The following is a 114,660-nucleotide window of genomic DNA, read 5'->3' as shown; positions in this document are numbered from 1 at the left end:
CGCCGGTGTGCCGCTCAAGGCCCCGGTCGCCGGTATCGCCATGGGCCTGGTCTCCGACGAGGTCGAGCTCGAGGACGGCACCCGTGAGACCCGCTACGTCGCCCTCACCGACATCCTCGGTGCGGAGGACGCGTTCGGCGACATGGACTTCAAGGTCGCCGGCACGAAGGACTTCGTGACCGCCCTGCAGCTCGACACCAAGCTCGACGGCATCCCGTCGCAGGTCCTCGCCGGTGCGCTCTCGCAGGCCCACGATGCCCGCGCCACGATCCTCGAGGTCATGGCCGAGGCCATCGACACGCCCGACGAGATGAGCGAGTTCGCTCCGCGTATCACCACCATCAAGGTCCCGGTGGACAAGATCGGTGAGGTCATCGGCCCCAAGGGCAAGATGATCAACTCGATCACCGAGGAGACCGGCGCCAACATCTCCATCGAAGATGACGGCACCGTCTACGTCGGTGCAGCGGACGGCCCGTCCGCGCAGGCCGCGATCGACAAGATCAACGCCATCGCCAACCCGCAGCTGCCGAAGGTCGGCGAGCGCTTCCTCGGCACCGTGGTCAAGACCACGGCGTTCGGAGCGTTCGTCTCCCTGCTCCCCGGCCGCGACGGCCTGGTGCACATCAGCAAGCTCGGCAACGGCAAGCGCATCGCCAAGGTCGAGGACGTCGTGAACGTCGGTTCGAAGATCCGCGTCGAGATCGCCGACATCGACAACCGCGGCAAGATCAGCCTCGTCCCCGTCGAGGACGAGTCGGCCGAGGCCGCTGCGACCGGCGAGAACGCCGAGTCCTGATCACCCCACCCGCCTGCCGGTTCCCGGTGGGCGCGTGAACCCCGCACCCGTGGCGCCCGACATCCGGTCGGGCACCACGGGTGCGTCGTTTCCGGCAGACCATGGTTACCGGGGTGCAACGGCCGGACGTCATCCGGGTGAGGTTCCGCCGAACCGGGTCCGGACCGCGCCCGGGAATGGTTCCCTGAATATGTGAGAACGGCCACGCCAACGGATCTCGGGAGGTTGCGCGGAGCGAATCTGGCTCTGGCGACCTGGGTGTCCGCCATCAACTTCTGGGCCTGGAACATGATCGGGCCGCTGTCGACGACCTACGCCACCGACATGTCGCTCAGCAGCACGGAAGCGTCGATGCTGGTGGCCACGCCGATCCTCGTAGGCTCCCTCGGCCGCATCGCGGTCGGGGCGATGACGGACCGGTACGGCGGACGGGCGATGTTCATCGCCGTCTCGCTGCTGTCGATCGTTCCCGTCGTCGCGGTCGGATTCGCCGCCGAGGCCGGCTCCTACCCGCTGCTCCTGGTCTGCGGCTTCTTCCTCGGCATCGCCGGCACGATCTTCGCGGTCGGGATCCCGTTCGCCAACAACTGGTACGAACCCGCCCGCCGCGGCTTCGCGACCGGCGTGTTCGGGGCGGGCATGGTGGGCACGGCCCTGTCGGCCTTCTTCACCCCGCGCTTCGTGAACTGGTTCGGGCTGGTGCCCACCCACATCGTCGTGGCGGCCGCCCTCGCCGTGACCGCCGTGGTGTGCATCCTGGTGATGCGCAACGCTCCCGATTTCCGTCCCAACACCGACCCGGTGCTGCCCAAACTGACAGCCGCGGCGAAACTCGGTGTGACCTGGGAGATGTCGTTCCTGTACGCGGTCGTGTTCGGCGGATTCGTGGCGTTCAGCAACTACCTGCCCACCTACATCAAGACGATCTACGGCTTCTCCGCCGTCGACGCCGGTACGCGCACGGCGGGTTTCGCGCTCGCCGCGGTCCTCGCCCGGCCCGTGGGCGGAGCGCTGTCGGACCGGGTGCCGCCGAAGTACGTGGTCCTGGCCTCGTTCACCGGCACCGCCGTGATGGCGGTGATCGCGACCTTCCAGCCCCCGCCCGACCTGTGGTCGGCGCTGACGTTCATCACAATGGCGATCTTCCTGGGCATCGGCACCGGCGGTGTCTTCGCGTGGGTGGCGCGCCGCGCCCCGGCGCACGCAGTGGGCAGTGTCACCGGCATCGTCGCCGCTGCCGGTGGGCTCGGCGGCTACTTCCCGCCACTGGTGATGGGCGCGACCTACGACGCCGAGGGCAACGACTACACCGTCGGTCTGCTCCTGCTCGCGGCGACGGCACTGGTGTGCCTGCTCTACACCGCATTTCGGCTGCACGCCCACGAACCGCCCCCATCGGTCGCACGATCCGGAACCCGCGACGTACGTGAGGAGAAGCCGTGACGGACACCGCCGGAGTCGGGAACCGGATCGAGGAACTGCTCGTGCGCAGCGGACGGTTCTTCACCTCCGGCGAGCAGTCCGACGACACACGCACGGTCACGCGGCGCGGTGGCCGCGAGGGCGACATCTTCTACCGGGACCGCTGGAGCCACGACAAGGTCGTCCGCTCCACACACGGGGTGAACTGCACCGGCTCGTGCTCGTGGAAGATCTACGTCAAGGACGGCATCATCACCTGGGAGACCCAGGAAACCGACTATCCGACAGTCGGTCCCGACCGTCCCGAGTACGAACCGCGCGGGTGCCCGCGCGGCGCGGCCTTCTCCTGGTACACCTACTCGCCGACGCGCGTGCGCTATCCGTACGCGCGCGGGCTGCTCGTCGAGATGTACCGGGAGGCGCGGCAGCGACTCGGCGATCCGGTGCTCGCCTGGGCCGACATCCAGAACGATCCCGAACGGCGCCGCCGCTACCAGCGTGCCCGCGGCAAGGGCGGACTGGTGCGCGTCACGTGGGCCGAGGCCACCGAGATGATCGCCGCCGCGCACGTCCACACCATCAAGGAGTACGGACCCGACCGGGTGGCCGGCTTCTCGCCGATCCCCGCCATGTCGATGGTCTCCTTCGCCGCCGGATCCCGGTTCGTCGAACTGCTCGGCGGCGTGATGACGTCGTTCTACGACTGGTACGCCGACCTACCGGTGGCGTCGCCGCAGGTCTTCGGCGATCAGACCGACGTACCCGAGTCCGGGGACTGGTGGGACGCCTCCTACCTGATGATGTGGGGTTCGAACGTGCCCGTCACCCGCACCCCGGACGCGCACTGGATGACGGAGGTCCGCTACCGCGGCACCAAGGTCGTCTCGGTGAGTCCGGACTACGCCGACAACACCAAGTTCGCCGACGAGTGGATGGCGTGCGCGGCCGGTACCGACGGTGCCCTGGCGATGGCGATGGGCCACGTGCTCCTCACCGAGTTCTATGTGCGGCAGCGCGTTCCGTTCTTCGTCGACTACGTGCGCCGATACACCGACCTGCCCTTCCTCGTGCGGCTCGAGGAACGCGACGGAAGGCTCGTGCCGGGCAAGAACCTCACCGCCGCCGATCTCGGGCACAGCGTCGAGAACGCGGCCTTCAAACCGGTCTTCGTCGACGGTGCGACCGACACCGTCGTCGTACCCCCGGGCTCCCTCGGCTTCCGCTACGGCGACGACGGCATCGGAAAGTGGAATCTCGAACTCGGCGACCTCGTCCCGACATTGACGGTCACGCCCGGCGGCGGGGGAGCGGGCGAGACCTCGGCGGTGTACCTGCCGAGTTTCGACACCGTCGACGGGCACGGTGAGAGCATCGAACGGGGCGTGCCGGTCCGTCGGATCGGGGACCACCTCGTGTGCACCGTCTTCGACCTGATGCTCGCGCAGTACGGGGTGAACCGTCCGGAGCTCGACCTGCCCGGGCAGTGGCCGAGCGGGTACGACGACCCGGGCTCGCCGTACACCCCGGCCTGGCAGGAGGCCCTCACCGGGGTGCCCGCGGCCCAGGCGATCCGGATCGCGACGGAGTTCGCCCGCAACGCCGAGGAGTCGGGCGGGCGTTCGATGATCATCATGGGGGCCGGCATCTGCCAGTGGTTCCACGGCGACGCGACCTATCGCGCCGTACTTGCGCTGCTCATGCTCACCGGCTGCATGGGACGCAACGGAGGCGGGTGGGCGCACTACGTCGGCCAGGAGAAGTGCCGTCCCGTCACGGGATGGGCGGCCATGGCGATGGGGACGGACTGGTCTCGCCCACCTCGCCAGATGGCCGGCACCTCCTACTGGTACGTGCACACCGATCAGTGGTGCTACGACGGTTACCGTGCCGATGCGCTGGCCAGTCCCCTGGGGCGAGGGCGTTTCCGCGACAAGCACACGATGGACGTCATGGCGTCCGCGGTCGCCATGGGCTGGACGCCCTTCTATCCCCAGTTCGACCGCAACACCCACGAGGTCGCCGAACAGGCACGGGCGGCGGGACGGGAGATCCCGCAGCACGTCGCCCAGCAACTCGCCTCGGGCGAACTGAAACTGTCGGTGACCGACCCCGACGACCCGCGGAACTGGCCGCGCGTGCTCAGCGTGTGGCGGTCGAATCTGCTCGGCTCGTCCAGCAAGGGCAACGAGTACTTCCTGCGGCACCTGCTCGGCACCGACTCCAACGTGCAGGCCGAGCCGACGGCCCCCGGCCTGCGACCCGGTGAGGTGGCGTGGCCCGACGGCCTGCCCGAAGGAAAACTCGACCTGCTCATGTCGATCGACTTCCGCATGACCTCGACGACGTTGTTCTCCGACATCGTCCTGCCCGCCGCGACCTGGTACGAGAAGGGTGACCTGTCGAGCACCGACATGCACCCCTACATCCACGCCTTCACCGCGGCGGTCGACCCGCCCTGGGAGACCCGTTCGGACTACGACGCTTTCGGCGCCATCGCGCAGACCTTCAGCACCCTCGCCCGGACCCATCTGGGAACCCGCACCGACATCGTGATGGGGACACTGCAGCACGACACGCCCGCGGCGATGGCGTATCCGTCCGGTACCGAACGGGACTGGCGCTCGACCGGCGAGGTGCCGGTTCCGGGGAGGACGATGGGTCCGCTCACCGTCGTCGAACGGGACTACGGTGCGATCGCGGAGAAGTGGGCGACGCTCGGTCCGCTCGTCGAGACCCTCGGGGTGAACACCAAGGGCGTCGTGACCCGGCCGGACCGTGAGGTCGCCGAACTGGCACAGAGATTCGGCGTGATGAATTCCGGTGCCGGACAGGGACGCCCGGCGATCACCACCGCCGAGCGCATGGCCGACACGATCCTCGCGCTGTCGGGCACGTCCAACGGCAGGCTCGCCGTCGAGGGTTTCCGCGAACTGGAGAAACGCACCGGACGGCGACTCGTGCACCTCGCGGAGGGCAGCGAGGAACGGCGGATCACCTACGCCGACACTCAGGCCCGTCCCGTACCGGTCATCACGAGCCCCGAATGGTCGGGGAGTGAAACGGGAGGTCGCCGGTACGCGCCGTTCACCGTGAACATCGAGGAGCTGAAACCCTTTCACACGTTGACGGGCCGGATGCACTTCTACGTCGACCACGACTGGCTCGAAGAGCTCGGGGAGCAGCTCCCGGTCTACCGGCCCCCGCTCGACATGTCGCGGCTGTTCGGCGAGCAGGCGGTCGGCTCCGGCGACGGTATCGGTCTGACGGTGAGATACCTGACCCCGCACTCGAAGTGGTCGATCCACTCGGAATACCAGGACAACCTGTTCATGCTGTCGCTGTCCCGGGGCGGGCCGACGATGTGGATGTCGCCGGCCGACGCCGCGAAGATCTCGGTGAGCGACAACGACTGGGTCGAGGCCGTCAACCGCAACGGTGTCGTGGTGTGCCGGGCGATCGTCTCGCACCGGATGCCCGAAGGGGTGGTGTTCGTCTACCACGCCCAGGACCGCGTCATCGACGTCCCGCGCAGCGAGACCACCGGACGCCGCGGCGGCATCCACAATTCGCTGACCCGCATCCTCATCAAGCCGAGCCACCTGGCCGGTGGATACGCGCAGACGGCTTACGCGTTCAACTATCTCGGCCCGACGGGCAACCAGCGCGACGAGGTGACGATCGTGCGGCGCCGATCCCAGGAGGTCGTCTACTGATGAGTGAGCAGGAAGCGAGGCGATCGTGAAGGTCATGGCACAGCTCGCGATGGTGATGAACCTCGACAAGTGCATCGGATGCCACACCTGCTCGGTGACCTGCAAACAGGCGTGGACCAACCGGTCGGGCACCGAGTACGTGTGGTTCAACAACGTCGAAACCCGCCCGGGCCAGGGCTATCCGCGCACCTACGAGGATCAGGAACGCTGGCGCGGTGGCTGGGTCCGGGATACCAAGGGACGGCTGCGTCTCCGCGACGGTGGACGCCTCGCGAAACTCGCGCGCATCTTCTCGAACCCGAAGATGCCGTCGATCGACGACTACTACGAACCGTGGACCTACGACTACGACAACCTGACGAACGCCCCCCTCGGCGACCACGTCCCGGTGGCCTCGCCGCGCAGCCTCATCTCCGGTGAACCGATGAAGGTGGAATGGTCGGCGAACTGGGACGACAACCTCGGTGGCTCACCGGCGATCGTGCCCGACGACCCGATCCTGAAGAAGGTCGGCGACCGGATCAAGCTCGAGTTCGAGCAGACCTTCATGTTCTACCTGCCGCGGATCTGCGAGCACTGCCTCAACCCGTCGTGTGTGGCGTCGTGTCCGTCCGGCGCGATGTACAAGCGGTCGGAGGACGGCATCGTCCTCGTCGACCAGGACCGGTGCCGCGGCTGGCGGATGTGCGTGTCCGGATGCCCGTACAAGAAGGTGTACTTCAACCACAAGACCGGCAAGGCCGAGAAGTGCACCTTCTGCTACCCGCGCGTCGAGGTCGGGTTGCCGACGGTGTGTTCGGAGACGTGCGTGGGCAGGCTTCGGTACATCGGTCTGGTCCTCTACGACGTCGACCGGGTCCTGGAGGCGGCATCGGTGGAGAACGACACCGACCTGTACGAGGCGCAACGCGGGCTGCTGCTCGACCCCCGCGACCCCGAGGTGATCGCCGGCGCCCGCGCCGAGGGCATCTCCGACGAGTGGATCGAGGCCGCGCAACGGTCCCCGGTCTACGACCTGATCAGCACCTACCGGGTCGCGTTGCCGCTGCATCCGGAATACCGGACGATGCCGATGGTCTGGTACGTGCCACCGCTGTCGCCGGTCGTCGACGCCGTCAGCCGGGAGGGACACGACGGCGAGGACATCGGCAACCTGTTCGGCGCCCTCGACGCCCTGCGCATCCCCATCGCGTACCTCGCGGAACTGTTCACCGCCGGGGACACCGCGACGGTCGAGGCGGTGCTGCGACGACTCGCTGCGATGCGCTCCTACATGCGCGACATCAATCTCGGCCGCGAGACCCGCCCCGAGATCCCCGAGGCCGTCGGCATGACCGAGGAACGGATCTACGAGATGTACCGGCTCCTCGCGCTCGCCAAGTACGACGAGCGGTACGTCATCCCCACCGCCTACGCGGCCGAAGGGCATCGCCTCGAGGAGTCGGCGACGGACTGCGCACTGTCCTACGAGGGTGGTCCCGGCATGTACGAGTCGGGTCCGTTCGGTGAGGCCAGCGGCGCCCCGGTCCCGGTGGCGGTCGAGACCTTCCACGCCCTCGCCCAGCGGCAGACCAGTGAGGGGATGGCGGCGAACGCGTCGAACCCGTCGCGGGTGAACCTCCTGAACTGGGACGGCAAGGGCGTGCCGACGGGCATGTTCCCGGGCGGTCACGACAGGGGCGGTCACGGCACGGAAGGGGAGAAGCGATGAGACTGCTGCGTCCACGGCGCGCCGGCGTCGATCGCGCACTGCACCGTCGCCTCGTCCGTCAGGCCGCGTCGCTGCTGCTGGCCTATCCCGACGACGGACACGCCGGACGGCTGGACGTCGCCGGGCAGCTCGTCGACCACATCACCGGTCCCGAGGAGGACATGCTGGGGACGGCGGTCCGCGCACTGGACGAACCGGATCTGCTCGTCCTGGCCCAGCGGTACGTCGAGACCTTCGACCTGCGGCGACGCTCGACGATGTACCTGACCTACTGGACCGCGGGCGACACCCGGAATCGCGGCGCCGAGATGCACGCCTTCGCGAGTGCCTACCGCGCCGCGGGCGTCGAGCCGCCCGCCCACGAATCACCCGACCATCTGCCGGTCGTCCTCGAATTCGCGGCCACCGTGGATCCCGCCGCGGGTGAGGAACTCCTCACCCGGTATCGGGTGGCCCTCGACGTGCTGCACACCTCCCTGCACGAGGCCGGCTCGCCGTACGCGCAGGTCGTCGCGGCCGTGTGCGCGACGCTCCCGCCGGTCACCGCCCGGGACGAGGAGCGGGCCCGGCGCCTCGCGCAGGCGGGACCGCCCCGCGAGTCGATCGGATTGCAGCCCTTCACCCTGACGGTGCCGCCCCGGCCCGCGCCCTCGTCGCCGTCCGACGGATCTTCCCGGCGAGGAGTCCCGGAATCATGAGTGCAGGAGAGATCTTCTGGGACGTGGTGCCGTACGTGACACTCGCGATCGTCGCGGTGGGGACCTGGTGGCGGTACCGATACGACAAGTTCGGATGGACCACCCGTTCGTCCCAGCTGTACGAGGCGCGGTTGCTGCGCATCGCGAGCCCGATGTTCCACTTCGGAATCCTGGTCGTGATCGTCGGCCACGTCATCGGCCTGGTGATCCCGCAGTCGTGGACCGACGCCGTCGGGTTGAGTCAGCACGCCTATCACGTGCAGGCCATCACTCTCGGCACGATCGCCGGTGTCTCGACGCTCGTCGGCATCTCCCTGCTCGTGTACCGCCGTCGCACCCGCGGTCCCGTCTTCAGCGCCACCACTCTCAACGACAAGGTCATGTATGTCGTGCTCGTCGCCGCGATCGTGGCGGGTCTCGCCACCACGCTGATGGGGTCGGGTGTCGTGGGCGAGGAACACAACTACCGGGAGACCGTCTCGCCGTGGTTCCGGTCGATCTGGGTCCTGCAACCCCGCGGCGACCTGATGGTGGAGGCGCCGTTCAGCTTCCAGCTGCACGCGCTGATCGGTCTCCTGCTCTTCGCCATCTGGCCGTTCACCCGCCTGGTCCACGCCTTCAGTGCCCCCGTCGGATACCTGTTCCGGCCGTACATCGTCTACCGCAGCCGCGAGGAGGCACGTCCCGGCCGGCTCGTGGGTTCGCAACCGCAACGACGGGGGTGGTGAGCGCGACCGATGGTGGGGGACAGTCCCGGTGTACTGTGAAATGTTCCGCGCCCCCCGACCTTGTCAGGACCACCGAAGATCCCCATGGCTTCCAGTTCCCACGTGAAGAACGACGCTTCGACCCCCGCACCCGTCGCGGCCACCGGCGTCCGCCGCTCGGTCCTTCCCGGGGGAGTGCGGGTCGTCACCGAGCACGTCCCGGGAGTGCGCTCGGCGGCCGTCGGCGTGTGGGTCGGTGTCGGATCCCGCGACGAACAACCGTCGGTCGCAGGTGCCGCCCACTTCCTCGAGCACCTGCTGTTCAAGGCGACCCCGACGCGTACCGCTCTCGACATCGCCGAGACGATGGACGGGATCGGGGGAGAGCTCAACGCGTTCACCAGCAAGGAACACACCTGCTTCTACGCGCACGTCCTCGACGACGACCTGCCGATCGCCGTCGACGTCGTCGCAGACGTCGTCCTGCGCGGCCGGTGCCTGAGCGCGGACGTCGACGTCGAGCGTCAGGTGGTGCTCGAGGAGATCGCGATGCGCGACGACGATCCGGAGGATCTGCTCGGCGACTCGCTGCTCACCGCGCTGTACGGCGATCACCCCATCGGCCGGCCGATCATCGGATCCGTCGAGTCGATCGAGTCCATGACCCGGACCCAGTTGCACTCGTTCCATGTGCGCCGCTACACCCCGCCGCGGATGGTCGTCGCGGTCGCCGGCAACGTCGACCACGCGCACACAGTCGAACTGGTCCGCCGCGCCTTCGCCGGTCACCTGGACGACGCGGCCACCCCCGCGCCCTGCCGCGACGGACGGCTCGAACTGCGCACTGCACCGACGATGAGCATCGTCGAGCGCGACAACGAGCAGGCGCACCTGACGCTCGGCGTGCGGTCCTTCGGTCGGCACGACGGGCGTCGCTGGGCGCTGTCGGTGCTCAACGCAGCCGTCGGCGGTGGGCTGAGTTCGCGCCTGTTCCAGGAGGTGCGCGAGAAGCGGGGCCTGGCCTACTCGGTGTACTCCGGCACCGACACCTTCGCCGACACCGGCGCCTTCTCCGTGTACGCGGGCTGCCAGCCCGACAATCTCGGTGAGGTCGGCGCGGTGGTCCGTGAGGTGCTCACCGACGTGGCCGAACACGGCATCACCGACGCGGAATGCGCTCGCGCAAAGGGGTCGCTGCGCGGCGGTCTCGTGCTCGGACTCGAGGACACCGGGGCGCGCATGCACCGGATCGGCCGCAGCGAACTGAGCTACGGGCAGCACTGGGGCATCACCGAGACCCTCGAACGCATCTCGTCGGTGTCCACCGAGGAGGTGCGCAGCGTGGCAGCCGACCTGCTGCACCGGCCGTTCGCGGTCGCCGTCGCCGGCCCCTACCGGCGCACGCGTGATCTTCCGGCGTCGGTGCGCGCGCTCGTGTCCTGAATCGTCCTCAGCTGAGCCAGTCGGCTCCGGAGGCGTCCGATGTCGACGCGCTCTGCGCGCAGCAGTAGGTGGCGTTCGACCCGCTCGGGACGTCTACGGGTGGTTGCGTAGGATTTCCGGGGGAGACGGCAACGAAAGGGCGTGACGACGCAAGTGGATGCAACAAAGGTTCGGGTGGGTGTACTCGGTGCTGCCGGCAAGGTCGGCCAGGCGATCTGCGCCGCCGTCGACGCCGCGTCCGATCTCGAGCTCGTCGCCACCGTCGACAAGGGCGACAGCCTCGACGCCTTCGTGAACTCGCAGACCCAGGTGGTCGTCGACTTCACCCACCCCGACGTCGTCATGGACAACCTGCACTTCCTCGTCGAGAACGGCATCCACGCCGTGGTCGGAACCACCGGCTTCGACGACGAGCGCCTCGACCGGGTGCGGAGCTGGCTCGCGGATCGTCCCGAGGTGGGCGTGCTCATCGCGCCGAACTTCGCGATCGGTGCCGTGCTGTCGATGCGCTTCGCTCAGGCCGCCGCCCGGTTCTTCGATTCCGTCGAGGTGATCGAGCTGCACCATCCGAACAAGGCCGACGCCCCGTCCGGCACCGCCTACCGCACCGCCCGTCTGATCGCGCAGGCCCGCGCCGAGGCCGGTGTGGCTCCGAGCCCGGACGCCACCACCACCGAACTCGACGGTGCGCGCGGCGGTGACGTCGACGGTGTCCGCGTGCACTCCGTGCGTCTCGCCGGCCTCGTCGCTCACCAGGAGGTGCTGCTCGGCACCCAGGGCGAGACCCTCACCATTCGGCACGACTCGATCGACCGTTCCTCCTTCGCTCCCGGCGTGCTGCTCGGTGTGCGGGAGATCGGTAAGCGACCGGGTCTGACCGTCGGAATCGATCCCCTCCTCGACCTGTGAGAACCGGCTCGCTCAAGGTCCTCGTCCCCATTGCGTTCATCGTGGTGGCGCTGGGGTTCTACTTCGTTCTGCTCGGCTCCACCGGCCTGGAACTGGTCCGGTCCGGTGAGGTCGCGGCGATCGGTCTCGGGATCGGCATCCTCATTCTCCCGATCGTGGGAGCCTGGATCGTCTACGCGACCCTCCGCGCAGGGCTGCAGCATCAGCACCTCGCGCGGCGGATCCACGACGAAGGCCTCGAACTCGACGTCGACGACCTGCCCCGCATGCCGTCGGGGCGGGTCGAGCGGGACGCCGCCGACGAACTGTTCGCGACCGTGAAGCAGGAATGGGAAGCCGACCCCGACAACTGGCGCAACTCCTACCGGCTCGCACGCGCCTACGACTATGCGGGCGACCGCAGTCGTGCGCGGGAGACGATGCGCCGAGCCGTTGCGCTCGAGAAGCTCGAACGGGACGGCCACGCCGGTTCCTGAACCGGCGAGCGGCTTTGACAACCTCGAGATGGTGCAGCAGCCTGCTGATGTGACGGACGAGGCTGTGGAAGACCGGGCAGGGGCGGGCGAGGCAGGGCGCGAGGACGGATCCCGCACAGTGCTGGTGGTGCATCACACCCCCTCGCCGCCGACTCGCGAGATCCTCGAAGCCGTCCTGGAGGGAGCGCGGGACCCGGAGATCACGGGTGTCACCGTCCGGGTGGTCCCCGCGCTGGGCGCCACGGTGCCCGATGTGCTGGCCGCCGACGGCTTCCTGTTCGGCACGACAGCCAATTTCGGTTACATGTCGGGTGCGCTCAAGCACTTCTTCGACACGGTCTACTACCCGTGTCTCGATGCCGTGGCCGGCCGTCCCTACGGTCTGTGGGTGCACGGGAACAACGACACCGCCGGCGCTGTGGCGTCGGTTCGGCGCTTGACCACCGGGTTGGGTCTCGTGCAGGCTGCTGCCGATCTCGAGATCACCGGACCGGTCGACGCGAAGGTACGCGAGCAGTGCTACGAGCTCGGCGCCATCGTCGCGGCGACCGCGGCCGGTGACATCTGACGTCAGCGGAAGTTCTTCTCCGTGAACGACTTGAGGCCCTTTCCGGCGGTTTCGAGGGCCATCTTCTCGGCGCGCCGCACGAGGAATCCGGGGACGGGGATCTTCGGGTCGATCGTCAGGGAGAATTCGGCCGTCGTGCCGGATCCCTTGGTGATGAGGGTGTAGGCGCCGTCCTGCTGGCGCTGCTGGCTGCTCTCCACCAGGGTCCACGACATGGACTCGTCGCCGTTCCAGGAGTACTCGACGACCTGTTCGTCGGTGATGCCGACGATGGAGACGGTCATCCGCACGCGGTGCGGTCGTCCGTCGGGGTGGGTGGACTCGACGGTGACGGACTTGTGGGTCGACGACCACTCGGGCAGGCGTTCGACCGCGGCGAGCGCGGCCATCACCTGCTCCGGGGTTGCGTCGATGTCGAAACTCCTGGTGCTGCTGACCGCCATGCGCCCTCCGTGTCGCCCGATTGTGTGCGTCGGCACTCTATCGTGCGGTGAGGTGCCTCACGCGTCGCTGCGCGGGTTCGTGTCGTCGGGGCCCGCAGTGTCGTTGCGGCCGGCAGTGTCGTCCGGGCCCGCGGTGTCGGTCGGGTCGGATGGCGGTTGCTCGGTGGGTTCGGGCGAGGTGGGCTTCGCCCAGCCACCCTGACGGCGCCATTCGTCGGCACGGCGCTGATAGCGCATCTGCTCCCGCAGGGCGCCCTGCACGGCCTGCGCCATCCAGGAATTGAGCGACAGTCCGCTCTGCTGCGCCGCTTCCTCGGCCTTGGTCTTGATCTGTTCGACGAGGCGCAGGGTCACCCGGCTGATGTCGCCGGTCATCTCTTCGAAGGACGGCGTCGGATCCTCGTGCGGGGGAGCGGGTTCGCTGTGGACGGCGAGGACGGCATCGGTGCCGTCGAGGCGCACCGTGACGGTGCGGTCGCCGAGTTCGTCGCTGATCTCGTTGGCCATGTCGGACAGTGCTGCCAGGACCGCGAGTCGGACGGGTGCGGCGATGGCGGTCGCGAGGGCGGCGGCGGTGCGTCGGGTCTGCTCGTCGCCGAGTTCGGCCGCGGAGATCACGGAGTCCGTGATGGCGAACGTGTACTTGTCGATGTCCATGACGCCAGTGTGACGTCACAAGTGATGTCACGCAAGTGTCATCATGATGTCATCGATCGTCGCAGGTCGAGGCGCGTTAGTGTTCGGACGGAAGAGACGGCGCGTCCGGAGGATGCGCGACGACCCAGGCGAGGAGGAGACGATGGCGCCCGAACCCGCCGTTCCGAAGGTCCGGCTCATCGCCACGACGGAGTTCCACGTCCCCGACGACGTCGACTGGGACACCGACGCCGAGGGCGGGGAAGCGCTCGTCGAGTTCGCCGGTCGCGCCTGCTACCAGAGCTGGTCCAAACCGAACCCGCGCACCGCGACGAACGCCGGATATCTCCGTCACCTGCTCACCGTGGGGCACCTGTCCGTTCTCGAACACGCGACGGCGACCTTCTACATCACCGGCATCTCCCGTTCGTGCACGCACGAGCTGATCCGGCACCGGCACTTCTCGTTCTCCCAGCTGTCGCAGCGTTTCGTCGCCGACGGTGAGGTGCCCGTGGTGGTTCCGCCCGCGATCGCGGGCGATGCCGAACTCGAGGAGTTGTTCTTCGCGGCCGCGGAGCGCAGCCGCGAGGCCTATGTGGCGCTGTTGGCGGCGCTCGACGAGAAGCTCTCGCATCTTCCCGCCGGTCCGTTGCGCGCCAAGCAGGTCCGGGAGGCCGCCCGGGCGGTGCTCCCCAACGCCACGGAGACCCGCATCGTCGTCACCGGCAACTACCGATCGTGGCGTCACTTCGTCGCCATGCGCGCGACCGAACATGCCGACGTCGAGATCCGGCGTCTCGCCGTCGAATGTGTGCGTCAGCTCGCGGATGCCGCACCGAACGCGTTCTCGGACTTCGCGATCACGAAGCTGGCCGACGGCAGCGAGATCGCAGCTCCCACGCTCGCGACCGATCTCTGATCGACCTGTACCCCGATCTCCGATCGACTGCTACACCGATCTGTGATCCGTCTCCGAGGGGCGGGCGTGTGTCGAGGCGGCCCTGCCACGCGGTAGCCTTCTGACCATGACCAACGGTGATTCCGCAACTGCTGTCGAGCTTCCGTTCGGCACCGTCGCCACAGCGATGGTGACCCCGTTCACTGCCGATGGCAAGCTCGACGTGGATGCGGGCGTGCGTCTGGCGAACTACCTCGTCGACGGTGGCTGTGACGCACTGGTTCTCGCCGGTACGACCGGCGAATCGCCCACGACGACCGAGAACGAGAAGATGGAGCTGATGCGGGCCGTGCTCGCATCCGTCGGCGACCGCGCCAAGATCATCGCCGGTGCCGGCAGCAACGACACCGCCCATAGTGTCGAGCTCGCGCGCGACGCCGCGCGGGCGGGTGCGCACGGCCTGCTCGTGGTGACCCCGTACTACTCGCGTCCCCCGCAGGCCGGCCTGTACGCCCACTTCGTCGCGGTGGCCGACGCGACCGATCTGCCGGTCATGCTCTACGACATCCCACCTCGATCCGTCGTGCCGATCGAGACCGACACGCTGCGTCTGCTCGCCGAGCACCCGCGGATCGTCGCGGTGAAGGACGCCAAGGGTGATCTGAACGCGGGCGCCGAGCTGATCGGCACCACCGACCTGAAGTTCTACTCGGGCGACGACCCGCTGAACCTGCCGTGGCTGTCCGTCGGTGCCGTCGGATTCGTCAGCGTGATCGGCCATCTCGTGCCCGGTCGCCTCCGCGAGCTGCACACCGCTTTCGAGGCCGGCGATCTCGAACTCGCCCGCCGCATCAACCTGTCGATGGTGCCCATCTACCGCGCCGTCGCCCGGCTCGGCGGCGTGAGCGCCTCCAAGGCCGGTCTGCGGCTGCTCGGCATCGACGTCGGAGAGCCTCGTCTGCCGCAGGTCGCCCCGGTGACCGCGCAGATCGACGCTCTCGCGGCGGATCTCCAGGCTGCGGGGGTGCTGTGATGAGCCGCCCCGCACGCGGCCGGGGCCGCGCCACCCGCAACGCCGGTCCTCCCGCCCGCGTTCCGCGGCGTGTCGCGCAGAACTCGGCGAACCCCCAGCGTCCGGACGCCCGCATCGTCGACCCCACCGAGCGATTGGGGCTGCCGCCGAAGGCTCCCCGCGACGGTCTGCGGGTCGTCGCGCTCGGCGGTATCGGTGAGATCGGCCGCAACATGACGGTCTTCGAGCACCAGGGACGACTGCTCGTCGTCGACTGCGGTGTGCTCTTCCCCGAGGACCAGCAGCCGGGCGTCGACCTGATCCTGCCCGACTTCCGGTACATCGAGGACCGGATGGACGACGTCGAGGCGATCGTCCTCACCCACGGTCACGAGGACCACATCGGTGCCGTGCCGTTCCTGCTGCGCCTGCGCCCCGACATCCCGGTCGTCGGGTCCAAGTTCACCCTGGCGCTGGTCGCGGCGAAGTGCCGCGAGCACCGTCAGCGCCCCAACCTCGTCGAGGTCGTCGAGGGGCAGACCACCTCACACGGCCCGTTCGAGTGCGAGTACTTCGCGGTCAACCACTCCATCCCCGACGCGATCGCCGTCGCGATCCGTACCGCGGCGGGCGTCGTGCTGCACACCGGCGACATCAAGCTCGACCAGCTGCCGCTCGACAACCGTCTCACCGACCTCGCGGGCTTCTCCCGCCTCGGTGACGAAGGTGTCGACCTGTTCCTCGTCGACTCGACGAATGCCGAGGTCCCCGGTTTCGTCACGCCCGAGCGCGAGATCGGCGGAGTGCTCGACACCGTCATCGGCAAGGCGACCAACCGGGTGATCGTCGCGTCCTTCGCGAGCCACGTGCACCGCATCCAGCAGATCGTCGACGTCGCCGAGCGCTACAACCGGCGCGTGGCGTTCGTCGGCCGGTCGATGGTCCGCAACATGCAGATCGCGCAGGATCTCGGCTACCTGAACGTGCCCGACGGCCTCGAGGTCGACATCGACACCGCCGCGAGCCTGCCCGACGACCGGGTCGTGCTGGTCTCCACCGGTTCGCAGGGCGAACCGCTCTCGGCGCTGTCCCGGATGGCGCGCGGCGAGCACCGGCAGATCAACATCCGGGCCGACGACCTCGTCGTCCTCGCGTCGTCGTTGATCCCCGGCAACGAGAACTCGGTGTTCGCGGTCGTCAACGGTCTGGCCAAGCGCGGCGCGAAGGTCGTCACCCAGCAGAACGCGAAGGTGCACGTCTCCGGTCACGCGTCGGCCGGCGAACTGTTGTACCTCTACAACGCGGTGCGTCCCACCAACGCGATGCCCGTCCACGGCGAGTGGCGCCACCTGCGGGCGAACGCCGCCCTGGCCGAGGCCACGGGTGTTCCCCGCGAGCGGATCGTGCTCGCGGAGGACGGTGTGGTCGTCGACATGGTCGACGGACTCGCGGAGATCGTCGGGCGCGTCCCGGTCGGTCACGTCTACGTCGACGGCCTGTCGGTGGGCGACGTGGGCGAGTCCACGCTGTCCGATCGTCTCGTCCTCGGCGAGGGTGGTTTCATCTCGATCTCCGTCGCGGTCGACGCCACGACCGGCCGTGCGGTGAGCACCCCGGAGGTTTCCGGTCGCGGTTTCTCCGACGATCCGGGCGCGCTCAACGAAGCAGCGCAGCTCGTCGACAAGGCGCTCAACGAACTCGCTGCCGAAGGGGTCACGGAGACCCATCGCATCGCCCAGGGCATCCGCCGGGTCGTCGGACGCTGGGTCGCCGAGACCTATCGTCGTCGCCCGATGATCGTGCCCACGGTGATCCCGGTCTCCTGAGCGCGGTCCGCGCGGGTCCGCCGAACACGCGGGCTCGCGCGATGGGCGCGGGCGATGGTGATCGCTAGAGTGGCGGAATGAGCCTCGCCCGAAGCGAACGACATGCCCTCGTCCGCACCATGTCCGAGGTCGGACCCGACGCGCCGACGCTCTGCGGCGATTGGACGGTCCGGGATCTCGCCGCACACCTGCTCGTCCGCGAGCGCCGCGTGGACGCGATGCCCGGCATCGTCGTCCCGGCCCTGGCCGATCACACGGAGAAGGTGCGACGCTCCGCCACCGACCGGCAGTGGGCACACCTGCTCGCCGACGTCGATTCCGGCCCGCCGAAGTGGTCGCCGATGTTCCTGTTCGATGCCGTCGCCAACGCGGCGGAGATGTTCGTGCACCACGAGGACGTGCGCCGCGCGCAGCCCGGATGGGAGCCGCGGACGCTGTCGGCGGACGACCAGGACCAGCTCTGGCGGATCGCGCGGATGATCGGACGCAACAGCTACGGCGGATGCGACGTCACGGTGGTCTTCGAAAGGTCCGGTTCCGGCGAGCGGGTCACCCTGCGCAAGCGCGGTCCGCGCACCGTCGTGCTGCGCGGCGAACCGTCCGAACTCGTGCTGCACGCCTTCGGACGCGATCAGGTGCGGCTCGGGATCGAGGGCGACGAGTCGGCGGTCACCGAACTGGCGGGGTCGAAACGCGGACTGTGAGCGCTCGCCCGGGCGGCGTGTGACCAGTGCCGCCGCCCGGTACCCGTGTTGCTGATGGTTCATGAGAGGTCCGTGCGGCTACCCTGGCGGATATGGCAGGAAAGTCGTCGGGCAGCCGCGGAACGTCGTCTACGACCTCTCGGTCGCGGACGGGGGCGCGGGGCTCGGGCGGCAGCACCTCCCGTGCTCGCAGCGCGGGTGCCTCCACTTCGAAGACCCGATCGACCGCGAAGTCGAAGGCGGCCGGTTCCACCCGGTCCACCGCTGCACGCAAGCCGCGCGCCGCGGCCTCGACCGCGAACCGTCGCAGCGGTGGCACCGCGCGTCGCGCTCCGGCCGCGAGCCGCCGCCCCGCGCCCGCCCGTCCCCGGCGCAGTTCCGGGGGGATTCTCACCGCCGTGGGCCGCACCGTCGGTGCCGGCTGGATGATGACGGCCCGCGCCGTCGGAGCCACGACCCGCACGATGGGTCGCGCCACCGAGATCGAGTCCGGACACCGCCGCGACGGCATCGCGCTCGGACTGATCGCCCTCGGCGTGATCATCGCCGGCACGGTGTGGTTCGGCGTCGGTGGCCCGGTGGGGGAGTGGGTCGAGACGGCCGTCCGCGCCGTCACCGGCGGTGCGAGCGCGGTCCTTCCGCTCGTCGCGGTCGGCATCGCAGTGACGCTGATGCGCACCGAACCGCATCCCGAGATCCGTCCCCGGCTCGTCGTCGGCGGACTGCTCGTCGGTCTGCCCGCACTGGGCCTGTGGCACATCGCCTCCGGTTCGCCCACCGACGCGGAGGGCCGATCCGAAGGAGCCGGTTTCGTGGGTGCCGCCGTGGGCGGACCACTCACCTCCGGCCTCACCGTCTGGCTGTCCGTGCCGCTGATGCTCCTCGCGGCAGGCTTCGGGATCCTGCTCCTCACCGGAACCACGGTGCGTGAGCTGCCGGAACTGTTCCGCGACTACTTCGGCCTCGGCTACCGCGCCGACGACGAATACGGCGACTACGACGACCACTACGACGACGGTTACGGCTACGACGAGCCGCCGATGTTCGACGCCGACGGCTACCCGATCGACGAGCCGCCCGCGCCCAAGCGGTCCCGCCGCCGCCGTACCCCGGTGGAGAACTACCCGCCCGACGAGTTCGACGGAGACGCGAAGACCGAGGTGCTCCCGCTGTGGGACGATCGCGCACCCGAACCGGAGAAGCCCACCTCACCGCCGGCCACGCTGGAGATGCCCTCGGTCGCCGAGACCCCGGCCGCAGCACCGGCCCCCGCTCCCGCCCGCAAGAAGCCGAAGGCCGCACCCGTCCCCGAGGTCGTCGACCAGACCTCCGAACCGGAACCGGCCGAGACGTTCGTCCGCGACCGCGAGGTCGAGGGCGACTACACGCTGCCCTCCCTGGAACTGCTCACCAAGGGCGACCCGCCCAAGACGCGGTCGGCCGCGAACGACCAAATGATCGAGGCGATCACCGAGGTTCTCGAACAGTTCAAGATCGACGCCGCGGTCACCGGCTTCACCCGCGGCCCGACCGTCACCCGCTACGAGGTCGAACTCGGCCCCGGCGTCAAGGTCGAGAAGATCACCGCGCTCGCCCGCAACATCGCGTACGCGGTGGCGACCGACAACGTCCGTCTGCTCGCGCCGATCCCGGGTAAGTCCGCAGTCGGCATCGAGGTCCCCAACACCGACCGCGAACTCGTGCGTCTGTCGGACGTGCTCGCGGCACCGTCGACCCGCCGCGACCACCACCCCCTCGTCATCGGTCTCGGCAAGGACATCGAGGGCGACTTCGTCTCGGCCAACCTCGCGAAGATGCCGCACCTGCTGGTCGCCGGTTCTACCGGTTCCGGTAAGTCGAGCTTCGTCAACTCGATGCTCGTGTCGCTGCTCATCCGCGCGACGCCCGACGAGGTGCGGATGATCCTCATCGATCCCAAGATGGTCGAGCTGACGCCCTACGAGGGCATCCCGCACCTGATCACGCCGATCATCACGCAGCCGAAGAAGGCCGCGGCGGCGCTCGCGTGGCTCGTCGAGGAGATGGAGCAGCGCTACCAGGACATGCAGGCCAACCGTGTGCGGCACATCGACGACTTCAACGCCAAGGTGAAGTCGGGGGAGATCACCGCACCGCTCGGCAGCGAGCGCGTGTACCGGCCGTATCCCTACATTCTCGCCATCGTCGACGAGCTCGCCGACCTGATGATGACGGCCCCGCGCGACGTCGAGGACGCGATCGTCCGCATCACCCAGAAGGCCCGCGCCGCCGGCATCCACCTCGTGCTCGCCACCCAGCGACCCTCGGTGGACGTCGTCACGGGTCTCATCAAGACGAACGTGCCCTCGCGACTCGCGTTCGCGACGAGTTCGCTCACCGACTCGCGTGTCATCCTCGACCAGCCCGGTGCCGAGAAGCTCATCGGTATGGGCGACGGACTGTTCCTGCCCATGGGCGCGGGCAAACCGATCCGCCTGCAGGGTGCGTTCATCACCGACGAGGAGATCGCAGGGGTCGTCGACTTCGCCAAGAACCAGGCCGAACCCGAGTACAACGAGGGCGTCACCACCCCGAAGGCCGGCGACAAGAAGGACGTCGACCCCGACATCGGCGACGACCTCGACGTGTTCCTGCAGGCGGTCGAACTCGTCGTCACCAGCCAGTTCGGTTCCACGTCGATGCTGCAGCGCAAGCTCCGCGTCGGCTTCGCCAAGGCCGGTCGCCTGATGGACCTGATGGAGACCCGCGGCGTGGTCGGCCCGAGCGAGGGCAGCAAGGCCCGCGAGGTGCTGGTCAAGCCCGAGGAACTCGACGGCCTGCTGTACTCGATCCGTGGCGGCGGAGACCCGGCGGAGGCCCCGGCCGCAGAGCAGTGAGACAGTCCTCCCGGCGGGAAGTGACGATGTGTGGCACAATCGTGGGAGCTGTGGAGGGGAGTATCCCCTGATCCGCGGCGGTCTCGTCAACACGTGCGGCGCCGATGCCGTCCCGGGGCCGTCGGTCCGGCGATAGTCCGGGCGGGAGAGACCTCCGGCAGGTACGCATACCTACCGGAAGGCCCGTGTATCCATGCACGTAACCCTGACCACCTGGTTGATCACGATCGCCGTCATCATCGGGTTGTTCGTCTTCGACTTCTTCGCCCACGTCCGCAAGCCGCACGCGCCCACCCTGCGCGAATCCGGCTTCTGGTCGGCCGTCTTCATCGCCATCGCGATCCTCTTCGGCGTGATCGTCTTCGTGATCTGGGGCCCGACCTACGGCGGCGAGTACTTCGCCGGCTACATCACCGAGAAGGCGTTGTCGGTCGACAACCTCTTCGTCTTCGTCATCATCATGGCCACCTTCGCGGTGCCCCGTGAGTACCAGCAGAAGGTTCTCACCATCGGCATCGTGCTGGCCCTGGTCATGCGTGGTGCCTTCATCGCGGTCGGTGCCGCGGCGATCAACGCCTACAGCTGGGTGTTCTACCTGTTCGGCTTCTTCCTCGTCTACACCGCCGTCAAGCTCATCCGCGACCACGGCGAGGACCCGCAGGGCATCTCGGAGAACCGGATGGTCAAGTTGGCCCGGAAGTTCCTGCCGGTGCACGACGAGTACGACGGCGACCGGCTCGTCACCCGCATCGACGGCAAGAAGCTCGTCACGCCGATGCTGCTCGCGCTCGTCGCGATCGGGTTCACCGACATCCTCTTCGCGCTCGACTCGATCCCCGCGATCTACGGTCTGACGAACGAGCCGTACCTGGTGTTCACCGCGAACGCCTTCGCGCTGATGGGTCTGCGACAGCTGTTCTTCCTCATCGGCGGTCTGCTCGAGCGGCTGGTCTACCTGTCCTACGGACTGTCGATCATCCTGGCGTTCATCGGCGTGAAGCTGGTGCTCCACGCCCTGCACGAGAACACGCTCGGCTGGATCAACGGCGGCGAGCACGTCGCCGTCCCGGAGATCTCCACCGGCGTGTCCCTGGTCGTGATCGTCGGCGTGCTGGCCGTGACGACGGTGGCCAGCCTGCTGAAAACGCGCGGCGAGAAGGAATCCGTCAGGAGTTGAATACGCCCATCACCGGGTTCCACCCGGTGATGCGCACGGCATCGACGAGGTCGCGCTGCGCGAACGGGTCCTGGGCCATCAGTTCGCGCGCCGCGGCCTCGTCGGCCACGTCGACGAGGATGAGCGCACCCGAACCGTCCGTCCACGGGCCGGTTGCCCGCACGATGCCCTGTTCGACGAGATCGCCGAGCCATGCGCGGTGCTTCGGGCGGTGCTCGTCGCGCGCCGAGGCGGTCGCGTCCGAATAGGTGTACTCGACGGCGAACAGGGCCATGCGGGCCTCGCTTTCGTGGTCTCGATCAGAGGGTGAGGAGCATCCGGGTGTTCCCGAGCGTGTTCGGTTTCACATAGCTCAGGTCCAGGAACTCCGCGACGCCCGTATCGTACGACCGGCACATCTCCGCGTAGACCTCGGCCGTCACAGGAGTCCCCTGGATCTCCGCGAAACCGTGCCGCGCAAAGAATTCCACCTCGAAGGTGAGCACGAACAATCGTTCCAGCTCGAGCTCGCGGGCGACCTCGATGAGGCGCGCGACGATCAGGTGACCCGCGCCGTGACCCTTGACCGACGGATCGACGGCCACGGTGCGTACCTCGCCGAGATCCGACCACAGCACGTGCAGGGCACCGCAACCGACGACCTGCCCTCCGAGTTCGGCGACCCAGAACTCCTGGACGGCCTCGTACAGGGTCACCAGATTCTTCTCGAGCAGGATCTTGCCCGCGTAGATGTCGATGAGCCGCTTGATCTCGGGCACGTCGGAGGTTCGGGCGCGCCGGACGACCATTCGATCGTTCGAGTCGTGGTTCGTCGGCGGTGTCGTCATGCGGTGAACAGTAGCGCGTGCGGCTACCGATATTGTGGGGCACATGAGCACGCCCCGCCAGCATGTCACCGCGTCGGGCGGGAGCGGCGCCGCACCGGGACCGCACGCCGGGAGCCCGCACGATCCGGTGCCGTTGTGGAACATCGCCAACATCCTGACGGTGGGCCGGATCGCGTTGGTGCCGGTCTTCCTGGTGCTGCTCTTCGTCGGCGACGGGCACGACACCGTGTGGAGGCTCGCGGCGACCGGAGTCTTCGCGATCGCCGCCATCACCGACCGGATCGACGGTCAACTCGCGCGAAAGCACGGTCTCGTCACCGATTTCGGCAAACTCGCCGATCCCATCGCCGACAAGGCCCTCATCGGTGCCGCGCTGGTCGGCCTGTCGTTGCTCGGCGACCTGTCGTGGTGGGTCACCGGGATCATCGCGGCCCGGGAACTGGGGATCACCGCCCTGCGGTTCGCCGTGCTCCGGCACGCCGTGATCCCGGCGAGTCGCGGCGGCAAGCTCAAGACCCTGGTACAGACGCTCGCGATCGGCGTCTACCTGCTGCCGCTGCCGGACTCGGTGGCACCGGTGGCGATCGGCCTGATGATCCTCGCGGTCGCCCTGACGGTGGTGACGGGACTCGACTATGTGGTCCAGGCGATCCGGCTGCGTACCGGGGTGCGCCGGAGCGAGACCGTCCGGGCGGAGGACGGGCCGGCGGACGACGTCGCCGCCCAGGACACGCCGGACGACGGTCGCACGGTGGGTGAGGACGCCCGGTGACCCTGCCCCGTAACCGCGTCCGGTAACCACGTGCGGCACGTGCGGGATCCGGCCCGGTGCGGCCGACACCGCTGTGTCGGGACTACTCGGACGTCTGCAACCGCCGTCGGCGTTGTAATGTCTGGACACCGCGGTATCGAGGTCCGATCGATCTGCGGGAACCTCGCAGCGTCGTCGTGCGTTGACGAGGTGTCGGCACGACGGACGAAGGAGGATGGGATGGCGCTGTTGTTGCGTGAGGCACTCGGTGACAGCCTTCGGCGCACCCGTGTTTCGCAGAGCCGCACCCTGCGCGAAGTCTCCAGCAGCGCCCGGGTCAGCCTCGGCTATCTCTCGGAGATCGAGCGCGGCAGGAAGGAGGCCTCGAGCGAACTGCTCGCGGCCATCTGCGATGCACTGGACGTCCCGCTGTCCGACGTGCTGTTCGACGTGAGCGGTCTGCTGGCGGACGGCGTCGACCGTCGCGCGGGCATGGAGACCACCGCAGCCGCCACGGCACCCGCCGAGCGGTCCGACGACGGCGCCACCGCCGAGCCGGGGCTGCTCGCGCAGGAGCCGCGCATGGTGATCCCTGCACCCGCCGCACAGGCGCTGGCAGCCGCCTAACATGGATCACGAACCGTGCCGGCCTCGCCGGATACGGTCGTAAGCGACATCGGCCGGGGCGTGGTGCGTGCACGGACCCGGCCGGGGCAGGTGGGTCGTCGGGGGTAGCAGCGGACCGGCGATCTTCGAACCGGGGCGCGAGGGCCGCGTACCGGGTCGCGTTCGGCGCGGCGTACCAGATGGAGGCAGGATCACACCCATGGCTAATCCTTTCGTCAAGGGCTGGAAGTACCTGATGGCGCTTTTCAACTCGAAGATCGATGAGAAGGCCGATCCGAAGGTCCAGATTCAGCAGGCGATCGAGGACGCGCAGCGGCAGCACCAGGCGCTCTCGCAGCAGGCGGCTTCCGTCATCGGTAACCAGCGTCAGCTCGAGATGAAGCTCAACCGTCAGTTGGACGAGGTCGAGAAGCTCAACGCGAGTGCTCGCCAGGCCGTCATGATGGCCGACCAGGCGACGGCGGCGGGCGACACCGAGAAGGCGATCCAGTACACGAACGCGGCGGAGGCCTTCGCGGCCCAGCTCGTCACCGCCGAGCAGTCCGTCGAGGACCTCAAGGTGCTGCACGACCAGTCGCTCCAGGCCGCCGCGCAGGCCAAGAAGGCCGTCGAGCAGAACGCCATGGCGCTGCAGCAGAAGGTCGCCGAGCGCACGAAGCTGCTCAGCCAGCTCGAGCAGGCCAAGATGCAGGAGCGCGTGAGCGAGTCGCTGCGTTCGATGGATTCGACCCTCGCAGCGCCGGGCACCACCCCGAGCCTCGACGCCGTCCGCGAGAAGATCGAGCGTCGCTACGCCAACGCTCTCGGTTCCGCCGAGCTCGCCCAGAACTCGGTGCAGGGCCGCATGCTCGAGGTGCAGCAGGCCACCGTCCAGATGGCCGGCCACAGCCGACTGGAGCAGATCCGGGCATCGATGAAGGGCGAGGCCCTTCCGGGCACTCCCGCCAACCCTGCCGTCGACACGCGCAAAGAGCCCCCGAACGCTGCCGGTACCACCGGCCGCTGATCCGCACGCCTCGGAACCGATCCGCCGTGAACGCCTCCGGAGACGACCGGACCGGGAACATCCCCGGTTCGGTCGTCTCTGCGTTCCGCGACGCCACCGACAACGCGATGGAGGCCGCGCGCCGCTGGCGCGATCCCGCCGCCCGCTTACGGCGTAAGAAGCGTCGCGCGCGTCGCCGGGCCAGTTTCTTCGGTGCCGGCTCGGGCACCACAGCAATCGGCACCGCCACTCTCGCCGTCGCGTCGGCTCCCGAATGGACGCTCGTCGCGGCCGGGGGAGCCACGGCGGCTCTCGCGGTGCCCGCCGTCCTCGCCGTCCGTACGTTCCGTCGTCTCGATGCGGTGCCGCTGCCCCCACCGCCGCCGCGCCGCCGGTCGCTGCCACCGGCCGGTTCGGTCGCCCGCGCCCCGATGGAACGCCTCGCGGCGAACGAGGAGAGCCTGCGGCGACTGCTCGGTGTGCTCGTCCGGTCGAACTCCGTGGCCCCCGACGACCTCACCGAGATCGACGACGCGGCCCGCGCAGCCGCATCCGCACTCGATGCCGTCGTCGAGGACGTCGTGGCCCTCGAATCCGCCGCGCGGGGCAGTGCGGCCGCGAAGACCCATCTCTCCGCCGCCATCGTCGACGCCGGCGAGCGTCTCGGGACGGGTGTCGACCAGTTCGAGGAACTCGTCGCCGCCGCCGCACGCCTCGCCGCGACCGCCGAGGGCAACCGGTCGCTGGCGATGCTCGACCAGCGACGCGCCGAACTGATCGCCACGTCCGACAAGCTCGAGAGCTGGGCGCAGTCCTGGCGCGAGTTGGGACAGATCGAGCAGCGTTACCGCCCCTGAGGGGTGGAACACCTCCGTCATCGACACCGCGAGCCGAGCACGTCGGCCGTCGACACCGGTCAGTCGTCCACACCACGAGCGGCGAGGGCCTCACCCATCGCCTCCGCGGTGCGCAGCGCTCCCACCACCACCGGAACCACGAGGGCCCGCAACGAGAATCCGAGACCACGCGCCTTGCGTGCCTCGGTCACGCGGGTGACCACGGTGCCGATCAGCGGGATGGCCCGGACGGTCATCACCAGCACGAGTCCCACCCGATCGGGATCGACCCCGACGCGCGCGAGGGGACGCGCCGCCCGCACGATCGCGTCGAGCATCTCGGTGGTCCGCGTCGTGAGGGTCACGAGGGCGGCCAGAGCGACCGCCACGAGCAGCGACCCGCAGATCACCACCGCCCGTTCCCATCCCGCCACCAGGACCTGGAACGCTGCGATGATCGCCAGCATCCACACCAGCGGCCGCAATTGCACAGCGGCCAGACGCGGAGGTATGCGCGCGGCCGCGTACGCGAGCACGGCCAACGCCAGGGCGGGCAGCACCTGCCAGGGCTGCCGGATCCACAGGGTCAGGGCGAGGATCAGTGCTGCCACCGCGAGCAGCTTCGCTCCCGCCGGAAGCCGATGCAGGACGGAGCGTCCGGGATGGTAGAGGCCGAAAGTGTTCACCCGATCAGATTCCGGTAGAACGCGAGCGCGGACGCCGGTTCGTCGTCGGCGACGACCCGCCCCGAATCGACCACCAGCACACGATCGAAGTCCGCGAGGAGTTCGAGATTGTGGGTCACCGCGATCACCTGCTGTGGCAGGCTCGCGAAGGTGCGCGCGATGAGCTTCGTGTTGCGCAGGTCGAGCAGGGTCGTCGGTTCGTCCGCGACGAGCACCGCCGGGTCGGTCACCATGATCGCGGCGAGCGCGAGCAACTGCTTCTGGCCGCCCGAGAGCAGGTGGCTGGGGTGGTCGTGATGCCCCGCGAGCCCGAAGTCGGCGAGGACCTGCCGTACCCGGGCCTCGCGTTCCTCCTTGCCGAGTCCGCTGCGTCGGAGCGAGAAGGCGACGTCCTCGGCGACCGTCGGCATGACGATCTGATGGTCCGGGTCGGTGAAGACGAATCCGACCTTCTTGCGGACCTCCCGGCCCTTGCGCGCTGTGTCGAGGCCGTCGACGGTCACCGAACCGGACGACGGGACGAGCAGGCCGTTGATCATGCGCGCCATCGTCGACTTGCCGCTGCCGTTCGCGCCGACGATGCCGACGCGTCGTTCGGTGAGGACCACGTCGACCCCGTCGAGGACGGTGCGGTCGCCGTAGGCGTGCCGCACCTCCCGGAATCGGATCTCGCTCATCGACGGTCGGGCGGCGGCGTCAGTGCGCGGGATCCGCAGCGGGGCGGGGCGCGATGCGCGGTGCCGCCAGTGCGGGATAGGCGCGGTGCACCTGGGCGGCGACCGCTGCGGCGACGACCGCCTTGGCGAGATCGCCCGGCAGGAAGGTGACGTTGGCAGCAGCGGCGGCCCACACCGTGAGATCCGTGCGCAGGACCATGCCCGCGATACCGAAGGCGTAGAGAACGACGATGCCACCGAGGACGTTGACGGCCACACCGGGCAACGTGCGGTATCGCGGCAGCATCTTCATGCTCAGCCAGCCGATCACGGCGACGGCAGGAACCCAGCCGATGAGGAAGCCCACCGTGGGACCGGCCAGCGAGGTGAGGGTCGTGCGCCCGCCGGCGAGTACGGGCAGCGCCAGTCCCAGCACGATCACGGTGAGCACCGACAGGACACCCTTGCGTGCGCCGAGCAGTGCACCCGCGAGCATCACGCCGAGGGTCTGCAACGTGATGGGCACGCCGGACGATCCGATGCTGATCTGACCGGGCAGTCCCAGGGCGACGATCAGGGCGGCGAAGACGGCGATCTGCGCGAGGTCGCGCGCGGGGATACGGCGGGACGTGGACACGATTACTCAGCCTTCCGGTATGGACGGTGAACCCGTAGAGCCTAAGCCGTACCGGCGTGCCGCGGGTCACCGACCCACCTCCGGGTGCCCGTGGGCCACACCCGGGGTGCGTCTCCGGGTGTCCCCTGATCTTTCCCTGATATCTGCGCTGACCTGCTGTTTTTCTCCACTCGAGCTGTCAGGATCGAGGCGTACCGAGCAAACGGAGTCCGGCACGGAAGAGGTCGGCATCGAGGGTGGGAGTACCCAATGTTCTGGAAGATCGTAGGAATCGTCGCGGTGGTGTGGGTCGGTCTCGCCGTCCTCGGTGCCCTGCTCGACAACCTGTTCGGCTTTCTCGTACTCGGCGCCGTGATCTTCGGCGGATACCTGCTGTACAAGGCAGTATCGGGAGGTGACAAGCACGACCTGACACGTCTGTAGGACGAAGGGGGCAGCTGTGGAGGCGGTACCGGAGGACTGGCAGGACGGACTCGTCGTCGTCGCCCACCCGGACGACATCGAATACGGCGCGGCGGCGGCGATCGCGCGGTGGACCCGACAGGGCAAGGAGATTTCCTACGTTCTGGCCACCAGTGGCGAGGCGGGCATCGCCGGTCTGTCGCCCGAGAAGAGCGGGCCGGTGCGGGAATCGGAGCAGCGCGAGTCCGCGCGGATCGTCGGAGTGGATACCGTCGAGTTCCTCGGGCACCCGGATGGTCGACTCGTCCCGAGTCTCGATCTCCGTCGCGACATCGCTTCCGCCATCCGACGTCATCGTCCTGAGATGGTGGTCACGCTCGCGTTCGGGCTGTCGCCCCGGCCGGGCTGGGTCAACAGTGCCGACCATCGGGCGCTCGGGATCAGCGTCCTCGACGCCGTCTCCGATGCCGCGAACGAATGGATCTTCCCGGAACTCACCGAACGCGGTCTGGAACCGTGGCACGGCGTGCGATGGGCTGCCGTGTGTCCGGGTTCGCCTCCGACCCACGCGGTGGACGTGACCGATACGGTCGAACTGGCAGTTGAGTCCCTCGCGGCGCACCGTCTGTACCTGCAGGCTCTCGACGACAGGCCGGTGGAGGCACAAGCGCGCGAACAGGTGGAGCGCGCATCGGCGCCGCTGCCGGGATTCGCTGCCGAGCGCGCCTCCGGGTTCGAGTTGTACACCTTCGCGGGATAGGAAGCGTCCCGCCGTCGGTGGCCTGTGGCAGGCTGTGCGCGTGCGAGTGGCGGTGGTGGCCGGGCCCGATGCGGGTCATGCGATTCCGGCGATCGCGTTGTCGCTGCGGCTCGCGGATGCCGGGCACGACGCGGTCGTCTTCACAGGCGAACGATGGCTCGGCCTCGAACTGCCCGGAGTGACGTTCGCTGAGTTGAAGGGGCTCGCGCCCCGGCTCGGGGACGACGACGGCGACGCGGGGGCGAAGATCCACGCCCGTGCCGCCCACATCGCGAGCGAGATGCTCCCGGATCTCGGAGCCCTGCTACCCGACCTCGTGGTGGCGGACGTGCTCACCGCCGGCGGAGGGATGGCCGCCGAGCGCCTGGGGATCCCGTGGGTCGAGCTCTCGCCGCACCCGTTGTACCTGCCGTCGCGCGGGCTCCCGCCGATCGGCAGCGGTCTCGATGTGGGCAGGGGCGTGCGGGGCCGGTTGAGGGACGCCGCGTTGCGGGCGATGACCGCGAGATCGCTGCGGCAGGGGGAGCGCGAGCGTTCGGCCGCACGCGTCGGGATCGGCCTGCCGGCGCGCGATCCCGGGCCCCGGGCCCGGCTGATCGCCACCCTGCCGGCACTCGAGGTGCCCCGCCCCGACTGGCCCGGGCACGCGCACGTCGTCGGTCCGCTGCTGTGGGAACCCACCGCGGAGATCCTCGATCCGCCGCCGGGTGACGGACCTCTCGTGATGGTCGCGCCGTCGACCGCGGTCACCGGGGTGACCGGGATGGTCGAGACGGTCTGCGACGCACTCGCCGGGGCCGGGATGCGGGTCGCGGCGACGATGCTCGACCCTCCGCAGCAGTCGCTGCCGAGCTGGGCGGTCGCGGGTCGTGGCAGGCAGGACGTCCTGCTCCGGCAGGCCGATGTCGTCGTGTGCGGAGGTGGGCACGGGATGCTCGCCAAGACGTTGAGCGCGGGGGTTCCTGCGGTGATCGTGCCCGGGGGCGGCGACCAGTGGGAGCTGGCGAACCGCGCCGCGCGGCAGGGGAGTGCGGTGGTGGTGCGTCCGCTCGACGCGGATGCGGTCCGCTCCGCGATCGACACCGTGTTGTCCTCGCCGGACTTCGCCGCCGCGGCTCGTGCGGCCGCGGACGGTGCCGGTGACGTGGAGGATCCGGTCGCGGTGTGCGAGGCCGCAGCGGACTGACTGTCGCGCCGCACCGAGCGCGACTACCGTGGTCGGGGTGCGGTTGACGGAGTTCTACGAGGTGGTCCGGGACGAGTTCGGACAGATGCACGGCGATGCCCTGCTGCGCGATCACGTGCTGCTCTCGCTCGGTGGACGGACGGCGGCCGAGGCGATCGAGGCGGGACAGGAGCCCCGAGAGGTGTGGCGCGCGCTCTGCGACGAATTCGACGTCCCGCCCGTGCGGCGGTAGCGCGGAGCCGGCCGGGGCTGTTCCGGGCAGGAATCGATGCCGGAGTCGATGGCGGGATCGATTTTCTGTCCGACCGGGATGCGACCATTCCTGGCGTACACGAAGCGACCGGCTTTCGAACACGTGTTCGGCTATGCTGGGAGCGCCGGGTGGGTTGTCCACAGGTGGTGATTCCATCCACAGATGCGGCGTTTCCGCGGTCGCGACAGCGAACTTGTCGGTGCCGGGTTCTAACGTCGTCGACAACAAGGACGAGATTCTATTAAGGGGACCAAGATGGCAGCACAGGCTCACGACCGCGAGAAGGCGCTCGAGCTCGCCCTCGCGCAGATCGACAAGAGCTTCGGTAAGGGCTCGGTGATGCGCCTGGGCGAGGACGTCCGTCCGCCCATCGCCGTCATTCCCACCGGGTCGATCGCACTCGACGTGGCTCTCGGTATCGGCGGCCTGCCGCGCGGGCGCGTCATCGAGATCTACGGCCCGGAATCGTCGGGTAAGACCACGGTGGCCCTCCACGCGGTCGCCAACGCGCAGGCCGCCGGCGGCATCGCGGCGTTCATCGACGCCGAGCACGCCCTGGATCCGGACTACGCGCGCAAGCTCGGTGTCGACACCGACGCCCTGCTCGTGTCCCAGCCCGACACCGGTGAGCAGGCCCTCGAGATCGCCGACATGCTCATCCGTTCGGGTGCACTCGACATCATCGTCATCGACTCGGTGGCGGCGCTCGTGCCCCGCGCCGAGATCGAGGGCGAGATGGGCGACAGCCACGTCGGTCTCCAGGCCCGCCTGATGAGCCAGGCACTGCGCAAGATGACCGGTGCTCTCAACAACTCCGGCACCACCGCGATCTTCATCAACCAGCTGCGCGAGAAGATCGGCGTGATGTTCGGCTCGCCCGAGACCACCACGGGCGGTAAGGCACTGAAGTTCTACGCCTCGGTGCGTCTGGACGTGCGCCGGATCGAGACGCTCAAGGACGGCGGCGACGCGGTGGGCAACCGCACCCGCGTGAAGGTCGTCAAGAACAAGGTCTCGCCTCCGTTCAAGCAGGCCGAGTTCGACATCCTGTACGGCCAGGGCATCTCGAAGGAGGGCTCGCTCATCGACATGGGTGTCGAGCAGGGCTTCATCCGCAAGTCCGGCTCCTGGTACACCTACGAAGGCGACCAGCTGGGGCAGGGCAAGGAGAACGCCCGCAAGTTCCTGCTCGAGAACACCGATGTGCGCGACGAGATCGAGAAGAAGATCAAGGAGAAGCTCGGCATCGGTGCCGTTCTCACCGATCCGAGCGACGTCGAGGAGCCGGTCGACTTCTAGTCACCACCCACGGCTCTGCGGGGGCACGGACGCACATCGCGTCCGTGCCCCCGCGGCGTATCCGCACCCGGCCGCGTTGTCGGTGGGTCCGGTTACTGTGCGCGTCATGGACGACCCCGAGGAACGACGGCCCGACGCCCGACGCGAACGACGCGGACGGCGGCGCTCGGCTCGCACCGAGCAGGAACTGCCCGGCGGCGGCACCGAAGCGCAGGCCAAGGACGTCTGCCTTCGTCTGCTGACCGATCGCGCACGCAGCCGATCCGAGCTCGCGACGAAACTCGAGCAGAAAGGGTTCGCGTCCGACGTCGCCGAACGTGCCCTCGATCGGCTCACCGAGGTCGGGTTGATCGACGACGCGGATTTCGCGAACCAGTGGGCGCGTTCACGGCATCTGCACGCCGGGAAGGGCAAGCGCGCGATCGCACTCGAACTGCGCCGCAAGGGAATCGACGCCGACGACGCAGCGGCCGCCCTCGAACAGATCGACACCGCCGACGAACGGGAACGGGCGGTCGAACTCGTCCGCAAGAAGCTCCGCACCCAGCCGCCGCTGCCCACCGAGGGCGATCGGCGCGAGATCGCGGCCGAACGCGACAAGCTGGTGCGGCGGCTGGTCGGGATGCTGGCCCGGCGCGGCTACGCGCAGGGGATGGCCTTCGACGTCGTGCGGGAGGAACTCGCGACGTTCGGTGCCGACGCGAGCGACCTCCCGCACGACTGAAGCATTACTTCCGGCCCTCGCCGCTCAGATCCAGGCCCGGCACCGACATCGTCGGAACGGTCTCCGGATTCTCGGCCGGCACGGCACCCTTCTTGCGCTTCCCGGATCGCAGGCGCTTCTCGAGCCAGACCGCGAACTGCGTCAGCGCACTGTTGAGGATGATCATGATCGCCGCGACCACCAGCAGCGACGGCAGGTAGTTCTGGAAGAACGCGCCGAGCTGCTGACCGGAACGCACCACTTCGACGTAGCCGATGAGGTAGCCGAGTGCCGAGTCCTTGAGGGCGATCACCATCTGCGACACGATCGCCGGGAGCATGACCGTCACGGCCTGCGGCAGCAGGATCAGCCGCATGAGCTGGTTCTTCCGCATGCCGATCGCGAAGGCGGCCTCGCTCTGACCGCGCGGAAGCGACCTGATGCCCGCGCGCACGATCTCGGCGATGACCGAGCCGTTGTACAGGGTCAGACCGGTGATGACGGCCGCGAGCGCGAGATATCCGGACTTGAAGACGCGGTACTCGGCGAACACCTGGTAGGCGAAGATCATCAGGATCAGCACCGGGACGGCGCGGAACAACTCGACGATCGCGCCGGCGATCCAGCGGACCCACCGGTGGTCGGACAGACGCGCGATGCCCAGGACCGTGCCGAGCACGAGTGCCAGCACGATCGACGCGACGGCCGCGATGATCGTGCCGCGGATGCCGGGCAGCAGATAGGTGGTCCAGCTGGAGGATTCGACGAACGGCTCCCACTTGGCCGCCGTCAGCTGTCCGTTGGCGTCGAGTGCGCGGTAGACGATCCAGCCGATGAGGACGAGGAGCACGACCACGACCACCGACAGGATCCGGTAGAGCGCCTTGGCGCGGGGCCCGGGTGCGTCGTAGAGAACGGTTCCGTGTGCACTCATCGGGCGACCTCGTATCGCTTGCTGAGCCGGCCGAAGAGCAGGCCGGTGGGAAGGGTGAGGATGACGAACCCGAGCGCGAAGATGCCACCGACGACGAAGATGGCCGCTTCGTTCTCGATCATCGTCTTCATCAGCAGCGAGGCCTCGGACACGCCGATGACGGAGGCGATCGTCGAGTTCTTGGTCAACGCGATGAGCACCGAACCGAGCGGGGCGATGACCGCGCGGAACGCCTGCGGGAGGACGATCAGGCGCAGGTTCTGGCTGAAGGTCAGGCCCAGCGAGCGGCCGGCCTCCGACTGGCCGAGCGAGACCGTGTTGATGCCCGAGCGGAGCGACTCGCACACGAAGGCCGCCGTGTAGACGCTCAGGCCGAGCACGGCGAGCCGGAAGTTGTTGTCCACCAGGAAGGTCGGCGACGACTCGGAGGCCAGCTTGATGCCGAGCGTCTGGGACAGACCGAACAGGCAGAAGATGATGATCAGGGTCAGCGGGGTGTTACGGAAGATCGTCACGTAGGCGGCGCCGACGGCACGCGCGACGGGGATGGGGGACACGCGCATCGCGGCGAGGATCGTTCCGAGGATCAGTGCACCGATCGCCGAGATGACGGTCAGCTGGATCGTGGTCCAGAACGCGTCGAGTAGCTGGCTGCTGTACTTGCTCAACAGATCCACAGGTCACTCCGGGATCGAGGGGACGGGTGGGAGTCCGGAACGGTCCGGCCGGTCCGTGGGATCACGGACCGGCCGCACCGGCGGACGTGACGGGTGGTACCCGTACGCGGTGTCGATCGACACTCAGTAGCGATCGACGGTGGGCTGCTCCGGGAGCTCGTAGCCCGAGGCACCGACCGTCTCCTGGAACGCGGCCTCCCATGCACCGCTGGCGATCATCTCCTCGATCGCGTCGTTGATCGCGTTGCGCGACTCGTCGTCGCCCTTGGCGAGACCGATGCCGTAACGCTCGGTGGTGAACGGCTCACCGACGACCTTGAAGTCGCCCGGGCTCTGCGCGGCGTAACCGGCGAGGATGATGTCGTCGGTGGTCACGGCGTCGACCGCGCCGTTGCGCAGTGCCTCGACACACAGCGAGTAGGTGTCGAACTCCTGGAGCTGGACGTCCTGCGCATAGTTGTCCTTCACGTTCTGGGCCGGGGTCGAACCCGCCACCGAGCACAGGCGCTTGCCGCCGCTGAGCGTCTCGGGTCCGGTGATCTCGGTCTCGTCGGCGCGCACGAGGAGCGACTGTCCGGCGATGAAGTACGGACCTGCGAAGTCCACCTTCTCCTTGCGGGCATCGGTGATCGAGTAGGTCGCGACGACGTAGTCGACCTCACCGTTCTGGATGAGCGTCTCGCGCTGGGCCGAAGGAGCCTCCTTGAAGGTGATGTTCTCCGGCGGGACACCGAGCTGGTCGGCGACGTACTCGGCGACCTCGACGTCGAACCCGCTGAATGAACCGTCCGGGTTGCGCAGGCCCAGGCCCGGCTGGTCGAACTTGATACCGACCGTCAGGGTGCCGTTCTCCGCGGACTGCGAGACACTGCGCGTCTCGTCGCCACCGCACGCCGTGGCGACCACTGCCACGGCGACGGCGCCGATGCCCAGGCGGATGGAGCGGGACAATTTCATCGAATACCTCCGGTGCGGTTCGGAACTACGTCCGACGGACCGGGTGGCCCGTCGGATGCGGGGAAAGGTTCAGTGACTGAGGATCTTGCCGAGGAAGTCCTTGGCGCGATCGGATTTCGGTGCGGTGAAGAAGGTCTCGGGATCGGTGTCCTCGACGATGCGACCGTCGGCCATGAACAGCACGCGGTCGCCGGCCTTGCGGGCGAATCCCATCTCGTGGGTGACCACGACCATCGTCATGCCCTCCTTCGCGAGGGAGGTCATCACGTCGAGGACCTCCTGGACCATCTCGGGGTCGAGGGCGGAGGTGGGCTCGTCGAACAGCATGACCTTGGGGTTCATCGCGAGCGCGCGTGCGATGGCGACGCGTTGCTGCTGGCCGCCCGACAGTTGTGCCGGGTACTTGTCGGCCTGGTTGGCGATGCCGACCCGGTCGAGCAGCTGCATCGCCGACTCGCGGGCCTTCTCCTTCTTGATCTTGCGCACCTTGATGGGGCCGAGCATGACGTTCTCGAGGATCGTCTTGTGGGCGAAGAGGTTGAACGACTGGAACACCATGCCGACGTCCGAACGCAGGCGGGCGAGTGCCTTGCCCTCCTCCGGCAGCAGGGTGCCGTCCACGTGGATCTCTCCCGAGTCGATCGGTTCGAGCCGGTTGATGGTGCGGCAGAGGGTCGATTTACCCGAACCCGACGGGCCGACGACGATGACGACCTGTCCTCGCGGGATCTCGAGGTTGATGTCCTGCAGTACGTGCAGGGATCCGAAATGCTTGTTCACCCCGTTCATGGAGATCATGGACGAGCTGGTGTCCGACTTCTCGGACGGACGATCCGTTCCGGCTGCCGCTGATGTCATATCTGCAGACCCTATGCCGTCCGACGCCCGAGACTTCGCATTTCGGGACACCTTCGACACACGCGTCACGGGATTTTTACTGCACGAGCAGTAACGGATACCTCCACGGGGCCCGCGCGGTCGGCGCGAGGAAAGAGGACCGACCGAGGTGAGATACCCTGAGACGTGTCACTGATCGACGAAGAAGCCCCCCGTACCGGTGCCCGGACCTACGAGGTCCGCACCTACGGATGCCAGATGAACGTACACGACTCCGAGCGTCTGTCGGGGTTGTTGGAGGACGCCGGCTTCACCAAGGCCGCGCCCGGTGCGTCACCCGATCTGGTGGTCTTCAACACCTGCGCGGTGCGGGAGAACGCCGACAACAAGCTGTACGGCAATCTGAGTCATCTGCGTCCGGTCAAGGACGACAACCCCGACATGCAGATCGCCGTCGGAGGCTGCCTCGCCCAGAAGGACCGCGACACCGTCGTCGAGAAGGCGCCCTGGGTCGACGTGGTCTTCGGCACGCACAACATCGGCAATCTCCCCGCCCTGCTCGAGCGTGCGCGGCACAACCGCCGCGCCGAGGTCGAGATCCTCGACGCTCTCGAGGCGTTCCCGTCGACGCTGCCCGCCAAGCGCGAGTCGTCGTACGCCGGATGGGTGTCGATCTCCGTCGGCTGCAACAACACGTGCACCTTCTGCATCGTCCCGTCGCTGCGAGGCAAGGAGGTCGACCGGCGCCCCGGCGACATCCTCGCCGAGGTGCAGGCGCTCGTCGACGAGGGTGTGCTCGAGGTGACACTGCTCGGCCAGAACGTCAACTCCTACGGCCGGTCCTTCGCCGACCCGGATCAGCCCCGCGACCGGGGTGCCTTCGCGTCGCTGCTGCGCGCGTGCGGCGACATCGAAGGCCTCGAGCGGGTGCGCTTCACGTCCCCGCACCCGGCGGAGTTCACCGACGACGTCATCGACGCGATGGCGCAGACCCCCAACGTGTGCCCGCAACTGCACATGCCGTTGCAGTCCGGCAGCGACCGGATCCTGCGCGCCATGCGCCGCTCGTACCGCAAGGAACGCTTCCTGGGCATCATCGAGCGGGTCCGTGCCGCGATGCCGCACGCCGCGATCACCACCGACATCATCGTCGGCTTCCCCGGCGAGACCGAGGAGGACTTCCAGCAGACCCTCGAGGTCGTCGAGAAGGCGCGTTTCACCAGCGCGTTCACCTTCCAGTACTCGAAGCGTCCCGGCACGCCCGCAGCCGACATGGAGGGGCAGGTCCCCAAGGCCGTGGTGCAGGAGCGCTACGACCGGCTGATCGCCCTGCAGGAACGCATCACCCTCGAGGAGAACCGCAAGCTCGTCGGCACCGAGGTCGAACTGCTCGTCGCAGCGGGGGAGGGCCGCAAGAACGCCGAGACCGCCCGGATGAGCGGGCGTGCCCGCGACGGCCGCCTCGTCCACTTCCGTCCCGAGGGCGCGATCGACACCGCGGTGCGTCCCGGCGACGTCATCACGATCGTCGTCAGCGACGCCGCGCCGCACCACCTCGTCGCCGACACCCCGATCCTCACGCACCGCCGCACACGTGCGGGCGACCACTTCGAACAGGGCCGGCTGCCCAAGACACCACCGATCGGTGTCGGCCTCGGACTGCCGAGCATCGGCGTCCCGGACCCGCTGCCGCCTCAGATGGGATGCAACGCATGACCACCGACAAGCCGCACGATCACCACGCGACGGGTGACGTACGCGCCGAGCTCGAAGCCGCCGAACGAAAGGTGGCGAGCGACATCGACCCGGGCGCCCGGGCGATGTTCGTCGCGATCGCAGTCCTGATCCTGCTGGCGACCTTCAGCCTGCCCCACGCCGGATCCGCCAACGGCTGGGAGGTGCTGTCCTTCGCCCCGGACGCGACCACCGAGGAGATCGGTCTCCCGTCACGGCTGTTCGTGGGCTTCGCGGTGGTCTTCGCCGGGCTGGGCTCGATCCTCGCGCTCGTCACCCGCAAGTGGGCGCTGGCGTGGGTGTCCCTCGCCGGCTCGGCCGTGACCATCGTCTTCGGCATGCTCGCGATCTGGTCGCGTCAGACGCTGCCCGTCGAATCATCCGCCGCGGGACCGGGATTCGGTCTCGTGATCGGCTGGTTCGCCGTCATGGTCATCGTCTTCCACTGGGCCCGTGTGGTGTGGGCGCGGACCTCGGCCCAGCTCGAGGCCGAGGCCGAGTTGCGGAAGGTCGCGGCCCAGCACGAACGGCCCCGCCTGATGCGCGACGACCCCGAGGCCTGACGCCTCCCGAACGAAGACGATCCCCCTCTCCCGATCGGGAGAGGGGGATCGTCGTCTTCGGATGTCGCGGGTCAGCGCTCGCCGACGGCGCCTTCGGCCGCGTCGGCCCACTCGCGCCACTGCGCCGCCTGGGCGAGAGCCTTCTCGGCCTCCTTCGCCCGGCCCGCGGCGGTCGCCTTGGCGGCCTGCTCCTCGAACTGGCGCACCCGCTCACGGAACTGGGCCGCGCGCGCGAGTGCCTCGGGATCGGTGCGGCGCCACTCGGAATCCGCGGCCTCGCGCACCTTCTTCTCGATGGCCCGCAGCCGACCCTCGAGATCGTGCATGCGGTCGCGCGGCACCTTGCCGATCGCCTCCCACTGGTCCTGCAACTCGCGCAGGCGCGCCCGGGCACCTTCCAGATCGGCCGCCGGGTCGATCGAGGAGGCCGCCTCGAGCAGGGCCTCCTTCGCGCGGGCGTTCTCCTCGAACTCGGCGTCGCGCTCGGCGTTCGCGGCGTTGCGCGCGGCGAAGAAGACGTCCTGGGCACCCTTGAACCGCTTCCACAGCTGGTCGTCGGCGTCCTTCGGTGCGCGTCCGGCCGCCTTCCACTCGGCGAGCAGGTCGCGGAAGGCCGCGGCGGTGGCACCCCAGTCGGTGGAGTTCTGCAGTTCCTCCGCCCGGGCGACGAGTTCCTCCTTGCGGCTCTTCGCCGCGGCGCGCTCACGATCGAGTTCGGCGAAGTGGGCTCCGCGACGCCGGTTGAACGCCTCGCGTGCCTTCGAGTAGCGACGCCACAACACGTCGTCGACCTTCCGGTCGACCCCGCGGATGGTCTTCCACTCCTCGAGGATCTCGCGCAGCCGGTCGCCGGCGGCCTTCCACTGGGTGGATTCGGCGGCGATCGTCTCGGCCTCGGCCGCGAGGGCCTCCTTGCGGGCCGTGCTCTCGGCGCGCCGACGCTCCTTCTCCTGCTTGGCGAGAGCCGCGGCCTCCTCGGAGTGCTCGATGATCGCGGCGAGCCGGGTGGCGAGCGCATCGAGATCACCGATGACGGCGGCGGTCGGCAGCGACTCGGCCAGTGCCTCGGCGGCCGCGCGGGTCTTCTTCACGTCGGCGGTGCCGGAGTTCAACCGGGTCTCGAGGATCGCCACCTCGGTGGCGAGATCGTCGTAACGGCGTCCGAAGTGCGCGAGGCCCTCGGCGGCGTCGCCTGCCTGCCACGATCCGATGCACCGCTCGCCCTCGCTCGTGCGGACCCATGCGGTGCCGTCCTCGTCGACGCGTCCGAACCGACTCGGATCGCTCGCGGGCACCGCCGGGACGTGAGGGTGCGTCTGGGCCGCGACAGGATGCGGCTTCGGGGGTGCTGCGGTGGAACTGCCGTTCTCTCGGCCCGCAGGGCCGGGCGTCGCAGCATGGGCTCGGGGCGTGGCGGGACCGGGACGCGGGGTCCGCTCCTGCGTCGACTCGCCGGTTCGGTCCTGTGCGTTCGGGTCGCTCATCGATACCTCATCTCTGCCGCGCGGCACGGCTGCCTGGTCGCATGGTCTACCGCCGGTCGATCCCGGGGTTCCGCGATCGTGTCCGCCCACTATTGAAACAGGTCGTGTCGATGCAGGGCGCCGGGTCCGGTGGACTACGGTTGCCGATGTGTTGACCGCCGCGGCGTTCGTGCCGTCCCCACCGCTGCTCGTCCCCGAGCTGACCGGTCTCGCCGCGTCCGAGACCGACGATCTGCGCGAGGCGGTTCTCGAGGTCGGTCGCAGCCTGTCCGATGCCGCGGAATGGGTGGTCGTGGGCGCCGAGTCGGCCGAACAGACCGTTCCCTCCACCGCGCGCGGGACCTTCCTCGGGTTCGGAGTCGACGTCACCGTGCAGCTCGGTCCCGAGGCCGCCGGCGAACCCGATCCCGAGCTCGCATTGACCGCTCTGGTGGCCGGCTGGATCCGCGACCGCACGGCACCCGGCACCCGCGTGACGACCCACGTGGTGGCCGTCGACGCGGACGCCGCGCACTGCGCCGATCTCGGCCGCGACCTGCGCACGGCGCTCGACCGCGACGATCTGCCGCGCGCACTGCTCGTCGTCGCGGACGGAGCGACCACCCTCACGGCCAAGGCGCCCGGCGCCTACGATCCTCGCGCCGAGGACGTCGAGGCCGTCCTGGCGGCGGCGCTCGCCGCCGGCGACCCGGAGGCGCTCGCGGCGCTCGACCCCGACCTGTGTTCGGACATCAAGCTGACCGGACGCGCCGCCTGGCACGTCCTGGCGGCCGCCCTCGGCGAGCGCCCGCGCTCGGCGTCCGTCACCTACTCCGCCGCGCCCTACGGCGTGGGCTACCACGTGGGGATCTGGACACCGTGAGCGCAGAAAACACCGGTCCCGCCGACACGCTCGTCCCGATCGCGGTCGTGGGTCCCACGGCCACGGGCAAGTCCGATCTCGGACTGGACCTCGCCGAGGTGCTCGGCGGCGAGATCGTCAACATCGACGCGATGCAGCAGTACCGCGGCATGGACATCGGGACGGCCAAGCTGCCAGCGGACGAGCGTCGCGGCATCCCGCACCATCAGCTCGACGTCCTCGACGTCACCGAGACCGCGACGGTCGCCCGCTACCAGCAGGCCGCGATCGCCGACGTCGAGGCGATCCTCGGCCGCGGTCGCCTCCCGATCGTCGTCGGTGGATCGATGATGTACGTGCAGGCACTGCTCGACGAATGGCAGTTCCCGGCGACGGATCCGCAGGTCCGCGCCAAGTGGGAGGCGGTGCTCGAGACCGAGGGACTCGCAGCGGTCCACCGGGCACTGCAGAGCGCCGATCCCGCCGCCGCGGCGACGATCCTGCCCACCGACGGCCGCCGCATGGTCCGCGCGCTCGAGGTCGTCGAACTGACCGGGCAACCGTTCGCGGCGTCGCAACCGACGATCGGTGAGCCCCGTTGGGGCACCGTGATCCTGGGCGTCGACCGCGACACCGCCGAGCTGGACGACCGCATCGCGCGGCGCACGGACCTGATGTTCGAACGCGGCCTCGTCGACGAGGTGCACGGACTCCTCGAAGTCGGCCTGCGCGAGGGTGTCACGGCCCGTCGCGCGATCGGTTACGCGCAGGTCCTCGCGTACGTCGACGGGGAGTACGACCTCGATCACGCGCGCGAGCGGACGTTCATCGGGACCCGGCGCTACGTACGACGGCAACGCTCGTGGTTCCGCCGCGACCCGCGCATCCACTGGCTCGACGGCGCCGACCCCCACCTGCTCGACGCTGCCCTGCGGGCCGTCCGGGACGCACGCACATCACCGGCCTCACCAGCCCGATAAGGTAGCGCGCATGGAGTTCAGCAAAGGGCACGGAACCGAGAACGACTTCGTGATCCTTCCCGATCCCGACGCGCGCCTGGACCTCGACGCAGGCCGGATCGCCGCCCTGTGCGACCGGCGTCGCGGGCTCGGTGCCGACGGTGTGCTCCGCGTCGCCCGTGCCGGTGCGCTGGTGTCGGCCGGCGTGCTCGGAGAACTGCCCGAGGGCACCGGGGCGGACGACTGGTTCATGGACTACCGCAACGGCGACGGATCCATCGCCGAGATGTGCGGCAACGGTGTGCGGGTGTTCGCGCACTATCTCACCGCGCACGGGCTCGAGAACCGCCGCGAGTTCGTCGTCGGCAGCCGCGCCGGAGGCAAGCCCGTCACGGTGCACGAGACCGGACCTGTCCTCGGCGAGGTGACCGTGGACATGGGGACCGTGCGCACCCTCGGCGAGTCGGCGGCGACCATCGACGGACGGGTCTACCCGGGCATCGGCATCGACGTCGGCAACCCGCACCTCGCGTGCGTGGACCCGCACCTGAACGAGACGAGCCTGGCCGGTCTCGACCTCACCTCGCCCGGCTTCGACCCGGGCTTCTTCCCACACGGCGTCAACATCGAGTTCCTGACCCCCATCGCGGCCGGAACGGTCCACATGCGCGTCCACGAACGCGGCGTGGGGGAGACCCGCTCGTGCGGAACCGGCACGGTCGCCGCGGCCGCTGCGGCCCTGCGCTTCGACGGCGCATCCGAGGGCGCGGTGCGGGTCCGGATCCCGGGCGGCTCGGTCGAGGTGCGGATCGAGGACGGTCACGCCTGGCTACGCGGACCGTCGGTGCTGGTCGCGGTGGGTGAACTCGACGACACCTGGTGGTCGGCGCCGAACTGATCGGCACCGATCGGCCCTGCTGAGGCGCACTCGGGTATGCCCCTGCGCGAATGCGGCGGAAAAACTCGAATGCACCGATTCGGGCTTCGTGACACCATGGAGGTGTATGACGAACACACAGCGCACGCGCCGCGCAACCACAGATGACAGCACTTCGACCGCGTACGACGCATCCGGAGGCTGGACCGCCGAGGATCCGTCCGTCGGCGAGATGCAACTCGAAGACCGTAGCGCGTTGCGGCGTGTGGCCGGTCTGTCCACCGAACTCGAGGACATCACCGAGGTCGAATACCGTCAGCTCCGACTCGAGCGTGTCGTGCTCGTCGGTGTCTGGACGGGCGGAACGGCCGCCCAGGCGGAAGCGAGCCTGGCCGAGTTGGCCGCGCTCGCCGAGACCGCGGGCTCCGAGGTCCTCGAAGGCCTGGTCCAACGTCGCGACCGGCCCGATGCCTCCACCTACATCGGCTCCGGCAAGGCCGACGAACTCCGGGAGATCGTCCTGTCCACCGGCGCCGACACCGTGATCTGCGACGGCGAACTCACCCCCGCCCAGCTCACCGCGCTGGAGAAGGTCGTCAAGGTCAAGGTCATCGACCGGACCGCGCTGATCCTCGACATCTTCGCCCAGCACGCCACCTCGCGAGAGGGCAAGGCACAGGTCTCCCTCGCGCAGATGGAGTACATGCTCCCGCGTCTGCGCGGCTGGGGTGAATCGATGTCGCGGCAGGCCGGTGGCCGTGCCGGCAGCAACGGCGGTGTGGGCCTGCGCGGTCCCGGTGAGACGAAGATCGAGACCGACCGTCGCCGGATCCGTGAGCGGATGGCCAAGCTCCGTCGCGAGATCAAGGCGATGAAGGCCGCGCGCGACACCAAGCGCACCCGGCGTCTGCGCAACAAGATCCCGTCCGTCGCGATCGTGGGATACACCAACGCCGGTAAGTCGAGCCTGCTCAACAAGCTCACCGGCTCCGGTGTCCTGGTGCAGAACGCACTGTTCGCGACCCTCGACCCGACGACCCGCCGGTCGGCGCTGCCCGACGGCCGCGAGTACGTGCTCACCGACACCGTCGGTTTCGTCCGGCACCTCCCGACCCAGCTGGTCGAGGCGTTCCGGTCGACCCTCGAGGAGGTCGCCGACGCCGATGTGCTGCTCCACGTCGTCGACGGCTCCGACCCGATGCCCACCGAGCAGATCAAGGCGGTGCGCGAGGTCGTCACCGAGGTGCTCCGCGAATCGGACGCACCGCCGCCGCCCGAACTGATCGTCGTCAACAAGATCGACGCCGCCGACCCGGTCACCCTGACGCAGTTGCGCAGCGCGATCCCCGGCGCGGTGTTCGTCTCCGCGCACACCGGCGAGGGCGTCGAGGAGCTGCAGACCCAGCTCGCGGGTCTGCTCGAGGATCCCGACGTCGAGGTGAAGCTGCTCCTGCCGTACACCCGCGGTGATCTGCTCGCGCGCATCCATTCGGACGGTCAGATCCTGTCGTCCGAGCACGAGGTGGACGGCACGCGGGTGCACGCGAAGGTGCCGGCCGCGCTGGCGTCGGCATTGGTCGACTTCGCGGCCTGATGCGGGTCGTGCGCCGGGCGGCGCTGCTCGCTGCCGTCGTGGCGTTCGTGCCGGCCCCGAACGCCGGCGCGCAGGACACCGCGATCCCGGCCGCGGATCTGCCGACCGAGATGCTGTGCACTCCCGACGATCCCGCGCTCGCCGAACTGTCCGGCCTCGCGACGATCGGCGACCGGCTGTTCGCGACCCCCGACGCCGGAGAGGACGAACGCATCGTCGAACTCGACGGGGATTGTGCGGTTCTGCAACGGATCCCGTCGCCCGTCGATCCCTACGACGTCGAGGATCTCGCCGCGGGTCCCGACGGCCGGTTGTGGCTCGGCGATCTCGGCGACAACACCCGCGTCCGCGAGACGATCGCGCTCATCTCCCTCGACCCCGACACCGGGCAGGGAGATCTGCACCGGCTGACCTATCCCGACGGTCCCCGCGACGCCGAGACCGTACTCGTCTCCGCGACAGGCGAACCGATCATCGTGACGAAGGCGCTGTTCGGATCGAGCAATGTCTACCGGCCCGCACGCGGACTCACGATCGACGGCCTGCCCGTCCCGGGACCGGCCCCCCTCGAGAAGGTCGGATCGCTGGCACTCGGACCGTCGGACACCCCCGGCGGTCCCGTTCCCGGTGCGTCCTCCTCGATGGTCACCGGCGGTGCGGTCAGCGCCGACGGGACGGTCGCGGCGGTCCGCACCTACACCGACGTCTACCTGTTCCACGTCCCCGACGGCGATCTCGCGTCCGCTCTGGTCGCCGGTCCGCGCTTCCGCGTCCCGATCCCGGACGAACCGCAGGGCGAAGCCGTCGCCTTCACCGCCGACGGTGACCTGGTCACCGCGTCCGAGCGCGGCGCGGCAGGCACGGAGAATCCACCGATCCATATCCGTCGCGGTGCGACCGATCTCTTCGCACCCGCGGACGACGATGCCGCGGACGAGATGTCGTCCGCGGCACTGCCGGTAGTCGGTGCGGGCGTGGCAGCCGGGGTCATCGCGCTCGGGGTCCTCGGACTCGTCGTCCGGCGCCGCGCCCGCGGCTGAGATCAGGCGTCGAGGTCTGCGGCGACCAGTTCCGCGACCTGCGCGAGGACCGCGTCGTCGTCGCACGAGATCGTGACCTGCGTGCCCTTTTCCGCGCCGAGCGTCATGATCATCAGGGCCGAACCGGCGTCGACGGGCTCGCCGCCGTCGACCGCGAGGGTCACCGGGACACCGGCCGCGACCACGGCCTCGGCGATGATTCCTGCGGGACGGGCGTGGAGGCCGATGGACGAACCGACGGCAACCGTGGTGCTGGGCATGTGAATCTCCTTCGTGGTGGGGAAGTGCAGGGCGTCGATCAGGAAGATGTCGCTGTGATCACGAGCGTGCGGCTGTGATCAGGAGTGTGCCGCTACGGGCTCGGGGTTCGTCTCGTCGGCGGCTTCCCGGGCGGGACGGGTGATCGACTTGGCGATACTGACCGCGAGTGCGGCGACCACCGTGCCCGCCGCCAGCGCGATCAGGAACCACACGACGCGGTCCATCGCGAACAGCACGAACAATCCGCCGTGGGGAGCGGTGAGCGTGACACCCGTCGCCATGACGATTCCGCCGGTCACTGCGCCGCCGAGCATCATCGACGGGATCACCCGGAACGGGTCGGCCGCGGCGAACGGGATGGCGCCCTCCGAGATGAACGACGCACCGAGCAGCCATGCAGCCTTGCCGTTCTCGCGTTCGGCCGTGCTGTAGAGACGCGGACGCACCAGCGACGACAGTGCCATGGCGAGCGGCGGCACCATGCCGGCGGCCATGACCGCCGCCATGATCTCGAGCGAACCGGTGTTGGCGACGTCGAGACCCGCGACCGCGAAGGCGTAGGCGGCCTTGTTGACCGGTCCGCCGAGGTCGAAGCACATCATCAGGCCGAGGATCGCGCCGAGCAGCACCGCGGAACCGCCGGACAGACCGTTGAGCCAGTCGGTGAGACCGGTCGTGATCGCGGCCAGCGGGCGACCGAGCAGCAGGAACATGAGCCCACCGACGATCAGACTCGCGAGCAGCGGGATGATCACCACGGGCATCAGGCCGCGCGCCCAGGTGGGCAGCGGGATGCGTCCGACCCACAGGGCCGCGAAGCCGGCGATGATGCCACCGACCAGACCGCCGATGAAACCGGCGCCGACGAAGACGGCCACCGCACCGGCGGTGAAGCCCGGAGCCAGACCCGGACGGTCCGCGATCGCGAAGGCGATGTACCCGGCCAGTGCCGGGACGAGGAACGAGAACGCCAACGAGCCGATCTGGTACAGCACCGCACCGAGATAGGTGCCGAGCCCACCTTCGGGGAGGTTGGTGAGCGTGTTGTCGAGGACGATGTCGGCGGCCGAGTCGGTGATGTCGGGACCGGCGAGCAGGAAGCCGAGGGCAATGAGCAGTCCACCGGCCGCGACGAACGGGATCATGTAGCTCACGCCGGTGAGCAGGATCTGCCGCAGCCGGGTACCCCAGCCGAGGTCGCTGCCGCTCTCCGACTCACCCGCCGCGGCGCCGGAGGTGCCCTCGACGGTGCGTGCGGACGGATCGGTCGCGGCCCGCAGGGCCTCGTCGACCATCGTGTCCGGTTCGTTGATCGCGCGCTTGACGCCCGACGCGATCACGGGCTTGCCGGCGAACCGTTCGCGGCCCTTGACGCCCACGTCGGTGGCGAAGATGACGGCGTCGGCACCGGCGATCACCTCGGCGGGCAGGGGAGTGCTGCCGCTCGATCCCTGCGTCTCCACCCGGACCGTCACGCCCGCGCGTTCACCGGCGGCGGCCAGCGCGTCGGCGGCCATATAGGTGTGCGCGATGCCGGTCGGGCACGCGGTGACCGCGACGATCGTGCGGCCTCCGGGCTGTTCGGCGCTCTGCGGAGGCGCGACCGCCGGCTTCGCGGAGGCTGCCGGTGCCGGCTGTTCCGGCGCTGCGGCCGAGCCGGCAGGAGCGCTGCTCGACGGCGCCGGTCGGGGCGGGAGGACGTCCTCGACCAGCGCGATGACCTCCTCCGCGGACGCGGCCGCGCGCAGCGACGCGACGAAGTCGGGGCGCACGAGTGCACGAGCGAGAGCGGTGAGGAGCTTCATGTGGTCGCCCCCCGCCCCTTCGGGCGCGGCGATGAGGAAGACGAGGTCGGCGGGTCCGTCGGGCGCACCGAAGTCGGCCTTCGGGGACAGTCGGGCGAAACCGAGCGACGGGGTGGTCACCGCTTCGCTGCGCGCGTGCGGGATCGCGATCCCGCCGGGAAGACCGGTGGCGGACTTGGCCTCCCGATCGAGAACGGCCGCGGTGAGTGCGTCGGCGTCGGACGCGCGACCGTTCGCTGCGAGACGCTCGGCGAGCGCGACGATGACGGAGTTCTTGTCGGATCCCAGGTCGGCATCGAGCGAGACGAGTTCCGTGCCGATGATCGAGGAACCGCCTGCGGAGCCGGAGGTGGTGTCGGACATGACGTTCCTTAGGAGTGGGAGGGGAGCGGTCGGGGTCGGCGGTGGACGTCGGTGACGTGCACTCGGGATGGATCGACGGAATCGGGTGTGGGCAAGGCTGTTCCGGGGAGTGCGACGGCCGCGGTCCCGTACGCCACGGCGAGGCGCAGGCACTCGTCGGGTGTGTGACCGGCCTGCTCGGCGAGCAGATATCCGGCGAGCGACGAATCGCCCGCCCCGACCGTGCTGCGGACCGTGACGTCGTCGGCGGTGGCGCGCCACGCGCCGGTGGCGGTGACCAACACTGCGCCTGCACCGCCGAGGGTCGCGAGCACCGCGCCGACACCGCGTTCGACCAGCACGCGTCCTGCGTCGACCACGGCGCCGACGTCCCCCGCGGCGGCACCGGATTCGAGTTCGTGGGCGTCGGCGCCGGTGAGCTGGGCCAGTTCGTCGGAATTCGGCTTGATCACGTCCGGGGCCGCCGCGGGGAACCGCTCGGCGAGGGCGAGCAGTGGCCGCTCGGAGGTGTCGACCGCGATGCGGCATCCGAGGCCGCGCAGTGCACCTACGAGATCGGCATACCACGATTCGGGCACACCGGGAGGAAGAGAACCGGACAGGACGGTCCACGCCGCTCCCTGAGCGCATTCGAGCAGGACGGCGTGGAGCTCGCCCAGCGTGCGTCCGGTGCAGGGGGTTCCGGGTTCGTTGAGCTTGGTGGTGGTGCCGTCGGGTTCGGCGACGGTGATGTTGTTGCGCGTCGGTCCGGAGGTGGGCACGGCCCGATGGGCGATGCCCTGGTCGTCGAGCGCGGCGAGCAGAGGATCGCCGGCGTTGGCCGGGAGCACGGCGACGACCTCGGTCGTCGCGGCGTGCAGCACACGAGCGACGTTGATCCCCTTGCCGCCCGGATCGACGGTGGATCGCTCGGTTCGATGCACCCTCCCGCGCTCGAGAGGGCCCGTCAGCCCGACCGTGCGATCGAGACTGGGGTTGGCCGTGAGCGTGACGATCATGCCGTCACCACCTCGATTCCGTGTTCGATGAGTTGCCGACGGTCGGTGTCGTCGAGGTCGGTGTCGGTCACCAGGACGTCGATCGGTTCGAGCGACGCGAAGCTCAGCAGATTGCGCCGACCGACCTTCGACGAGTCGGCGACCACGACGACGCGGTCGGCGGTACGCACCATCGCGCGCTTGACCGCGGCCTCGTCGGCGTCGGGGGTGGACAGGCCGTGGTCGATGCTGAGGGCATTGGTGCCGATGAACGCCACGTCGACGTGCACCGTCGACAAGGTGGCGAGGACCTCGGCGCCCACCGCGGCCTGCGTGACACCGCGGACACGACCGCCGAGCAGGTGCAGCTGCACGGTGCTCATCGCGGCGAGGCGCGCGGCGATCGGCACCGAGTTGGTGACGACGGTGAGGTCGACCTCGGGCGGCAGCGCTCCGACGATCCTGCCGGTGGTGGTGCCGGCGTCGAAGAGCACGCTTCCGCCGGTGGGCGGGAGGAAGGACGTCGCGGCCGCGGCGATGCGGTCCTTGTGTTCGGCGCGGGTGTGCTCGCGTTCGGAGAGGGCGGGCTCGGCCACCGAGAGCGAGGCGGCCGGGATCGCGCCGCCGTGGACGCGCCGCACGAGGCCCAGGCGTTCGAGGTGCGCGAGGTCGCGGCGCACCGTCTCGGTGGTGACGCCGTACCGGTCGGCGAGCACTGCGACCGATACGCGGCCACGAGCCGCCACCAGCGCTGCGATCGCCTGCTGCCGTTCCTCTGCGTACACCGACACTCCTGAGGGTACCCGATTTGTGGGAAAACAATGTTGGTTTATGTTGTTTTACGCCCGTCTGTGTTGACATGTCAAGGCTTCCGAGTAATCTGAGTCACAACGAACTACTGCGGTGAGGAGATCTCCATGGAGCAGTCGGCGTCCGTCCTGCACGGCACCCCCGTCGTCCCCGGTATCGGATACGGGCCGGTCATCCGTCCCGTCGCGCGTCCTGTGGTCCCGGCCCAGGGCACCTCGATCCCCGACACGGCGCGCGAGGCCGAGGTGGGCCGATTCGAGGACGCCGCGAAGGTCGTGGCCGAGCGACTGCGGGCCCGCGCCTCGCGTGCATCGGGCGCCGCGGCAGAAGTGCTCCAGGCCACCGCTGTGCTGGTCGAGGACCGCGCCTGGCGCGGAGCGGCCGCGACGAAGATCCGCTCCGGCACCGATGCGGTCGGCGCCACCGTCGCCGCCACCGACCAGTTCGCGGCCCTGTTCGAGAAGATGGGCGGACTGCAGGCCGAGCGGGTCACCGACCTGCTCGACATCCGCGACCGCGTGATCGCCGAACTGCAGGGCGCCCCCGAACCCGGGCTCGAGATGCCCGACACGCCGTCCGTGCTCCTCGCGACCGATCTCGCACCCGCCGACACCGCCGGGCTCGACCCGTCCGTGGTCGTCGCGCTGGCCACCTCCCTCGGAGGACCCACCAGCCACACCGCGATCATCGCGCGCCAGCTCGGCATCCCGTGCGTCGTCGCGGTGGCCGGCCTCGACGACGTCCCGGCCGGCACCGAGGTGCTGGTCGACGGCGCGACGGGCCGGATCGTGCTCTCCCCGGACAGTGGCGAGGCCGCGGCCGAGGTCGAACGCGACCGCGTCGAGCGCGAGCGGGTGGCGGGGTGGTCCGGTCCCGGCGCCACCGCCGACGGTCACCCGGTCGAGATCCTCGCCAATGTGCAGGACGGATCCGGTGCCGTCGCGGCGCGCCGGACGCCGGCGCAGGGCGTCGGTCTGTTCCGCACCGAACTGTGCTTCCTCGACCGCGACACCGAACCGACGGTGGACGAGCAGACCGACATCTATGCGGAGGTCTTCGAGGCGTTCGAAGGGCGGAAGGTCGTCCTGCGGACCCTCGACGCCGGCTCCGACAAGCCCCTCCGGTTCGCCAACCACCCCGACGAGCACAATCCCGCCCTCGGAGTCCGCGGTATCCGCATCACGACCACGGCGCCGGGAGTCCTCGATCGCCAGCTCGACGCGGTGGCCGCGGCCGCCGCGCGTACCGGCGCCACGCCGTGGGTCATGGCGCCGATGGTGGCGACCGTTTCGGAGGCCGCCGATTTCGCCGCGCGCGTACGCGAGCGCGGACTGTCACCGGGCGTCATGATCGAGGTTCCGTCCGCCGCCCTGCTCGCCGACCGATTGCTCGAACACCTGGACTTCCTGTCGATCGGCACCAACGACCTCGCCCAGTACACGATGGCGGCCGACCGGATGTCGCCGCAGCTGGCCGCACTCACCGACCCGTGGCAGCCCGCGGTGCTCGCGCTCGTGGCCCGCGCGGCACAGGCCGGGGCGGCCGCGGGCAAGCCGGTGGGGGTGTGCGGCGAGGCGGCGGCCGACCCGCTCCTCGCCTGCGTCCTGACCGGAATGGGCGTGACCTCCCTGTCGTGCGCCGCCTCGGCGGTGACGGGTGTCGGGGCCCGGCTCGCCTCGGTCCCGATGGACCGTTGCCGCGAGGCGGCCGAGGCGGTCCTCGCGAGCGACGACCCCGTCGCGGCACGGGCCGCGGCAGCGAAACTGCTGGACTGAACGGCAAGGCCGGGACGGCCGGTTCCACGCGGCCGGGACGGCCTGTTCCACGCGCCCGAGGCTGCCGGTTCTACGATGACCTGTCGTGACCGAACGAGCGAACACGACCGGACGCACGACCACACGCCGCGGCTGGACCCTGCACGGCGACGGGCGTCGTATCAATCCCGGTGCGGTGGTCGCACCGCACGAGCGACTGTCGTGGCCGCGCACCATCGGCATCGGGATGCAGCACGTCATCGCGATGTTCGGCGCCACCCTGCTCGTGCCGACGATCACCGGCTTCCCCGTCACGACGACGCTGCTCTTCTCCGGTATCGGCACCGCGCTGTTCCTGCTCATCACGCGCGGCCGGGTGCCCAGCTATCTCGGTTCGTCGTTCGCGTTCATCGCGCCGCTCAGCGCCTCGGCCGGGTCCGGTCCGGCAGCGCAGCTCGGCGGAATCGTCGCCGTCGGCATCGTGCTGGTGCTCATCGGTCTGATCGTCAAGGCGGCAGGTTCGCGCATCATCGACGCGGTCATGCCGCCGGTGGTCACCGGGGCGATCGTCGCCCTCATCGGCCTCAATCTCGCGCCGACCGCCACCGGCTCGTTCGAAGCCCAACCGCTCGTCGCCACGATCACGCTCGTGGTCACGCTGCTCGTGACAGTGGTCGGCCCGGGCATGCTCGGCCGCCTCGGCATCCTCGTCGGTGTGATCGTCGGATGGATCTTCGCGGCGTTCACCGGGGCGATCGCGTCGGAACGCATCGACGCCATGCGGGACGCCGCCTGGTTCGGTCTGCCCGACCTGCGCGCCCCCACCTTCGAACTGTCGGTCGTGCTGCTGGCGCTGCCCGTCGTCGTCGTGCTGGTCGCGGAAAACGTCGGCCACGTCAAGGCGGTCGCCGCGATGACCGGCCGGAACCTCGACGACATGGCCGGCAACGCGCTCATCGCCGACGGCCTCGCGACCACCCTCGCCGGTGCGGGCGGCGGCTCGGGCACCACCACCTACGCCGAGAACATCGGCGTCATGGCGGCGACGCGCGTGTACTCGACCGCTGCATACGCCGTCGCGGCGGTCACCGCTGTGGTGCTGGCCTTCTCGCCGAAGTTCGGTGCGCTGGTGTTCACCGTGCCCGACGGTGTCCTCGGTGGCGCGACCCTCGTGCTCTACGGCCTGATCGGCATCCTCGGCGTCCGCATCTGGACGGAGGCGAAGGTCGACTTCACGGATCCGGTCAACCTCACGGTCGCAGCCGCGGCGCTCGTCGCCGGCATCGGCGACCTGACCCTGTCGATCGGCTCGGTCGAACTCGGCGGTATCGCCTGGGGGTCGATCGGCATCCTCGTCGCGTACCCGCTGCTGCGCAGACTCGCCGATCTGCGCCGCTGACCGGCGCCCGGCGCGACGGCCGACACCGACCCGTGCCCGCGGGCCGTTCGATACCGACGGGCGCCCGCCGGGGTCGTCCGGGTCACAAAATGCGCTCGGTTGTGTCAGCGTCACCGCGCGCTCGGCTGCATACCGTGAGTATGTCGAACGACGTCTCACACAGGAGCGCAGATGGAACGCACCCTTTTCGAGCCCGAGCACGACCTCTTCCGGGAGTCGTACCGGAAGTTCCTCGAACAGGAGGTGGCCCCCTTCCACGAGCAGTGGGAGAAGGACAAGATCGTCGACCGTGAGGTGTGGAAGAAGGCCGGCGCGCAGGGCTTCCTCGGCATGGCGGTGCCGGAGGAGTACGGCGGCGGTGGCATGGACGACTTCCGTTACAACGCCATCATGGCCGAGGAGACCACCAAGCTGGGCTTCAGCGGTCTGGGCTTCATGCTGCACAACGATGTCGTCGCTCCCTACCTGCTCGAGCTCGCGAACGAGGAGCAGAAGAAGCGCTGGCTTCCGGGCTTCTGTTCGGGTGAGCTGATCACAGCCATCGCGATGACCGAGCCCGGCACCGGCAGCGACCTGCAGGGCATCAAGACCCGCGCGGTGCGCGACGGTGACGACTGGGTCCTCAACGGCGCCAAGACGTTCATCACCAACGGCATCCACTCCGACCTGGTGATCGTCGTCGCCTGCACCGACCCGGAGAAGGGCGCCCAGGGCTTCTCGCTGCTCGTCGTCGAGCGCGGCATGCCGGGCTTCGAGCGGGGACGCAACCTCGACAAGATCGGCCTCGACGCGCAGGACACGGCGGAGCTCAGCTTCAACGACGTCCGCGTCCCGGCGGCCAATCTCCTCGGTCAGGAGGGCATGGGCTTCATCTACCTGATGCAGAACCTGCCGCAGGAGCGCCTGGCGATCGCGGTCGTCGCCGCGGCTGCGATGGAGCGCGTGCTCGACGACACGATCCAGTACTGCCGCGACCGCAAGGCCTTCGGCAAGCCGATCGGCAAGTTCCAGAACACCCGCTTCGAGCTCGCCGAGCTCGCCACCGAGACCCAGCTCGCCCGGGTGTTCGTGGACCGGTGCATCGAGCTGCTCAACGAGAAGAAGCTCACCGTCCAGGAAGCCGCGATGGCCAAGTACTGGACCACCGACAAGCAGGTCGAGCTGATCGACCGCTGCCTGCAGCTGCACGGCGGCTACGGCTACATGCGCGAGTACCCGGTCGCCAAGGCGTACCTCGACGCCCGCGTGCAGAAGATCTACGGCGGCACGAACGAGATCATGAAGGAAGTCATCGGGCGCGGCCTCAACGTCTGAGGCACGTACGAGAAAGGCCGGGGTGGCTCCGCTCAGCGGAGCCACCCCGGCCTCGTTCCTCTCCGGGTGCACCCGGGAATCAGATCTTGCGGACGACCGTGACGACCTTGCCGAGAATGACGGCGTCGTTGCCCGGGATCGGTTCGAACATCGGGTTGTGCGGCATGAGCCAGACGTCGCCGTCGACCCGCTTGAACGTCTTGACGGTGGCCTCGCCGTCGAGCATCGCGGCGACGATGTCGCCGTTGTCGGCGACGTTCTGCTGCCGGACGACCACCCAGTCGCCGTCGCAGATGGCCGCATCGATCATCGACTGGCCGACGACCTTGAGCAGGAACAGCGAGCCCTGACCGACGAGTTCGCGCGGCAGCGGGAAGACGTCCTCGACCGATTCCTCGGCCAGGATCGGGCCACCGGCAGCGATCCGGCCGACGACGGGAACCATTGCCGCCGAAGGAATGTCGTCGGTCGACGAGCCGGCGACCACCTCGGGGGAGGACTCGGCTGCGGGGGTGGGCTCGAGACCGCGGACGTCCACGGCACGCGGACGGTTCGGATCGCGGCGCAGGAAGCCCTTCCGTTCGAGGGTGCGCAGCTGGTGCGCGACGGAGGACGTGGAGTTGAGCCCGACGGCGTCGCCGATCTCGCGGATGCTCGGTGGGTACCCCCGTTCGCTGACGGAATCGCGGATGACCTCGAGCACACGACGCTGACGCTCGGTGAGGCTCGCGGTGGGATCGTCGGTCGTGGGTCCGCCCCGGCGGGCTGTGGATGTTCCGTCCGCCTTCATCGTGACCTCCGTGCGGCGAGTGTCGGATGGGTTGCAAGTTGCCTTTCGAATCTATCGAGATCCCGCGCGTATATCAAACAGATGTTCGAGATTCACCCTCCGAGGAGCTGTCGTCGGGGTGCGACTCGTGGTAGAACATTCGAACAGACTTTCGTTCGAACACATGAGCGACTGATCGAACGGGGTCGTGAGACCACGCACAGCGACACGGACGGGGTCGGAAGACCACGCACAGCGACACGGAGGATTTCCGATGAGCAGAGCGGTTCGGATCGACACGGCGGTTCCGGTGGGTACGGCGCGACAGGGCGCTGTGGCCCGAACCGGTGCCTCAGTCCGGACGAGCACGGCAGGACGGACCGTCACGGGCCCGCCCGGAGCAGGTGCACCCGGGGCGGCGGCGTATCGCATCCGGCCGATCGCGACGTCGACGCTGCCTCATCGCACCCGTGTCCCGGCGCGGACGAGACCGCGCGTCGCCGCGCCCACGCGCGAATATCGCGAATATGTCGCCGCACCCTCGCGCGAACCCCTGCACCGTCGCTCGGAGATCACGCCGCGCAGTCGCCGGCCTGCGGAGGGGACGAGTTGGCGGCAGATGGCCGCGACGGTGCTCCTCACCGCGCTCGCGACGACGATGCTCCTCGTGCTCGCCCACGTGCGTACCGATGAGGTGATCTCGCAGGGCGCCGGCACCACGGTCACGGTCGTACGCGAGGGGGAGAGCCTGGAGGCGTTGGCCGCTCGCGTGTGGCCCGATGCTCCGGTCGACGTCACGGTGGCGAGGATCGCCGACCTCAACTCGCTCGACGGTACGGCCGTGCAGGCCGGAAGCCGTCTCCTCGTGCCGGATTCCTCCCGGGGATGAGGGTGTCGTGGCCCTGCCCGACCCGCGATCCGCGCCCGAACCGGACAGGCGGGTATTGTCTAACACTGTCAGTCACACCACTCCGTGTGGTTGCGGCGGTGTCGGCCCACTCGCGGGTGGAGACGGTTCCGGTCGGGAGACATTGCTTCGGCGCCGACGTCGCGACCCGCACGGGCACGACGAAGGAACCGACATGTACTGCCCGTATTGCCGCCACCCCGATTCCCGGGTGGTCGATTCGCGCGAGGCAGACGAGGGTGCCGCGATCCGTCGTCGGCGGGCGTGTCCCGAATGCGGGCGCCGCTTCACCACAGTCGAGACGGCCGTGCTGTCCGTCGTCAAGCGCAGCGGCGTGACCGAGCCGTTCAGCCGCGAGAAGGTCGTGCGCGGCGTGGCCCGTGCCTGCCAGGGACGCGATGTCGACAACGATGCGCTCAACAAGCTCGCGCAGCAGGTCGAGGACGCGGTGCGGGCGAAGGGATCCCCCGAGGTCCCGAGCCACGAGGTGGGACTGGCGATCCTCGGGCCCCTGCGCGATCTCGACGAGGTCGCCTATCTGCGATTCGCCTCGGTCTACCGTTCCTTCAGTTCCGCAGAGGATTTCGAACGCGAGATCCAGGAACTGCGCGAGCACAAGAAGTCCCGCTCGGACGCGACCGACTGACGGTTTCGGTCGCTACCGGATCGCGTCGATCGCCTTCAGGACGCGCTTCTCCGACACCGGGATCCGCGTCCCGAGACCCTGCGCGAACAGGCTCACGCGCAATTCCTCGATCATCCAGTAGATCTCGACCACCTCGGGTGCGGCACGTCGCTCCTCCGGCAGTCGTGCGAGCAGCTTGTCGTAGGCGCCGTAGACGCGATCGAGCACATCCATTCCCGCCGCGTCGCGATGCGCGCTTGCCGGCAACGCCTCCAGGCGCTGCGCGGCCGCGGTGAGGTAGCGCGGCAGGTCGGCGATCCGCCGCGATCCGAGGTCGGTGACGAAGCCGGGGAACAGCAACGACTGCAGCTGTTCGCGTACGTCGTCGGCAGCCTCGCCGTTCGACCGATCGAGGAGCACACCCGCCTCGTGGGCGCGGGACAGCACGGGCACAACCGCTTTCAACAGACGGGCCACGCGCCCCGGCAGATGTGAGCGCACCGTGGCCGCGAGCGCCTCGAACTCCTCGGGTGTGCGCACGGGAGCTCCGTGCGCGGCGATGAGTTCGTCCACCGCGCAGGCACGGCAGTCCTCGATCAGCGCTTCGAACGATCCGTCCGGGTTCCGCCCGAGCGCGAGTCGCTCCATGTTGGTCAGTCCCGAGGTCACGGCCTTCGCCTTCGTCGGTGCCGACGACAGAAGCAGGGCACGCAACCCCTGACGCGTCGCGTTCTGCTGGGCCTGCGGTGTGCTGAGCACGCGCACCGCGACGCCGTCCTTCTCCGCAACCAGGGCGGGATAACCGGTGACCTTCCGGCCGCCGACCTCACGGGTGACGGTCTCCGGCAGGTTCCCGAGGGTCTCGGCCGTCCACACCACCGCCGCGGGACGTTCGGTGCCCGCAGCGGCGCGCGAGACCTCCGCTTCGACCCGCGGAGCCAGCTTCTTCCGCAGCGCCGCCAGACTCTTGCTGCGGCCCAGCACGGTGCCGCGTTCGTCGACCGCCGCGAAGGTCATCCGCAGATGGTCGGGCAACGCACCGGTATCGAAGTCCGAGGGCTCGATCGTGCACCGGCCGAGCCGCGACAGCTCGCGGGCCATCGCGTTGACGAGCGGTTCGGAGCGCGGCGTCACCGACGCGAGGGCGGCCGCCGCGAAATCGGGAGCCGGGACGACCTGCCTCCGAAGGTGTTTCGGCAGGGTCTTGATGAGGGCCGTCACCAGCTCGGTCCGCATCCCGGGTACGAGCCAGTCGAAACCGACGGACTTGAGGTTCGCGAGCAGCGCGACGGGGACGCGTGCGGTGACGCCGTCCTCCTCCGTGCCCGGCTCGAACTGGTAGGTGAGGGGGAACTGGATCTCGCCCTGACGCCACGCATCCGGGTAGTCGCCCTCGAGCACCGACGCGGCGTCCTGGTTCACCACGGTGTCCGGCGTGAACGTCAGCAGGTCGGGTTGCTGCTTCCGGGTCTTCTTCCACCACGTGTCGAAGTGCCGGGCCGAGATCGCCTCCGGGCCCACCCGCTGGTCGTAGAAGTCGAACAGGGTCTCGTCATCGACGACGATGTCGCGCCGGCGCGCACGGTGTTCGAGTTCCTCGACGTCCTCGAGCAGCGCCCGGTTGTCGTGGAAGAACTTGTGCTGCGTGCGCCATTCGCCCTGCACGAGGGCGTGGCGGATGAACAGCTCTCGCGAGACCTCCGGATCGATCCGTCCGTACGGCACGGGACGCTGGGCGATCAGCGGGATGCCGTAGAGCGTGACGCGTTCGTAGGCCATCGCCGACTCTCGGCGCGTCGACCAGTGCGGCTCCGAGTAGGTGCGCTTGACCAGGTGCGGAGCGAGCTTCTCGACCCATTCGGGTTCGATGCGCGCGGCCGTCCGCGCCCACAGCCGTGAGGTCTCCACGAGTTCGGCCGCCATGACCCAGCGCGGAGGCTTCTTGAACAACGACGATCCGGGGAAGATCGCGAACCGTGCGCCGCGGGCACCGAGGAAGTCGCGCTTGTCGCCCTCGCGAAGACCGATGTGCGACAGCAGGCCTGCGAGCAGCGACTTGTGGACGTCGTCGGGATTCACGTCGCGGTGGTGCGTCTGCCAGCCCATGTCGACCGTGATCTGACGGAGCTGCCCCTGCAGGTCCTGCCACTCACGGATCCGCAGCCAGTGCAGGAACTCGTCGCGGCACAACCTGCGGAACCTGCTCGACGACAGTTCCCGCCGTTGTTCCTTCAGGTAGTCCCACAGCCGCAGGAAGGCCAGGAAGTCCGAGCCCTCGACGGCGAACCGGGCGTGCTTCTCGTCGGCGGCCTGCTGGAACTCGGTCGGGCGTTCGCGCACGTCCTGGATCGACAGGGCCGCGACGATGATGAGGACCTCGCGCAGGCATCCGTTGCGGTGGCCTTCGACGATCATGCGGGCCATGCGCGGATCGACGGGCAGCCGGGCGACCTCGCGGCCCGTCGCGGTCAGGCGCGGCGTCTCGCCCTTCTTCGCGGGTTCGAGCGCGCCGAGCTCCTCGAGCAGAGCGATGCCGTCGCGGATCGCGCGGGGATCCGGGGCCTCCACGAACGGGAACGCCTCGATGTCGCCGAGACCGAGCGCCGTCATCTGCAACACCACCGACGCGAGGTTGGTGCGCAGGATCTCGGGTTCGGTGAATTCCGGCCGGCCGTCGAAGTCGTCCTCCGAGTACAGACGGATGCAGATGCCGTCGGCGACGCGACCGCAGCGCCCGGCACGCTGCCGCGCCGAGGCCTGCGAGATCGGCTCGATCGGCAGTCGCTGCACCTTCGTCCGCACCGAGTACCGCGAGATACGGGCGGTGCCGGGGTCGACGACGTAGCGGATACCGGGAACCGTCAGGGACGTCTCGGCGACGTTGGTGGACAACACGACCCGCCGACCCGTGTGCGGTGCGAAGACCCGGTGCTGTTCGGCCGCCGACAGACGTCCGTAGAGCGGGAGGATCTCGGTGTTGCGGAGCTTGCGGTCGCGCAGTGCGTCGGCGGTGTCGCGGATCTCGCGCTCGCCGGAGAGGAAGACCAGGATGTCGCCGTCGCCTTCGCGCTGGAGTTCCTCGACGGCCTCGCACACCGCGTCGACGGGGTCGCGGTCGACGAGCGTGTCGCCCACCTCGACGGTCAGCGGCCGATAACGCACCTCGACGGGATAGGTGCGGCCGGAGACCTCGACGATCGGGGCGGGCGTGCCGTTCGCGTCGGCGAAGTGGCGCGCGAAACGTTCGGGGTCGATCGTCGCCGAGGTGATGATCACCTTCAGATCGGGGCGACGCGGAAGCAGCTGCGCGAGATAGCCGAGCAGGAAATCGATGTTGAGGCTGCGCTCGTGCGCCTCGTCGATGATGAGCGTGTCGTACCGGCGCAGCAGGCGGTCGCGCTGGATCTCGGCGAGGAGGATGCCGTCGGTCATCAGCTTGACGAGTGTCGACTCGGTGACCTGATCGTTGAAGCGCACCGTGTACCCGACGGCGTCGCCGAGCTCGGTGTCCAGTTCTTCCGCGAGTCGCTCGGCGACGGCGCGCGCGGCGATACGGCGCGGCTGGGTGTGGCCGATCAGGCCGCGAACCCCGCGCCCGAGTTCGAGGCAGATCTTCGGGATCTGCGTCGTCTTGCCCGAACCGGTCTCACCGGCGACCACCACGACCTGGTGGTCGCGGATCGCGGCGGCGATGTCGTCCTTGCGCTGCGAGACCGGCAGGTCCTCGGGATAACGGATCTCCGGGACCGACGACGCACGGGACGCGAGCCGGGTGCGGGCGTTCTCGATCTCGGAGGCGACCTCGGTCAGCGCCTCGCCGCCCCGCGCCCGGTCGAGCCTGCGACGGAGGCGGTTCTCGTCGCGGAGGGAGACCTCGGACAGGGCAGCGCGCAGTTCGCGACGATTCGGGGCGGGGGAGATGGACATGCTGATCACACAGCCTAGCGAAACGACCCGGTCGGGGCCGGTCGGGGAGGGTAGACAGGCCCGGTGGTCAGCCCGCCAGGGCACGCACCCGGCCGATCACTTCACCGAAGATCTCCCGGTACGGGGCGTGGACCGTGAAGTGGGTGAACCCGTAGCGCTCCCGGCTGTGCAGGATCTGCCGGGCCATCTCGTCGACCGTACCGATCAGCACGAACGGCGAGTCGAGCAGGTCGTCGGCGCTCACGGTGTGCTCGAATCGCTCGGCGAGCGCGGCGGCGGTGCCCGCCCGATCATCGGTCTCGACGACCGCCTGGAGCAGGGTGTGCCACTCGATGTCCTCGACCCGGTCGCCGGCCCGTGCCCGCGCGAACGCGACACGGTCGTCGGCCTCGGCCGCGGTGGCGATTCGGAACGTCCCCGGTGGCCTCCCCGGGAGTTGGACGGCGCCGGCGACGCTCACGATGTCGGCGTGGGTGGCGGCGACGGCGAGGATCCGGTCGCCGGTGCCTCCGACGATCAGGGGCGGACCGTAGCCGCCGAATCCGCGCCGTTGCATCGGCCGGAGTACGGGCAGGTCGAACGCTTCGCGCAGCGCTGCCTGCTCGTCGAAGCCGGATCCGGTGAACGATCGCTGCAGTTCCTGCACGGTGGATTCGAGTCGCTCGGCGCGCTCGTCGAAGCGCTCCCAGTCGATCCCGGCCGCCTCGAACTCCCATCTCATGTGGCCTGCGCCGAGACCGACCTCGAGCCGGCCGCCGGTGAGCAGATCGGTGGTCGCGATCTCGCGGGCGAGCAGTGCCGGATTCCAGAAACCGACATTGAGCACCATCGTGCCGACCCGCAGACGCTCGGTGGCACCGGCGGCGGCGACCAGGACGGGGAACGGCGCGGGGACACCGAGATGGTCGGCCGCGTACACCGCGTCGAAGCCGGCGTCCTCGACGGCGCGGCACCAGCGAACGAACTCGTCGGGGGACCCGACCTCGAAGATGTTGACGGAGAAGCGGAACTCGGTCATGGCACCCAGGGTGGCGGGTTCGGGCCTCCGGCACCAGAGTCGTTTCCTCCGCATACGATGACGGGTGTCGTGATCGTCGTGGACGGGAGTTGGTCGTGGGTGCGTTGTGGCACGGATTCGCCGATATGGGCGCGATCGAACGGGACGGCGCATTCGTCGTGTCGCGCGGGGAAGGCGCGTACATCTGGGACGACGCCGGCAACCGCTACCTCGATGCCACCGCCGGACTGTGGTTCACCAATGTCGGTCACGGCCGTACCGAGATCGGCGACGCGATCGCAGCGCAGGTCGCCAAGCTCGCCCACTACTCGAACTTCGGCGATCTGACCTCCGAACCCACCGTCGAACTCGCCGAGCGTCTCGCGGGGATCGCCCCCGTTCCGGGCAGCAAGATCTTCTTCACCTCCGGTGGATCCGACTCCGTCGACTCGGCGGCCAAGCTCGCGCGGCGGTACTGGCAGGAGGTCGGGAAGCCCGGCAAGCGGCTGCTGGTCTCGCGCGAGAAGGCGTACCACGGCATGCACGTCGGTGGCACCTCGCTCGCCGGTATCCCCGTCAACGGTGAGGGCTACGGCCGCCTGTGGGAGGACACCGCGCGGGTTGCGTGGGACGACGCCAAGGCGCTGCTCGAACTCGTCGATTCGGTCGGTGCCGACTCCATCGCGGCCTTCTTCTGCGAACCCGTCATCGGTGCGGGCGGGGTGTACCTGCCGCCGGACGGCTATCTCGCCGAGATCCGCGACATCTGCCGCGAGCACGACATCCTGTTCGTCGTCGACGAGGTGGTCACCGGCTTCGGTCGTATCGGCGGTTCGTGGTTCGCGTCGTCGCGATTCGACCTGGATCCCGACATGGTCACCACCGCCAAGGGACTCACCTCCGGCTACCTGCCGATGGGCGCCCTGTTCGTCGCTCCGCGGGTCGCCGAACCGTTCTTCGCCGGCGGCGTGTGGTGGCGCCACGGATACACCTACGGCGGGCATGCTGCAGCCGCAGCGGCCGCGCTCGCCAACCTCGACATCATCGAGCGTGAGAATCTGCTCGCCGAGGCGGCGCGGATCGAGCGGACGCTGCACGAGAAGCTCGCTCCGCTGGCGGACCACCCGCGGGTGGCGGAGGTGCGCAGCGGCCTCGGTGCGGTGGCGGCCGTGCAGCTCGCCGATCCGTCCGAGGCGCTCGGTTTCGTGAAGACCCTGCGGCAGCACGGGATCTCGGGACGAGCGGCCGGTCAGGGCGCGATGCAGATCTCCCCGTCGTTCGTGATGACCGACGAGCAGATCACCGATCTCGCCGACGGAATCGCCGCAGCACTCGGCTGATCCGTTCCTTCGGCCCGGCCGGTACCTCGGCGAGGGGGAGTTCGGCGCTGCCGTCGCGTGCGGCGAGCGAACGCGCATAGCGTTCGTGCAGTACCGACCGCACCTCGTCGGGGCTGTAGTTCCGTCGTTGTCGCTCGTTGCGGGCAGTGACGGCACCGGTCGCCGCGACTCCCACGATCCCGGCGAGTCCGACGAGCTTCCACCACTTGCCACCGCGCAGTGTCATGCGGACGACCCTAGCGGCCGTCGCGGCCGTGCGGACGACCCCAGCGGCCCTCGGGGCCGTGCGGACGACCCCAGCGGCCGTCGGGCATGGCAGGCTCACGGCATGGACACTTCGTCGGCAGATCGGTCCGCCGGTGCGCGTTCGCGTCTCACCCTCGACGAGGCCGTGGCGACGACCCGCACGGGGGACCTGTGGATCTTCCGCGGCGCCACCCCGGCCGACCGGGCGATCCAGACGCTGACCAACGCGCCGGTGAACCACGTGGGGATGACGGTCGCGCTCGAGGACCTACCGCCGCTGATGTGGCACGCCGAGCTCGGACGCAGCCTCCCGGACATGTGGACGGGGCGGCACCAGCGCGGCGTGCAGCTGCACGACCTTCGTAGTGCGGTGCAGGTGTGGGCCGCTCGTTACGGACAGCGCGGCTGGTTGCGGCAGATCTCGGTGGCGGTCACCCCGGATCAGGAGGACCAGCTGCTGCGCACGATCGCGCGGCTCGACGGCACACCGTTCCCGTCGACGACGAAACTGACGGGGCGATGGTTCGCGGGTCGGCTCCCACGTCGCCGCCGTGCGGCCGTCCCGTCGGGTGGGCTCGAGAGCGCCTACTGCGCCGAGGTGGTCGGTCTGACCCTGGAGGAGATGGGATTGCTGCGGCAACGGCACCGGGGGAGCAACTGGTACGACCCCGGCCGGTTCTGGAGTGGCGATCGGCTGCCGCTCGCCCCCGGTGTGGAGTTCGGTGGCGAGATCGAGGTCGTGCTCGACGAGGACGACCTCGCTGCCGGCAAGGCGGCAGGCTCGACGTCGTAGGGCCCGCGGCCGGCGTAGTCCGATAGTTGCGAAAGGTAAAGGCGATAGGTCGCTCTACACTGATAGGCGTGAGCGATCAGAGCTACCAGCCCACCCTCTCGCAGCTGCGTGCCTTCGTCGCGGTGGCCACCTACCGCCACTTCGGCACGGCAGCAGCGCGACTCGAGGTCAGCCAGCCCACACTGTCCCAGGGCCTGGCGGCTCTCGAGAACGGCCTGGGCGTCCAGCTCATCGAGCGCAGCACCCGCCGTGTGCTCGTGACACCGGTGGGCGCACGCCTGCTTCCCTACGCGGAGGTGGTGCTCGACGCCGCCGACGGCTTCGTCGACGCGGCGGCAGGAGTGTCCGACGGGCTGTCGGGCCCGCTGCGGGTGGGCTTGATCCCCACCGTCGCGCCCTACGTCCTGCCCGAGATCCTGCCCGCCCTCGACGCAGCGATGCCGGCCCTGTCGCTGCAGGTCGTCGAGGACCAGACCGCCCGGCTCCTCGACGCACTGCGAGCCGGAACCCTCGACGTCGCCGTCCTCGCGCTGCCCGCCGACGTCTCGGGTGTGATCGAAGTTCCTCTGTACGACGAGGATTTCGTCCTCGTCCTGCCGACCGGACACGAACTCGCCGGGCGCACCGACCTCTCGGTGTCCGCACTCGACGACGCTCAACTGCTGCTGCTCGACGAAGGCCACTGCCTGCGCGACCAGACACTCGACCTGTGCCGGTCCGTCGACGCACGACCGGCACTCGGCGACACCCGCGCGACCTCCCTGTCCACCGTGGTGCGCTGCGTCGCAGGACGATTGGGCATCACCCTCGTCCCGGCCTCCGCGGTCGCCGTCGAAACCGCCAGGGGAGACCTCGAGGTCGCGCACTTCGCGGACCCGGCACCCGGCCGCCGGATCGGACTGGTGTTCCGCTCGTCGTCCCCGCGCGGAGTCGACTACCGCATCCTCGCCGAGACCATCCGTGGCTGCGTGCCGCCCACCTGCCGCCCCGTCGTCTCCTGACCACGACCCCGATCAGCGCCGACCGCGTCGTGTCGATCAGCGCTTACCGCGTCGGGGTTTTCCGGGGCGCTTCCGCGCGGACGCCCCCGCCCGGCGGGACGTCTTGGGTTCCGGCGCGCGGCGCTTGGGGGCCGAGCCCTTGCGTTCGCCACGACGCGAGGTGCCGCCCGACTCGCCTTCCGGCTCCGAATCACTGCGGCGTCCACGAGAACTGTTGGCCGTCCGCCCCCGGACGATCCCGACGAACTCGTCGACGAGATCGGTCGTCCGGTCGGTGATCCACACGAGACCCACCTGGGACGCCGGCGCGTCGACGACGGGACGGTAGGTCAGGTCGCGGCGGTGGTGCAGGCGGGCGAGCGATTGCGGCGTGACGAGCACACCCACCTCCGAGGCGACGTGCGAGATCGCGTCCTCGGTGGTCGCGGGCCGTTCGAAGGCCTCCTCACCGGGGAGGGCGACCCAGTCGAGCACGTCGTCGAGCGGATGCAGCACCGTCTCGTCGGCGAGGTCGGACACCGACACCTCGTCGACCGCCGCGAACACGTGCTCCTTGGGCACGACCACGACGGAGACCTCGGTGTAGAGCGGGATGACCGACAGGCCGTCCCGCTGCAGCGGCAGGCGCAGCAGCGCGATGTCGGCGACGTCCTCGCGCAGCGGATCCGCACCTGCCGTCGGTTCGACGGGGACCAGTTCGATCGGGACGTCCGGCATCCGTGCGTTCCACACCCGCACCCACTTCGCGGGGGTGACACCCGGGACGTAGGCCAAGCGGAAGGGTTGCACGGTCGGTTCGCTCACCGAGTCAGGCTACCGCTCCCGGGACCCGCCGCCTGCGACGATCAACCCTCGACGATCTCGAACTCATCGAACACCACTTCGCCGGCGGCATCGGACTCACCGAGATTCACCTCGCCGATCAACGCCCAGCCGTGATCCCCCTGCGGGTCGTGCAGGGTCTGACGCACCCGCCACAGTTCCGGACCCGTCTCGACGGTGAACAACAACGGCCCGCGCGCGTCGGGGCCGGTGCCGATCTCGTCGTACTCCTCGAAGTACAGCTCGAGCAGGTCCTCCCAGTCCTCGGCATCGAGACCGTCGCCGAGGGCCGCGAGTTCGTCCCAGCGTCGACGCGAGGCCAGCTCGACCCGCTTGAACATCGCGTTGCGGACCATGACCTTGAACGCACGGACGTTCGCGGACAACGGGCGAGGGGAGTCGGCGCCGAACGCGATCTGCTGCTCGTCGGATTCCGCCCCGGGGTGGGTCAGCGACTCCCACTCGTCGAGCAACGACGAGTCGACCTGGCGGATCAGCTCACCGAGCCACTCGATGATGTCCTCGAGGTCCTCCGTGCGCGCGGCGTCCGGCACCGTCTGCCGCAGCGCGCGGTAGGCGTCGGCGAGATAGCGCAGGACCAATCCCTCGGAGCGGGCCAGACCGTAGTGCGAGACCAGCTCGGAGAAGGTCATGCTGCGCTCGATCATGTCGCGCACCACCGACTTCGGGGACAGCGGGAACTCCGACACCCAGGGATGCCCACCCCGATACGTCTCGAAGGCCGGCTCGAGCAGTTCCACGAGCGGCTTGGGCCAGGTGATCTCCTCGAGCAGTTCCATCCGCTCGTCGTACTCGATGCCGTCGGCCTTCATCTGCGTGACGGCCTCACCGCGCGCGGCATGCTGCTGCGCCATGAGCACCTGACGCGGATCGTCGAGCGTCGACTCGATGACGGACACCACATCGAGTGCGTAGGTGGGGGAGTCGACGTCGAGCAGTTCGATCGCTGCGAGCGCGAACGGCGACAGCGGCTGGTTGAGCGCGAAGTCGCGTTGCAGGTCGACGGTGAGACGGGCCCGGCGCCCGAACTCGTCCGGCTCGTCGAGCTGCTGGACCACGCCCGCCTGCAGCAGCCCCCGGTACAGCGAGATCGCCTTGAGGATGTGCTTGCGCTGCGCCGGACGGGGTTCGTGGTTGTCCTCGAGCAGGTGCCGCATCGCGTCGAAGCAGTTGCCCGGTCGCGCAATGACGTTGAGCAGCATCGAGTTGCTCACCGAGAACCGCGACTGCAGCGGTTCGGGCGACGCCGCGATCAGCTTGTCGAAGGTGCCCTCACCCCACGAGACGAACCCTTCGGGTGCCTTCTTGCGCTGCACCTTCCGGCGCTTCTTCGGGTCGTCCCCGGCCTTGGCGAGGGCCCGGACGTTCTCGATCTCGTGCTCGGGGGCCTGCACGACGACCGTGCCCATCGTGTCGTATCCGGCGCGACCTGCACGACCGGCGATCTGGTGGAACTCGCGGGCCTTGAGCTGCCGGGTGCGGGTGCCGTCGAACTTCGTCAGGCCCGTGAGCAACACGGTGCGGATCGGGACGTTGATGCCGACGCCGAGCGTGTCGGTGCCGCAGATGACCTTCAGCAGCCCGTCCTGCGCGAGCTTCTCGATCAGGCGCCGGTACTTCGGCAGCATGCCCGCGTGGTGCACGCCGATACCGTGCCGGACGAGACGCGAGAGGGTCTTGCCGAAACCGGTGGAGAACCGGAAGTCGCCCAGCGCGGTGGCGATTGCCTCCTTCTCGGCCTTCGTGCACATGTTCACGCTGGTCAGGGCCTGGGCGCGCTCGAGGGCCGCGGCCTGGGTGAAGTGCACGACGTAGACGGGAGCCTGATGCGTGGTGACGAGCTCCTCGATCGCTTCCCCGATGGGCGCCTGCGAGTACGAGAAGGTCAGCGGGACCGGACGTTCGGAGCCCGAGACCTCCACCGTCGGCCGTCCGGTGCGCCGGGTCAGATCCTTCTGCAGGAAGGTCACGTCGCCGAGCGTCGCGGACATGAGCAGGAACTGTGCGTGCGGCAACTCGATGAGCGGAACCTGCCACGCCCACCCGCGGTCGGGTTCCGAATAGAAGTGGAACTCGTCCATCACGACCTGGCCGATGTCGGAGTCCGGTCCCTCGCGCAAGGCGAGATTCGCGACGATCTCGGCGGTCGCGCAGATGATCGGTGCTCCGGCGTTGACCGACGCGTCGCCGGTCATCATGCCGACCTTGTCGGCGCCGAAGACGTCGCACAGGGCGAAGAACTTCTCGCTCACCAGCGCCTTGATCGGGGCGGTGTAGAAGGTGCGCTTCCCCGCAGCGAGCGCGAAGAAGTGCGCGCCGAGCGCCACCATCGACTTACCCGAACCGGTGGGCGTGGCGAGGATGACGTTGGAGCCGGCGACGAGCTCCATGAGCGCTTCCTCCTGCGCCGGATACAGCGAGATGCCCCGATCCGTCGTCCAGGTGGTGAACGCGTCGAACAGCGCGTCGTCGTCGACGGGGTCGGGTATCAGATCGGGAAGCAGCACTTCTCCAGGCTAGTCGGAAGGACCCGACCCACCGGAGCGGGTCGCGCGGCGCTGCAGGAGCGCAGTCGGTGGCCCTGGGTCGAGTTCAGGTCAGGTGGCGCTGCGCTCGTCCGAACCCATCGCGCCGAGCACCGCCATGCGGGTCTCCGGGCCACCGCTGATCTGCGACTCGCTCACGCCCGACACGAGGAGCCGGCGCCAGCGGTCGAGGTCGAACTCCAGGGGAGCGGTGGTCTCCAGGAAGTTCTCGACCACCCGCAGGAAGCGCAGCGGGTCGTCGCGGAACGGGAAGTGGCCGGAGCCCCGGAAGATCTCGAGACGTGAACCGGGCATGGCCGAATGCGCGAGATAGGCGTGGGCGATGGGGATGACGCTGTCGTGATCGCCCCAGATGAGCTGGACGGGAAGGTTCTCCGTCAGATAACAGCGGTCGAGCATGGTCACCACCTGACCACGCCAGTCGACCACCGCGCGCAGCGTGCGCAAATACGCTTCGTAGGCCGTGGGGTCGGGGAGGTTCCCCAGCACGCGCACCAGATCCGAGGTGTCGTGCAGCAGGGCACCGGGCCTCAGTGGCGATCCGTTGACCCGGTTCAGCATCGCGCCGGCAGCGCGCAGGACGGGCATCGCCCCGGGCAGTCGCAGGACCCGCAGCGCTTCGCTGACGATCGGCACCGAGATCAGCCGCAGGGCAAGATGGACGTCCTTGGTGACCCCGCCGGACGCGACGAGCACCAGACGCTCGACCATGTGCGGGAACTGGTAGGCGAACTGCATCGCCACCCCGCCGCCGAGCGAATGGCCGATCACCGTGACCGATTCGATCCCGAGGACCGACAGCAGGTCGCGCATACCGTTCGCGTAGGCGGCCACCGAGTAGTCGGCCCGCGGCTTGTCGGATCGACCGTGCCCGAGCAGGTCGGGGGCGATCACGGTGTACTTCTCCGCCAGGTGCGGGATCACGTCCTGCCAGGTCGACGAGTCGTCACCGATTCCGTGTACGAGCAGCAGTGCGGGACCGCTTCCGGCCAGGCGGAACGCGCGTCGGTAACCGTGGATCGTGCGGAACACGATGCGGGGTTCGTTGTCCGGAACCGGGCGGAGCGTCCGGGCGCGCGGTGGAACCATGAGCGTCTCCTGCGACGTCGGTGATCGCGTGGTGGTAGTCAGGCTGCCCGACCCGTGGCCGAGAACCGGACACAACTACCACTGTGGCATGTCGCCGAAGCGTACATGTCTGTATGTGACGTCGACAACGACGATTGTGATGATCATGAAACATCCGGCGAACCCGCCGTGGTGTCAACGCGGAGCGGAATCGTCCCCGTCGTCCGGGTCGAACTCGCCGAATCCGCCGTCGCCGGTTCTTCCGTCGTCCGGACCGGGGAGATCGCCGCCGGGACCGGCGCCGCGCCGGTCGTATTCGGCGAGGAACCGCTCGAACTCCGCCCCGATCTCCTCACCCGTCGGCAGACTCTCGTCGGTCGGCAGGGGAGAGGTCTGCTGTTCCTGGGCGGCGACGTAGCTGTCGTATTGCCGCTCGAGCGCGTGCACCACGCCGAGGACCTCGGCATTGTCCTCGATGTGCTCGTCGATCTGCTCCCGCACCCGCGCCGCGGCCTCACCGAGCGCCTGCAGAGACAGCTCGAGGCCGCCGACCTCTGCGACGTTCGTCAGCAGCGTCTCGGCGGCCGCCGGATAGTCGGTCTGGGCGAGATAGTGCGGCACGTGCACGGAGAAGCCTACGGACTCGTGCCCGTGCTGGCCCATGCGGTATTCGAGCAGCGACGACACTCCCGCGGGCACCTGGAGCTCGCCCGACCAACGGTGGTGCCCCGCGATGAGGTCCTTGTTCGTCGAGTGCGCGGTGACCGCCAACGGCCGGGTGTGCGGGATCGCCATGGGGATCGCGTTGAGTCCGATGGTCCGCCGCACCCCGAACTGCTCGGCGAGCAACCGCACCGCGGTGATGAAACGCTCCCACTTCAGATCCGGCTCAGCACCCGCGAGCAGTAGGAACGGGGTGCCGGCCTCATCGATGAGCGCGTACAGGTTCAGTTCGGGCTCGGCGTAGTCCGAGAAGTGGTCGGCCTTGAACGTCATGAGCGGCCGACGCGACCGGTAGTCGATCAGTTCGTCGACGGCGAACGACGCGACGAGTTCGGTCTCCAAGTTCTCGCGCAGGTGCGTGGTCGCCAGGCGCACCGCGTGTCCCGCGTCGGCGAACCCTTCGAGACCGTGCACGAGGACGGGCCCCTCACCGTCCGGGGAGGTGAGCTGCGGAGCCGGGAATTCCAGCTCGTACATGCGGGACTGCTCGTCCATCTGCGAACCACTCCGATCACACTCAGTCTCGGCATCTCCGCCGGGGTCACCCGACGTGGCATGGTGGTGTTCGAGTCTAATTGACGCCACGACGACCGATTCCGGGGCGCACACCCTGCCCGACGTCGACGACCGAGGGAGGTTCGGATGACCCGACGCGATACTCGTCCGAGGCGCCGCGCATCGGCCGGCCGGAGCGTGGTGGCGGCCGCGTGCCTGATGCTCGCATCCGCCTGCTCCCAGACCGTCTCCGGCGACCCCCGGCCCGAACCGGCAGCCCTGACAGGAACCGCGTCCGCGCCTGCGCCTGCGCCCGCGATCGTCCGGGCACCGGGCGAACTGGTGCTTCCCCCCGAACGGTTTCCCGAACCGTACGTCGCGGTGGTCCTCCCACCGGAGGCGGTGGCGCAGGCGGCGCCCGACCTGACCGGGATCCAGCCCGGCTCGAGGGTCGATCCGGGCGGATGTCTGCCGCCCGCGCAGGATTACGGCCCCGAGAGCACCGCCATGGTGGTCGGTACCGACAACGCCAGTCGCGCGACGATCAGCGTCGAGGTCACCCGGCCTGCTCCGGACCTCGCCGAGTACCGCACCTATCTGACGGAATGCTCGCAGGTGGACGCCACCGTGCGGGGCATCACCTCGACCGTCTCGACCGTCCTGGGCGACGATCCCGCTGCGCCCCTCGACGGAGCCGGGACGCTGGCCCTGACCCGCACGGTCGACTCCGGTCGGGGATCGGGCGGCATGACCCAGTCGATGGCCACGCGGATCGCGCAGATCGAGGACGTGCGTGTGACGGTCACGTACATGTCCTTCGATGCGGCGGCGCCCGACACCGACAATCTCGACCGCGTGTTCCGGGAGGCCGTCGACTTCGCCGCCCGTCCCTGACGGGGGCCGGGCGCGCACCCTAACAGCGCCTGCCGACGGGATCGCCCGTCCGGCATCCGATCGCGGTGCCGCTCGCGGAGTTGTCCACAGCCGGCCGGTTCATCCCCAGAAGACCCCGGAACGGCCTCCGGCGCCGCTTGTCGTTCGGACCGATGGGCCACGGTCGGCGCATGACAACTTCCACGCCTTCGTCGTCGCATCCGCTCCGTCTCACCGATGTCGGTGACGTCATCGCTGCCCTGCCCGCACTGATGGGCTTCCCGCCGACGCGCTCGATCGTCGTGATGTGCCTGACCCCGACCGGAGACGCCCCGACCCGCCCGAACGGCAGGGTGGCGAGCATCGGCGCGGTGATGCGACACGACCTCGTCCTGCCCCGGCCGGGGGAACCCGTCCCCGAGCTCATGCGCGCGGCGTTCCGGCGCTTCTGCGCCGTCTGTGCCCGCGAGGGCGCGGAATCGGTGGTGGCCGTTCTCGTCGACGACGATCTCGCCGACCGGCACGATCCGGTGATCGCCGACCTGTGCAGGCTCGTCGACGACTTCGCCGATCATCTCGACGCCGTCGGCATCGACCTGGCGGGGGTGTACGCGCTTCCGGAGATCACCGGCGGAGCGACCTGGTTCGTGCCCGGCCAGGACATCACCGGCAGGGTGGCCGATCCCGGGTCCTCGGTGGTCGCGGCGGCCCGGGTGTTCGAGGGCAGCCCGATCCGCGGCTCCCGCACCGAACTCGCCGCGCTGCTCGCGCCGTATCCGCCGGCGGTGCGGCAGGAGGTCGCGCGGTGCATCGACGAGGTCGTCGAGACCCGCGACCGCGAGTACGAACGCTGTGCCCGTGAGGGCGGCGGCGAACGCGCCGACCGTCTCGAACTCGAGACCGTGCTCGCGCACATCGAGACGTACGCCGCCGGAACGGATCCCAGCGCGTCCGACATCGCCGAGCTGGCCGTCCTGCTCGCCAACCGCACGGTGCGGGACGCCGCCATGGGACTCGCGACCGGACCGCTCGCGCGGCCGGCGGAGCGTCTGTGGACCGAGCTCGCTCGAGCTCTGCCCGATCCCGAGCGGGCCGATGCCGCCGCGCTCGTCGGCTTCGGTGCCTACGTGCGCGGCGACGGTCCGCTCGCCGGGGTTGCGCTCGCAGCGGCCCTCGAATCCGATCCCCGCCACCGGCTTTCGGATCTGCTCGACCAGGCCCTGCAGGCGGGACTGCGTCCCGAGTCGATCCGCGGCCTCGCGGAGACCGGACACGAGATCGCGGCGCGGCTGGGACTCGAACTGCCGCGCGGCGACGAACCGTCCTGAACCGGAGTGGTGCGCTCGATCAGCGTCGAGCGGCGTGCAGACGGTCGCCGAGGGACCGGGTGAACTCCCACGCATCGGAGACGATCTCGTCGAGATCGGTGTGCTGGGGGTTCCATCCGAGCTCGGAGATCGCGCGGCTGCTCGAGGCGATGAGCACGGCCGGATCACCGGCGCGGCGCGGCGCGTCGACCGCAGCGATCGGGAGGCCCGTGACCCGCTCGCACGCCGAGATGACCTCGCGGACGGTGAAACCCTCTCCGCTTCCGAGGTTGTAGATGCCGTGGCGGCCGGGCTCGGACTTCGTCAGTGCCAGTACGTGGGCGTCGGCGAGATCCTTGACGTGGATGTAGTCGCGCACCGCGGTGCCGTCCTTGGTCGGCCAGTCGGTGCCGAAGACCGAGATGTGATCGCGCACACCGAGAGCGACCTGCAGTACCAGCGGGATCAGATGCGTCTCGACGACCCGGTTCTCCCCGGCACCGCCGTAGGCGCCGGCGACGTTGAAGTACCGCAGGCTCGTCGCCGCGAGACCGTGGGCGTGCGCGTACGACGAGATCGCGTGATCGATGGCGAGCTTCGACGCACCGTACGGGTTGGTCGGCCGGGTGGGTGCGTCCTCGGTGATCGGCACGCTCTCGGGTTCGCCGTAGGTCGCGGCGGTGGAGGAGAACACCAACCGCGGGGTGCCCGAGCGGCGGATGGCCTCGAGCAGGGCGAGGGTGGTCACCACGTTGCCCTGCCAGTACTTCTCGGGGAACTCCACCGACTCGCCGACCAGCGACTGTGCACCGAAGTGGAGGACGCCGTCGAAACGGGATCCGGAGAGCAGTTCGTCGGCGACGGCCGCGATGTCGCCCTCGACGAACTCGGCACCGGTGGGCACCGCCCCGGCGTTGCCGGTGGACAGGTCGTCGACGACCACGACGTCGTGGCCCTGCTCGAGCAACACGGTCGTGCACACGCTGCCCACATAGCCGGCGCCGCCGGTCACCAGAAGTCTCACGCTGGACATCCCCTTTTCGCATGCCCGTACCGGACATGCGAAAAGGGGTCTGGGTCAGACCTGCTTCACCTGCACGGCGTGGGCCATCTCGTCGGAAAGCTCGAAGCTGTCGTGACCGGCCACGGTGATGGACACCGAGCCCGGTCGCGTCTCGACTGTAACCCGCGCGTCGGGGACCACACCGGCCTCACGCAGCCGCGCGATGACCTCGGGGTCGGACTGGACGTACTCCGCGAGCCGGCGCACCACGACCGCGGTCGGCTTGCCGTGCGGGATCTCCGTCAACCGCACCAGCTTCTCGTCGAGGACCGCCGTGCGGTCGAGACCGAGCTGGGCCAGTCCCGGGATCGGGTTGCCGTAGGGGGAGGTGGTCGGGTTGTTGAGCACCTCCACGAGGCGGCGCTCGACCTCCTCGCTCATCACGTGTTCCCAGCGGCACGCCTCGGCGTGCACGTTCTCCCAGTCGAGACCGATCACGTCCACGAGAAGCCGTTCCGCGAGCCGGTGCTTGCGCATGACCGAGACCGCGAGGTCGCGGCCCTTCTCGGTGAGCTGCAGGTGGCGGTCGCCGGCGACCCGGAGCAGGCCGTCGCGTTCCATACGGGCCACGGTCTGGCTGACCGTCGGTCCGCTCTGTTCGAGGCGCTCGGCGATACGCGCGCGCAGCGGCACCACGCCTTCCTCTTCCAAGTCGTAGATGGTCCGGAGATACATCTCCGTTGTATCGACCAGGTCCTTCACTCTCACACCCCTTCGTCTGGGCCGATTCTAACCGTGCGAACAGGACGGTGGGGGCGCCCTCCGAGGCTCGCATGTCCGTGGGTGGACCAGTAGCGTCTGTGTCCATGACCACGAGCTCCACCGCGGCGGGCGGTACGACACAGCTGAGCGGCGATCGGATAGTGGTGTGGAGCCCCGACTACCTCGATTACCGGTGGGGTCCGACACATCCGATGAATCCCACGCGCCTCGATCTCACCATGGCGCTGTCCCGCAGTCTCGGTCTCCTCGAAGGTGTCGAGACGGTCCGCCCGTCCCCTGCGGACGACACCGATCTGCTGCGCATCCATACCGCCTCCTACGTCGACGCGGTCAAGCGCGCGGGCTCCGCCCCCGAGGGAGCGGCGCCTCCGGCCGACGCGCCCCACGGTCTCGGCACCGAGGACAACCCGATCTTCCCCCGCATGCACGAGGCCAGCGCGACGCTCGCCGGGGGGACCCTCGCAGCCGCACGCGAGATCGCGAGCGGCCGGGCCCGCCGCGCGGTGAGCATCGGGGGCGGGATGCATCACGCGATGGCCGACTGGGCTGCCGGATTCTGCGTCTACAACGACGCCGCCATCGCGATCTCGTGGCTGCTCGACCACGGCTACGACCGCATCGCCTACATCGATGTCGACGCCCACCACGGCGACGGTGTGCAGCACGCCTTCCTCGGCGATCCCCGCGTCCTGACCATCTCCCTGCACCAGCATCCCGCGACGTTGTGGCCCAACACCGGCTGGTCCAGCGAGGTCGGTTCGGGTCCGGCCGAGGGCACCGCGATCAATCTGCCGGTGCTGCCGGGCACCGTGGACGCGTTGTGGTTGCGCGCCTTCCACGCCGTCGTACCGGGCGCGGTCGCGGCGTTCCGCCCCCAGATCCTCATCAGCCAATGCGGTGCCGACAGCCACCGCGAGGACCCCCTGGCCGACCTCTCCCTGACCGTCGACGGCCAGCGCGCGTCGTATCTCGCGATGCGCGATCTCGCCGACCGCTACTGCGAGGGCCGCTGGCTCGCCGTGGGCGGCGGCGGTTACGGCCTCGTGCGGGTGGTGCCCCGGGCGTGGACCCACCTGATCGCCGCGGCGTTGGACCGCGAGATCGACCTGAGCACCCCCGTCCCGGCGGACTGGAGCGAGCGCGTCGGCGCTCTCGCTCCGAGCGTCGAACTGCCCACCGTCATGGGGGAGGGCTCCGACGTCTCGTACCTGCCGTGGGACGGACCCGGCGGCACACCGGAGACGGGCATTGCGTCCCTGGACCGTGCACTGACCCGCATCGATTCGGCGATCATCGCCACGAGGCGGGCGGCCTTCCCGCTGCTCGGCCTGGACCCGGAGGATCCCCGTGACTGACCGGCAGAATCCTTCGGCGGCACCGGACTCCGCGTCTGCGGCGGGGGCGACTCCCGCGCAGGGCGCCGGGCCGACCGGGGAGACCGACCCTGCGCGCGAGGCGGCGCTGGCGCGCGCCCGCAACTATCCGCGGCACTGGGTCGCCGACGTGCTGGCCTCGGACGGCGGTGTCGTGCACCTGCGGCCCATCGTCCCGGAGGACGCCGACGGGATCGTCGCCTTCCACAGCAAGCTGTCCGAACGCACCCGCTATCTGCGGTACTTCGGTCCGTACCCGACGATCTCGAAGAAGGACCTGTTCAACTTCACGGTCGTCGACCACAGGTCCCGGGTGGCGTTCGTCGCGGTGCTCGGCGACGAGATCATCGCCGTCGGGCGGTACGAGGGACTCTCGCACGAGGGCGACGGTCTCTCCGCCGAGGTGGCATTCACCGTCGCCGACGCCCACCAGGGCCGCGGTCTCGGTCCGATCCTGCTCGAACATCTCGCCGGCGCGGCCGCCGAGAACGGACTGCACACCTTCGTCGCCGAGGTCCTCGCCGAGAACCGGCACATGATCACGGTCTTCCGGGAGGCCGGTTACCAGGTCAGCCGTAGTTTCGAAGGGGGAGTCGTCCGGCTCGAGTTCGCGATCGACCCCACCGAGGCCCTGGTCTCGGTCCGCAACGCCCGCGAACGCGCCGCCGAGGCGCGCAGCGTGCGCAACATCCTCGGTCCCGGCAGCGTCGCCGTCATCGGTGCGTCCACCGACAGCCGCAAGGTGGGCAACGCCGTGCTGGTGAACATGCTGCGCAGCGGATTCACCGGGCCCGTCTACCCGGTCAACGCCGAACACCGGTCCGTCCGGGGTGTCCGCGCCTACCCGACCGTCCGCGACATCCCCGACGAGATCGACCTCGCCGTCGCCGCCGTGCCCGCCGAATCGATCGACTCGGTGCTCGACGACTGCCTCGCCAAGGGCGTCAAGGCGCTGCTCGTCGTCTCGTCCGGTTTCGGCGAGACCGGACCGGAGGGCCGCGACGCCGAGCGGCGGCTCACACTGGCCGCTCGGTCGCACGGTATGCGGCTCATCGGGCCGAACGCTCTCGGTGTCGCCAACAACGATCCCGCCATCCGGCTCAACGCGACCCTCGCACCCGTGCTCCCGGCCGCCGGCAACGTCGGCTTCTTCTGCCAGTCCGGTGCCCTCGGCATCGCGATCCTCGACGAGGCCGCCAAGACGGGGGTCGGGCTGTCGTCCTTCGTCTCGGCCGGTAACCGCGCCGACCTGTCCGGCAACGACCTGCTGCAGTACTGGGACACCGATCCCGCCACCGAAGTGGTGCTGCTGTACCTGGAGAGCTTCGGCAACCCACGCAAGTTCTCGCGCATCGCGCGGCGGGTGGCGCGCAGCAAACCGATCGTCGCCGTCAAGAGCGGCCGCCACGCGGTGCCGCCGGCGCTCGCCGCCCGGACGGGGGAGATGGACGACACCATCGTGCGATACCTGTTCGAGCAGGCCGGTGTCGTCCAGGTCGAGTCGATCGGCCAGCTCTTCGACTCGGCGCTGCTGTTCGGTTACCAGCCGCTGCCCGCCGGTCCCCGCGTCGCCGTGGTCGGCAACTCCACCGCGCTGGGCCTGCTCGCCGTCGACGCCGCCCGGGGCCAGGGCCTGCAGGCACCGGACGCGGTGGATCTCGGCGCGCAGGCGTCGCCGGAGGAGTTCGCCGAGGCCGTCGCGAAGGCGCTCGACTCACCCGACGTCGACTCGGTGATCGCGGTCTTCGTCCCGCCGGTCGCCGTCGACGTCCAGCCCTACGCCCAGGCCCTGCGCGACGCCGTCGCAGGGTCGGAGAAGCCCGTGGTCACGACCTTTCTGGCGACCGAGGGTATTCCCGACGTGCTGGCCGTACGCGGGCCGGACGGCAACCCGACGCGCGGATCCGTGCCGTCCTATCCCGGTCCGGAACGGGCCGCGCTCGCCCTGGGACGGGCCTGGCGGTACGCGAAGTGGCGCAGTCGTCCGCCCTCGCAGGTCGTGCGGCCGGCGGGCATCGACCCCGAACGCGCCCGCGGGCTCGTGGACGGCTGGCTCGAAACGACACCCGAGGGCCGCTACCTGTCGGACACCGAGGCGGCGCTGCTGCTGTCCTGCTACGGGGTCGAGGTCGCGGACTTCCGCGCCGTCACCACCGAGGAGGAGGCGGTCGCTGCGGCGGAGGAGATCGGTTTCCCCGTGGCGGTCAAGGCCACCGGTGCCCAGTGGCGGCACCGGCCCGACCTGAGCGGTGTCCGGCTCGATCTCGTCGACGCGGATTCGGTGCGGATCGCCTATCGCGACCTGGCCGCGGTGTCGGGGGAGCCGTTGATGCACGTGCAGCGGATGGCCCACAAGGGCATCGGGTGCGCGATCCGTGTGCAGGACGACCCGTCGTTCGGTTCGCTCATCTCGTTCGGTCTCGCCGGTGTGATCTCCGATCTGCTCGGTGATCGGGCCTACCGGGTCCTGCCGCTCACGGAGGACGAGGCGGTCGAGCTGATCGACGCTCCGAAGGCGGCGCCGTTGCTGTCGGGCTACCGCAACGCCGCGCCGGTGAACAAGCCGGCACTCGTCGATTTCGTCCAGCGGATCTCGGCGCTCGCCGACGACCTTCCCGAGGTGCGCGAGCTGGTGTGCGAGCCGGTGCTGGCCTCGGTGGTGGGAGCCGAACTCACCGACGCCCATGTGCGGATCGGGCCCGAACCGCACCCTCTCGACCTCGGCCCGCGCCGTCTGCGCTGACGGCGGCCTGGTGGACGTCTCACCGAACAGGCCCCGGACAGCAACGATCCCCGAGAACCCAGCCCGGTTCTCGGGGATCGGATACCGCTGACGCGCCCGGTCAGCTGGCGTAGGCGCGAAGGCGCTCGGCGCGGTCGCCTTCGCGGAGCTTGGCCATCACTTCGCGTTCGATCTGGCGGACACGCTCACGGGAGAGCCCGAAGAGCTTGCCGATCTGATCGAGGGTGCGGGGCTGGCCGTCGTCGAGTCCGTAGCGCAGCCGGATGACCTGCTGTTCGCGCTCGTCGAGCGTCGCGAGGACGCTGCGGACGTCGCTGTGCAGGAGGCCGGCGATGACCGCGGTCTCGGCGGACGTCGCCTCGGCGTCCTCGATGAAGTCGCCCAGCGGGGCCTCCTCGTCGTTGCCGACGGGCATGTCGAGGCTCACCGGGTCGCGGCTGTGATCGAGCAGGTCGGCGATCTTCTCGACGGGGATACCCGACTCGTTGGCGAGTTCCTCGTCGGTCGCCTCGCGGCCGAGCTGCTGGTGCAGCTCACGCTTGATGCGGGCGAGCTTGTTGACCTGTTCGACGAGGTGGACGGGGAGCCGGATGGTGCGGCTCTGGTCGGCCATGCCGCGGGTGATGGCCTGACGGATCCACCACGTCGCGTAGGTCGAGAACTTGAAGCCCTTCGCGTAGTCGAACTTCTCCATCGCACGGATCAGGCCGAGGTTGCCCTCCTGGATGAGGTCCAGCAGGGGCATACCGCGTCCGGTGTAACGCTTCGCCAGCGAGACGACGAGGCGCAGGTTGGCCTCGAGCAGGTGGCTGCGAGCGGCCTGTCCTTCGCGGACGATGATCGCGAGATCGCGCTTCTTCGCGGCCGACAGACGCTTCTTCGTCTCGAGCAGGTGCTTGGCATACAGGCCGGCCTCGATCCGCTTGGCCAGTTCCACCTCGTCGGCTGCGGTGAGCAGAGCAGTCCGTCCGATACCGTTCAGGTAGACGCGAACGAGATCGGCTGCGGGGCTCTGACCGTCGAGGTCGGAATCGAAGCGAGCGGTGGTTTCGGGGCGTGCCATGACGTGCCTCCTCATCGGTGGTGTCTCACAGGGTTCAACGACCGGCGAAGCGGTGGAGTTCCCGTCGGTCTCCGAGTACCACCGCGCTGACCTGCACTAACCCGATGAGCTCCTGAGAAGTTGCTGAGAGAACCGAATCGTGGAACCTCAGGAACGCCCCGAAGGGGGTCAGGCGGGCTCGATCAGCCCGTGCCGCACCAACCCGTGCACGAGGCCCACCGCCTGCGCGAGGAGGTCGTCCTCGTCCTCGCCGTGCGCGGCCGCGAGCAGCGACACGAGATCCCCGAGCGGCAGGCCGTCGGCGCGCATGCCGCCGAGCAGGGCGGCCGCGAGGTCGTCCACCTCGTGCTGCCAGGCCGGACCGCCACCGCGATGCACCCGCGCGACCACCTGGTCCCACCCGTCCTCACCGGGCAGGTGCACCCGCTCGAGGGCCGTGTCGGGCCGCACCGCGAAGCGGGCGTCGAGCACTTCGTGCGTACGCAACCAGTCGAGGCGCCGGAAGTAGTCGATCGCCTCGTCGCCCAGCGCGTCGGTGAACGCGTGCCGCAGGTCCTCGGCCATCACATCGGACGGCAGGTCGGTGCGGCGCAGGTAGACGAACCCGAACCCGACGCCCTCGACGCCGTGCTCCTCGAAGTGGTCGAGCCACTGCTCGGCGCGCACCGCGACCTCCGGCTCGCGTTGATCGGCGTCACCGTCGCGCAGCCACGTCCCGACGTAGAGGGCGGGATCGGCGACATCGCGCTGCACGATCCAGGCGTCGACGCCGTGTGACGGCAACCACGATGCGACGCGGGCCCGCCAGTCCTCACCCTCGACGTGCACCCAGGACGCGAGCATCGCGGCGGTGCCGCCGGGATTCAGGTGTTCGGCGGCCTGCGAGATCATGAGGCGGCTGGCGCCGTCGAGGTCGAGACCGGAGTCGCGGTAGCTGTGCTCGACGCGTCCGGCGCTCACCACGAACGGCGGATTCGCGACGATGCGGTCGAAGGTCCGGCCGGCGACCGGCTCGAACCACGACCCCTCGAGAAGATCGATGTCGATCTCGTTCAACGCGGCGCTCGCGGCGGCCAGGGTCAGACAGCGGGGATTGATGTCGGTCGCGGTGACCTCGTCCGCGTGGTCCGCGGCGCGGATGGCCTGCACCCCGCAACCGGTGCCGAGATCGAGCACCGAACCGACCCGATCGGTCGGGGTGGCCTGCAGCAGCGACAAGGAGGCCTGACCGACGCCGAGGACGTGATCGGGACGGGTCGGGACGGGACGGATCGAGCCGTCGAGATCGGACAGCACCCAGCGGCTGCCGGTCCCGGCGTCGAGGGGCCGCAGGTCGAGAGCGGCCCGCACGCCGTCGCCGTCGCGTTCGACGAGTCCCGCCTGCACGGCCTGCTCCGTCGTCACCGGAGCGAGAGCCTGCGCGACCTCGTCCTCGGGGCAGGTGTCCTGGAGGAGGAACAGCCGCACGAGCACGCCGAGATCGCCCGCACCGCGCGCGATGCGCCGGGCAGGGACGGGTTCGCTGCGCCCGAGGGCGGCGTGCGCCTCGGGGCCGAGCAGTTCCCGGACGGTGGCGAGGTCGTAGCGGCACCGGATCAGTGCGGTGCGCAGAGCCGGGCAGAGAGACAGAAGAAGGTCGCGGTCCACCACGACATTCTCGCAAGCGTCCCGTCCGGGGTCCCTCTCAGCCGTCGATCACATGGTGGCGGGACGACTCGATCGCCGGGGGATCGTCGAAGCGGCCGTCCCAGCGGCTCGGTTCGTCCTTGCGGCGCGGCGGCCGGTCGTTGGCGATGAGGACGGCGATCCACGGCAGCGGGATCGACACCCCGATGATCGCCATCGAGATCCAGGGATTGGCCCATATGCCGTACGCGATCGCCGCCAGCAGCAGGGCGGGGATGCGGACCGACATGATGGTGAGGTACTTGCGAACCCGTGCTCGGTGCTGATCCTCGAGCGACGTCTCCGCCGCGGTGATCAGAACCGGGTTGTCGGGCGATCCGTTCTCGGGGGATCCGCCGAAACCGTGAGTTCTCGCCATGTCTTCCACCTTCCCACGCCGGGCCGTCGCACGCACATACGCATCCGGCCCTTCCGTGCGGCATCATGGACACGTGAGCACGGATATCAAGGAACGGCCGGATACCACCACCGACGAAACGACCGACGACGACACCCCGAAGTTCTTCCACTACGTGAAGAAGAACAAGATCGCCGAGAGTGCGGTCATGGGTACCCATGTGGTCGCGCTGTGCGGTGAGGTCTTTCCGGTGACCCGGTCGCCGAAGCCCGGCTCGCCGGTGTGCCCCGAATGCAAGAAAGTCTACGACGGCTTGCGCAAGGGCGACTGAGACACCTGGTGGAACACCCCGTCGTCCGCCGCGGCGTCGGGTGATTCTCGCGGAAGCGTCTCCACCGGCGGAAGTTCGGTCTCGGCCGGGGGAACTTCGGATCCCCCGGCCTTGTCGTCGTGCCGGGCCTTCTCGTCGCACGAGGCAGTGGCGTCGTGCTCGTCGCACGAGGCAGTGTCGTCGTGCAGAGACGTGTCGTTGTGGGTCGCCGTATCCGACTCGGTCGGCTTCCCGTCGATCGGCCACGACTCGGGTTGGCGATCCCCGGGCCGGATCAGGTCGGACAGCCGAATCGTCGTGGAGCCCGTCAACCGGCGCGTGAGGTTCGTCACCGGCCCGCTGTCGGGCGACGGATCTCGTGCCGACTGCTCGGCGAGCCAGATCCGCCACTGCTCCAGGCGTGTGGCGCGTGCCGGCCAGAACTCCTGCACCGTGGCGTTGAACTCGGCTCCGAGGACCACGGCGAAACCCAGGAAGAACGTGAACAGCAGGAACGCGATCGGGGCGGCGAGCGCGCCGTAGGTGTAGCCCGTTGCCGCGACCCACGTCAGGTACCACCGCAGGATCACGCTCGACGCGAGGAAGAACACCCCGGCCAGGACCGCGCCGCCGAGCAGTCGGTGCCACGGCAGCGACCTGGGCAGCGCCACCTTGTACAGGGTCGTCAGACCGATCAGCAGGAGCAGGCCCACCGCGGGGAAGTAGAAGGTGTCGATGATCCGTGAGCCGACGTCGAACCAGGCGTCGGGCAGCAGCCGGCCGATCAGTGTGGGCCCGAGCGCGACGAGCGGCATCGTGAACACCGCCAGGATCAGGAAGACCACGTAGAGGAGCAGGCCGAAGATCCGCTGCCACACCGGGTGGCGATGGTCCTGCTGGTGGTGCGCTTCGACGATCGAATCCACGAACGTCGAGATCGCCGACGATCCTGCCCACAGCGACAACACGAAGCCCAACGACATCACGTCGGCGCGGCCCCGCCGGAGGACGTCCTCGACGGTGGGTTCGATGATCTGGTCGACCACGCTGTCGCTGAAGACCGAGCGGAGGAAGGTGACGGTCTTCGACGTGATGATCTCCACCGTGTCGGGACCGAACCAGCCTCCTACGTAACCGAGGCTGCCGAGCAGACCGAGCACCAAGGGCGGCAGCGAGAGGGTCTGCCAGAAGGCCGCCGTCGCCGCCTTGCTGAAGATCGAGTGGTCCCAGGCCGACGACAGGGTGTGCGTGACGACCTCCCAGCCCTTCCCGACCGCGCGGCGAACGCGGCCGGAGGATGCCTGTGCGGGGGATCGTGGTGTGTCGTTCATCTACTTCCAGAATTCCTGAAGACACGCTCGCGTGCGCGCACAGGCAGGTGAGGGCCTCTCGAATTCTGCCACGCAGTCCTCGGAGAACCCGCCGACGCCGCGGCTTCGGCGGGTTCGCGGGCTCCGAGACGATAGGCTGCATGACGGTCGGCGCCCGGACGAGTGCGGTGGCACCGACCCGAGCGAAGCGGACAAGGAGCACGAGAAACCGGTGAGCACCGAAACCGTCGGACAAGCTACGACCTCCGCCCCTGTGGCCCAGCTGCGTGCCTGGCAGCGCCGCGCCCTCACCAAGTACCTCGCGACGAAGCCGCGTGACTTCCTCGCCGTCGCGACCCCCGGCGCCGGTAAGACGACCTTCGCCCTCCGGGTGGCGTCGGAGCTGTTGCGCGACCGGACGGTCGACCAGATCACGGTCGTCGCCCCCACCGAGCACCTCAAGCACCAGTGGGCGGGTGCTGCGGCCCGCATCGGTATCGCGCTCGACTCGAACTTCACGAACTCCACCGGACAGACGTCGAGCGACTACCAGGGCGTCGTGGTCACCTACGCGCAGGTTGCCTCGCATCCGTTCAAGCACCGCGTGCGTACGGAGGGGCGCCGCACCCTGGTGATCCTCGACGAGATCCACCACGGTGGCGACGCGAAGAGCTGGGGTGAGGGCATCCTCGAGGCGTTCGGGGACGCGACCCGCCGTCTGGCGCTGACCGGTACACCCTTCCGCAGCGACGACAGTGCGATCCCGTTCGTGAGCTACGAGCCGAACGAGGACGGTCTGCTGCAGTCCAAGGCCGATCACGCCTACGGCTATGCCGACGCGCTCGCCGACGGCGTCGTGCGCCCCGTCGTGTTCCTCGCGTACTCGGGCGAGGCGCGCTGGCGCACGAGTGCGGGGGAGGAGTTCACCGCGCGGCTGGGGGAGCCTCTCAGCGCCGAGCAGACGGCCCGGGCGTGGCGGACGGCCCTCGATCCCCAGGGCGACTGGATTCCCGCGGTGCTGGGGGCGGCGAACACCCGTCTGCAGCAGCTGCGTGCCGGCGGCATGCCGGACGCCGGTGGCCTCGTCATCGCCACCGACCAGACCACCGCGCGGGCGTACGCGAAGATCCTCGAGTCGATCACCGGCGAGATACCGACCGTCGTGCTCTCGGACGATCCCACCGCCTCCGAGCGCATCTCGCAGTTCAGCGAGGGCAACCAGAGGTGGATGGTCGCCGTGCGCATGGTGTCCGAGGGCGTCGACGTCCCGCGACTCGCGGTGGGTGTGTACGCGACCAGCGCCTCGACCCCGTTGTTCTTCGCACAGGCGATCGGCCGCTTCGTGCGGTCGCGGCGCAAGGGGGAGACCGCCAGTGTCTTCCTGCCGTCCGTGCCGGTGCTGCTCGAGCTCGCCAGCCAGCTCGAGGCCCAGCGCGACCACATCCTCGGCAAGCCGCACCGGGTCAAGGAGGGCTTCGACGACGAGCTGCTCGCCGACGCGAACCGGCGCAAGGACGAACCCGGCGAGGACGAGAAGGCCTACCACTCGCTCGGAGCGGACGCCGAACTCGATCAGGTCATCTACGACGGATCCTCGTTCGGCACCGCGACATTCGCCGGTTCCGACGAGGAGGCCGACTATCTGGGACTCCCGGGTCTGCTGGACGCGGAACAGATGCGGGCACTGCTGCGTCAGCGTCAGGAACAGCAGCTGAACAAGCCGAAGGCCGCACCGGCACCCACTCCGCCGCCCCAGGTGACCGAGCGGGTCGAAACCGCCGACACCCTCGCCCAGCTCCGCCGCGAACTCAATTCGCTCGTCGCGGTCGTGCACCACCGGACCAGGAAGCCGCACGGGGTGATCCACGGCGAACTGCGTCGCCAGTGCGGTGGTCCGCCGACGGCGATGGCGACCGCCGAGCAACTGCGCGACCGGATCGCGATCCTGCGCAGCTGGTGACGACGAGAACGGGCGACCACCTCGAGGTGGTCGCCCGTTCGGTCGGGTCTCGGAACCGTGGTTCCGGACGGCGGATCACACGGTGGCGTCGGACTCGCTCACGATCGTCGCTCCGAGTTCACGGAGGCGGTCGGTGTGCTCGTTCGCGTGGTGCCCGCAGAACAACAGTTCTCCGCCGGTCGGAAGGACGGCGCGGACACGAGCGGCGGCATTGCACCGATCGCAGCGATCTGCAGCGGTCAACTTCGGGCTGGTCAACGTACCGGGCATGACTCCTCCAAACTGGCCACCGCTCATATCGGGTGCCGGGGTCTGGTCCGCCGCACCGGCCGGCGCGGTGGATCTACTCTGACAGACGATTCGTATTCACGTGTTGTTCCCCTGGATGCCCAATGGTGGCGTGTTTCACGCATCGAACAGCGAAAACGCTGCGACATGGCCGTTTTCCGCACAGTGTGTTCGCTCACAGCGCAGAGCTCCAGGGGGCCGGGAACGCCCCGGAGAGGCCGTCCGACGCACAATGACGCCATGACCGAGACCCTGCTGCACATCATCTCCCGCGACGAGTGGGACCACTTCCGACCCCTCGGGGCGGTCGCACCGGAGTCCCTCGGGACCCAGGGTTTCGTCCACCTCTCCACGCCGCACCAGGTGCACCTGCCCGCCGACCGCTTGTACTCAGGCCGTACGGATCTGCTCTTGTTGCATGTCGATCCGACGCGTCTCGTCGACCCGCTCCGTTTCGAACCCGGCGTGCCGGGGGACCCGGAGTCCATGCGCTTCCCCCACCTCTACGGGCCGCTGCCCGTCGATGCCGTGGTGGAGGTGATGCCCTACCTGCCGGGACCGGACGGCCGGTTCGCACCCCTCGACCGGGAGCAGGCGGACGTCGTCGGTCCGGAGGACTAGTCTTTCGGCCATGATCGTCGACGTGACGCCGCTACCCGGGATCGGTGTACGCAAGGACTTCGAACTCGCCTCCGGACGCCGCATCGGGGTGATCACCCATCGGGACGGTCACAGCGACCTCATCATCTCGAAGGCGGGCGACCCCGACGCGTGTGCCGCCTCCCTGCCTCTCACCGTCGAGGAGGCAGCGACGCTCAGCAATCTCCTCGGTGCCCCACAGCTCGTCGCCCAATTGCGTGAGGACCACCGCGACCTGCCCGGAATCCTCACTCGCCAGCTCCACATCCACGAGGATTCGCGGTTCGACGGAGCGGTACTGGGCGACACGGCGCTGCGCACGCGCACCGGCGTGTCGGTCGTGGCCGTGATGCGTGCCGGTCAGGTCATGCCGTCCCCGACACCCGACTTCGTCCTCACGGGTGGGGACATCCTGGTGGCGGTCGGCACAGCGGACGGTCTCGACGCTGCCGCCAGGATCCTGCGCAACGGCTGATCCCGCGGAATGAACACCACGACACTCGCACTCATCGAACTGGGTGCGGTGTTCTTCGGACTCGGCGTCCTCGGCCGGCTCGCGGCGCGGATCGGCATGTCGCCGATCCCGTTCTATCTGATCGGCGGCCTGTGCTTCGGCAACGGTGGCTTCATCCAACTCGGCGACATCGGGGCGTTCAGTCACCTCGCCAGCGAGATCGGCGTGGTCCTGCTGCTGTTGCTGCTCGGGCTCGAGTACACCGCGAACGAGTTGATCAGCGGCCTGAGACGCTCCCGGATGGGAGGCCTGCTCGACCTTGCTCTGAATGCGGTGCCGGGAGCCGCCGTCGCGTTGATCCTGGGTCTCGGTCCCATCGGTGCCTTCGTGCTCGCGGGCGTGACCTACATCTCGTCGTCCGGGATCGTGGCGAAGGTTCTCGCCGATCTGGGACGCCTCGGCAATCGTGAGACACCGGTCGTCCTGTCGATTCTCGTCTTCGAGGATCTCGCGATGGCCGTCTACCTCCCGATCCTCACCGCGATCCTGGCGGGCGTGAGCCTGCTCGGCGGCCTCGAAGCCGTCGCGATCTCGCTCGGTCTCGTCACCGTGGTGCTGGTCCTGGTGGTGCGGTACGGACGCTACGTCTCGGTCGTGCTCGACAGCCCCGACCGGGAAACGCTGTTGCTCAAGCTGCTCGGCGCAGCGCTGCTGGTGGCGGGGATCGCGTCGGCCCTGCAGGTGTCGGCGGCCGTGGGAGCCTTCCTGCTGGGCATCGCCATCTCCGGTTCGACGGCACACAACGCGGTCCGGGTCCTCGAACCGCTCCGCGACCTGTTCGCCGCCATCTTCTTCGTCTTCTTCGGACTGAACACCGATCCGACGGCTATACCGCCGGTGCTCGGCTGGGCGGTCCTGCTGGCCGTGCTGACCGCGCTGACGAAGCTCGTCACCGGATGGATCGCGGCGGCCCATCACGGTATCGCCGTGATGGGCCGGGCGCGCGCCGGCGCCGCACTCATCGCCCGGGGAGAGTTCTCCATCGTGATCGCCGGACTGGCCGTCGCCTCCGGCCACGTCGACAGCCGCCTCGCGGCTCTCGCCTCGGCATACGTGATGATCACCGCGGTGCTCGGTCCGGTGGCCGCGCGTGTCGTCGAACCGGTCATGCGGTTCGCATCCGCACGGCTCCCCGGACGCGAGGGGCGCCAGCGCCTTCCCGGAGACGAGCCGGAACTCCTCTAGCGGGCCTGTGGCCCGGAACGCAGAACGAGGGCCACCCCATCGGATGGCCCTCGTTCCGTATGACTGTTCCGCGTGACGGAGATCAGTCGAGGTAGTCGCGCAGCACCTGCGACCGCGACGGGTGGCGCAGCTTCGACATGGTCTTCGACTCGATCTGGCGGATGCGCTCGCGCGTCACGCCGTAGACCTGACCGATCTCGTCGAGGGTGCGCGGCTGGCCGTCGGTGAGGCCGAAGCGCAGACGCACGACGCCCGCTTCGCGCTCGGACAGGGTCTCGAGCACCGACTGCAGCTGATCCTGCAGCAGGGTGAAGGAGACGGCGTCGACGGCCACGACGGCCTCGGAGTCCTCGATGAAGTCGCCGAGCTGGCTGTCGCCCTCGTCGCCGATCGTCTGGTCGAGGGAGATGGGCTCACGCGCGTACTGCTGGATCTCCAGCACCTTCTCCGGCGTGATGTCCATTTCCTTGGCGAGCTCCTCGGGCGTGGGCTCGCGGCCCAGATCCTGGAGCAGCTCGCGCTGGATACGACCGAGCTTGTTGATGACCTCGACCATGTGCACCGGGATACGGATGGTGCGGGCCTGGTCGGCCATGGCGCGGGTGATGGCCTGACGGATCCACCAGGTGGCGTAGGTGGAGAACTTGTAACCCTTGGTGTAGTCGAACTTCTCGACCGCGCGGATCAGACCGAGGTTGCCTTCCTGGATGAGGTCCAGGAACGCCATGCCGCGGCCGGTGTAGCGCTTGGCGAGCGAGACGACGAGGCGGAGGTTCGCCTCGAGCAGGTGGTTCTTGGCCCGGTTGCCGTCGCGGCAGATCCAGTTCAGATCGCGGCGCTGGGCGACGGGGAGCTTCTCGCCCTTCTCCGCCAGCTGCTGCAGCATGTGGGTCGCGTACAGACCGGCCTCGATGCGCTTGGCGAGCTCGACCTCCTCCTCGGCGTTGAGGAGGGCGACCTTGCCGATCTGCTTGAGGTAGGCGCGCACGGAGTCGGCCGATGCGGTGAGCTCGGCGTCCTTACGTGCCTGACGCAGCGCCTCGGACTCCTCCTCGTCCCAGACGAAGTCGCCCGAGGCCTTGTCCTTCTCGCTGGGCTCGTCGTCGTCGACCACGACATCCTCGGCGCCGGCGAGATCACCCTCCGAGACCTCGAGGTCTGCGAGGTCCGCTTCCTCGGTGGCGTCGAAGTCCTCGTCGCCCGAACCTGCAGCCTTCGTGGCTTTCTTTGCTGCCTTCTTCGCGGTGGTCTTCTTGGCTGCCTTCTTCGCAGGAGCCTTCTTGGCGGCTGCCTTCTTCGCGGGGGCCTTCTTCGCAGCGGTCTTCTTCGCCGGCGGCTTGGCACCGGGAGCGGTGCCCTCCGCGGAGTCCGCAGCGCCTGCGACGCTCGAAGCGTCCGCAACGGGTGCCGATTCGTTGGCGGAATCAGCGGTGTGGATGTCGGTGGCTGCCACGTACGCCCTTTCGTGACGAGGTAGTGCGGCGTCGCGCCAGAGTGATTCCGGCGGAGAGGTCTGTCGGGATGGGGGCCGGTTCCGGCCTGCTGGGGACCATTGTAACGATCCCTCGGGCAGCCGATGCGCCGGACTCAGGGAGTGACACCTGTTTTCGCAGCATATGCAGCCCCTACGATTCCCGCCGCGTTGCGCAGTTCGGCGGGGACCACCGGGGTGCGGTTGGTCAGGAGTGGGACCCACTTCTCGTGCTTGCGGCTGATACCACCGCCCACGATGAACAGGTCGGGCCAGAGCAGGGCCTCGAAGCGGGTGAGGACGCGGGAGACCTCCTTCGCCCACTGCTTGTACGACAGGTCGTTGCGTTCCTTGACCGACGAAGCGGCGCGGTGCTCGGCCTCCTTGCCGTCGACCTCCATGTGTCCGAACTCGGTGTTGGGCAGCAGTACACCGTTGTGCAGCACGGCCGAACCGATCCCGGTGCCGAAGGTCAGCAGGATCACCACGCCGTCGGTGTCCTTGGCGGCACCGAAGCGGTCCTCGGCGATCCCCGCGGCATCCGCGTCGTTGAGCACCGAGACGTCCCGGTCGCCGAGCACCCGCGAGAAGAGGGATCCGGCGTCGGTGCCGATCCACGACTTGTCGATGTTGGCGGCGGTGCGGGCGACGCCTCCGGTGACCACGCTCGGCAGTGTCACGCCGACGGGGCCCGTCCAGCCGGCCTGCTCGACGATCTGCGCCACCGTCTTCGCCACGGCCTCCGGAGTGGACGGTTGCGGAGTGAGGATCTTGATCCGGTCGCCTACCAGACGGCCCGTGTCGAGATCCACCACGGCACCCTTGACGCCACTGCCCCCGATGTCGACTCCGAACCCGTGGTTGACGGCAGTCGATCGGTCCGTGGGGACGTCCTGTGCCATTGCGTACTTCCTCTCGCTGGGTGGGGCCGTCTGCTCCGCTCGTGTGGAAACGATAATGCCCGTGTGACCGGTGCGGCACACACTGGCGAAACGCTCGGCGCTGTGTTCGGATCGGTTCGTGCATACACAGAGAACGCTCTCCGCATCCGAGTTGTCCGGCTTGAGGGACGTCGCCGTGACCGTCGCGCGGGAGGCCGCAGCCTACGTACGAGGACGTAGGGCCACGTTGTTCGGCCCTCCGGGATCGGGCGAGATCACCCGTGTCGGGACGAAGTCGACAGTGACCGATCCCGTCACAGTGGCCGACACCGAGAGCGAAGAGCTCATCCGGCGCCGACTTGCCGTGCTGCGGCCCGGGGATGCCTTCCTGGGGGAGGAGACCGGAGGCGACGCTGGAACGTCGACTGCGAGAGGCGTCGTCTGGGTGGTCGATCCCATCGACGGCACCGTCAACTTCGTCTACGGACTCCCGGCGTCGGCGGTGTCGGTGGCTGCGCAGGTCGACGGACGCTCGGTGGCCGGCGCAGTCGTCGCCATCGCATCGGGGGAGACGTTCTCGGCGGCAGAAGGTCTCGGTGCCCATCTCGAAACGAATGGCACGCGGGTCCCGTTGCGCTGTAATCCGATAACGGATCTGCAGCTGGCGCTCGTGGCCACCGGGTTCTCGTACTCCTCGGAACGGCGTGCACGGCAGGGAGAACTGGTGGCGGCGCTGCTACCGCGGGTGCGCGACATCCGGCGGGTCGGAGCGGCCGCCCTGGACCTGTGCATGGTCGCGGCCGGCAGGGTCGACGCCCACTACGAACACGGACTCGGTCCCTGGGACTGGGCGGCGGGTGCGCTCGTCGCCGCGGAAGCCGGTGCCGTGGTACGTGTCCCGAACGGCACCGGGGACGACGGCGAGCTCACGGTCGCGGCCGCGCCGGGGATCGCCGCCGATTTCGAAACTCTGCTCGCCGAAATCGGAGCGCTCGACCCAATTCCGAATTGACCGATTCGTCACATCACGAATTGCCGTTCGTCACCTTTTATCGCAGTAGTGACGAAAAACAGGATGCACGGTCTGTGAAAAGAGATTCAGCACCGGGCATTGCGTGCGGCCGTGAGCAGATCGAGGTCGAGCGGAGCCGTCTGCTCGCCCACCGGGACCTCGCGTAGCGCTCGCAGGACCTCCTCGGCATCCGCCCCGGGGGAGATGTCCCGGAAGTAGGTCCCCAGCGCGAGATCGACCGTGTCGTCCTCGCGTGTGTCCTGCACCAACTCGGCGCACGGGGCGAGCAACCACACCGAGGACGCAGCCGCGCGTCCGGCCTCGCCGAAGCGGATCTGCCCCTGGCACTGCATGTTCTGGTCGACGTAGACCGGATCGTTGCCGGCCTGCACGTCGGGCGGGCTCGAGAAACCGTAATCGCTCAACTGGGCGGCCACGTGCGTGGCCTGGCCGCGTTCGCCGTTGGCGTTGTAGACGCGCACCCGGGTGGCCGCCAGGGGAGCGGGTTCGACCTCGAGCAGCGTCGACCGGTCCACGACCTCGCCGAGTGGGGCCGGTTGCGGGCCTTCGGGATCGGTGGCCTCGGTCGGAGGAGCATTGCACGCCACCGTGGTCGTGACGGGTTCGGACGAGGTGAACACGGAGGTCCACACGACGATGGTGGCGGCGGCGAGGACGGCACCCGCGACGGCGGCCGGGACCACCCGGCGCCGACGGAACGGGCGGCCGCGATCATCGTTTGCGCTTCCTTCGGTGATCAGGGAAACCACGCGGCCCTGCCTCTCGTGTCATGCCGGGTTCGTCGCACTCACTGTAGAGGTCGTGGACGTGGTCGGTGGAACCGCCGACCCGAGGAAATGTCACGAGTCGTTGTGTTGTTGATGACGATTGCCCGACAATTTCCGGCGTTTCCACGCATCGATTGCATATTCGTGCGTGAGGTCGGCTATTGTTCGGCGGCCGAACCGTCCAAGAAGGGGCGGTGCGGCGCGAAAACAGAGTGAATTCGGGTATGCCACAGCAGTGACACGCCCGTCGGGAACTCCAACGGACGGCCGTGCGTTGCCCTGGCCGGGAGCACCGTCCGTGTCCCGGCCGGCTACCGGTACGAGTACTAGAAGGTAAGAGGAAATGGCGACTGACTACGACGCACCCCGGCGGACCGACAGCGACGATGTGTCGGAGGATTCACTCGAGGAACTGAAGGCCCGGCGCAACGAGGCCCAGTCCGCGGTGGTGGACGTCGACGAATCGGACACCGCCGAGTCCTTCGAGCTGCCCGGGGCGGATCTGTCCGGCGAAGAGCTGTCGGTGCGTGTCGTCCCGAAGCAGGCCGACGAGTTCACCTGCTCGAGCTGTTTCCTGGTGCATCACCGGAGCAGACTCGCAAGCGAGGAGAACGGTGTCATGATCTGCCGGGACTGCGCAGCGTGATGAGGACATAGGTGCGGAACGAGGCCGGGTGACGACGGTGCGCCGTGGTCACCCGCGTCTCCCTCGTGCGTGCCCCGGCGCCGCGGCAGCCTCCGCTGTTCCCGGCATCCGGGGCCCTGTCGTATCCGGGCCCTGTCGTATCCGGGGCCGATTCCCGTTCGAGCAGCCCTACTTGCGGGTCGGATCGTCCTTGCGGCCCGACTCGTCGCAACCCAGCGCCGCGAGCAGTTCGGCAGGCCGCCGCGTGCTCACCAGCCAGTAGGGCGTCGGATCTTCCGGGTCGTCGAGCACGACGAGCGCCATGGTCCGCACCCAGGGGCGGTGCTGGACGAACGCCGCCGGATCGAGCTGGCGTCCCATCGCGGCACTCTTGGCCGACGCCGGCACCACCACACCCCGCGAGATCACGTCGACGGGCAGATGTGCGCGACCGACGACGAGTTCGCCGCCGACCACCTCGACCCGACTGCGTGAGAGCCAGGTGAGCACCCAGATCGGCACCGGGAGCAGAAGGACGTAGGGCAGCCACGCGTACATCCCCGGCGCGCCCATGTGCAGCTCGGCCGCGAGCAGAGCGGCCACACCGAGCCCGATCGGCCACCACCACCACGGTACCCACATCCGCTCCGAGAAGGTCGGAGCGTCGGCCGTCGGAGGAGTAGTCGGTGAGGTGCGCGAGGAACGGGACACACCGTAAGGATAGTCGGCTCGGTGGAGCGGCCCGGCACGCGAGTAGTCTCGGACGACGTGACCGATCTTCCCCCGATACCGCTGCGCCGGCTCGATCCGGAGCTCCCCGTGCCCACTCGTGCCCACCCCGGTGACGCCGGTGTGGACCTGTGCACGTCGGTCGACGTGACTCTCGGCCCGGGGGAGCGGGCGCTCGTCGGCACCGGCATCGCCGTCGCGCTGCCCGTGGGCACGGTCGGCCTGATCCACCCCCGTTCGGGCCTCGCCGCCAAGTTCGGCCTGTCCGTCGTGAACACTCCCGGGACGGTCGACGCGGGCTACCGTGGAGAGATCAAGGTGTGCCTGATCAACCACGACACCGAGCGCGCCGTCGAACTCCGCCGGGGCGACCGCATCGCGCAGCTGCTCGTCCAGCGTGTCGAACTCGTCGACTTCGTCGAAGTGGACGAGCTCGACGACACGGCGCGGGGCAGCGGCGGATACGGATCGAGCGGCGGGCACGCCGGCCTCGTGAAGGAGGGTTCCTGACATGTTCGGACGACGCCGCAAGGACCGCGGGTCGAACGTCGAGGCGGCCGACGCCGCACCCGCCGGCGACCTCGGCGCGTACGACGAGCCCTCCGACGAGGAGTACGACGAGTACGCCACCGGAAGTGCGGCCGATTCCGGCCCGTACGACATCGACGAGGTCGACGAGGAGACGGTGACGGCCTCCCGTCTCGACCTCGGATCCGTGCTCGTTCCGCTCCCGGCCGGTGGCCAGATCCAGGTCGAGATGGCACCGAACGGCACGCCGCAGAACGTCCACCTCGTGACCCAGTTCGGGCGCATCACGGTCTCCGCGTACGCGGCACCGAAGTCGCCGGGACAGTGGCGCGAGGTCGCCGCGGAGCTCGCGGAGACGCTGCGCAACGACAAGGCCGAGGTCAGCATCGAATCGGGGCCGTGGGGCCGCGAACTGCACGGCAGGACCGCGAACGCGGATCTCCGGTTCATCGGTGTCGACGGCTTCCGCTGGATGATCCGCTGCGTCGTCGCAGCGCCCGCCGGGAACGCCGGAGCCGACTCCGAACTCGTCGGGATCGCGCGGTCGGTGATCTCCGGCACCGTCGTCCGCCGCGGATCCGAGCCCCATCCCGTCCGTACGCCGCTGCCGATCGTGCTGCCCGAGGCACTCACCCGCCAGCTCGTCGCGGCCCAGCAGCAGCAACAGCAGGCCGCTGCCGCGCAGCAGCAACAACAGGCCGCGCCCCAGCAGGGCACGGCTCCGGCGCAACCCGCTCCGCGGACGGCCCCGCCGGCACAGCCCACCCAGCAGACGCAGCAGGTTCCGCCCACCCAGCAGACGCCGCCGCGTCGGGGCGAATCCGGTTCGGCGATGCAGCAACTCGGCTTCTGACACCGAGACCGATCATCGGTTCGGGACGGGGACGATCCTGTCGAGCGCGGTGAGGCACAGCCTCCCGAGCACGGAGGGATCGTCCCCGACCTGTTCGAGTGTCACCGTCGCGAGTTCCGCGCGAGGGATCTCCCGCGCCCATTGCCGCCCCACCTCGAGCGGATGGACCGCGTCGTCCACCGCGGCGGCGATGCCGACCGGCACGGCCACGGACCGCAGTTCGTCGACGTCGAGTGCCCGATAGCGCGCGGCCTCGTCCAGTGCGGCCGGGAGATCGGGCCATTGGGCGCTCCACGAACGCCTCAGTTCCCGCGCGAGCCAGGACGGACTCGACGCCGTCATCGCAGCGGTGACCGCATCGATCCCGTGGGTCCGTAGCTCGGAGGCCGTCCACCGCGCGCTCGCGGCGGCCGGCGCCTCCCGCGGATCGCCGGTCCATGCAGGTAGGGCAGCGAGGACGCCGACGGCCCGGTCCGGATTGTCGAACGCCCACCTCAACGCGACGGCCGCTCCGATCGACACCCCTCCCACGAGGATCGGTCCGTTCCCGGCCGCGTCGTCGAGTGCGGCGAGATAGCTGGCCACCACACCGCGCGGATCCGGATCGACGGCGATCGGGGTGATGCCCCGCCGTCGGAGTTCGGCGCCGAACGCCTTCTCGGCGAAGCATGCGTCCGAACCCGTGCCGGGAAGCACGACCGCGGTGCCGACGGTCGGGGGGACCGGGGATTCGCTGTGGGACATGCGGACGATCCTGCACCATCGGCCCCCGGAGACCGCGCTCACCTGCCCGCACAGCAGGACGAAGGGCGGCTGCACGCGCGTGTGCACCGTGCAACTTGTATCCGGCGAGAATGCGTCTACAGTGGCGGTCGAAGAAGAGTCCGGTGGCACGAGATCCGTGCCCCTTCCGTACAGGAGCGTGTTATGGCTTCCCCGGCCGGCTACCTGCGTCGGCTCACACGGCGGCTCACCGAGGACATCGAAGAACTCGATGCCGAGGAGATGGCCGAATCCTCGCACTCCACGGGCGCTCTACCCGTCGTCGAATGCGCCCGCGGTCAGGAAGTGACCATGTACGGACGTCTTCGCAGTGTCGAGTCGTGTTCGCGTGCTGCTGCCGCCGTCGTCGAGGCGGAGTTCTTCGACGGGACCGACTCGATCCAGCTCGTGTGGATCGGCCGTCGGCGCATCCCGGGAATCGAGCCCGGGCGTACGTTGACGGTGCGCGGTCGTGTCGGCGAACGCGACGGACGCAAGGTGATCTACAACCCCTACTACGAGCTGCGCGAGCCCGCCTGATCGGTGCACCTCGGGGGCGACAACCCGGTGCATGCGGGGTCGTGGCCCTGTGCCGGATGTGGCAGGCTCGTAGGAGTGAGCGACACCAACCAGCAGACGATGCTCGAACAACTCGGTGGTATCAGCGGGTTGATCTATTCGACGCTGCCGGTCCTGGTGTTCGTCCCCGTCAACAGCCTCTGGGGCCTCACCGTCGCCATCTGGTCCGCGCTGGGCGTCGCCCTCGCGGTGCTCGTGTGGCGTTTGATCCAGCGCACCCCGATCCAGCCCGCGATCTCGGGCTTCTTCGGAGTCGCGCTGTGTGCCTTCATCGCTCATCGCACCGGCGATGCGAAGGGATACTTCCTCTTCGGGATCTACGCGAGCCTGGTCTACGGGGGCGCCTTCCTGTTGTCCGTGCTCGTCCGCAGACCGCTCGTGGGCGTGATCTGGGGAATGCTCAACGGCCAGGGATCGCGGTGGCGCTCGCATCACACCGCGGTGCGCGCGTACGACGTCGCGACCCTCGCATGGACCCTGGTCTTCCTCGGTCGCTATCTCGTGCAGAACCACCTCTACGACGAGGACCGCACCGGCTGGCTCGCGGTGGCCCGGATCGGCATGGGCTGGCCGCTGACCGCGCTGGCCCTGCTCGTGACCCTCTGGGCGGTCCGGCGTGCCGACCGCATCGTCGAACCCCCGCCCGCGGAGACGGTCGACGACGCATCGGTCGACGCCGCACCGACCGATGATCCGGCGGCGGACGACGCGCTGTCGAACAAGTCCCGTGACGAGCACGGCGCGCGCGACGAGCACCGACTCCCCGGCCAGCACCGGCTCCGCGACTAGTCGGCACAGCCTCCGCGACCAGTCGGCACAGCCTCCGCGACTAGCGGTTCACCGCCTGCCGGAGATCGTCCTCGACGTCCTCCGCCGTGACGAACAGCAGTTCGTCCCCGCCTTCGAGCGGGTCGTCCGGCTGCGGGACGATCACCCGCCCCCCGCGCAGGATCGCCACCAGGGCCGTATCGCGCGGCAGTTCCAGTTTCCGGACCGGTTTCCCGGCGAGCGCGGTGGTGTCGCGCAGGGTGACCTCCACCAGATTCGCGCCCTTGCGCAGCGTCATCAGCCGCACCAGATCGCCCACGGTGACGGCCTCTTCGACCAGCGCCGCAAGCATGCGCGGGGTGGAGACCGCGACATCCACACCCCACGATTCGTCGAACAGCCACTCGTTGCGCGGATCGTTGACGCGGGCCACGACCCGCGGGACACCGAACTCGGTGGTCGCGAGCAGGCTGAGGACCAGGTTGGCCTTGTCGTCACCCGTCGCCGCGATCACGACGTCGTACTGTTCGAGTCCGGTGGATTCGAGCGAGCTGAGTTCGCAGGCGTCGGCGTGGACCCATGTCGCGTCCGGCACGGACTCGGGTTCGACGTGGTCGAGCTTGCGTTCGATGAGCATCACCTCGTGGGCGTTGCGCAGCAGTTCCCGCGCTATCGAGCGCCCCACCGCGCCGGCGCCGGCGATCGCCACCTTCATGTGGGCTTCCTCTCGGGTGGACGGGTCAGTTCTCGTCGACCGGCGGGTTCTCGGCGTGCGTGATCGCCTCCGAGACCGAACCCGACACGGCCGCGATGTAGACGGAGTCGTCGGCCTGCAGCACCGTCCTGCGGTCGGGCAGCAGTCCGGTGCCGAACCGGATCAGGAACGCGACACGCGAACCCGTGGCCTCCTCGAGTTCGGTGACGCGTCGTCCGACCCACCCCTCGTGCACGTTCACCTCGGCGATGGCGACGGATCCGGTGGGATCGCGCCAACGGGCGGTCTCGCTGTCGTGCGTGAGCGCATGCAGGAAACGGTCGGTGGTCCACGGCACCGTCGCCACGGTGGGGATGCCGAGCCGCTCGTATGCCGCGGCCCGCTTGGCGTCGTAGATCCTCGCGACGACGCGCTCGACGCCGAAAGTCTCCCGGGCCACGCGCGTCGAGATGATGTTCGAGTTGTCGCCGGACGAGACCGCCGCGAAGGCATCGGCTCGTTCGATGCCGGCGGAGATCAGGACGTCGCGGTCGAAGCCCATGCCGAGCACCGTGTGCCCGGGGAAGTCCGGGCCGAGCCGTCCGAACGCGCTCTCGTCGCGGTCGATGACCGCGACCTCGTGACCGAGCCGGACGAGAGCGGTGGCCACCGCCGAACCGACCCGACCGCACCCCATCACCACCACGTACACCCGTGGACTCCGTTCCGGTCGATCTTTCCGAGACGGACCGCAGCGGACCGCCGATCCGAACGGTACCGCGTGACGATCTTCGAGAGGTCGTGACCCGGCCGAGGGGTACTTCGGGGCCGGAACCGCATAGGCTTTGCGCGTGTCCAAGCTTTCCACCGCGGCGAAGCGGCTCGTGCTGGGTCGCCCTTTCCGCAGCGACACTCTCGGGCACGAGTTGCTGCCCAAGCGCACCGCACTGCCGGTCTTCGCCTCCGACGCGCTGTCGTCGGTCGCCTACGCACCCGAGGAGATCTTCCTCGTCCTGTCCGTCGCGGGGCTGTCCGCCTACGCCTTCTCCCCGTGGATCGGTCTCGCGGTCGCCTTCGTGCTCGTGATCGTGATCGCCGGTTACCGCCAGACCGTGCGCGCCTACCCGTCCGGCGGCGGCGACTACGAGGTCGCCACGAAGAATCTCGGCCCCACGGCAGGATTGACCGTGGGCAGTGCGCTGCTCGTCGACTACGTCCTGACGGTCGCGGTGTCGCTGTCGTCCGCGGCGGCGACGGTCGGATCGGCCGTCCCGTTCGTCGCCCGGCACAAGGTGCTCTTCGTCGTCGTCGCGATCGCGTTGCTGACCGCGGTGAACCTGCGCGGACTCCGGCGCGCCGGCCGGGCCTTCGCCGTGCTCACCTACACCTTCGTGGGCTGCATGCTGGTGATGCTCGGGGCCGGGCTGTTCCGGATCTTCGTCCTGGGCGACGACCTGCGTGCGGAGTCGGCGGACTTCGAACTCGTCGCCGAGCAGACCGATCTGACCGCGCTCGCCTTCGTCCTCCTGCTCGCACGCGCCTTCTCGTCCGGTTGCGCGGCGCTGACGGGTGTCGAGGCGATCAGCACGGGCGTGCCGGCCTTCAAGAAGCCGAAGGCACGCAACGCTGCAACGACCCTGCTGGTGCTCGGCGGTGTCGCCGTCACGCTGTTCCTGGGGGTGGTCTTGCTCGCCGAGCGACTCGGCGTGGTGGTGGCCGAGCATCCCGACACCCAGCTGCGCGGTGCACCCGAGGGTTACGAGCAGAAGACGCTGCTCTCCCAGTTGGCGCACACCGTCTTCGAGGGGGTGCCGGCAGCATTCGTCCTGATCACGATCGTCACCGCCGTGATCCTCGTGCTCGCCGCCAACACGGCCTTCAACGGATTCCCGGTGCTCGGTTCGGTTCTCGCGCAGAACCGCTACCTGCCGCGCCAGTTCCACACCCGCGGCGACCGGCTCGCCTTCAGCAACGGCATCCTCTTCCTCGCCGGGATCGCGATCGTCTTCGTGTGGGTCTTCGAGGCCGAGGTCACCCGGTTGATCCAGCTGTACATCGTGGGTGTGTTCGTCGCGTTCAGCCTGGGACAGGCCGGCATGGTGCGTCATTGGACGCGGGAACTGGGCACCGAGACGGATCCGGCGGCCCGGGGCCGCATGACGCGGTCGCGGTGGATCAACGGTGTCGGATGCGTCTCCACGTCGGTGGTGCTGCTGGTCGTGCTGACGGGCAAGTTCGCCGCCGGTGCGTGGATCGCGGTGGTGACCATGGTCGTCGCGTTCGGGCTCATGAAGGCGATCCGGCACCACTACGACACGGTCGCCGCGGAACTCGAGAGGGCGGACTGGGACGGCGTGCTGCCCAGCCGCACCCATTCGATCGTGCTCGTCTCGACCCTGCACCTGCCCACGATGCGCGCCCTCGCCTATGCGCGGGCGACACGCCCCGACACGCTCGAGGCGATCACCGTGAACGTCGACGACGAGAGCACCCGGCGTCTCGTCCTCGAGTGGGAGAAGAGCGATCTGACCGTGCCGTTGAAGGTCGTCGAGTCGCCCTACCGGGAGATCACGCGGCCCGTCCTCGACTATGTCCGCCGGGTGCGGCGTGATTCTCCCCGCGACGTCGTGACCGTCTTCATCCCCGAGTACGTGGTGGGGCACTGGTGGGAGCAATTGCTCCACAACCAGAGCGCCCTGCGGCTCAAGAGCCGGCTCCTCTTCCAGCCGGGGGTGATGGTGACGAGTGTGCCCTGGCAGCTGCGCTCGTCCGCGGACGCCGGCGCGGTGGGGCGGGCCACCCCGAACGGGCAGGATCGACAGTTCGACAACGAGGAGGAACCGCGGTGAATCGTCAGGCACACTCGCGCACGGATTGGTCCGGCCGGAGGATCGAGGTGATCCTCGGCAATCCCGCCCACGGCGGTGCGTGTGTCGCGCGGTTCGAGGGACGCGTCGTGTTCGTGCGGCACGGACTGCCGGGGGAGCGGGTCTTCGCTCGCGTCACCGAGGATCGGGGCGGGTCGTTCTGTTTCGCCGACGTGGAGGACGTGCTCGAGGCGTCCGAGGACCGCGTCGAGCGGGTCTGCCCGATCTCCGGCCCGGGGGGAGCGGGTTGCTGCGACCTCTCGCACATGACCGTCGAGGCTCAACGCCGTTTCACGGGCGCCGTGGTGGCCGAACAACTGCGTCGGCTCGGTGGGGTGGACCGGGAAGTGACCGTCGAGGAGGTGCCGGGCGGTGCGTCCAACGGCACCCTGTGGCGCACCCGGGTCCGGCTCGCGGTGGACGTGGTGGGGAACCCCGGTTACCGCCGGTATCGCAGCAACGAGGTCGTCCCGGAACTTGCGTGCCCGCAGATCGATCCGCACGCCTACGTCGGTCTCGCCGATCGTGTGTGGCAGCCGGGAGCGGAGCTGCAGGTCGTGCTCGACGCGGACGGCAGGCGGCACGTGGTGGAGATCGCACCTCCGGTCCTCTCGGGGGGTGCCCGGCGGCAGGGCCGGCGCGGCGCGGCGTCGCGACGGGCGGCGGTGAACGCGCCTCGTCCGGAGAAGGTGATCGAAGGCCCGGGACGCGTGGTCGAGCGGGTCGGCGAGCGCGAGTGGCGGTTGGTTCCGACCGGTTTCTGGCAGGCCCATCGCGGCGCTGCGTCGACCTATTCGGCTGCGGTGGCCGACTGGGCGCGGGCCTCGGAGGGTGCGACGGCATGGGATCTGTACGGCGGAGTGGGGGTCTTCGCGGCCGTGCTCGCCGAGCAGGTCGGTCCGTCCGGCCGGGTGGTGTCGGTCGAGTCGTCGAAGACCGCGGTCGACGACGGGATCGAGGCGCTCGCCGACCTCGATCAGGTGTCCTTCCGTCACGGACGGGTGGAGCGGATCATCCCCGATCTGCCGGCTCCCGAGGTGGTCGTCCTCGATCCGCCGCGCGCGGGGGCGGGCAAGGACGTGGTGGCCGCCGTGGCCGCGGCGGGACCTCGCCGGATCGTCCACGTCGGCTGTGATCCCGCGTCCTTCGGTCGGGACGTGGGTCTGTACCGGGACCACGGATTCGAGTTGACGGACGTCCGGGCCTTCGCGGCGTTCCCCTCCACCCATCACGTGGAATGCATCGGTCTGTTCACCCGTTGAACAGGGTTCCCGCCGCACCGCTCGGAAGAGGTGTGACGGAGACCGCATCGGGGTAGTCGGTGTGACATGAAAATACGATTGCTTGTAGTACGCAACTAATCTGTATAGTTGCATGACGTAATCAATTAGTTCGTTCCGACGGAGGTTCGCTGTGCCGGAAAAGGCTCAGGCCCACGAACTCGCCGACGCCATCTTCATGTTCGGTCGCACGCTGCGTGGTGCACTCGTGCACCACGACACCGATGTGCTTCCTTCCGCGCTCGTCGCGGTGCTGTTCGTGCTCGCACGGATGGGGGAGTGCCGCCCCAGCGAGCTCGCCGTCGAAATGTGCGTCAGCCAGTCGTCGTTGAGCAGACAGATCGCCGAACTCGTCGAGCGAGGCCTCGTGGATCGACATCCCGATCCCGACGATCGTCGCGCTCATCGGGTGAGTTGTTCGGTCGCGGGTATCGAGATCCTCGAACTCGTGAAGAAGCGCCGAACCGAACGGCTCTCCGCAGAACTCGCGGACTGGCACGAGGACGAGATCGCGGGCGCCATCACGACGCTCGACCGTCTCACCTCGTCCCTGGCTCCGCTCGTCATCGATACTCGAAGGACCAATTCATGACCACAGTCTCCGGATCGGGAGCGCAGCCGGATGCTCCGGCAGCCGAGGAGCAGATGACGCACCGCGAGATCCTCGTCGTGCTGTCGGGCCTCCTCGCCGCTCTCTTCACGGCGCTGCTGAGCAGCACGATCGTCTCGACCGCCCTGCCGACGATCATCGCCGACCTGAACGGCACCCAGACCCAGTACGCCTGGGTCATCACCACGGCCCTCCTCGCGAACGCCGCGTCGACGCCCATCTGGGGCAAGTTCGCCGACCTGTTCAACAAGAAGATGCTCGTCCAGCTGGGGATCCTGGTCTTCGTGATCGGCTCGGTGCTGGCCGGTATCGCGCACAACGTGCCGGTCCTGCTCGCCGCCCGCGTGATCCAGGGCATCGGCATGGGTGGTCTGACCGCTCTCGTCGTCGCGATCATCGGCAGCATCATCCCGCCCCGTCAGCGTGGCCGGTACTCCGGCTACATGGGCGCCGTCATGGCTGTCGCCATGTCGGGTGGACCCGTGCTCGGTGGTGTCATCGTCGACCTCCTCGGCTGGCGCTGGTGCTTCTACGTCTGCGTGCCGATCGCCGTCGTGGCGCTGATCCTGCTGCAGCGCACGCTGCACGTCGCGACCGTCCGCAAGGAGAACGTGAGCATCGACTGGTTCGGCGCCACGCTCATCACCGCCGCCGTGAGCGTCCTGCTCGTGTGGGTGTCCTTCGCGGGTAAGGCCGGCTACTACGAGTGGTTCTCGCTCGAGTCCGCCCTCTACGTCGGTGCCGGCATCGTCCTGCTCGTCGCGACGCTGATCGTCGAGTCGAAGGTCGCCGATCCGATCATCCCGCTGAAGATCGTCACCGAACGCACCACCGGCCTCGCGATCATCGCGTCCGTGGCAGTCGGTATCGGTCTGTTCGGTGCCACGACCTTCCTCGGTCAGTACTTCCAGACCTCGCGGGCCTACAGCCCGACGGTGGCCGGTCTGCTCACCATCCCGATGGTCGCCGGCACGCTCGTCTCGTCGATGCTCTCCGGTCAGCTCATCACGCGCTTCGGCAAGTGGAAGGGCTTCCTGATCGGCGGCGCGATCCTGCAGATGGTCGGTTTCGGCCTGCTCGGCACGGTCGACCACCTCACCTCGCTCACGCTGATCAGCGTGTACATCGCGATCGTGGGTCTGGGCACCGGCATGCTGATGCAGAACCTCGTCCTCGCCGTGCAGAACACCGTCAGCGTGCGCAACATCGGCGCCGCGAGCAGCTCGGTCGCCTTCTTCCGCACCTTCGGTGGCGCGATCGGTGTGTCGGTGCTCGGCTCGATCCTCGCGTCCCGCGTCGCGACGATCTCCGCCGACGGCCTCGCGAAGCTCGGTGTGGACACCTCCGGCGGCGGATCGGGCGGAAGCCTCGACTTCTCCCAGCTGCCCGCACCCGTGGCGGAAGTCATCCGTGCCGCCTACGGCGACGCGACGGCGACCCTCTTCCTCGTGGCGGCGGCGTTCGCGGTCGTTACCCTGGTGGCAGTGGTGCTGATTCCGAACCAGGCGTTGCGCACCACCATCGACCTCGTCGAGGAGAAGTCGCCGGCAGATCGCGCCGACATCTCCTCGTGAGGGTGACCTCGCTCACCGGCGGACGATCCGTCCGCCGGTGACCAGGAGATCACGCGGAAGCGAGGCGGTGGCGGGAGACGCTCCGTTCCCGCGCTCCGTAGACTGAGGAAATCACTCGCGCGACGAGCGTGAGCCACGAGCCGGAGGGAGCTGTTCCAGTTGGGTGTTCTGTCCCGCATCCAGTCGCCCGACGATCTGCGTCGACTCTCCCCTGTGGAGCTCACCGAGCTCGCGGGGGAGATCCGGGAATTCCTGGTCGAGAAGGTCGCGGCGACCGGCGGTCACCTCGGGCCCAATCTCGGCGTCGTCGAGCTGACCATCGCTCTGCACCGGGTGTTCGATTCGCCACGCGATCCGATCCTCTTCGACACCGGTCACCAGGCCTACGTCCACAAGATCCTCACCGGTCGTCGCGACGAGTTCGACAGTCTCCGGCAGAAGGGCGGGTTGTCCGGCTACCCGTGCCGCGCGGAGAGCGAACACGACTGGATCGAGTCGTCGCACGCCTCGGCGGCCCTGTCGTACGCCGACGGACTCGCCAAGGCCTATTCGCTGTCCGGACAGTCCGATCGGACCGTGGTGGCCGTGGTGGGCGACGGCGCGCTGACCGGTGGTATGTGCTGGGAGGCGCTCAACAACATCGCCGCCGGGCAGAACCGCTCGATGGTGATCGTCGTCAACGACAACGGCCGCTCCTACGCCCCCACGATCGGCGGTCTCGCCGAGCACCTCGCGGCGCTGCGCCTCAAGCCCGGCTACGAGAAGGTGCTCGACAACAGTCGGCGCATCGTCAAGCGGATCCCCTGGATCGGCTCGGCGGCCTACTCGGTGCTGCACGGCATGAAGTCCGGTGTGAAGGACGCGGTCAGCCCGCAGGTGCTCTTCACGGATCTGGGCATCAAATATCTCGGCCCGGTCGACGGGCACGACGAGCAGGCGATGGAATCGGCTCTGCGTCGCGCGAAGGCGTACGGCGGCCCCGTCCTGGTCCACGCCGTCACCCGCAAGGGAGCCGGCTACGCGCCCGCCGAGAACCACCTCGCCGATCAGATGCACGCCACGGGCGTGATGGATCCGCGCACGGGTCGCGCGAAGTCCGCCTCCGCCCCCGACTGGACGTCGGTCTTCTCCGACGAACTCATCGCGCTGGGGGAGAAGCGGGAGGACGTCGTGGCCATCACCGCCGCGATGCCCGGGCCGACCGGCCTCGCCAAGTTCGGCGAACGGTTCCCCGATCGCACCTTCGACGTCGGCATCGCCGAACAGCACGCGGTGACCTCGGCGGCAGGTCTCGCGCTCGGCGGGATGCATCCCGTCGTCGCCGTCTACTCGACCTTCCTCAACCGGGCGTTCGACCAGCTGCTCATGGACGTCGCGCTGCTGAAGCAGCCGGTCACCGTGGTGCTCGACCGTGCGGGTGTGACGGGCTCCGACGGCGCCAGCCACAACGGCATGTGGGATCTGTCCCTGCTGGGCATCGTCCCCGGCATCCGGGTCGCCGCTCCACGCGACGGGGCGACGCTGCGCGAGGAACTCGGTGAGTCGCTCGACGTCTCCGACGGCCCGACCGTCCTCCGTTTCCCCAAAGGCTCGGTGGGAGAAGACATCCCGGCGATCGAGCGTCTCGACGGCACGGTCGACGTGCTGCGGATGCCGTCGTCGCGGCGCGGCGACGCACTGATCGTCGCGGTCGGCGCCTTCGCCGGTCTCGCACTCGACGTCGCCGATCGTCTCTCCAAGCAGGGCATCGACGCTGCGGTCGTCGACCCGCGATGGGTGTTCCCCGTGCCCGACGCGGTGGTCGACCTCGCACGCGGCTTCCGGATCGTCGTCACGATCGAGGACAGCGGCCTCCACGGTGGTGTCGGCTCGGCGGTCTCCGCCGCGCTGCGCCGCAACGACGTCGACGTGCCCACGCGCGATCTCGGGGTGCCGCAGAAGTTCCTCGATCACGCCTCCCGCAACGAGATCCACGCCGAACTCGGTCTGACGGCCCAGGACGTGGCGCGTCAGGTCACCGGCTGGGTCGCCGGCCTCGACAGCGAAGCCGAGGAGCGGTCGCGACCGTCGGCGGTGGAACAGTCCGATCGCGAAGCGGGCTGAGTCGGCCGACGCGCTCATACAGACGCGAGGGGCGGTATCCGGACCACCGGATACCGCCCCTCGCGTCCGTATCGACTAGGTCTGCATCTCCTCGAGTTCCATGCCCTTGGTCTCGGGGATCTTCGTCTTGACGAAGAAGAACGACAGCAGGGCGAAGAACGCGAACAGTCCGTACAGGAACCACAGCCCGACCGCGGAGGTCAGCGGCGGGAACGCCAGTGTCACCGTGAAATTCGCGACCCAGTTCGCCGCGGTGCTGATACCGAGGGCCACCGCGCGCATGCGGTTCGGGAACATCTCGCCGAGCATCACCCACATGATCGGACCCCAGGTGGCGGCGAAGAAGATCACGAAGGCGTTCGCGCCGACGAGGGCGAGCGCACCCCACGGTGCCGGAAGTTCGACATCCTCACCGCTGCCGACCGCCTGCGAGAAGGCGATGGCGGCGAGCAGCAGGCTGACGAACATGCCGATCGAACCGGTCATCAACAGCGGACGGCGGCCGATCTTGTCGACGAACAGGATCGCGACGAACGTCATGAGCACGTTGATCACGGCCGTGATCACCGACGTCGTGAACGACTGGTTCTCGGTGAAGCCCACCGACTTCCACAGGGTCGTCGAGTAGTAGAAGATCGCGTTGATACCGACGAACTGCTGGAAGACGGCCATCGTGATGCCGACCCACACCAGCGGCTGCAGACCGAAGACCGGGCCGCGGATGTCGCCGAAGGACGCCTTCGACTCGCGTCGCAGCGTCAGCCGGATCTCGCGGACACGCTCGTCGGGCCGGAGTTCGCCCGTGACGTTGGCCAGGACGGCCGCAGCCTCCTCGTCCATGTCCTTGCCGACGAGATAACGGGGGGACTCCGGGATCGTCAGCGCCAGTACGCCGTAGAGGACGGCGGGCGCGACGCCGACGAGGAACATCCAACGCCAGGCCTCGAGATTCCACCACAGCTCGTTCGACGCTCCACCGGCGGCGTTCTGCAGCACCGCGTCGGACAGCAGGGCCGCGAAGATGCCGAGAGTGATGGCGAGCTGCTGCAGTGATGCGAGGGCGCCGCGGTAGCGAGCGGGTGCGATCTCGGAGATGTAGGTCGGGGCGATGACCGAGGCGATACCGATGCCGAGGCCGCCGAGCACACGCCACAGCATGAGATCGGGAACACTGAAGGCCAGGCCGGACCCGATCGACGAGATGACGAACAGGGCGGAGCCGAGGAGCATCACCCGCTTGCGGCCCCAACTGTCGGCGAGGCGTCCGGCAAACCATGCCCCGACGGCACAGCCGAGCAGGGCGATGGCGACGGCGAAACCGGTCACGAACGAACTGAGCGCGAAGTTGTCCTGGATGGAGTCGACGGCGCCGTTGATGACCGAGCTGTCGAAGCCGAACAGGAAACCGCCCACGGCCGCCGCGACGGTCACGGCGATGACTTTCGCGGCGTGTGCGGTCGATGGTTGGGTCACCGAGGAACTCCTGGATCGGACTGGCCGCGAGGGCGGGAAAAGGGCTGGACACAGTGTGTTTTCTTCAGTGGAACATTACGCCGGGGTGAACGGCCGACTCGACGTTTCCGGCGAGAACTCGCCCACAGGGCGGACTTCGAACGGGGCATCGACGGAGTGTGGCGACGCCTCAGAGCGGGCAAGAAGTTAAGAAATATTCTCTCCGCGTCGTTGCTCTGCCTGCGACCTTCCCATCCGGTGAGGACCTCCGCTTGACACTGTGTGATCTGGGAATACAGTCGCGTTCCATGACTCGGCGACGACCGGATGCGACGGTACAGGGTGTGGTGGGTGAAGCGGCGTTCCTGCTGACCTCACCTCGGAGGTTCCTCATGGAGATCGCTCTGCCTCCGGTGGGGCACGGGGTGGTGGAACACAGCACGGCGCTCATCGATCCCGTCACACGCTTCCGGAACACGAGCGCGTACATCTTCCTCGTGGCGTTCGGCGACGCCGAGGAACGGCGCAGGGTGGTGCGTTTCGTCAACCGCGCCCACGCACCGGTTCGCTCCGACGGATACAACGCCTTCGATCCGAAGCTCCAGTTGTGGATCGCCGCGGTGATGTTCCACGGCGGCCGCGACGTGTACGAGCGGTTCTTCGGCCGCCTCGACCGGGCCGAGGCCGAACGGCTGTACCGCGAGTTCGCGGTCTACGGCACGTCGTTGCAGGTACCTGAGGAGATGTGGCCCGCGGACCTCGACGCGTTCGATGCCTACTGGCACAGTGTCGTCGACGATCTCGAGATCGACGAGACCGTTCGTTCCTACGCACGCGCCTTGCTCTCCGGTGGCGACCTGCCGATCGTCGTCCGGCCGGCGATGGCGCTCAACAGGTTCTTCACCCTGGGCATGCTCGATCCCCGTATCCGTGAGGCCTACGGCTTCACATGGACCGAGGCCCACCAGCGATGGTTCGACCGCCTCATGCGGATCGCGGTGCCCGCCTACCGGGCGCTGCCCGCGGCGGCGCGCCACCTGCCCAAGAAGCTGGTCCTGCGCGACGCGCGTAAGAGGTTCGCCGCGGTGCCCGCGCACGTCGCTGCCTAGGACGCGGCAGCGCCGGAAAGAGACAGCATGCGGCAGAGGCGGCGGAGATCAGTTCTCCGCCGTCAGGGCCTTCGCGAGTCGCGGCACGGTCAACGCGCGCTGCCACGGACGTGCCCCGCCCTCGGCGAAGCGGCCGTCGATGTACTCCTCGACGTCGCCCCCCTCGGAGACGTCCCAGTCCCAGCACAGGCGCCGAACGAGTTCGGGACTGACCAGGTTCTCGACCGGAACGGCGACTTCCTCGCTCAGAGCGGCGAGTTCGCCGCGCGCGAGGGCGAGACGTGCGGCCTGTTCGGGGTGGTGGCGCGACCACCGGCCGGCAGGCGGAGGCCCGGTCAGCGGCGGCGTGAGGGGTGGGAGCCGGTCCTCCGGCAGTGCACGGGCCCGCTCGATCGCGTTGAGCCACGCGCGGGAGGAACGCCGCTGCCGCGGACCGCCGAAGACCGGAAGCTTCTGCAGCTGTTCGACGGTCGTGGGATTCGCCTCCGCGGCGGCGATGATCGCGGAGTCGGGAAGGATGCGCCCCGGCGCGATGTCGCGCCGCGCAGCGATCTCGTCGCGGGTGGTCCACAGTTCCCGGACGATCGCCAGGCGGCGTCGGTCCTTGATCGCGTGGATCTTGGACGTGCGGCGCCACCGATCGGGCTTCGGAGCGGGCGGCCCCGCGAGCCGGATGTGCTCGAATTCCTGAGCGGCCCACTCGGTCTTGTTCTGTCGCTCGAGTTCGCTCGCTATCGCGTCGCGGAGTTCCACGAGCGGTTCGACGTCGAGCGCGGCGTAGTTGAGCCACGAGTCGGGAAGCGGCCGCGTCGACCAGTCAGCCGCACCATGGCCTTTGCGCAGCTCGAGGCCGAGGGTCTCGGCCACGATCGCAGCGAGACCGACGCGGGGGAATCCGGCGAGGCGACCGGCGAGTTCGGTGTCGTACAACTTCGCCGGGCGGAGTCCGAGTTCGGCCAGGCCGGGGAGATCCTGGTCGGCGGAGTGCAGGACCCATTCGAGGTCGTTGATCACCTCGGCCAGGGGAGCAAGGTCGTCCCGTGTCGGAATGGGGTCGAGCAGCACCGTGCCGGCGCCCTCACGGCGGAGCTGGACGAGATAGGCGCGCGCGGAGTAGCGGTAGCCCGACGCGCGTTCGGCGTCGACGGCGAGCGGGCCGTGTCCCTGCGCCAGCATCGCTGCGGCCTCGGTGACCCCGCGCGCCGTGGTGACGACCTCCGGGACGCCGTCGCGCGGTTCGAGGAGCGGCACCGTCGTCACGCTCGTGCTCTTCTGCTCGTCCTCGTCGTTCTGTGCCGGCATGGGCGTGACTCTAGCGGTGTCGTCCCCGTGCGCAATTCCGTTCCTGTCCGGAACGTCCGATCGGCGGGACACACACGGACCCGCTCGACGCCACGCGAACCCCCTCCGGGGTACCGCGTCACCCCTCCTGGGAGACGATGTCGTCGCTTTCCGCACCCGCCGCGAGGATGAGGTCCTCGAGGGCGGGGGAGAAGTCGTCGACGAGTTCCCACAGGTCGGGGACGAGATCGGGACACGAGATCAGGCCGATGTCGAGCCTGCCGTCGAGGGAGAGCACCGTCACGTTGAGCGCGGCGCCGTGGAAGATCGGGCCGAAGGGGTACATCGCCGTCATGCGCGCACCCAGGAAGTACAGCGGGACGGGCGGTCCGGGCACGTTGGAGATCACGAGGTTGTGGATCACCGGGTGCCGGTCGGCGAGTCGGAGTCCGGCGTAGGCGCGCATCGCGGGGGCGAAGACCGCCGCGCCGAGGAACTGCGACCAGTCCTGCAGCAGGTTCGCGCCGAGATCGGCGTTGTGCTCCTTGGCCACCGCGTTCGCTTCCGCGAGGGTCCGCAGCCGCTCGGCGGGGTCGGCGATGTGGGTGTGGAGGTCGGCGAACATCGCCGAGACCTGGTTGCGTCCCGGGCGATCCGACCTGCCGTGGACCGAGACCGGGATCATCCCGATAAGCGGGGAGTCGGGCAGCTCGCCGCGCCGCTCCAGATATCGGCGCAGCGCACCGGAGCACACGGCCATCACCACGTCGTTGACGGTGACGCCGAAGACGTTCTTCACCAGTTTCACGTCGTCGAGGTTCAACTCGGCGAAGCCGACGTTGCGGTGTCCGGTGATGGTGGAGTTGAACGGGGTGCGCGGCGCCGTGAACGGCGCGGGCATGGCGTCGCCGCGGCGGGCGCGCGCGATCCACGAGGTCAGCGATGTGACCGCGCCGGGGAGGATTCGCAGCAGGTGGAGAGGCCGGCGGGCGACGTTGAGGGCTCCGGCGATCGCGATGGCGAGGTCGTTCGCGTCGCCGGCACCCCACTGGACCGGTTCGGGCCGGGGCTCGGCCGGGTCGAGGCTGCACAGCTGCGCGATGAGTGCGGCACCGGAGACCCCGTCCACCCCGGCGTGGTGCATCTTCGCGATGACCGCAATCCTGCCGTCGTCGAGGCCGCCGACGAACCACATCTCCCACAGCGGCCGCGAGCGATCCAGCGGTTGTGCGGCGATGTGGCCGCACAGGTCCGCGAGCTCGGTCCGGCCGCCCGGGGCGGGCACGCCGACGTGGTGGACGTGCCGGTCGAGGTCGAAGTCGTGGTCGTCGACCCAGACCGGATGGTCGAGGTTGAATCTGCTGTCGGCGAGCTTCATCCGGAACTGGGGTACGGCGGTGAGGCGTGCTTCGAGTTCGTTGCGCAGGCTCACGTAGTCGTAGCCACCCGGGACGGTGGACGGATCCAGCACGATCAGCCCGCAGATGTGGAGGTGCTGACTGGGGGTCTCGAGATAGAGGAAACCGGCATCGAGCCCGCTGAGACGCTGCATGAACCAAGAATAGAACAGGTTCTAGAAATCCGGTCGGATTGCGCCGGTTTTCACCGCTGGAGTCGCGCGACCCCCGCCGGAGGCAGACCCGCGGCATATGCGAGGACGTCGCAGAACGCCTCCACGTGCGGGGTCAGCATGTCGGACTGCGGAGTCCACGACGCGCGCAGTTCCAGTTGGTGGGCGCGTCCCGGGCCCGCGATGTCCCCGAACCGTACGGAGGTCGTCGCCGTCACCGTGCCGCCGAGCGCCGTGAGCGGTTCACCGTGCGCGGCGAGGGCGTCGACGAGCCAACTCCACGCGACCTCCGGCAGCAGCGAGTCCGCTGCCAGGCTCTCGTCGACGTCGGCCTGGATGTACGAGACGAGCCGGGTGGTCCCGTGCCATGCCTCGTCGCCGTCGGGGTCGTAGAGAAGGATGAGGCGGCCGAACGCGTCGCCCTCGGACTGCTCGGGCACCCGGTCCGTCTCGTCGTGCAGGACCTCGGCGCCCAGTGCGTAGCTGTAGGGGGCGAGCCGTTGCGGGGGTCGGATCGGCCCGACCTCGATCTCCGGGCGCACGGTGGCCGCGTTCATCGCATCGACTGCGGAACGGAAGCGGGCCGGCTCGGCGGGCGAGGTGGTCACCGAGCGGAGGTTAGTGCCGGTGACGCATCGCACGCGGGAGGCGCGCCGATTCCGGCGAACGGCACGGGCGTGGCAGCATGGGCAGCGGGTCCGGACCACACGTCCTGTGTGCGACCCGGCAGACGCTGCCCTGCGCGACGGCGCGCAGTGCCCGAAGAACGAGGATCGATGACCGGCTTGGAGAACACGAACGTCGGATCTGCGGTGCCCGCGGAGTACCCCGCGCGGAGGATCCTGCCCCATGCGCCCCTGCTGTCGGCCGCGCGCGGTGAGAAGCCGGCCCACCGGCCCGTGTGGTTCATGCGCCAGGCCGGCCGCTCCCTGCCCGAGTACCGGGAGATCCGGGCCGGCATCGGCATGCTCGAATCGTGCTTCGACCCCGAACTGGTCTGCGAGATCACGATGCAGCCTGTGCGGCGGCACAAGGTCGACGCCGCCATCCTGTTCTCCGACATCGTCGTCCCGCTCAAGGCCGCCGGGATCGACCTCGACATCGTCGCCGGCACGGGCCCGGTCGTCGCGAACCCCGTCCGCACCGCCGCCGACGTCACCGCGCTGCCGACCCTCGAGGCCGAGGAGGTCGGAGCGGTCGCCCGCGCGGTCGGGTTGCTGACCCGCGAGCTCGGAGACACCCCGCTCATCGGGTTCGCAGGCGCGCCCTTCACCTTGGCCTCCTATCTCGTCGAAGGCGGCCCGAGCCGCAACCACGAGCGCACCAAGGCGCTCATGCACGCCGACCCGAAGACCTGGCACGCCCTCCTCGGCAAGCTCACCGATGTCGCCATCGCCTTCCTCCGCGCGCAGATCGGTGCCGGTGTCGACGCCGTCCAGCTCTTCGACTCGTGGGCCGGTGCCCTCTCTCTCGCGGACTACCGCGAGTACGTCCTGCCGCACTCCGAGCGTGTCTTCGCCGAGATCGCCGGTGCAGGGGTGCCGCGCATCCACTTCGGTGTCGGCACCGGTGAGCTCCTCGGCGCCATGGGTGAGGCGGGCGCCGACGTGGTGGGCGTCGACTGGCGCATCCCGCTCGACGTCGCCGCGACCCGCGTCGGCCCGGGCAAGGCCCTGCAGGGCAACCTCGACCCCGCGATCCTGTTCGCGGGCCGGGAGGTCGTCGAACGCGAGGTGCGCCGCATCGTCGCCGAGGCCGACCGTGCTCTCGAGGCCGGCGCTGTCGGACACATCTTCAACCTCGGTCACGGTGTCCTGCCCGACACCGATCCCGACGTCATCACCCGAGTGGTCGAGCTGGTGCATTCGCTGTGACCCCGCCGACGGTCGCGGTCGTCGGCGGTGGGATCAGCGGGCTCGTCGCCGCGTACCGGCTGCGTCGTTCGCTCGGCGCCGCCGCGCGGATCGTCGTGCTCGAACGGTCGACGCGGCTCGGCGGCAAGCTGCGCACGGTCCCGCTCGCGGGCGACCCGGTCGACGTCGGTGCCGAGGCGTTCATCGCACGCCGACCCGAGGTGCTCGCGCTCGTCGAGGAACTCGGCCTGAGCGACCACGTCGTCCACCCCTCGGCGGCCCGTCCCCTCCTGTACGCCGACGCGCGACTGCATCCGCTGCCGGCGGGCACGCTGATGGGCATCCCCGCATCCGCGCAGTCCGTCGAAGGACTCGTCGACGACGAGACCCTGGCACGCATCGCCGCCGAACCCACCGTGCCGTTCCACTGGGACCGGGACTCCGACGTCTCCGTCGCGGATCTCGTCCGAGCACGCTTCGGTGAGCAGGTGGTGCGGCGCAGCGTCGACCCGCTGCTCGGCGGGGTGTACTCGGGGCTGTCCGACACCGCGGGTGTCCGCGCCACCGTCCCGACGCTCGCGGCGGCGCTCGACGCCGGCGCGACGAGCCTGAGCGAGGCCGTCGCCCGCGCCCTGCCCCCGAAGACGGACGCCCCGGTCTTCGGGACGCTGCGCGAGGGCTACGGCGTGCTGATCGAGGCCCTCGTCCGCGAGGCCGACGCCGAGTTCCTCTACGGCACGGCGGCATCCGGACTGAAGCGCAGCGCCGGCCGGTGGTCGGTCGACCCGCTCGGCGAGGTCGACGGTGTGGTGCTCGCCGTGCCCGCCCCGGACGCCGCCCGGCTGCTCGCCGACAGCGTGAGATCCGCCGCGCAGTGCGCCGCGCAGATCCCGCTCGCCTCGTCGGTGGTGGTCGCGCTCGCGTTGCCGCACGACGCCGGCCTGCCGCAGAACTCCGGAATCCTCGTCGCGACGGGGGAGGACCTGTCGGCGAAGGCCTTCACGCTGTCGAGCCGCAAATGGCCCCACCTCGCCGAACGACCCGTCGCGCTCGCCCGCGCGTCGTTCGGACGGTTCGGCGACGACGCGCTCGTCGACGCGTCCGAGGCCGATCTGATCGCGCTGGCCCGCGCGGATCTCGCGACCGTCACCGGAGTCGACGCCGAACCGGTGGCCGCCTTCGTGCAGCGGTGGCACGGCGGGCTGCCGCAGTACCGCGAACACCACGGCGAGATCGTCGCCGCCTTCGAGGCCGAGATCGCAGGGATCGACGGACTCGAGGTCGCCGGCGCGATGCTGCACGGTGTGGGCGTACCCGCATGTGTCGCAACAGGCACGGCCGCGGCCGCACGCCTGGCTGCACGAATGGAAGGATGAACGTCATGGCACGTCTCGACTACGACAAGCTCAATTCCACACTCCGTTACGCGATGTGGTCGGTCTTCCAGGTCCGGCCCGGCGTCCTCGGCGACGACCGCACCGCGGCGATCGAGGACGCGAAGGCGTTCTTCGCCCGCTTCGACGACACCGACGTGATCGTGCGCGGTATCTACGACGTGGCCGGCACCCGCGCCGACGCCGACTTCATGATCTGGACGCACGCCGAGCACATCGAGGATCTGCAGAAGTTGTACGCCGACTTCCGGCGCACCACGATCCTCGGCCGCGCGAGCACCCCGGTCTGGTCGAACACCGCACTGCACCGGCCCGCGGAGTTCAACAAGAGCCACCTGCCCGCCTTCATCGCGGGGGAGGAACCGGGCAACTACGTCTGCGTGTACCCCTTCGTGCGGTCCTACGAGTGGTACCTGC

The 114,660-nt window shown here is 69.1% G+C and carries 107 protein-coding genes (2 of these 107 only partly in view); 65 read left to right on the top strand and 42 right to left on the bottom strand.

Features of this window, described 5'->3' with window-relative positions:
* The 10 genes from ACPCXD_RS07380 to ACPCXD_RS07335 all read left to right on the top strand — a co-directional run.
* Positions 1-799, top strand: partial view of a polyribonucleotide nucleotidyltransferase gene (locus tag ACPCXD_RS07380; RefSeq protein ID WP_060650958.1) — the end only. 1,487 nt of this gene lie to the left of the window's left edge; 799 of the gene's 2,286 nt are visible here — the last part of the coding sequence; its start codon lies off the left edge, out of view; it ends in the stop codon at positions 797-799.
* A 192-nt stretch (positions 800-991) separates the two neighbouring features.
* On the top strand, positions 992-2,242 hold the full coding sequence (locus tag ACPCXD_RS07375; RefSeq protein WP_423659058.1) for a nitrate/nitrite transporter: 1,251 nt from the start codon (positions 992-994) through the stop codon (positions 2,240-2,242).
* On the top strand, positions 2,239-5,934 hold the full coding sequence (locus tag ACPCXD_RS07370; protein ID WP_258259310.1) for a nitrate reductase subunit alpha: 3,696 nt from the start codon (positions 2,239-2,241) through the stop codon (positions 5,932-5,934). The genes ACPCXD_RS07375 and ACPCXD_RS07370 overlap by 4 nt, the downstream gene beginning before the upstream one ends.
* 25 nt (positions 5,935-5,959) lie before the next feature.
* A complete protein-coding gene (gene narH / locus ACPCXD_RS07365) occupies positions 5,960-7,645 on the top strand; it encodes a nitrate reductase subunit beta (RefSeq protein ID WP_258259311.1) in 1,686 nt (561 codons plus the stop codon).
* A complete protein-coding gene (gene narJ / locus ACPCXD_RS07360; protein WP_229567952.1) occupies positions 7,642-8,343 on the top strand; it encodes a nitrate reductase molybdenum cofactor assembly chaperone in 702 nt (233 codons plus the stop codon). The genes narH and narJ overlap by 4 nt, the downstream gene beginning before the upstream one ends.
* Positions 8,340-9,071 carry a respiratory nitrate reductase subunit gamma gene (gene narI / locus ACPCXD_RS07355; protein WP_229567953.1) on the top strand — a complete coding sequence of 244 codons (732 nt, stop codon included), beginning with the start codon at positions 8,340-8,342 and terminating at the stop codon, positions 9,069-9,071. The genes narJ and narI overlap by 4 nt, the downstream gene beginning before the upstream one ends.
* An 84-nt stretch (positions 9,072-9,155) precedes the next feature.
* The gene (locus ACPCXD_RS07350) at positions 9,156-10,493 is read left to right on the top strand and encodes a M16 family metallopeptidase (protein ID WP_088898230.1); all 1,338 of its coding nucleotides are present in this window, start codon (positions 9,156-9,158) and stop codon (positions 10,491-10,493) included.
* 153 nt (positions 10,494-10,646) lie between these two features.
* Positions 10,647-11,402, top strand: coding sequence for a 4-hydroxy-tetrahydrodipicolinate reductase (gene dapB, locus ACPCXD_RS07345; RefSeq protein ID WP_170318494.1), 756 nt, complete (start codon positions 10,647-10,649; stop codon positions 11,400-11,402).
* Positions 11,399-11,878: a hypothetical protein gene (locus ACPCXD_RS07340; protein ID WP_039587008.1), complete on the top strand. Its 480-nt coding sequence runs from the start codon at positions 11,399-11,401 to the stop codon at positions 11,876-11,878. Before dapB ends, ACPCXD_RS07340 begins: the two co-directional genes overlap by 4 nt.
* Before the next feature lie 64 nt (positions 11,879-11,942).
* Entirely contained in the window at positions 11,943-12,446 is a 504-nt protein-coding gene (locus ACPCXD_RS07335) for a flavodoxin family protein (RefSeq protein ID WP_051424906.1), read from the top strand.
* 2 nt (positions 12,447-12,448) lie between these two features.
* Here ACPCXD_RS07335 and ACPCXD_RS07330 read toward each other — a convergent pair whose 3' ends face one another.
* The gene (locus ACPCXD_RS07330; protein WP_145691779.1) at positions 12,449-12,889 is read right to left on the bottom strand and encodes an SRPBCC family protein; all 441 of its coding nucleotides are present in this window, start codon (positions 12,887-12,889) and stop codon (positions 12,449-12,451) included.
* Between the two features lie 57 nt (positions 12,890-12,946).
* On the bottom strand, positions 12,947-13,546 hold the full coding sequence (locus ACPCXD_RS07325; protein WP_145691778.1) for a hypothetical protein: 600 nt from the start codon (positions 13,544-13,546) through the stop codon (positions 12,947-12,949).
* Between the two features lie 142 nt (positions 13,547-13,688).
* Here ACPCXD_RS07325 and thyX point away from each other — a divergent pair, with 142 nt between their 5' ends.
* The 6 genes from thyX (at position 13,689) to ACPCXD_RS07295 (ending at position 22,018) form a co-directional block, all read left to right on the top strand.
* Entirely contained in the window at positions 13,689-14,444 is a 756-nt protein-coding gene (gene thyX, locus ACPCXD_RS07320; RefSeq protein WP_060651230.1) for an FAD-dependent thymidylate synthase, read from the top strand.
* Between the two features lie 106 nt (positions 14,445-14,550).
* The gene (gene dapA / locus ACPCXD_RS07315; protein ID WP_016695556.1) at positions 14,551-15,456 is read left to right on the top strand and encodes a 4-hydroxy-tetrahydrodipicolinate synthase; all 906 of its coding nucleotides are present in this window, start codon (positions 14,551-14,553) and stop codon (positions 15,454-15,456) included.
* Entirely contained in the window at positions 15,456-17,261 is a 1,806-nt protein-coding gene (locus ACPCXD_RS07310; RefSeq protein ID WP_016695557.1) for a ribonuclease J, read from the top strand. The genes dapA and ACPCXD_RS07310 overlap by 1 nt, the downstream gene beginning before the upstream one ends.
* 77 nt (positions 17,262-17,338) lie before the next feature.
* A complete protein-coding gene (locus ACPCXD_RS07305; RefSeq protein ID WP_088898226.1) occupies positions 17,339-17,965 on the top strand; it encodes a TIGR03085 family metal-binding protein in 627 nt (208 codons plus the stop codon).
* Positions 17,966-18,057: 92 nt separating this feature from the next.
* Positions 18,058-20,841: a DNA translocase FtsK gene (locus ACPCXD_RS07300; RefSeq protein WP_186455144.1), complete on the top strand. Its 2,784-nt coding sequence runs from the start codon at positions 18,058-18,060 to the stop codon at positions 20,839-20,841.
* Between the two features lie 193 nt (positions 20,842-21,034).
* Positions 21,035-22,018 carry a TerC family protein gene (locus tag ACPCXD_RS07295; protein ID WP_088898225.1) on the top strand — a complete coding sequence of 328 codons (984 nt, stop codon included), beginning with the start codon at positions 21,035-21,037 and terminating at the stop codon, positions 22,016-22,018.
* Here ACPCXD_RS07295 and ACPCXD_RS07290 read toward each other — a convergent pair.
* Together ACPCXD_RS07290 and ACPCXD_RS07285 are read right to left on the bottom strand one after the other, a co-directional pair.
* Positions 22,008-22,292 (bottom strand): YciI family protein, encoded by a 285-nt coding sequence (locus tag ACPCXD_RS07290; protein WP_033096530.1) that lies wholly within the window; start codon positions 22,290-22,292, stop codon positions 22,008-22,010. The two genes, ACPCXD_RS07295 and ACPCXD_RS07290, sit on opposite strands and share 11 nt — an antisense overlap.
* 25 nt (positions 22,293-22,317) lie before the next feature.
* A complete protein-coding gene (locus ACPCXD_RS07285; RefSeq protein ID WP_016694603.1) occupies positions 22,318-22,845 on the bottom strand; it encodes an amino-acid N-acetyltransferase in 528 nt (175 codons plus the stop codon).
* Positions 22,846-22,888: 43 nt separating this feature from the next.
* Here ACPCXD_RS07285 and pgsA point away from each other — a divergent pair, with 43 nt between their 5' ends.
* From pgsA to pspM, 4 genes are all read left to right on the top strand, one after another.
* A complete protein-coding gene (pgsA, locus tag ACPCXD_RS07280; RefSeq protein WP_016694602.1) occupies positions 22,889-23,617 on the top strand; it encodes a CDP-diacylglycerol--glycerol-3-phosphate 3-phosphatidyltransferase in 729 nt (242 codons plus the stop codon).
* Positions 23,618-23,836: 219 nt separating this feature from the next.
* Positions 23,837-24,223 carry a helix-turn-helix domain-containing protein gene (locus ACPCXD_RS07275; protein WP_026061660.1) on the top strand — a complete coding sequence of 129 codons (387 nt, stop codon included), beginning with the start codon at positions 23,837-23,839 and terminating at the stop codon, positions 24,221-24,223.
* A gap of 199 nt (positions 24,224-24,422) precedes the next feature.
* The gene (pspA, locus tag ACPCXD_RS07270) at positions 24,423-25,229 is read left to right on the top strand and encodes a phage shock protein PspA (protein ID WP_006551283.1); all 807 of its coding nucleotides are present in this window, start codon (positions 24,423-24,425) and stop codon (positions 25,227-25,229) included.
* Between the two features lie 26 nt (positions 25,230-25,255).
* Positions 25,256-26,065 (top strand): phage shock envelope stress response protein PspM, encoded by an 810-nt coding sequence (gene pspM, locus ACPCXD_RS07265; protein ID WP_258259316.1) that lies wholly within the window; start codon positions 25,256-25,258, stop codon positions 26,063-26,065.
* 59 nt (positions 26,066-26,124) lie between these two features.
* On the opposite strand, the gene ACPCXD_RS07260 is transcribed toward pspM, so the two are convergent.
* Genes ACPCXD_RS07260 through ACPCXD_RS07250 form a run of 3 tightly spaced genes read right to left on the bottom strand, consistent with a single transcriptional unit; the run spans position 26,125 to position 28,023 of the window.
* Positions 26,125-26,730, bottom strand: a complete 606-nt coding sequence (locus tag ACPCXD_RS07260) for a CbiQ family ECF transporter T component (RefSeq protein WP_088898223.1) — start codon at positions 26,728-26,730, stop codon at positions 26,125-26,127.
* The gene (locus ACPCXD_RS07255) at positions 26,727-27,407 is read right to left on the bottom strand and encodes an energy-coupling factor ABC transporter ATP-binding protein (protein ID WP_024100681.1); all 681 of its coding nucleotides are present in this window, start codon (positions 27,405-27,407) and stop codon (positions 26,727-26,729) included. The genes ACPCXD_RS07260 and ACPCXD_RS07255 overlap by 4 nt, the downstream gene beginning before the upstream one ends.
* A 19-nt stretch (positions 27,408-27,426) precedes the next feature.
* Positions 27,427-28,023 (bottom strand): biotin transporter BioY, encoded by a 597-nt coding sequence (locus ACPCXD_RS07250; RefSeq protein ID WP_423659050.1) that lies wholly within the window; start codon positions 28,021-28,023, stop codon positions 27,427-27,429.
* Between the two features lie 249 nt (positions 28,024-28,272).
* On the opposite strand from ACPCXD_RS07250, the gene ACPCXD_RS07245 reads away from it, so the two are divergent.
* The 6 genes from ACPCXD_RS07245 (at position 28,273) to recX (ending at position 32,647) form a co-directional block, all read left to right on the top strand.
* Positions 28,273-28,446, top strand: coding sequence for a hypothetical protein (locus tag ACPCXD_RS07245; RefSeq protein ID WP_006551287.1), 174 nt, complete (start codon positions 28,273-28,275; stop codon positions 28,444-28,446).
* 16 nt (positions 28,447-28,462) lie between these two features.
* Positions 28,463-29,185 carry a PIG-L deacetylase family protein gene (locus ACPCXD_RS07240; RefSeq protein ID WP_106199985.1) on the top strand — a complete coding sequence of 241 codons (723 nt, stop codon included), beginning with the start codon at positions 28,463-28,465 and terminating at the stop codon, positions 29,183-29,185.
* Between the two features lie 40 nt (positions 29,186-29,225).
* Entirely contained in the window at positions 29,226-30,371 is a 1,146-nt protein-coding gene (locus ACPCXD_RS07235) for a glycosyltransferase (RefSeq protein ID WP_229567957.1), read from the top strand.
* A gap of 37 nt (positions 30,372-30,408) precedes the next feature.
* A complete protein-coding gene (locus ACPCXD_RS07230; RefSeq protein ID WP_006551291.1) occupies positions 30,409-30,603 on the top strand; it encodes a DUF3046 domain-containing protein in 195 nt (64 codons plus the stop codon).
* Positions 30,604-30,879: 276 nt separating this feature from the next.
* Complete coding sequence (gene recA, locus ACPCXD_RS07225; RefSeq protein WP_006551292.1) at positions 30,880-31,923, top strand: recombinase RecA; 1,044 nt, start codon at positions 30,880-30,882, stop codon at positions 31,921-31,923.
* 106 nt (positions 31,924-32,029) lie between these two features.
* Complete coding sequence (gene recX / locus ACPCXD_RS07220; RefSeq protein WP_016692690.1) at positions 32,030-32,647, top strand: recombination regulator RecX; 618 nt, start codon at positions 32,030-32,032, stop codon at positions 32,645-32,647.
* A gap of 4 nt (positions 32,648-32,651) precedes the next feature.
* Here recX and ACPCXD_RS07215 read toward each other — a convergent pair whose 3' ends face one another.
* The 4 genes from ACPCXD_RS07215 to gluA form a co-directional block, all read right to left on the bottom strand.
* Positions 32,652-33,560, bottom strand: a complete 909-nt coding sequence (locus tag ACPCXD_RS07215; protein WP_016692691.1) for an amino acid ABC transporter permease — start codon at positions 33,558-33,560, stop codon at positions 32,652-32,654.
* The gene (locus tag ACPCXD_RS07210; protein WP_006551296.1) at positions 33,557-34,237 is read right to left on the bottom strand and encodes an amino acid ABC transporter permease; all 681 of its coding nucleotides are present in this window, start codon (positions 34,235-34,237) and stop codon (positions 33,557-33,559) included. Before ACPCXD_RS07210 ends, ACPCXD_RS07215 begins: the two co-directional genes overlap by 4 nt.
* Before the next feature lie 123 nt (positions 34,238-34,360).
* The gene (locus tag ACPCXD_RS07205) at positions 34,361-35,194 is read right to left on the bottom strand and encodes a glutamate ABC transporter substrate-binding protein (protein WP_160875945.1); all 834 of its coding nucleotides are present in this window, start codon (positions 35,192-35,194) and stop codon (positions 34,361-34,363) included.
* Positions 35,195-35,263: 69 nt separating this feature from the next.
* Entirely contained in the window at positions 35,264-35,992 is a 729-nt protein-coding gene (gene gluA, locus ACPCXD_RS07200) for a glutamate ABC transporter ATP-binding protein GluA (RefSeq protein WP_186455156.1), read from the bottom strand.
* Between the two features lie 225 nt (positions 35,993-36,217).
* On the opposite strand from gluA, the gene miaB reads away from it, so the two are divergent.
* Positions 36,218-37,747: a tRNA (N6-isopentenyl adenosine(37)-C2)-methylthiotransferase MiaB gene (gene miaB / locus ACPCXD_RS07195; RefSeq protein WP_160875947.1), complete on the top strand. Its 1,530-nt coding sequence runs from the start codon at positions 36,218-36,220 to the stop codon at positions 37,745-37,747.
* Positions 37,735-38,328 (top strand): Rv2732c family membrane protein, encoded by a 594-nt coding sequence (locus ACPCXD_RS07190; RefSeq protein ID WP_016692697.1) that lies wholly within the window; start codon positions 37,735-37,737, stop codon positions 38,326-38,328. The genes miaB and ACPCXD_RS07190 overlap by 13 nt, the downstream gene beginning before the upstream one ends.
* Positions 38,329-38,399: 71 nt before the next feature.
* Here the strand turns inward: ACPCXD_RS07190 and ACPCXD_RS07185 are convergent, their stop codons facing one another.
* Positions 38,400-39,812, bottom strand: coding sequence for a DUF349 domain-containing protein (locus tag ACPCXD_RS07185; RefSeq protein ID WP_423659045.1), 1,413 nt, complete (start codon positions 39,810-39,812; stop codon positions 38,400-38,402).
* Positions 39,813-39,960: 148 nt separating this feature from the next.
* Here ACPCXD_RS07185 and ACPCXD_RS07180 point away from each other — a divergent pair, with 148 nt between their 5' ends.
* The 5 genes from ACPCXD_RS07180 (at position 39,961) to ACPCXD_RS07160 (ending at position 45,123) form a co-directional block, all read left to right on the top strand.
* On the top strand, positions 39,961-40,674 hold the full coding sequence (locus tag ACPCXD_RS07180; RefSeq protein ID WP_229567958.1) for a class III extradiol dioxygenase subunit B-like domain-containing protein: 714 nt from the start codon (positions 39,961-39,963) through the stop codon (positions 40,672-40,674).
* A complete protein-coding gene (miaA, locus tag ACPCXD_RS07175; RefSeq protein ID WP_229567959.1) occupies positions 40,671-41,633 on the top strand; it encodes a tRNA (adenosine(37)-N6)-dimethylallyltransferase MiaA in 963 nt (320 codons plus the stop codon). Before ACPCXD_RS07180 ends, miaA begins: the two co-directional genes overlap by 4 nt.
* Positions 41,634-41,643: 10 nt before the next feature.
* Positions 41,644-42,510: a diaminopimelate epimerase gene (gene dapF / locus ACPCXD_RS07170; RefSeq protein WP_088898215.1), complete on the top strand. Its 867-nt coding sequence runs from the start codon at positions 41,644-41,646 to the stop codon at positions 42,508-42,510.
* Between the two features lie 106 nt (positions 42,511-42,616).
* A complete protein-coding gene (gene hflX / locus ACPCXD_RS07165; protein ID WP_229567960.1) occupies positions 42,617-44,083 on the top strand; it encodes a GTPase HflX in 1,467 nt (488 codons plus the stop codon).
* Positions 44,083-45,123, top strand: a complete 1,041-nt coding sequence (locus tag ACPCXD_RS07160; RefSeq protein ID WP_088898214.1) for a YjiK family protein — start codon at positions 44,083-44,085, stop codon at positions 45,121-45,123. Before hflX ends, ACPCXD_RS07160 begins: the two co-directional genes overlap by 1 nt.
* Before the next feature lie 2 nt (positions 45,124-45,125).
* Here ACPCXD_RS07160 and ACPCXD_RS07155 read toward each other — a convergent pair whose 3' ends face one another.
* The 4 genes from ACPCXD_RS07155 to ACPCXD_RS07140 all read right to left on the bottom strand — a co-directional run bounded on the left by ACPCXD_RS07155 (position 45,126) and on the right by ACPCXD_RS07140 (position 49,314).
* Entirely contained in the window at positions 45,126-45,383 is a 258-nt protein-coding gene (locus ACPCXD_RS07155; RefSeq protein ID WP_006551308.1) for an HPr family phosphocarrier protein, read from the bottom strand.
* Between the two features lie 78 nt (positions 45,384-45,461).
* Positions 45,462-47,552 (bottom strand): PTS fructose transporter subunit IIABC, encoded by a 2,091-nt coding sequence (locus tag ACPCXD_RS07150; protein WP_160875953.1) that lies wholly within the window; start codon positions 47,550-47,552, stop codon positions 45,462-45,464.
* A gap of 8 nt (positions 47,553-47,560) precedes the next feature.
* The gene (gene pfkB, locus ACPCXD_RS07145) at positions 47,561-48,550 is read right to left on the bottom strand and encodes a 1-phosphofructokinase (protein ID WP_145691771.1); all 990 of its coding nucleotides are present in this window, start codon (positions 48,548-48,550) and stop codon (positions 47,561-47,563) included.
* A complete protein-coding gene (locus ACPCXD_RS07140) occupies positions 48,547-49,314 on the bottom strand; it encodes a DeoR/GlpR family DNA-binding transcription regulator (protein WP_145691770.1) in 768 nt (255 codons plus the stop codon). Before ACPCXD_RS07140 ends, pfkB begins: the two co-directional genes overlap by 4 nt.
* Before the next feature lie 132 nt (positions 49,315-49,446).
* Between ACPCXD_RS07140 and ptsP the strand changes: the two genes are divergently transcribed.
* The 3 genes from ptsP (at position 49,447) to ACPCXD_RS07125 (ending at position 53,806) form a co-directional block, all read left to right on the top strand.
* Complete coding sequence (ptsP, locus tag ACPCXD_RS07135; protein WP_145691769.1) at positions 49,447-51,114, top strand: phosphoenolpyruvate--protein phosphotransferase; 1,668 nt, start codon at positions 49,447-49,449, stop codon at positions 51,112-51,114.
* 85 nt (positions 51,115-51,199) lie between these two features.
* Positions 51,200-52,492 (top strand): uracil-xanthine permease family protein, encoded by a 1,293-nt coding sequence (locus ACPCXD_RS07130; protein WP_423659040.1) that lies wholly within the window; start codon positions 51,200-51,202, stop codon positions 52,490-52,492.
* A gap of 171 nt (positions 52,493-52,663) precedes the next feature.
* The gene (locus ACPCXD_RS07125) at positions 52,664-53,806 is read left to right on the top strand and encodes an acyl-CoA dehydrogenase family protein (RefSeq protein ID WP_016692710.1); all 1,143 of its coding nucleotides are present in this window, start codon (positions 52,664-52,666) and stop codon (positions 53,804-53,806) included.
* A gap of 79 nt (positions 53,807-53,885) precedes the next feature.
* On the opposite strand, the gene lexA is transcribed toward ACPCXD_RS07125, so the two are convergent.
* Positions 53,886-54,596 carry a transcriptional repressor LexA gene (lexA, locus tag ACPCXD_RS07120; RefSeq protein ID WP_145691767.1) on the bottom strand — a complete coding sequence of 237 codons (711 nt, stop codon included), beginning with the start codon at positions 54,594-54,596 and terminating at the stop codon, positions 53,886-53,888.
* A 598-nt stretch (positions 54,597-55,194) separates the two neighbouring features.
* On the opposite strand from lexA, the gene ACPCXD_RS07115 reads away from it, so the two are divergent.
* Both ACPCXD_RS07115 and nrdR read left to right on the top strand, forming a co-directional pair.
* Positions 55,195-55,464 (top strand): LysM peptidoglycan-binding domain-containing protein, encoded by a 270-nt coding sequence (locus ACPCXD_RS07115; protein ID WP_059381490.1) that lies wholly within the window; start codon positions 55,195-55,197, stop codon positions 55,462-55,464.
* A gap of 193 nt (positions 55,465-55,657) precedes the next feature.
* Entirely contained in the window at positions 55,658-56,128 is a 471-nt protein-coding gene (gene nrdR, locus ACPCXD_RS07110; protein ID WP_059381265.1) for a transcriptional regulator NrdR, read from the top strand.
* Positions 56,129-56,140: 12 nt separating this feature from the next.
* On the opposite strand, the gene hrpA is transcribed toward nrdR, so the two are convergent.
* Positions 56,141-60,034 (bottom strand): ATP-dependent RNA helicase HrpA, encoded by a 3,894-nt coding sequence (hrpA, locus tag ACPCXD_RS07105; RefSeq protein ID WP_423659037.1) that lies wholly within the window; start codon positions 60,032-60,034, stop codon positions 56,141-56,143.
* Positions 60,035-60,101: 67 nt separating this feature from the next.
* Positions 60,102-61,052 (bottom strand): TIGR03621 family F420-dependent LLM class oxidoreductase, encoded by a 951-nt coding sequence (locus ACPCXD_RS07100; protein ID WP_160875961.1) that lies wholly within the window; start codon positions 61,050-61,052, stop codon positions 60,102-60,104.
* A 125-nt stretch (positions 61,053-61,177) separates the two neighbouring features.
* Between ACPCXD_RS07100 and ACPCXD_RS07095 the strand changes: the two genes are divergently transcribed.
* The gene (locus tag ACPCXD_RS07095; protein ID WP_145691872.1) at positions 61,178-62,371 is read left to right on the top strand and encodes an aminotransferase family protein; all 1,194 of its coding nucleotides are present in this window, start codon (positions 61,178-61,180) and stop codon (positions 62,369-62,371) included.
* On the opposite strand, the gene ACPCXD_RS07090 is transcribed toward ACPCXD_RS07095, so the two are convergent.
* The gene (locus tag ACPCXD_RS07090; RefSeq protein ID WP_145691764.1) at positions 62,331-62,597 is read right to left on the bottom strand and encodes a hypothetical protein; all 267 of its coding nucleotides are present in this window, start codon (positions 62,595-62,597) and stop codon (positions 62,331-62,333) included. The two genes, ACPCXD_RS07095 and ACPCXD_RS07090, sit on opposite strands and share 41 nt — an antisense overlap.
* Positions 62,598-62,699: 102 nt before the next feature.
* Between ACPCXD_RS07090 and ACPCXD_RS07085 the strand changes: the two genes are divergently transcribed.
* A complete protein-coding gene (locus ACPCXD_RS07085) occupies positions 62,700-63,410 on the top strand; it encodes a hypothetical protein (protein WP_016692718.1) in 711 nt (236 codons plus the stop codon).
* A 68-nt stretch (positions 63,411-63,478) separates the two neighbouring features.
* Positions 63,479-64,411 (top strand): hydrogen peroxide-inducible genes activator, encoded by a 933-nt coding sequence (locus tag ACPCXD_RS07080; RefSeq protein WP_016692719.1) that lies wholly within the window; start codon positions 63,479-63,481, stop codon positions 64,409-64,411.
* Between the two features lie 36 nt (positions 64,412-64,447).
* Here the strand turns inward: ACPCXD_RS07080 and ACPCXD_RS07075 are convergent, their stop codons facing one another.
* From ACPCXD_RS07075 to ACPCXD_RS07060, 4 genes are all read right to left on the bottom strand, one after another.
* On the bottom strand, positions 64,448-65,215 hold the full coding sequence (locus ACPCXD_RS07075; protein ID WP_423659034.1) for a LysR family substrate-binding domain-containing protein: 768 nt from the start codon (positions 65,213-65,215) through the stop codon (positions 64,448-64,450).
* Positions 65,216-65,256: 41 nt separating this feature from the next.
* Entirely contained in the window at positions 65,257-67,761 is a 2,505-nt protein-coding gene (locus tag ACPCXD_RS07070; protein ID WP_160875965.1) for a DEAD/DEAH box helicase, read from the bottom strand.
* A 90-nt stretch (positions 67,762-67,851) separates the two neighbouring features.
* The gene (locus ACPCXD_RS07065; RefSeq protein WP_006551325.1) at positions 67,852-68,889 is read right to left on the bottom strand and encodes an alpha/beta fold hydrolase; all 1,038 of its coding nucleotides are present in this window, start codon (positions 68,887-68,889) and stop codon (positions 67,852-67,854) included.
* Between the two features lie 174 nt (positions 68,890-69,063).
* Positions 69,064-70,086, bottom strand: coding sequence for a proteasome assembly chaperone family protein (locus tag ACPCXD_RS07060; protein ID WP_160875967.1), 1,023 nt, complete (start codon positions 70,084-70,086; stop codon positions 69,064-69,066).
* Between the two features lie 147 nt (positions 70,087-70,233).
* Here ACPCXD_RS07060 and ACPCXD_RS07055 point away from each other — a divergent pair, with 147 nt between their 5' ends.
* Together ACPCXD_RS07055 and ACPCXD_RS07050 are read left to right on the top strand one after the other, a co-directional pair.
* Positions 70,234-70,980, top strand: coding sequence for a hypothetical protein (locus ACPCXD_RS07055; protein WP_088898204.1), 747 nt, complete (start codon positions 70,234-70,236; stop codon positions 70,978-70,980).
* 170 nt (positions 70,981-71,150) lie between these two features.
* Positions 71,151-72,287, top strand: a complete 1,137-nt coding sequence (locus tag ACPCXD_RS07050) for a DUF4192 domain-containing protein (RefSeq protein ID WP_088898203.1) — start codon at positions 71,151-71,153, stop codon at positions 72,285-72,287.
* 19 nt (positions 72,288-72,306) lie between these two features.
* Here the strand turns inward: ACPCXD_RS07050 and galE are convergent, their stop codons facing one another.
* Positions 72,307-73,299, bottom strand: coding sequence for a UDP-glucose 4-epimerase GalE (gene galE, locus ACPCXD_RS07045; RefSeq protein ID WP_172414945.1), 993 nt, complete (start codon positions 73,297-73,299; stop codon positions 72,307-72,309).
* Between the two features lie 45 nt (positions 73,300-73,344).
* Positions 73,345-74,031: an iron-dependent transcriptional repressor DtxR gene (locus tag ACPCXD_RS07040; RefSeq protein WP_016692727.1), complete on the bottom strand. Its 687-nt coding sequence runs from the start codon at positions 74,029-74,031 to the stop codon at positions 73,345-73,347.
* A 104-nt stretch (positions 74,032-74,135) separates the two neighbouring features.
* Here ACPCXD_RS07040 and ACPCXD_RS07035 point away from each other — a divergent pair, with 104 nt between their 5' ends.
* On the top strand, positions 74,136-75,407 hold the full coding sequence (locus ACPCXD_RS07035) for an acetoin utilization protein AcuC (protein ID WP_026061234.1): 1,272 nt from the start codon (positions 74,136-74,138) through the stop codon (positions 75,405-75,407).
* A gap of 106 nt (positions 75,408-75,513) precedes the next feature.
* The gene (locus tag ACPCXD_RS07030) at positions 75,514-78,168 is read left to right on the top strand and encodes a bifunctional acetate--CoA ligase family protein/GNAT family N-acetyltransferase (RefSeq protein WP_088898247.1); all 2,655 of its coding nucleotides are present in this window, start codon (positions 75,514-75,516) and stop codon (positions 78,166-78,168) included.
* Between the two features lie 100 nt (positions 78,169-78,268).
* On the opposite strand, the gene ACPCXD_RS07025 is transcribed toward ACPCXD_RS07030, so the two are convergent.
* The 3 genes from ACPCXD_RS07025 to ACPCXD_RS07015 form a co-directional block, all read right to left on the bottom strand.
* Positions 78,269-79,231: a sigma-70 family RNA polymerase sigma factor gene (locus ACPCXD_RS07025; protein WP_016692730.1), complete on the bottom strand. Its 963-nt coding sequence runs from the start codon at positions 79,229-79,231 to the stop codon at positions 78,269-78,271.
* 168 nt (positions 79,232-79,399) lie between these two features.
* Entirely contained in the window at positions 79,400-80,878 is a 1,479-nt protein-coding gene (locus tag ACPCXD_RS07020; protein ID WP_160875973.1) for a DUF7782 domain-containing protein, read from the bottom strand.
* Between the two features lie 37 nt (positions 80,879-80,915).
* Entirely contained in the window at positions 80,916-81,275 is a 360-nt protein-coding gene (locus ACPCXD_RS07015; RefSeq protein ID WP_160875975.1) for a DUF3099 domain-containing protein, read from the bottom strand.
* 73 nt (positions 81,276-81,348) lie between these two features.
* On the opposite strand from ACPCXD_RS07015, the gene ACPCXD_RS07010 reads away from it, so the two are divergent.
* Positions 81,349-81,585, top strand: coding sequence for a DUF3039 domain-containing protein (locus ACPCXD_RS07010; protein ID WP_006551335.1), 237 nt, complete (start codon positions 81,349-81,351; stop codon positions 81,583-81,585).
* Here ACPCXD_RS07010 and ACPCXD_RS07005 read toward each other — a convergent pair.
* On the bottom strand, positions 81,558-82,895 hold the full coding sequence (locus tag ACPCXD_RS07005) for a YihY/virulence factor BrkB family protein (RefSeq protein ID WP_229567968.1): 1,338 nt from the start codon (positions 82,893-82,895) through the stop codon (positions 81,558-81,560). The two genes, ACPCXD_RS07010 and ACPCXD_RS07005, sit on opposite strands and share 28 nt — an antisense overlap.
* Before the next feature lie 211 nt (positions 82,896-83,106).
* On the opposite strand from ACPCXD_RS07005, the gene ACPCXD_RS07000 reads away from it, so the two are divergent.
* The gene (locus ACPCXD_RS07000) at positions 83,107-84,834 is read left to right on the top strand and encodes a DEAD/DEAH box helicase (protein WP_229567969.1); all 1,728 of its coding nucleotides are present in this window, start codon (positions 83,107-83,109) and stop codon (positions 84,832-84,834) included.
* Positions 84,835-84,909: 75 nt separating this feature from the next.
* On the opposite strand, the gene ACPCXD_RS06995 is transcribed toward ACPCXD_RS07000, so the two are convergent.
* Complete coding sequence (locus ACPCXD_RS06995) at positions 84,910-85,104, bottom strand: DUF7455 domain-containing protein (protein ID WP_006551338.1); 195 nt, start codon at positions 85,102-85,104, stop codon at positions 84,910-84,912.
* 258 nt (positions 85,105-85,362) lie between these two features.
* Here ACPCXD_RS06995 and ACPCXD_RS06990 point away from each other — a divergent pair, with 258 nt between their 5' ends.
* The 3 genes from ACPCXD_RS06990 to ACPCXD_RS06980 are packed head-to-tail and all read left to right on the top strand — an operon-like array spanning position 85,363 to position 87,460.
* Positions 85,363-85,743: a DUF952 domain-containing protein gene (locus ACPCXD_RS06990; protein ID WP_088898198.1), complete on the top strand. Its 381-nt coding sequence runs from the start codon at positions 85,363-85,365 to the stop codon at positions 85,741-85,743.
* 10 nt (positions 85,744-85,753) lie between these two features.
* Complete coding sequence (locus tag ACPCXD_RS06985; protein WP_088898197.1) at positions 85,754-86,236, top strand: cation:proton antiporter regulatory subunit; 483 nt, start codon at positions 85,754-85,756, stop codon at positions 86,234-86,236.
* A gap of 9 nt (positions 86,237-86,245) precedes the next feature.
* Positions 86,246-87,460 (top strand): cation:proton antiporter, encoded by a 1,215-nt coding sequence (locus ACPCXD_RS06980; protein ID WP_016692738.1) that lies wholly within the window; start codon positions 86,246-86,248, stop codon positions 87,458-87,460.
* Positions 87,461-87,542: 82 nt separating this feature from the next.
* Here the strand turns inward: ACPCXD_RS06980 and ACPCXD_RS06975 are convergent, their stop codons facing one another.
* Together ACPCXD_RS06975 and ppgK are read right to left on the bottom strand one after the other, a co-directional pair.
* Positions 87,543-88,913, bottom strand: a complete 1,371-nt coding sequence (locus tag ACPCXD_RS06975) for an RNA polymerase sigma factor (protein ID WP_016692739.1) — start codon at positions 88,911-88,913, stop codon at positions 87,543-87,545.
* A gap of 134 nt (positions 88,914-89,047) precedes the next feature.
* Complete coding sequence (gene ppgK, locus ACPCXD_RS06970; protein WP_088898196.1) at positions 89,048-89,833, bottom strand: polyphosphate--glucose phosphotransferase; 786 nt, start codon at positions 89,831-89,833, stop codon at positions 89,048-89,050.
* A 100-nt stretch (positions 89,834-89,933) separates the two neighbouring features.
* Between ppgK and ACPCXD_RS06965 the strand changes: the two genes are divergently transcribed.
* Entirely contained in the window at positions 89,934-90,824 is an 891-nt protein-coding gene (locus ACPCXD_RS06965) for an inositol monophosphatase family protein (RefSeq protein WP_160876032.1), read from the top strand.
* 86 nt (positions 90,825-90,910) lie between these two features.
* Here the strand turns inward: ACPCXD_RS06965 and cei are convergent, their stop codons facing one another.
* Entirely contained in the window at positions 90,911-91,594 is a 684-nt protein-coding gene (gene cei / locus ACPCXD_RS06960; RefSeq protein WP_160875979.1) for an envelope integrity protein Cei, read from the bottom strand.
* 361 nt (positions 91,595-91,955) lie between these two features.
* On the opposite strand from cei, the gene ACPCXD_RS06955 reads away from it, so the two are divergent.
* Positions 91,956-92,258 carry a DUF4193 domain-containing protein gene (locus ACPCXD_RS06955; protein ID WP_006551346.1) on the top strand — a complete coding sequence of 101 codons (303 nt, stop codon included), beginning with the start codon at positions 91,956-91,958 and terminating at the stop codon, positions 92,256-92,258.
* Between the two features lie 168 nt (positions 92,259-92,426).
* Here the strand turns inward: ACPCXD_RS06955 and ACPCXD_RS06950 are convergent, their stop codons facing one another.
* Positions 92,427-92,879, bottom strand: a complete 453-nt coding sequence (locus ACPCXD_RS06950) for a DUF3093 domain-containing protein (RefSeq protein WP_060650904.1) — start codon at positions 92,877-92,879, stop codon at positions 92,427-92,429.
* Between the two features lie 126 nt (positions 92,880-93,005).
* Between ACPCXD_RS06950 and dut the strand changes: the two genes are divergently transcribed.
* Together dut and ACPCXD_RS06940 are read left to right on the top strand one after the other, a co-directional pair.
* Entirely contained in the window at positions 93,006-93,476 is a 471-nt protein-coding gene (gene dut, locus ACPCXD_RS06945; RefSeq protein ID WP_016694466.1) for a dUTP diphosphatase, read from the top strand.
* Between the two features lies 1 nt (position 93,477).
* A complete protein-coding gene (locus ACPCXD_RS06940; RefSeq protein ID WP_088898195.1) occupies positions 93,478-94,347 on the top strand; it encodes a DUF3710 domain-containing protein in 870 nt (289 codons plus the stop codon).
* A gap of 12 nt (positions 94,348-94,359) precedes the next feature.
* Here the strand turns inward: ACPCXD_RS06940 and ACPCXD_RS06935 are convergent, their stop codons facing one another.
* Complete coding sequence (locus ACPCXD_RS06935) at positions 94,360-95,091, bottom strand: alpha/beta hydrolase (RefSeq protein ID WP_423659024.1); 732 nt, start codon at positions 95,089-95,091, stop codon at positions 94,360-94,362.
* A gap of 183 nt (positions 95,092-95,274) precedes the next feature.
* Here ACPCXD_RS06935 and ACPCXD_RS06930 point away from each other — a divergent pair, with 183 nt between their 5' ends.
* Both ACPCXD_RS06930 and ACPCXD_RS06925 read left to right on the top strand, forming a co-directional pair.
* Positions 95,275-95,649, top strand: coding sequence for an OB-fold nucleic acid binding domain-containing protein (locus tag ACPCXD_RS06930; protein ID WP_016694463.1), 375 nt, complete (start codon positions 95,275-95,277; stop codon positions 95,647-95,649).
* A 75-nt stretch (positions 95,650-95,724) separates the two neighbouring features.
* Complete coding sequence (locus ACPCXD_RS06925) at positions 95,725-96,477, top strand: DUF3159 domain-containing protein (protein ID WP_229567972.1); 753 nt, start codon at positions 95,725-95,727, stop codon at positions 96,475-96,477.
* A gap of 40 nt (positions 96,478-96,517) precedes the next feature.
* Here the strand turns inward: ACPCXD_RS06925 and ACPCXD_RS06920 are convergent, their stop codons facing one another.
* Both ACPCXD_RS06920 and ACPCXD_RS06915 read right to left on the bottom strand, forming a co-directional pair.
* Positions 96,518-97,171 (bottom strand): potassium channel family protein, encoded by a 654-nt coding sequence (locus ACPCXD_RS06920; protein ID WP_016694461.1) that lies wholly within the window; start codon positions 97,169-97,171, stop codon positions 96,518-96,520.
* A gap of 25 nt (positions 97,172-97,196) precedes the next feature.
* Positions 97,197-97,862, bottom strand: a complete 666-nt coding sequence (locus ACPCXD_RS06915; protein WP_016694460.1) for a potassium channel family protein — start codon at positions 97,860-97,862, stop codon at positions 97,197-97,199.
* 139 nt (positions 97,863-98,001) lie between these two features.
* Between ACPCXD_RS06915 and ACPCXD_RS06910 the strand changes: the two genes are divergently transcribed.
* From ACPCXD_RS06910 to dxs, 5 genes are all read left to right on the top strand, one after another.
* Positions 98,002-99,999, top strand: a complete 1,998-nt coding sequence (locus tag ACPCXD_RS06910) for an APC family permease (RefSeq protein ID WP_423659021.1) — start codon at positions 98,002-98,004, stop codon at positions 99,997-99,999.
* A complete protein-coding gene (locus ACPCXD_RS06905) occupies positions 99,996-101,279 on the top strand; it encodes a class I SAM-dependent RNA methyltransferase (protein ID WP_423659019.1) in 1,284 nt (427 codons plus the stop codon). The genes ACPCXD_RS06910 and ACPCXD_RS06905 overlap by 4 nt, the downstream gene beginning before the upstream one ends.
* 151 nt (positions 101,280-101,430) lie before the next feature.
* Positions 101,431-101,889 carry a MarR family winged helix-turn-helix transcriptional regulator gene (locus ACPCXD_RS06900; RefSeq protein WP_016694457.1) on the top strand — a complete coding sequence of 153 codons (459 nt, stop codon included), beginning with the start codon at positions 101,431-101,433 and terminating at the stop codon, positions 101,887-101,889.
* Positions 101,886-103,481 carry an MDR family MFS transporter gene (locus ACPCXD_RS06895; protein WP_088898191.1) on the top strand — a complete coding sequence of 532 codons (1,596 nt, stop codon included), beginning with the start codon at positions 101,886-101,888 and terminating at the stop codon, positions 103,479-103,481. The genes ACPCXD_RS06900 and ACPCXD_RS06895 overlap by 4 nt, the downstream gene beginning before the upstream one ends.
* Before the next feature lie 159 nt (positions 103,482-103,640).
* The gene (gene dxs / locus ACPCXD_RS06890; RefSeq protein ID WP_423659016.1) at positions 103,641-105,584 is read left to right on the top strand and encodes a 1-deoxy-D-xylulose-5-phosphate synthase; all 1,944 of its coding nucleotides are present in this window, start codon (positions 103,641-103,643) and stop codon (positions 105,582-105,584) included.
* 75 nt (positions 105,585-105,659) lie between these two features.
* On the opposite strand, the gene ACPCXD_RS06885 is transcribed toward dxs, so the two are convergent.
* On the bottom strand, positions 105,660-107,057 hold the full coding sequence (locus ACPCXD_RS06885; protein WP_145691752.1) for a sugar porter family MFS transporter: 1,398 nt from the start codon (positions 107,055-107,057) through the stop codon (positions 105,660-105,662).
* Between the two features lie 287 nt (positions 107,058-107,344).
* Between ACPCXD_RS06885 and ACPCXD_RS06880 the strand changes: the two genes are divergently transcribed.
* A complete protein-coding gene (locus tag ACPCXD_RS06880) occupies positions 107,345-108,145 on the top strand; it encodes an oxygenase MpaB family protein (protein ID WP_160875997.1) in 801 nt (266 codons plus the stop codon).
* Between the two features lie 48 nt (positions 108,146-108,193).
* Here the strand turns inward: ACPCXD_RS06880 and ACPCXD_RS06875 are convergent, their stop codons facing one another.
* The 3 genes from ACPCXD_RS06875 to ACPCXD_RS06865 all read right to left on the bottom strand — a co-directional run bounded on the left by ACPCXD_RS06875 (position 108,194) and on the right by ACPCXD_RS06865 (position 111,604).
* Entirely contained in the window at positions 108,194-109,447 is a 1,254-nt protein-coding gene (locus ACPCXD_RS06875) for an HRDC domain-containing protein (protein WP_423659014.1), read from the bottom strand.
* A gap of 118 nt (positions 109,448-109,565) precedes the next feature.
* On the bottom strand, positions 109,566-110,978 hold the full coding sequence (locus ACPCXD_RS06870; protein ID WP_423659012.1) for a WS/DGAT/MGAT family O-acyltransferase: 1,413 nt from the start codon (positions 110,976-110,978) through the stop codon (positions 109,566-109,568).
* Between the two features lie 50 nt (positions 110,979-111,028).
* Positions 111,029-111,604, bottom strand: a complete 576-nt coding sequence (locus ACPCXD_RS06865; protein WP_026061620.1) for a DUF3000 domain-containing protein — start codon at positions 111,602-111,604, stop codon at positions 111,029-111,031.
* Between the two features lie 168 nt (positions 111,605-111,772).
* Here ACPCXD_RS06865 and hemE point away from each other — a divergent pair, with 168 nt between their 5' ends.
* The 3 genes in view from hemE to hemQ are tightly spaced (at most 5 nt apart) and all read left to right on the top strand, a layout consistent with a single transcriptional unit that may run on beyond the window.
* Entirely contained in the window at positions 111,773-112,870 is a 1,098-nt protein-coding gene (hemE, locus tag ACPCXD_RS06860) for a uroporphyrinogen decarboxylase (protein ID WP_423659010.1), read from the top strand.
* Complete coding sequence (locus ACPCXD_RS06855; protein WP_016694448.1) at positions 112,867-114,225, top strand: protoporphyrinogen oxidase; 1,359 nt, start codon at positions 112,867-112,869, stop codon at positions 114,223-114,225. Before hemE ends, ACPCXD_RS06855 begins: the two co-directional genes overlap by 4 nt.
* A gap of 5 nt (positions 114,226-114,230) precedes the next feature.
* Positions 114,231-114,660, top strand: partial view of a hydrogen peroxide-dependent heme synthase gene (gene hemQ, locus ACPCXD_RS06850; RefSeq protein ID WP_006551366.1) — the 5' portion only. It continues 266 nt past the right edge of the window; 430 of the gene's 696 nt are visible here — the first part of the coding sequence; it begins with the start codon at positions 114,231-114,233; the stop codon falls past the right edge of the window.

Origin of the sequence: Rhodococcus sp. AB351 (genome assembly GCF_049538275.1) — a bacterium.
In the GTDB taxonomy this organism is placed as follows: Bacteria; Actinomycetota; Actinomycetes; order Mycobacteriales; family Mycobacteriaceae; genus Rhodococcus.
Note: the sequence above shows the minus strand (reverse complement) of the source record. Positions and strands in the feature narration are given on the sequence as shown.

What these genes read in the sequence shown, in the direction of transcription:
- ACPCXD_RS07095 (WP_145691872.1), top strand. Translation starts at nt 61,178, where the DNA reads ATGGGCGCGATCGAACGGGACGGCGCATTCGTCGTGTCGCGCGGGGAA.
- ACPCXD_RS07060 (WP_160875967.1), bottom strand. Translation starts at nt 70,086, where the DNA reads ATGGACGAGCAGTCCCGCATGTACGAGCTGGAATTCCCGGCTCCGCAG.
- dapF (WP_088898215.1), top strand. Translation starts at nt 41,644, where the DNA reads ATGGAGTTCAGCAAAGGGCACGGAACCGAGAACGACTTCGTGATCCTT.
- ACPCXD_RS06995 (WP_006551338.1), bottom strand. Translation starts at nt 85,104, where the DNA reads ATGCCCGGTACGTTGACCAGCCCGAAGTTGACCGCTGCAGATCGCTGC.
- ACPCXD_RS07215 (WP_016692691.1), bottom strand. Translation starts at nt 33,560, where the DNA reads ATGAGTGCACACGGAACCGTTCTCTACGACGCACCCGGGCCCCGCGCC.
- narJ (WP_229567952.1), top strand. Translation starts at nt 7,642, where the DNA reads ATGAGACTGCTGCGTCCACGGCGCGCCGGCGTCGATCGCGCACTGCAC.
- ACPCXD_RS07085 (WP_016692718.1), top strand. Translation starts at nt 62,700, where the DNA reads ATGGACACTTCGTCGGCAGATCGGTCCGCCGGTGCGCGTTCGCGTCTC.
- ACPCXD_RS06940 (WP_088898195.1), top strand. Translation starts at nt 93,478, where the DNA reads ATGTTCGGACGACGCCGCAAGGACCGCGGGTCGAACGTCGAGGCGGCC.
- ACPCXD_RS07055 (WP_088898204.1), top strand. Translation starts at nt 70,234, where the DNA reads ATGACCCGACGCGATACTCGTCCGAGGCGCCGCGCATCGGCCGGCCGG.
- hflX (WP_229567960.1), top strand. Translation starts at nt 42,617, where the DNA reads ATGACGAACACACAGCGCACGCGCCGCGCAACCACAGATGACAGCACT.
- ACPCXD_RS07050 (WP_088898203.1), top strand. Translation starts at nt 71,151, where the DNA reads ATGACAACTTCCACGCCTTCGTCGTCGCATCCGCTCCGTCTCACCGAT.
- recA (WP_006551292.1), top strand. Translation starts at nt 30,880, where the DNA reads ATGGCAGCACAGGCTCACGACCGCGAGAAGGCGCTCGAGCTCGCCCTC.
- ACPCXD_RS07190 (WP_016692697.1), top strand. Translation starts at nt 37,735, where the DNA reads ATGCAACGCATGACCACCGACAAGCCGCACGATCACCACGCGACGGGT.
- thyX (WP_060651230.1), top strand. Translation starts at nt 13,689, where the DNA reads ATGGCGCCCGAACCCGCCGTTCCGAAGGTCCGGCTCATCGCCACGACG.
- ACPCXD_RS06880 (WP_160875997.1), top strand. Translation starts at nt 107,345, where the DNA reads ATGACTCGGCGACGACCGGATGCGACGGTACAGGGTGTGGTGGGTGAA.
- ACPCXD_RS06990 (WP_088898198.1), top strand. Translation starts at nt 85,363, where the DNA reads ATGACCGAGACCCTGCTGCACATCATCTCCCGCGACGAGTGGGACCAC.
- hemE (WP_423659010.1), top strand. Translation starts at nt 111,773, where the DNA reads ATGACCGGCTTGGAGAACACGAACGTCGGATCTGCGGTGCCCGCGGAG.
- ACPCXD_RS07115 (WP_059381490.1), top strand. Translation starts at nt 55,195, where the DNA reads ATGGCCGCGACGGTGCTCCTCACCGCGCTCGCGACGACGATGCTCCTC.
- ACPCXD_RS06930 (WP_016694463.1), top strand. Translation starts at nt 95,275, where the DNA reads ATGGCTTCCCCGGCCGGCTACCTGCGTCGGCTCACACGGCGGCTCACC.
- ACPCXD_RS07005 (WP_229567968.1), bottom strand. Translation starts at nt 82,895, where the DNA reads ATGAACGACACACCACGATCCCCCGCACAGGCATCCTCCGGCCGCGTT.
- ACPCXD_RS07245 (WP_006551287.1), top strand. Translation starts at nt 28,273, where the DNA reads ATGTTCTGGAAGATCGTAGGAATCGTCGCGGTGGTGTGGGTCGGTCTC.
- lexA (WP_145691767.1), bottom strand. Translation starts at nt 54,596, where the DNA reads ATGAAGGCGGACGGAACATCCACAGCCCGCCGGGGCGGACCCACGACC.
- ACPCXD_RS06895 (WP_088898191.1), top strand. Translation starts at nt 101,886, where the DNA reads ATGACCACAGTCTCCGGATCGGGAGCGCAGCCGGATGCTCCGGCAGCC.
- ACPCXD_RS07090 (WP_145691764.1), bottom strand. Translation starts at nt 62,597, where the DNA reads ATGACACTGCGCGGTGGCAAGTGGTGGAAGCTCGTCGGACTCGCCGGG.
- ACPCXD_RS07065 (WP_006551325.1), bottom strand. Translation starts at nt 68,889, where the DNA reads ATGGTTCCACCGCGCGCCCGGACGCTCCGCCCGGTTCCGGACAACGAA.
- ACPCXD_RS07275 (WP_026061660.1), top strand. Translation starts at nt 23,837, where the DNA reads ATGGCGCTGTTGTTGCGTGAGGCACTCGGTGACAGCCTTCGGCGCACC.
- ACPCXD_RS07290 (WP_033096530.1), bottom strand. Translation starts at nt 22,292, where the DNA reads ATGGCCCTGTTCGCCGTCGAGTACACCTATTCGGACGCGACCGCCTCG.
- ACPCXD_RS07305 (WP_088898226.1), top strand. Translation starts at nt 17,339, where the DNA reads ATGAGCCTCGCCCGAAGCGAACGACATGCCCTCGTCCGCACCATGTCC.
- pspA (WP_006551283.1), top strand. Translation starts at nt 24,423, where the DNA reads ATGGCTAATCCTTTCGTCAAGGGCTGGAAGTACCTGATGGCGCTTTTC.
- ACPCXD_RS07125 (WP_016692710.1), top strand. Translation starts at nt 52,664, where the DNA reads ATGGAACGCACCCTTTTCGAGCCCGAGCACGACCTCTTCCGGGAGTCG.
- pfkB (WP_145691771.1), bottom strand. Translation starts at nt 48,550, where the DNA reads ATGATCGTCACGCTCACGGCCAACCCCAGTCTCGATCGCACGGTCGGG.
- ACPCXD_RS07255 (WP_024100681.1), bottom strand. Translation starts at nt 27,407, where the DNA reads ATGAGCGAGATCCGATTCCGGGAGGTGCGGCACGCCTACGGCGACCGC.
- ACPCXD_RS07330 (WP_145691779.1), bottom strand. Translation starts at nt 12,889, where the DNA reads ATGGCGGTCAGCAGCACCAGGAGTTTCGACATCGACGCAACCCCGGAG.
- dapA (WP_016695556.1), top strand. Translation starts at nt 14,551, where the DNA reads ATGACCAACGGTGATTCCGCAACTGCTGTCGAGCTTCCGTTCGGCACC.
- gluA (WP_186455156.1), bottom strand. Translation starts at nt 35,992, where the DNA reads ATGATCTCCATGAACGGGGTGAACAAGCATTTCGGATCCCTGCACGTA.
- ACPCXD_RS07285 (WP_016694603.1), bottom strand. Translation starts at nt 22,845, where the DNA reads ATGACGACACCGCCGACGAACCACGACTCGAACGATCGAATGGTCGTC.
- ACPCXD_RS07295 (WP_088898225.1), top strand. Translation starts at nt 21,035, where the DNA reads ATGCACGTAACCCTGACCACCTGGTTGATCACGATCGCCGTCATCATC.
- pgsA (WP_016694602.1), top strand. Translation starts at nt 22,889, where the DNA reads ATGAGCACGCCCCGCCAGCATGTCACCGCGTCGGGCGGGAGCGGCGCC.
- ACPCXD_RS06985 (WP_088898197.1), top strand. Translation starts at nt 85,754, where the DNA reads ATGATCGTCGACGTGACGCCGCTACCCGGGATCGGTGTACGCAAGGAC.
- ACPCXD_RS07015 (WP_160875975.1), bottom strand. Translation starts at nt 81,275, where the DNA reads ATGGCGAGAACTCACGGTTTCGGCGGATCCCCCGAGAACGGATCGCCC.
- ACPCXD_RS07185 (WP_423659045.1), bottom strand. Translation starts at nt 39,812, where the DNA reads ATGAGCGACCCGAACGCACAGGACCGAACCGGCGAGTCGACGCAGGAG.
- ACPCXD_RS06980 (WP_016692738.1), top strand. Translation starts at nt 86,246, where the DNA reads ATGAACACCACGACACTCGCACTCATCGAACTGGGTGCGGTGTTCTTC.
- recX (WP_016692690.1), top strand. Translation starts at nt 32,030, where the DNA reads ATGGACGACCCCGAGGAACGACGGCCCGACGCCCGACGCGAACGACGC.
- ACPCXD_RS07150 (WP_160875953.1), bottom strand. Translation starts at nt 47,552, where the DNA reads ATGTCCGACACCACCTCCGGCTCCGCAGGCGGTTCCTCGATCATCGGC.
- ppgK (WP_088898196.1), bottom strand. Translation starts at nt 89,833, where the DNA reads ATGGCACAGGACGTCCCCACGGACCGATCGACTGCCGTCAACCACGGG.
- ACPCXD_RS07155 (WP_006551308.1), bottom strand. Translation starts at nt 45,383, where the DNA reads ATGCCCAGCACCACGGTTGCCGTCGGTTCGTCCATCGGCCTCCACGCC.
- ACPCXD_RS07035 (WP_026061234.1), top strand. Translation starts at nt 74,136, where the DNA reads ATGACCACGAGCTCCACCGCGGCGGGCGGTACGACACAGCTGAGCGGC.
- ACPCXD_RS06950 (WP_060650904.1), bottom strand. Translation starts at nt 92,879, where the DNA reads ATGTGGGTACCGTGGTGGTGGTGGCCGATCGGGCTCGGTGTGGCCGCT.
- ACPCXD_RS06870 (WP_423659012.1), bottom strand. Translation starts at nt 110,978, where the DNA reads ATGCAGCGTCTCAGCGGGCTCGATGCCGGTTTCCTCTATCTCGAGACC.
- narI (WP_229567953.1), top strand. Translation starts at nt 8,340, where the DNA reads ATGAGTGCAGGAGAGATCTTCTGGGACGTGGTGCCGTACGTGACACTC.
- ACPCXD_RS07160 (WP_088898214.1), top strand. Translation starts at nt 44,083, where the DNA reads ATGCGGGTCGTGCGCCGGGCGGCGCTGCTCGCTGCCGTCGTGGCGTTC.
- ACPCXD_RS06955 (WP_006551346.1), top strand. Translation starts at nt 91,956, where the DNA reads ATGGCGACTGACTACGACGCACCCCGGCGGACCGACAGCGACGATGTG.
- galE (WP_172414945.1), bottom strand. Translation starts at nt 73,299, where the DNA reads ATGTCCAGCGTGAGACTTCTGGTGACCGGCGGCGCCGGCTATGTGGGC.
- ACPCXD_RS07310 (WP_016695557.1), top strand. Translation starts at nt 15,456, where the DNA reads ATGAGCCGCCCCGCACGCGGCCGGGGCCGCGCCACCCGCAACGCCGGT.
- ACPCXD_RS06935 (WP_423659024.1), bottom strand. Translation starts at nt 95,091, where the DNA reads ATGTCCCACAGCGAATCCCCGGTCCCCCCGACCGTCGGCACCGCGGTC.
- ACPCXD_RS07300 (WP_186455144.1), top strand. Translation starts at nt 18,058, where the DNA reads ATGGCAGGAAAGTCGTCGGGCAGCCGCGGAACGTCGTCTACGACCTCT.
- hrpA (WP_423659037.1), bottom strand. Translation starts at nt 60,034, where the DNA reads ATGTCCATCTCCCCCGCCCCGAATCGTCGCGAACTGCGCGCTGCCCTG.
- ACPCXD_RS07100 (WP_160875961.1), bottom strand. Translation starts at nt 61,052, where the DNA reads ATGACCGAGTTCCGCTTCTCCGTCAACATCTTCGAGGTCGGGTCCCCC.
- ACPCXD_RS07025 (WP_016692730.1), bottom strand. Translation starts at nt 79,231, where the DNA reads ATGGCACGCCCCGAAACCACCGCTCGCTTCGATTCCGACCTCGACGGT.
- ACPCXD_RS06875 (WP_423659014.1), bottom strand. Translation starts at nt 109,447, where the DNA reads ATGCCGGCACAGAACGACGAGGACGAGCAGAAGAGCACGAGCGTGACG.
- ptsP (WP_145691769.1), top strand. Translation starts at nt 49,447, where the DNA reads ATGGAGCAGTCGGCGTCCGTCCTGCACGGCACCCCCGTCGTCCCCGGT.
- nrdR (WP_059381265.1), top strand. Translation starts at nt 55,658, where the DNA reads ATGTACTGCCCGTATTGCCGCCACCCCGATTCCCGGGTGGTCGATTCG.
- ACPCXD_RS07350 (WP_088898230.1), top strand. Translation starts at nt 9,156, where the DNA reads ATGGCTTCCAGTTCCCACGTGAAGAACGACGCTTCGACCCCCGCACCC.
- ACPCXD_RS07325 (WP_145691778.1), bottom strand. Translation starts at nt 13,546, where the DNA reads ATGGACATCGACAAGTACACGTTCGCCATCACGGACTCCGTGATCTCC.
- ACPCXD_RS06920 (WP_016694461.1), bottom strand. Translation starts at nt 97,171, where the DNA reads ATGAAGGTGGCGATCGCCGGCGCCGGCGCGGTGGGGCGCTCGATAGCG.
- ACPCXD_RS07205 (WP_160875945.1), bottom strand. Translation starts at nt 35,194, where the DNA reads ATGAAATTGTCCCGCTCCATCCGCCTGGGCATCGGCGCCGTCGCCGTG.